This window comes from Bradyrhizobium sp. sBnM-33, from assembly GCF_032917945.1.
Lineage (GTDB): Bacteria > Pseudomonadota > Alphaproteobacteria > Rhizobiales > Xanthobacteraceae > Bradyrhizobium.
This window is the reverse complement of the sequence record NZ_CP136624.1, coordinates 1765654-1880996: the sequence shown is the minus strand read 5'-3', so window position 1 is coordinate 1880996 and position 115343 is coordinate 1765654. Positions and strand designations below refer to the sequence as shown.

39 protein-coding genes and 17 pseudogenes (2 of these 56 only partly in view) are annotated in these 115343 nt (G+C 62.9%); 28 read left to right on the top strand and 28 right to left on the bottom strand.

What is annotated here, in order from left to right:
- The 3 genes and pseudogenes from RX328_RS08625 to RX328_RS08615 form a co-directional block, all read left to right on the top strand.
- Nucleotides 1-891: pseudogene (locus RX328_RS08625) on the top strand (PAS domain S-box protein) (it extends 1769 nt beyond the left edge of the window).
- On the top strand, nucleotides 888-1562 hold the full coding sequence (locus RX328_RS08620) for a response regulator transcription factor (protein WP_108522965.1): 675 nt from the start codon (nucleotides 888-890) through the stop codon (nucleotides 1560-1562). Before RX328_RS08625 ends, RX328_RS08620 begins: the two are co-directional and overlap by 4 nt.
- 116 nt (nucleotides 1563-1678) lie before the next feature.
- Nucleotides 1679-2068, top strand: coding sequence for a response regulator transcription factor (locus RX328_RS08615; RefSeq protein ID WP_057852051.1), 390 nt, complete (start codon nucleotides 1679-1681; stop codon nucleotides 2066-2068).
- A gap of 466 nt (nucleotides 2069-2534) precedes the next feature.
- On the opposite strand, the gene RX328_RS08610 is transcribed toward RX328_RS08615, so the two are convergent.
- The 5 genes and pseudogenes from RX328_RS08610 to RX328_RS43320 form a co-directional block, all read right to left on the bottom strand.
- Nucleotides 2535-3953 (bottom strand): ISNCY family transposase, encoded by a 1419-nt coding sequence (locus RX328_RS08610; RefSeq protein ID WP_317258651.1) that lies wholly within the window; start codon nucleotides 3951-3953, stop codon nucleotides 2535-2537.
- A 3-nt stretch (nucleotides 3954-3956) separates the two neighbouring features.
- The gene (locus tag RX328_RS43325; RefSeq protein WP_375293238.1) at nucleotides 3957-4193 is read right to left on the bottom strand and encodes a hypothetical protein; all 237 of its coding nucleotides are present in this window, start codon (nucleotides 4191-4193) and stop codon (nucleotides 3957-3959) included.
- A gap of 59 nt (nucleotides 4194-4252) precedes the next feature.
- Nucleotides 4253-5099 (bottom strand): annotated as a pseudogene (locus tag RX328_RS08605) (IS110 family transposase); the annotation flags it as partial.
- A 206-nt stretch (nucleotides 5100-5305) separates the two neighbouring features.
- Nucleotides 5306-24655, bottom strand: coding sequence for a non-ribosomal peptide synthase/polyketide synthase (locus RX328_RS08600; RefSeq protein WP_410734053.1), 19350 nt, complete (start codon nucleotides 24653-24655; stop codon nucleotides 5306-5308).
- A gap of 834 nt (nucleotides 24656-25489) precedes the next feature.
- A pseudogene (locus RX328_RS43320) lies at nucleotides 25490-25744 on the bottom strand (formyltransferase family protein); the annotation flags it as partial.
- A 1922-nt stretch (nucleotides 25745-27666) separates the two neighbouring features.
- Between RX328_RS43320 and RX328_RS08590 the strand changes: the two are divergent.
- Nucleotides 27667-28800: a recombinase family protein gene (locus RX328_RS08590; protein ID WP_213291088.1), complete on the top strand. Its 1134-nt coding sequence runs from the start codon at nucleotides 27667-27669 to the stop codon at nucleotides 28798-28800.
- 74 nt (nucleotides 28801-28874) lie between these two features.
- Nucleotides 28875-29069 (top strand): hypothetical protein, encoded by a 195-nt coding sequence (locus RX328_RS08585; RefSeq protein WP_213257471.1) that lies wholly within the window; start codon nucleotides 28875-28877, stop codon nucleotides 29067-29069.
- On the opposite strand, the pseudogene RX328_RS08580 reads toward RX328_RS08585, so the two are convergent.
- A pseudogene (locus RX328_RS08580) lies at nucleotides 29036-29305 on the bottom strand (IS91 family transposase); the annotation flags it as partial. The gene RX328_RS08585 and the pseudogene RX328_RS08580 overlap by 34 nt on opposite strands.
- A 65-nt stretch (nucleotides 29306-29370) precedes the next feature.
- Nucleotides 29371-30310, bottom strand: a protein-coding gene (locus tag RX328_RS08575) for an IS630 family transposase (RefSeq protein WP_410734037.1) whose coding sequence is annotated in 2 segments (ribosomal slippage) — nucleotides 29371-29961 and nucleotides 29963-30310 — 939 coding nt in all. Because the reading frame shifts where the segments join, the coding sequence is not laid out codon by codon here.
- A 261-nt stretch (nucleotides 30311-30571) separates the two neighbouring features.
- Between RX328_RS08575 and RX328_RS08570 the strand changes: the two genes are divergently transcribed.
- From RX328_RS08570 to RX328_RS08560, 3 genes are read left to right on the top strand one after another with little or no spacing between them, the layout of a single operon-like run.
- Nucleotides 30572-31276, top strand: coding sequence for a hypothetical protein (locus RX328_RS08570; protein ID WP_249727382.1), 705 nt, complete (start codon nucleotides 30572-30574; stop codon nucleotides 31274-31276).
- The gene (locus RX328_RS08565) at nucleotides 31237-31806 is read left to right on the top strand and encodes a tyrosine-type recombinase/integrase (RefSeq protein ID WP_249727384.1); all 570 of its coding nucleotides are present in this window, start codon (nucleotides 31237-31239) and stop codon (nucleotides 31804-31806) included. The genes RX328_RS08570 and RX328_RS08565 overlap by 40 nt, the downstream gene beginning before the upstream one ends.
- Complete coding sequence (locus RX328_RS08560; RefSeq protein WP_317258649.1) at nucleotides 31806-32597, top strand: tyrosine-type recombinase/integrase; 792 nt, start codon at nucleotides 31806-31808, stop codon at nucleotides 32595-32597. The genes RX328_RS08565 and RX328_RS08560 overlap by 1 nt, the downstream gene beginning before the upstream one ends.
- Before the next feature lie 12 nt (nucleotides 32598-32609).
- Here RX328_RS08560 and RX328_RS08555 read toward each other — a convergent pair whose 3' ends face one another.
- From RX328_RS08555 to RX328_RS08545, 3 genes are read right to left on the bottom strand one after another with little or no spacing between them, the layout of a single operon-like run.
- The gene (locus RX328_RS08555) at nucleotides 32610-33608 is read right to left on the bottom strand and encodes a tyrosine-type recombinase/integrase (protein ID WP_213257550.1); all 999 of its coding nucleotides are present in this window, start codon (nucleotides 33606-33608) and stop codon (nucleotides 32610-32612) included.
- Nucleotides 33605-34540, bottom strand: a complete 936-nt coding sequence (locus RX328_RS08550) for a tyrosine-type recombinase/integrase (protein ID WP_213291131.1) — start codon at nucleotides 34538-34540, stop codon at nucleotides 33605-33607. The genes RX328_RS08555 and RX328_RS08550 overlap by 4 nt, the downstream gene beginning before the upstream one ends.
- Entirely contained in the window at nucleotides 34537-35769 is a 1233-nt protein-coding gene (locus RX328_RS08545) for a site-specific integrase (protein ID WP_213257554.1), read from the bottom strand. Before RX328_RS08545 ends, RX328_RS08550 begins: the two co-directional genes overlap by 4 nt.
- A 386-nt stretch (nucleotides 35770-36155) precedes the next feature.
- On the opposite strand from RX328_RS08545, the gene RX328_RS08540 reads away from it, so the two are divergent.
- Nucleotides 36156-36290 (top strand): hypothetical protein, encoded by a 135-nt coding sequence (locus RX328_RS08540; protein ID WP_256441746.1) that lies wholly within the window; start codon nucleotides 36156-36158, stop codon nucleotides 36288-36290.
- The gene (locus tag RX328_RS08535) at nucleotides 36287-37276 is read left to right on the top strand and encodes a tyrosine-type recombinase/integrase (protein WP_213257441.1); all 990 of its coding nucleotides are present in this window, start codon (nucleotides 36287-36289) and stop codon (nucleotides 37274-37276) included. Before RX328_RS08540 ends, RX328_RS08535 begins: the two co-directional genes overlap by 4 nt.
- 39 nt (nucleotides 37277-37315) lie before the next feature.
- Here the strand turns inward: RX328_RS08535 and RX328_RS08530 are convergent, their stop codons facing one another.
- From RX328_RS08530 to RX328_RS08520, 3 genes and pseudogenes are all read right to left on the bottom strand, one after another.
- Entirely contained in the window at nucleotides 37316-37576 is a 261-nt protein-coding gene (locus RX328_RS08530; RefSeq protein WP_213257443.1) for a transposase zinc-binding domain-containing protein, read from the bottom strand.
- A gap of 22 nt (nucleotides 37577-37598) precedes the next feature.
- Nucleotides 37599-37715, bottom strand: a pseudogene (locus RX328_RS08525) (integrase); the annotation flags it as partial.
- 31 nt (nucleotides 37716-37746) lie between these two features.
- Nucleotides 37747-39390: a recombinase family protein gene (locus tag RX328_RS08520; RefSeq protein ID WP_213257445.1), complete on the bottom strand. Its 1644-nt coding sequence runs from the start codon at nucleotides 39388-39390 to the stop codon at nucleotides 37747-37749.
- Between the two features lie 315 nt (nucleotides 39391-39705).
- Between RX328_RS08520 and RX328_RS08515 the strand changes: the two genes are divergently transcribed.
- From RX328_RS08515 to RX328_RS08495, 5 genes are all read left to right on the top strand, one after another.
- Nucleotides 39706-39891 (top strand): hypothetical protein, encoded by a 186-nt coding sequence (locus tag RX328_RS08515; RefSeq protein ID WP_213257447.1) that lies wholly within the window; start codon nucleotides 39706-39708, stop codon nucleotides 39889-39891.
- Nucleotides 39884-40258: a recombinase family protein gene (locus RX328_RS08510; RefSeq protein ID WP_309142531.1), complete on the top strand. Its 375-nt coding sequence runs from the start codon at nucleotides 39884-39886 to the stop codon at nucleotides 40256-40258. Before RX328_RS08515 ends, RX328_RS08510 begins: the two co-directional genes overlap by 8 nt.
- Before the next feature lie 444 nt (nucleotides 40259-40702).
- On the top strand, nucleotides 40703-42271 hold the full coding sequence (locus RX328_RS08505) for a recombinase family protein (RefSeq protein WP_317258648.1): 1569 nt from the start codon (nucleotides 40703-40705) through the stop codon (nucleotides 42269-42271).
- A gap of 14 nt (nucleotides 42272-42285) precedes the next feature.
- Nucleotides 42286-42516, top strand: a complete 231-nt coding sequence (locus RX328_RS08500; RefSeq protein WP_317258647.1) for a hypothetical protein — start codon at nucleotides 42286-42288, stop codon at nucleotides 42514-42516.
- Between the two features lie 215 nt (nucleotides 42517-42731).
- Nucleotides 42732-44399 carry a recombinase family protein gene (locus tag RX328_RS08495; RefSeq protein WP_213257369.1) on the top strand — a complete coding sequence of 556 codons (1668 nt, stop codon included), beginning with the start codon at nucleotides 42732-42734 and terminating at the stop codon, nucleotides 44397-44399.
- A 20-nt stretch (nucleotides 44400-44419) separates the two neighbouring features.
- Here RX328_RS08495 and RX328_RS08490 read toward each other — a convergent pair.
- The 4 genes and pseudogenes from RX328_RS08490 to RX328_RS08475 all read right to left on the bottom strand — a co-directional run.
- A pseudogene (locus RX328_RS08490) lies at nucleotides 44420-44833 on the bottom strand (recombinase family protein); the annotation flags it as partial.
- Nucleotides 44814-44987 carry a hypothetical protein gene (locus RX328_RS08485; RefSeq protein ID WP_213257371.1) on the bottom strand — a complete coding sequence of 58 codons (174 nt, stop codon included), beginning with the start codon at nucleotides 44985-44987 and terminating at the stop codon, nucleotides 44814-44816. The gene RX328_RS08485 and the pseudogene RX328_RS08490, both read right to left, overlap by 20 nt.
- Nucleotides 44988-45178: 191 nt before the next feature.
- The gene (locus tag RX328_RS08480; RefSeq protein ID WP_249727346.1) at nucleotides 45179-46042 is read right to left on the bottom strand and encodes a site-specific integrase; all 864 of its coding nucleotides are present in this window, start codon (nucleotides 46040-46042) and stop codon (nucleotides 45179-45181) included.
- Between the two features lie 342 nt (nucleotides 46043-46384).
- Complete coding sequence (locus RX328_RS08475; protein WP_213257377.1) at nucleotides 46385-47044, bottom strand: hypothetical protein; 660 nt, start codon at nucleotides 47042-47044, stop codon at nucleotides 46385-46387.
- Nucleotides 47045-48079: 1035 nt separating this feature from the next.
- Between RX328_RS08475 and RX328_RS08470 the strand changes: the two genes are divergently transcribed.
- On the top strand, nucleotides 48080-48904 hold the full coding sequence (locus RX328_RS08470; protein WP_317258646.1) for a helix-turn-helix domain-containing protein: 825 nt from the start codon (nucleotides 48080-48082) through the stop codon (nucleotides 48902-48904).
- A 105-nt stretch (nucleotides 48905-49009) separates the two neighbouring features.
- On the opposite strand, the pseudogene RX328_RS08465 reads toward RX328_RS08470, so the two are convergent.
- Nucleotides 49010-49450, bottom strand: a pseudogene (locus tag RX328_RS08465) (IS630 family transposase); the annotation flags it as partial.
- Between the two features lie 130 nt (nucleotides 49451-49580).
- On the opposite strand from RX328_RS08465, the pseudogene RX328_RS08460 reads away from it, so the two are divergent.
- Nucleotides 49581-50611: pseudogene (locus tag RX328_RS08460) on the top strand (IS481 family transposase).
- 74 nt (nucleotides 50612-50685) lie between these two features.
- Here the strand turns inward: RX328_RS08460 and RX328_RS08455 are convergent.
- Nucleotides 50686-51200 (bottom strand): annotated as a pseudogene (locus RX328_RS08455) (helix-turn-helix domain-containing protein); the annotation flags it as partial.
- 22 nt (nucleotides 51201-51222) lie between these two features.
- Here RX328_RS08455 and RX328_RS08450 point away from each other — a divergent pair.
- The 4 genes and pseudogenes from RX328_RS08450 to groEL all read left to right on the top strand — a co-directional run.
- Nucleotides 51223-51398: pseudogene (locus RX328_RS08450) on the top strand (ATP-binding cassette domain-containing protein); the annotation flags it as partial.
- A 224-nt stretch (nucleotides 51399-51622) separates the two neighbouring features.
- A complete protein-coding gene (locus RX328_RS08445; RefSeq protein ID WP_213257626.1) occupies nucleotides 51623-52009 on the top strand; it encodes a hypothetical protein in 387 nt (128 codons plus the stop codon).
- A 103-nt stretch (nucleotides 52010-52112) separates the two neighbouring features.
- Nucleotides 52113-52320, top strand: a pseudogene (locus tag RX328_RS08440) (IS5/IS1182 family transposase); the annotation flags it as partial.
- Nucleotides 52319-52635 (top strand): annotated as a pseudogene (groEL, locus tag RX328_RS08435) (chaperonin GroEL); the annotation flags it as partial. The pseudogenes RX328_RS08440 and groEL, both read left to right, overlap by 2 nt.
- Before the next feature lie 214 nt (nucleotides 52636-52849).
- Here groEL and RX328_RS08430 read toward each other — a convergent pair.
- Together RX328_RS08430 and RX328_RS08425 are read right to left on the bottom strand one after the other, a co-directional pair.
- Entirely contained in the window at nucleotides 52850-54277 is a 1428-nt protein-coding gene (locus RX328_RS08430) for an ISNCY family transposase (protein ID WP_317258645.1), read from the bottom strand.
- Nucleotides 54274-54633, bottom strand: a complete 360-nt coding sequence (locus RX328_RS08425) for a DUF6788 family protein (protein WP_317258643.1) — start codon at nucleotides 54631-54633, stop codon at nucleotides 54274-54276. The genes RX328_RS08430 and RX328_RS08425 overlap by 4 nt, the downstream gene beginning before the upstream one ends.
- Before the next feature lie 233 nt (nucleotides 54634-54866).
- Here RX328_RS08425 and RX328_RS08420 point away from each other — a divergent pair, with 233 nt between their 5' ends.
- Nucleotides 54867-55214, top strand: coding sequence for a DUF6788 family protein (locus RX328_RS08420; RefSeq protein WP_213257700.1), 348 nt, complete (start codon nucleotides 54867-54869; stop codon nucleotides 55212-55214).
- A gap of 1 nt (nucleotide 55215) precedes the next feature.
- Nucleotides 55216-56625 (top strand): ISNCY family transposase, encoded by a 1410-nt coding sequence (locus RX328_RS08415; protein ID WP_213291142.1) that lies wholly within the window; start codon nucleotides 55216-55218, stop codon nucleotides 56623-56625.
- Between the two features lie 357 nt (nucleotides 56626-56982).
- Here RX328_RS08415 and RX328_RS08410 read toward each other — a convergent pair.
- The 4 genes and pseudogenes from RX328_RS08410 to RX328_RS43315 form a co-directional block, all read right to left on the bottom strand.
- Nucleotides 56983-57276 (bottom strand): annotated as a pseudogene (locus RX328_RS08410) (transposase); the annotation flags it as partial.
- A 473-nt stretch (nucleotides 57277-57749) separates the two neighbouring features.
- Entirely contained in the window at nucleotides 57750-58946 is a 1197-nt protein-coding gene (locus RX328_RS08405) for a hypothetical protein (protein ID WP_249727375.1), read from the bottom strand.
- Between the two features lie 380 nt (nucleotides 58947-59326).
- Nucleotides 59327-91246, bottom strand: coding sequence for a non-ribosomal peptide synthase/polyketide synthase (locus RX328_RS08400; protein ID WP_317258642.1), 31920 nt, complete (start codon nucleotides 91244-91246; stop codon nucleotides 59327-59329).
- A 1158-nt stretch (nucleotides 91247-92404) separates the two neighbouring features.
- Nucleotides 92405-92908 (bottom strand): annotated as a pseudogene (locus tag RX328_RS43315) (formyltransferase family protein); the annotation flags it as partial.
- 1587 nt (nucleotides 92909-94495) lie between these two features.
- On the opposite strand from RX328_RS43315, the gene RX328_RS08390 reads away from it, so the two are divergent.
- The 5 genes and pseudogenes from RX328_RS08390 to RX328_RS08370 form a co-directional block, all read left to right on the top strand.
- The gene (locus tag RX328_RS08390) at nucleotides 94496-94780 is read left to right on the top strand and encodes a DNA -binding domain-containing protein (protein WP_213257431.1); all 285 of its coding nucleotides are present in this window, start codon (nucleotides 94496-94498) and stop codon (nucleotides 94778-94780) included.
- 206 nt (nucleotides 94781-94986) lie between these two features.
- Nucleotides 94987-95211, top strand: a pseudogene (locus RX328_RS08385) (acyl carrier protein); the annotation flags it as partial.
- A 207-nt stretch (nucleotides 95212-95418) separates the two neighbouring features.
- Nucleotides 95419-95577: a hypothetical protein gene (locus RX328_RS08380; protein ID WP_213257435.1), complete on the top strand. Its 159-nt coding sequence runs from the start codon at nucleotides 95419-95421 to the stop codon at nucleotides 95575-95577.
- A gap of 233 nt (nucleotides 95578-95810) precedes the next feature.
- Entirely contained in the window at nucleotides 95811-96437 is a 627-nt protein-coding gene (locus RX328_RS08375) for a hypothetical protein (RefSeq protein WP_213257437.1), read from the top strand.
- Between the two features lie 179 nt (nucleotides 96438-96616).
- Nucleotides 96617-97022: pseudogene (locus RX328_RS08370) on the top strand (transposase); the annotation flags it as partial.
- Between the two features lie 57 nt (nucleotides 97023-97079).
- Here RX328_RS08370 and RX328_RS08365 read toward each other — a convergent pair.
- The 3 genes and pseudogenes from RX328_RS08365 to RX328_RS08355 all read right to left on the bottom strand — a co-directional run.
- Nucleotides 97080-98507 (bottom strand): annotated as a pseudogene (locus RX328_RS08365) (IS701 family transposase).
- A gap of 102 nt (nucleotides 98508-98609) precedes the next feature.
- Complete coding sequence (locus tag RX328_RS08360) at nucleotides 98610-109190, bottom strand: non-ribosomal peptide synthetase (RefSeq protein ID WP_317258640.1); 10581 nt, start codon at nucleotides 109188-109190, stop codon at nucleotides 98610-98612.
- Nucleotides 109191-109366: 176 nt separating this feature from the next.
- Nucleotides 109367-115343, bottom strand: the 3' portion of a protein-coding gene (locus tag RX328_RS08355) for a non-ribosomal peptide synthetase (protein WP_317258639.1). It continues 2447 nt past the right edge of the window; 5977 of the gene's 8424 nt are visible here — the last part of the coding sequence; its start codon lies off the right edge, out of view; the stop codon is at nucleotides 109367-109369.

The window sequence follows — 115343 nt, the reverse complement described above, 5'->3', positions numbered from 1 at the left end:
CGCGATTTCATCTATCGCACCGTCACCCAGATGGGATCTCCAATTTACGTCCGGACCAGCGGCAAGCCATTTTTTGATGCTGCCGGCAATTTCCTCGGCTATCGCGGCGTCAGCACCGACATCACCGCAACCATCCGCGCAGATCAGGCCGAACGAGAACTGCGGAAGGCACAGGCAGAGCTCGCGCACGTGACGCGCGTGACGACGCTGGGCGAGCTGACAACCTCCATCGCCCACGAGATAAGCCAGCCGCTCGCCGCCATTATCACCAATGGCGAGGCTTGTCTGGGTTGGCTTGGTCGCGAGACTCCTGATCTTTCGGAGGCGCGCTGCTCAGTGGAGTGGATCATCGAGGACGGGATTCGGGCGAGCGAGGTGATCCGCCGCATCCGCGCGCTTGCGAAGAAAGGCGAGATCGAGATGGTGCCGGTCGATATCAATGACATCGTCAAGGAGGTAATCGCGCTGGTGACACGCGAGCTGGTCAGCCATCAGGTGTCGTTCCGGACCGAGTTGACGCCGGCCCTCCCCGTGATCCTGGGTGACCGGGTTCAACTGCAACAGGTGATCACAAATCTGGTGATGAACGGGATTGAGGCCATGCAGACGGTCAGGGACCGGCCGCGCGAACTGGTGATTCGGTCATCCCAGGACGATATGGGACGCGTGCACCTTGCCGTGACTGATTGTGGTGTCGGGATCACCGAGGACGACGCGGATCGCGTATTCAATCCCTTTTTTACCACTAAATCAAGCGGCCTTGGAATGGGGCTTTCGATCTGCCGTTCGATCGTGGAGGCTCACGGAGGGAGCCTGTCGATCGCCCGCAAGCAAGAGCCGGGCGCGACTTTTCAATTCGCCCTTCCGTTGCATAAAGAGGTTGTGTCGTGACCGGGCGCTCCGACTCGCCGCACCAAGGCGTGAAGACCGAGGAGCCGAGCGGAAGGGCGATCGTGTTCGTGATCGACGACGACGTCTCAATGCGTCGTTCGCTCGCGAATCTTTTTCGATCGGTGAACCTGGACGTTGCTGCGTTCGGATCGGCGCAGGAAATGCTGCAAGGCAACCTTCCGGAGGTTGCCAGCTGCCTCGTCCTTGACGTCAGGCTTCCTGGATTGAGCGGCCTCGAGCTGCAGACTGAGCTAGCCAAGTTGAACCTTCACATTCCGATTATTTTCATTACTGGCCATGGCGACATTCCAATGAGCGTCAAGGCCATGAAGGGTGGAGCGGTCGATTTTCTTACCAAGCCGTTTCGCGATCAGGAGCTGCTTGACGCTGTCGTCGCTGCGACCGAACGGGATCGCAAGAGGCGGGAAGTTGAGAAGACGGTTGCGAACTTGCAGTCCTTGTTCGAGACCTTAAGCCCACGGGAACAGGCAGTGATGAAACTGGTCGCTGCCGGCCTGATGAACAAACAAGTAGCCGCAGAGCTCGAGCTCGCCGAAATGACCGTCAGGATCTATCGCGGACGGGTGATGAAGAAAATGGGCGCACGGTCGCTGGCCGATTTAGTCAGAATGGCTGAGACCCTCGGAATTTGTGCCAACCACCCCGAATGAGCCTAAGTATGAGTTTACATTTTCATCCCGCAAGCCCACCTTGGTCCACAAGCCTACCCTTTGTCCAGGCGGCTATGCTTCGGCAAGCGCCTTTCCCGCGTTAGGAGGGGATCGTCTTGTCCACGCCTCCGCTCATTTCCATCGTCGATGACGACGGGTCGGTCCGTGCTGCGATAAATAATCTTTTGAAATCCCGCGGCTATATCGTCCATACATTTGTGTCGGCCGAGGAGTTCTTGCGCTCGCCCCATCTGAACGGAACATCGTGTGTGATTGCGGATGTGCAGATGTCGATTATGAGCGGCTTGGACCTGCTGACACATATGCGGGCCCAGGGTTACAGTGCACCGTTCATTTTCATCACTGCCTTTCCCGATGATCGCGTTCGCGCCCGTGCGCTGAGCGCCGGAGCGATTTGCTTCCTGGCCAAGCCCTTCGCTGGACGGCACTTGATCAGGTGCCTCGATACCGCACTGGATAAGTATCGCGGCGGAGCCAGCGCATGAGACGATGAGCACGCAGTCTGCTCAAAGTTCGGATCTGATTTGTGAGCGCGGCCCGCGGACCGCGCGCTTTGCCATACCACAAGGTCGATGAGGACCTCGGCCTCACGGCTCAACACGTCAGCAATCCTTGGCGATCGGGTTCTTTTATTGACATTCTTCGTTCGCTATTCGTCACCTTGCTTGCGGCCGGCCTCCATCGTGAGTGCTTTGAGGTCTCCGATGAAGCCGTCCGGCCAGTCCTCCGTTGCACTAGCTAGTTTCTGTCGCGAAACACCTGCATTTGTGTTGAGGGCGCCATTTCCTCAATAAAACCGGGGCGAATTAGCAGTAGATGCTAGCATTCGCCATGTGTTTTGACGCGAGTTTCGTCGCGATTTCATGAGGCGTCCGGTAGACGGTGCAGTGGTTGCACTGAAGTGCAGCGGATAAGATTTCCGCCGCAAGCGAGGGACTTGAAGAGATATTGTCAGGCGGCTTTTCGTCTGCGCGATGATCGGTCCGCCAACAGGGCTGCGATCTTCATGAGGTTGTTGGCGAGCACGGCGGCTGCAACCCATAGCTCGAAGCGCTCGCGACCTTCGGCGAGACAACGCTTCATGCCGCGACCGCGGAATAATACTGAGATGCGCCCCTCGATGCCGGCGCGAAAGCGCTGGCCGTCCTTGAACTCCCGGCTCTTCTCATAGGCTTCGCGTTCGGGCGCCTTGGTGCCGCCCTGCTGTGGGATGCACATCACCTTGACGCCTTCCTGCTTGCACGACATCACGTTCTTCTCGCTGAAGAAGCCGCGATCCGATCCGTACAATTTGGGGACGTCGCCGAAGGTCTGCCTGTGGCGTACCAGCGAGATAACCACATGCTGTTCGTCGATGGGATTTCCGTCTAGCACGTCATACTGCGTGATCAAGCCGCGCGCGCTTTCGGCGAAGAGGACCTTGTGGCCAAACTCGATCGGCGACCGCACCTTGCCGCGCTTGATGAGGTCCGTGTGGGGCTCAAAAATCGAATAGAGCTCGGCCGTTGGAACTTGCTCGCCGTTAAGCACACGGCGGCGCGACTGATCTGTCACACGGTCTGCAAGACCACAAAAGTGCTCTATCTCTTTGCGCGTCTCCGCGATGGCCAGATCGGTGATCATATCTTTGCCGCGCGCTTTACGGGTTTGCCGGAGCGCCTTTCGTGCGCTTTCGATGACTTCCTCGGCAATGCCAATGAGTTCGCGATATATCGCGGTCTGCTGATCCTGGCGCTGCCTTGTGGTCATTTGTTGGATCTCTTGCATCCGCCGCCGCGCCGATCGCGTCCGATCTCGGAACCCCTTGATCCGCCGCCGCTCCAGCGCTGTGGCGAGGCGACCGATCAGGCGCGTGACCACGCGAACGACATCCCACAACAGCGTGTTGTCGGTCGGATGATGAATGTCGGTCTGCACCACCGTGGTATCGACACGCAGCTTTTGGCCGTCTTCCAGTCCGAGCTCGACCGCCGCCCGCACCACCAGATCATTGATCGCCTTGAGCGTCTCGGGCGTGAGCCGATTGAAGCCGCGGTGGAACGCATCATGTCGAGGCACTGGCAGACAATAGAAGTCCGTGAACTGGCGCAGCGTGCATCCGTCGGCGATCCGCTCACGTAATTCGCGATAGTTCCAGTTCTTGACGCGCATCAGAACCAGCGAGCGCAGCACCTGTTGCGGCGTCAGGCCGCTGCGACCCGTCTCGGCCTTCTTCAAACCCCGCGTCAGATCGCAGCGGACCTGGTCGATTATGTCCTTCTGGTCGTCAAGAAAATCGGAAATCGCCTGCAGCAACGGCTCAAGGCACAGGCCCTGACGCACCAACTCCCAATCAGCAAAACTGACCTGCCGCTCCGCTATCCGGGACACCGCTCAATCCTCGTCGCGCTTCGCAGCTCTGGCGCGTGCTCGCTTGAGCGCCTTGATATATCGCGGCGCCGCTTGGTGCAGCAGATCCTGCAGAGCCCGCCCGTTGTCCAGACTGCGCTGAACCTCCGGCACAAGCTCTTCCGGCACATAGACGGCAACACGATGCCCATTCGCCCGGCCGTACAGAACATAACTTTGATGCTGTTCGCCGGACTGGCACGCCGCGCAATTCTCGCGGATGCACCGGCTACGCCGCAGGCTCAGCGAACCGAGAAGCGCAGGCCAAAGATTCGCCGATTCACGGTCGCTGCTTCATACAACAGTCCGCGCAGATGATTGTCGCCGCGCCGATATGACCGTCATAATCGACTTCACCCGACTGGTAGCGTCTGGTCGTCAGACCGATCCAGGCGCCCACCGAGCGCGATTTTCTAAAGTTTCCCGGATCCTCGATCGCTGCAACGAAGGAGGAAGTCGTTACCGCGCCGATGCCAGGGATCGACGCAACCAACTGGCATTACTCACTCGCGCGGGCTGAAGCAACAAGTTGCTTGCTCAATTCAGCGGCGCGGGCGCGCATGCCCCTCCAGGCATCGAGCAACGGCTTGATAATCTGCTTGAGGCCGGCATTGTTCGCCAGCAGGCTGCACACATGGCCCTCAAACACGCGTCCTGCCCCCTTGGGAACGACTAGATCGAACGTCTTCATCAGGCCCGGATCTGTTTGGACAGCTGGGTTGTCATCCTGAGCAGTTGGTTGCGCGCTGCGACCAGCGTGCGAACCAGCATGCTGTCAAAGCTCTTCACCCGCACCTCGCGGTAAGAGCCGACCTCGGCAAGATGCGAGAGCCCATCCGCGTCATTTGCGTCGGTCTTGTTTGGCGCCATATCTAGCGCCACCTTGGCGTGCCGCGCATCTATGCAAATCGCTGGCAATCCTTCCTGTGTCAGTGCGTGGTAAAACCAGACTGACAAGGGGCCCGTCTCGAACACGACGCGTTCCGCGTTCGATGCACGCTTGCGGATGACATCGGCTATCAGCTTGGGATCGGATGGGCATTTTCCGCGCCAGATCCGCTTGCCTCCTTTGCGTACCGAGACGATTGTATCTTTCAATGACGCGTCGAGGCCGATAAACTGCTTCATGGTTGTCTCCCGTTTGATGCTGGGCCCGGCGTCGAGTCGAGAGCCCGTATTTCATCCTATCGGGGGGCAACCACCTTAATCCAACGCATCACAACCGCGCCGGTGTCCCCACCCCCGCGATTACCCTATGTAATTGTAAGATCGGCTTAGCGCTTACACCCGATCACCTGCGACACCGCATATTCGGGTGGCCGAGCGCCTGTGATTCAAGCTCCCAAATTGGGGTTTAAGGCCGCTGATATGGATCGAGCCAGAACTCGGCGGTTCTCTGGAGCACTCATCATCGTCATGTGGTTGCCTGGAATTGGCACAGCATGAATGGCCGCTGCACTCAAAACTTGGTCCCAACCGCGTATGGGTGAACTGGCCTCTGTGGCATAAAACTGATGTATTTCAACTGGCAGGGATGGAACTTGGTATAACTGCAGCGCCCTTTGAAATTGGGCAATTCTTGCACACCTCAAAGCGTCAATTTCGAGATCATGATCTAGAGATAGCGCCCCAAGTTGCTGCGCCTTTTCAAGCAACTGGGCAACTGAACATTGTCTAGCAAAGTGCTCCAACACTTCGAACCGCTCATCATCCAAGGGCTTGAGAGACTCTAGCACCATTTCTAGTACTATTTGGGCTGGCGACATGCTCAATGGATTTGCAGGTAACGTAACATCGATGAAAGCCATGAATGACACAGTTTCATCGAGGCTTAGTAAGCGCTGGGCAATTGCGTAGGCCAAGAATGCCCCTGAGGAATATCCGGCGAAGCGATATGGGCCTTGCGGCTGAATCTCTTTGATCGCCGAGATTAGTTGCGAGGCTATCGCCTCAAGAGTTGGCGAACAAAGTTCATCGAAGGACGGCCATGGCAGAGCATAGACAGGACAATCTATGTCCATTTCTTTGACCAAACTGACGACATAGGAACAATCCCCCAAACCTGTGGGAACAAAGAAGAGTGGCGGTTGCGATCCCGTTACACGAACGGATAGCACTCCAGCTGCATTGCGGTGCGGCTGCTGCAACTCAACCTTCGACGTAAGTTTCTTCAAAACAGGGGCTTGGAAGAGGTCGGCGGCGCTGAGCTTCAGCCCAAGATCGAGCGCTCGACTGAGCAACCGCACCGCCAAGAGCGAGTGGCCGCCCAGCGCGAAGAAGTGGTCGTTCCGTCCGACCCGCTCAACACCCAGAAGCTCGGCCCAGATCGTCGCCAGCGCCGTCTCGATCTCGCCTTGCGGCGCCTCATAGGCGGCGCGCGCATACGCCTCATCCTTAGGCGCCGGCAGGCCCTTGCGGTCGAGCTTGCCGTTCACCGTCAAGGGCAGCGCCGCAAGGTGCACAAACGCCGACGGCACCATGTAGTCCGGCAGCCGCGCACTTAAGTGCGTGCGCAACGTGCCGGCAAGTTCGCTTCCATCCAGCGAACCGGCCGCAGGCGCGCACACCACATAGGCGACCAGCCGCTGCTCGCCGCCGCGGTCCTGGCGCGCCACCACCACCGCGTCGCGCACCGCGGCGTGCTCGACGAGCCGCGCCGCGATCTCGCCCGGCTCGATCCGGAAGCCGCGGATCTTCACCTGGTCGTCGTTGCGGCCCAAAAACGCCAGATTGCCGTCCGGCAGATAGCGCGCAAGGTCGCCGGTGCGGTACATCCGCGCCCCAGGCTCAGTGCTGAACGGATCGGCCAAAAACCGCGCCGCGGTCAGCTCGGGACGGTTCAGATAGCCCCGCGCCACCCCCGCGCCGCCAATGTAAAGCTCCCCCACCGCCCCAAACGGAACAGGCGCGCCATCACCATCCAGCAGATAGATCCGCGTGTTCGCGATCGGGCGGCCGATCGGGATGTTCGCAGATACAGCCATTTCTGTCGGAACGTCATAAAAGATACAACCGACAACTGTTTCGGTTGGGCCATATTCATTCACCATTCGGGCCGTGGGCTGGATCTTGCGCCACAACTCAACTGTTGAATGCGACAGCGCTTCACCGCCGATAATAAATGATTCAACTTGGCTGGCAGCGGGGTCCGCCAGCATCTGTTGCCCAAGAGCATCCAGATGGCTCGGGGTGATCTTGATTGTTCCGCATTCCGCGCTGATCTTTGCTTTTAACCCCTCGACCTCTTGTCCCTCCATCATAAGATCTGCATGGCCACCACAGATCAAAGGTGCAAACAGGCTGGTAACTGTTGCATCAAAGGCCAGAGGAGAGGAGACCACGGAGGATGATCTGGAATCGTAGGCATGACAGGCCCAGCACAGATAATTTGTCAATCCCCGATGCTCGACCATGACACCCTTGGGCGTTCCGGTGGATCCCGAGGTGTAGATCACATAGGCGAGATGGCGCGAGGTCAGACCGAGGGCGCGCGGGTCCGGGTTCGCGGCCGGCAGCTGCGCCCACGCCGGGGTCGGCGTCTCCAGGTCGACCACCGTCAGATCGAGTAGCGCATCGCCGCCGAGCGCCGATCGTCCCGCCGCATCGGCCAGCAGCAGAGGCGGCGCCGCATCGTTGAGCACCTGGTGCAGCCGCGCCGACGGATAGGCCGGATCCAGCGGCAGATACGCCCCGCCCGCCTTGAGGATCGCCAGCAGCCCGACCACCATCGCGATGCTGCGCTCAAGGCAGATCGCCACCGGCTGGTCCGGCCTCACTCCGAGCCCGATCAGGTGGTGCGCCAGCCGGTTCGCCCGCGCATTGAGCTCGTCATAGCTTAAGCGCTGGTCCTGATAGACCACCGCCACCGCATCCGGCGCCTTGCGGACCTGCGCCTCGAACAGCTCATGGATGCACTGCTGCTCGGGATACGGCGCCGCCGTCCGGTTCAGCTCCTCCAACAGATACGCGCGCTCAGCGGACGGCAGGATATCCAGCTCGCGCACCGGCGTGTTCGGCGCCTGCTCCAGCGCGTCGGCCAGTTGCTCGAGCGCGCGCTGCATGTAGCCGCAGACCCGATCCGCGGAGACGGGCTCCGCCACCTGCGCCGTCAGACCGAGCGCCTCGCCAAAATCATCCACCGACAGGGTCAGCGGATAGTTGGTGCGTTCCTCCCCGCCCAGCCATTCCACGCCGCCCAGCCCAGCATCCGGTCCGCAAGCGAGCGCCGGCGCGGTGTGGCGGTAGTTCAACAGCGCGCTGAACAACGGCGCCGGCGCCGCAACGCCGCTGCAGCGTTGCGCCAACGCCAGCGAGGCATGCTCGTGCGCCAGCAGCTCGGCCAGCCGGGCGTGGGTGGTCCGCACGCTCGCCTCGACCCCGGTGCCGTCCAGATCAAGCCGCAGCGGCAGCGTGTTGATGAACAGGCCCATGGTGCGGTCGGCACCCGCGCCGCCATGCATGCGGCCAAACAGCACCGTGCCGAACACCACCTGCTCGCGGCCGCTGCTGCGCGCCACCACCTGTCCCCACGCCAGATGGCACAGGCTGGCCAGGCTCACCCCAAGCCGCCGCGCCTGGCTGCGCAATCGCGCGTTGAGCGCCTGCGGCAGCCTCCGATGCGCCTCATGAACCCCGCAGCCGTCGCCGTGGACCTCGCTTAAGCCAAACGGCGTGGTCGGCGCATCGATGTCCCCCAGCAGTCCCCGGAAGAACTCTTCATGCGCTTTGGTACCAACGCCCAGGCGCGCCTGCGCCACCAGGTTGCGGAACGGCTGCGGGGCGGCCAGCTCATGGTCGCGCCCGCCGAGCACGGCCTTAACCTCGGCATGCATCACCTCCAGCGTCGTGTGATCCCCGATCAGATGATGCTGCAGCTGCAAGAGCAGCCAGCGCGCGCTGCCGGGCTCGCGCGCGATCACAAACCGCAACAGCGGGGCCCGGCCAAGATCGATGCGGTGCTGGCGCGGATCAAACCTCAGTCTGAGCTGCGCGTGGCCAGGACCGCCGGAGCCATCCAGCTCGACCTCGGTCACATTGAGTGGCGCGTTCCGCCACACCACCTGGGCCGCGCGCGACAGGCCCTCCCAGACAAACGACGTCCTTAAGATGTCGTGCCGGTCCACCACCCGCTGAACCGCGGCAAGATAGCGGTCCAACACGCCACGGTCGGCAAACGCCATCTGCGACACCAGCAGGTACGGATCGCCTTGGCGGGCCAACAGATGATGGAACAGGATGCCGTCCTGCAGCGGCGACAAGGCATAAATATCCTGGATGTTGCCGACGCCGCCGGGCACCGTGGCGAGGATCCGATCGATCTCTCCCTGCGTCAGCTCGATCAGCGGCAGCATCTGCGGCGTGATCGAGCGGCTCTCTGCCGTGATCAGGTTGGCCGGCACCGCCACCTCGTGATGACTGCGCAGGCTCGCGGCCAGATCCGCCAGCACCGGCCTGGCGAACAAAGTCCGCACCTCCACCCCCAGCGACAGCCGCCGCAGACGCTCGATCAGCTGCACCGCCAAGAGCGAGTGGCCGCCCAGCGCGAAGAAGTGGTCGTTCCGTCCGACCCGCTCAACACCCAGAAGCTCGGCCCAGATCGTCGCCAGCGCCGTCTCGATCTCGCCTTGCGGCGCCTCATAGGCGGCGCGCGCATACGCCTCATCCTTAGGCGCCGGCAGGCCCTTGCGGTCGAGCTTGCCGTTCACCGTCAAGGGCAGCGCCGCAAGGTGCACAAACGCCGACGGCACCATGTAGTCCGGCAGCCGCGCACTTAAGTGCGTGCGCAACGTGCCGGCAAGCTCGCTTCCATCCAGCCCATCCGAGCCCGCCTCGGACGCGCACACCACATAGGCGACCAGCCGCTGCTCGCCGCCGCGGTCCTGGCGCGCCACCACCACCGCGTCGCGCACCGCGGCGTGCTCGACGAGCCGCGCCGCGATCTCGCCCGGCTCGATCCGGAAGCCGCGGATCTTCACCTGGTCGTCGTTGCGGCCCAGAAACGCCAGATTGCCGTCCGGCAGATAGCGCGCAAGGTCGCCGGTGCGGTACATCCGCGCCCCCGGCTCAGTGCTGAACGGATCGGCCAAAAACCGCGCCGCGGTCAGCTCGGGACGGTTCAGATAGCCCCGCGCCACCCCCGCGCCGCCAATGTAAAGCTCCCCCACCGCCCCAAACGGAACAGGCGCGCCATCACCATCCAGCAGATAGATCCGCGTGTTCGCAATCGGACGGCCGATCGGGACAACGGCCCCATCAAAATTATCCGGGCAGCTCCACGCTGTCACGTCGATCGCAGCTTCCGTCGGACCGTAGAGATTATGCAGGCCAGTCCAAGGCAGTACGCGCCGAACCTTGTGCAAGCTGGCGGCAGGAAGCGCCTCGCCACTGCACAACAGGCGCTGCAGCGATGTGCAGCGATCAACCCCCTTCGCATCGATAAAGCTGACCAGCATCGATGGTACGAAGTGTGCCGTGGTGATGCGTTGGCTGATGATCAAGTCCACCAATGCATCGGGGTCTTTGTGCGCATCCGGAGGCGCCAGCACCAGGGTCGCCCCTTCAAGCAGCGTCCAGAAGAACTCCCAGGCCGAGACATCGAAGCCAAATGGCGTCTTCTGCAACACGACATCAGTTGCCTTGAGACCATAGGCTCTTTGCATCCAGATCAGCCGATTGATGATGGCCCGATGCTCATTCTGTGCCCCCTTGGGCGTTCCGGTGGATCCTGAGGTGTAGATCACATAGGCGAGATGGCGCGAGGTCAGGCCGAGGGCACGCGGGTCCGGTTTCGCGGCCGGCAGCTGCGCCCACGCCGGGGTCGCCGTCTCCAGGTCGACCACCGTCAGATCGAGTAGCGCATCGCTGCCCAGCGCCGATCGTCCCGCCGCATCGGCCAGCAGCAGAGGCGGCGCCGCATCGTTGAGCACCTGGTGCAGCCGCGCCGACGGATAGGCCGGATCCAGCGGCAGATACGCCCCGCCCGCCTTGAGGATCGCCAACAGCCCGACCACCATCGCGATGCTGCGCTCAAGGCAGATCGCCACCGGCTGGTCCGGCCTCACTCCGAGCCCGATCAGATGATGCGCCAGCCGGTTCGCCCGCGCATTGAGCTCGTCATAGCTTAAGCGCTGGTCCTGATAGACCACCGCCACCGCATCCGGCGCCCTGCGGACCTGCGCCTCGAACAGCTCATGGATGCACTGCTGCTCGGGATACGGCGCCGCCGTCCGGTTCAGCTCCTCCAACAGATACGCGCGCTCACCGGACAGCAGCTCAATCTGCGCGACCGGCTGCCCTGCATCGGCCACCATCCCCCGCAACAGCGCCAGCAGATAGCTACGCTGCCGCTCGATCGTCCTCTGATCGAACAGCGCCGTGGCATAACCCAGCGTTCCGGCGATGACCGCGCCATGCTCGCGCAGGCTCAGCTCCAGATCGAACTTGACCTGATCGAACCCGTCCGCCGCAGCCTCCACACTCAACCCAGGAAGATCGAACGACGCGACGGCGTTGTTCTCCCAGGCCAACATCACCTGGAACAGCGGCGTGTGATCCAGCGATCGTGGCGGCTGTACAATCTCCACCACCTGCTCAAACGGCAGGTCCTGATGCTCCTGCGCTCCTAAGGCCGTGCGCCGCGTCCGCTGCAACAGCTCTGCCACGCTCGGCGCGCCCGACAGGTCCAGCCGAAGCGCCAGGGTGTTGACGAAGAAGCCGATCAACTCGTCGATCTCGCGCCGGCCTCGATTGGCGCTCGGCGCCCCGATCACAAGGTCGTCCTGCCCCGACAGATGCGACAGCACTGCAGCCCAGGCCGCCAGCACCGTCATGAACAACGTCGTGCCATGCTGCCGGCTCAGCCGCTTCAAGTCCCACGTCAGATCCGCATCGATGACAACAGGCACAGTGGCCCCGGCAAACGACTGCTGGGGTGGCCGCGGCCGGTCCATCGGCAGCGACAGATCGGCCGGCACGCCAGACAGGGAGTTGCGCCAATACTGCGCCTGGCCCTGCAGCCGCGCGCCCGAGAGCCACCGTCGCTGCCAGGCGGCATAATCCGGATACTGGACCGCAAGCGGCGGCAGCGGATCGTCTTCTCCGGCCAAGAACGCCCGGTACAGCTGACTGAGCTCACGCACCAAGATGCCCAGCGACCAGCCGTCCGAGACGATGTGATGCTGGGTCAGCAGGAACACGTGCTCCTCATCCGACATCCGAACCAGCCGCCCGCGGATCAGCGGGCCACGCGCGAGATCGAACGGCGTGCGCGCCTCTTCACGGCACAGCTCCAAAAGCGCGGCGTCCGCATCTCCCCGGGCGCGCAGATCATGCTCCGTGACGGGCAGCCCCGCATCCTTCGGCAGAACCTCGACCCGAGGCTCACCCTCTGAGGCGACAAAGACACTGCGCAGCGCCTCATGCCGTGCCAGCAACCGGTCAAGGCTGCGCTGCCAGACGCTGCGGTCGAGCGCACCTTGCAGCCGCCACGCCAGCGGCATGTGATAGCTCGTGCTGCCCTGATCCAGCTGCGCCAAAAACCACAGCCGCTGCTGCGCAAACGACAACACGAGCGGCGCATCACGCGACACGGCCACAATGGCCGGGAGGTCTTGCGGACCGCGGCGGCTCATCATCTCGACCACGCTTTCCGCCAGATCGGCCAGCACCGGTTTGGCAAACAGCCTCGTCAGCGGCAGTTCGACACCAACAGCCTGCGACAGCCGGCTTGAGAACTGCACCGCCAAGAGCGAGTGGCCGCCCAGTTCGAAGAAGTGGTCGTTCCGTCCGACCCGCTCAACACCCAGAAGCTCGGCCCAGATCGTCGCCAGCGCCGTCTCGATCTCGCCTTGCGGCGCCTCATAGGCGGCGCGCGCACACGCCTCATTCTCCGGCGGGGGCAGCGCCTTGCGGTCCAGCTTGCCGTTCACCGTCAAGGGCAGCGCCGCAAGGTGCACAAATGCCGACGGCACCATATACTCGGGCAACCGCGCACCTAAGTGCGTGCGCAAGGTGGCGGCAAGTTCAGCCCCCTCAGCTTCGCCGGCGTGCTCGGCAGTCGTAACGACATAGGCGACCAGCCGCTGCTCGCCCGCGCGGTCCTGGCGCGCCACCACCACCGCGTCGCGCACCGCGGCGTGCTCGACGAGCCGCGCCGCGATCTCGCCCGGCTCGATCCGGAAGCCGCGGATCTTCACCTGGTCGTCGTTGCGGCCCAGAAACGCCAGATTGCCGTCCGGCAGATAGCGCGCAAGGTCGCCGGTGCGGTACATCCGCGCCCCAGGCTCAGTGCTGAACGGATCGGCCAAAAACCGCACCGCGGTCAGCTCGGGACGGTTCAGATAGCCACGCGCCACCCCCGCGCCGCCAATGTAAAGCTCCCCTACCGCCCCAAACGGAACAGGCGCGCCATGACCGTCCAGCAGATAGATCCGCGTGTTCGCGATCGGGCGGCCGATATGCGGCACAATGTCGACGAAAAGCCGTCCCGAGGTCGCCACGACCGTCACTTCAGTAGGGCCGTAGTTGTTTACTAGCTTGAGAGCCGCTGGTAGAGGCGCAGGCACACGCTGGAGACGATCCCCGCCAACAAGCAAGTACTCCAATGTGGGATTTACCAGCTTATCTTCTAACGCGATCGTGGCGAGCGGCGTGATCAAAAAGGCGGAGTCCAGCGATTGATCACGCCACCATTGCAGCAAAAGGAGAGAATCTCCTGCCGGCGCTCTGGGCGGGAGCAGCAATGTGCTGCGGTTACATAACGCAGACCATAGCTCCCAAGTGCTGGCATCGAATGCTACTCCAGCCGTGAGCGCACAGCAGGTTTCGGGTTGCGGACAAAACGTTTGCACATGCCATGCTATAAGATTGACCAATCCCCGATGCTCGACCATGACGCCCTTGGGCGTTCCGGTGGATCCCGAGGTGTAGATCACATAGGCGAGATGGCGCGAGGTCAGACCGAGGGCGCGCGGGTCCGGGTTCGCGGCCGGCAGCTGCGCCCACGCCGGGGTCGGCGTCTCCAGGTCGACCACCGTCAGATCGAGTAGCGCATCGCCGCCGAGCGCCGATCGTCCCGCCGCATCGGCCAGCAGCAGAGGCGGCGCCGCATCGTTGAGCACCTGGTGCAGCCGCGCCGACGGATAGGCCGGATCCAGCGGCAGATACGCCCCGCCCGCCTTGAGGATCGCCAGCAGCCCGACCACCATCGCGATGCTGCGCTCAAGGCAGATCGCCACCGGCTGGTCCGGCCTCACTCCGAGCCCGATCAGGTGGTGCGCCAGCCGGTTCGCCCGCGCATTGAGCTCGTCATAGCTTAAGCGCTGGTCCTGATAGACCACCGCCACCGCATCCGGCGCCTTGCGGACCTGCGCCTCGAACAGCTCATGGATGCACTGCTGCTCGGGATACGGCGCCGCCGTCCGGTTCAGCTCCTCCAACAGATACGCGCGCTCAGCGGACGGCAGGATATCCAGCTCGCGCACCGGCGTGTTCGGCGCCTGCTCCAGCGCGTCGGCCAGTTGCTCGAGCGCGCGCTGCATGTAGCCGCAGACCCGATCCGCGGAGACGGGCTCCGCCACCTGCGCCGTCAGACCGAGCGCCTCGCCAAAATCATCCACCGACAGGGTCAGCGGATAGTTGGTGCGTTCCTCCCCGCCCAGCCATTCCACGCCGCCCAGCCCAGCATCCGGTCCGCAAGCGAGCGCCGGCGCGGTGTGGCGGTAGTTCAACAGCGCGCTGAACAACGGCGCCGGCGCCGCAACGCCGCTGCAGCGTTGCGCCAACGCCAGCGAGGCATGCTCGTGCGCCAGCAGCTCGGCCAGCCGGGCGTGGGTGGTCCGCACGCTCGCCTCGACCCCGGTGCCGTCCAGATCAAGCCGCAGCGGCAGCGTGTTGATGAACAGGCCCATGGTGCGGTCGGCACCCGCGCCGCCATGCATGCGGCCAAACAGCACCGTGCCGAACACCACCTGCTCGCGGCCGCTGCTGCGCGCCACCACCTGTCCCCACGCCAGATGGCACAGGCTGGCCAGGCTCACCCCAAGCCGCCGCGCCTGGCTGCGCAATCGCGCGTTGAGCGCCTGCGGCAGCCTCCGATGCGCCTCATGAACCCCGCAGCCGTCGCCGTGGACCTCGCTTAAGCCAAACGGCGTGGTCGGCGCATCGATGTCCCCCAGCAGTCCCCGGAAGAACTCTTCATGCGCTTTGGTACCAACGCCCAGGCGCGCCTGCGCCACCAGGTTGCGGAACGGCTGCGGGGCGGCCAGCTCATGGTCGCGCCCGCCGAGCACGGCCTTAACCTCGGCATGCATCACCTCCAGCGTCGTGTGATCCCCGATCAGATGATGCTGCAGCTGCAAGAGCAGCCAGCGCGCGCTGCCGGGCTCGCGCGCGATCACAAACCGCAACAGCGGGGCCCGGCCAAGATCGATGCGGTGCTGGCGCGGATCAAACCTCAGTCTGAGCTGCGCGTGGCCAGGACCGCCGGAGCCATCCAGCTCGACCTCGGTCACATTGAGTGGCGCGTTCCGCCACACCACCTGGGCCGCGCGCGACAGGCCCTCCCAGACAAACGACGTCCTTAAGATGTCGTGCCGGTCCACCACCCGCTGAACCGCGGCAAGATAGCGGTCCAACACGCCACGGTCGGCAAACGCCATCTGCGACACCAGCAGGTACGGATCGCCTTGGCGGGCCAACAGATGATGGAACAGGATGCCGTCCTGCAGCGGCGACAAGGCATAAATATCCTGGATGTTGCCGACGCCGCCGGGCACCGTGGCGAGGATCCGATCGATCTCTCCCTGCGTCAGCTCGATCAGCGGCAGCATCTGCGGCGTGATCGAGCGGCTCTCTGCCGTGATCAGGTTGGCCGGCACCGCCACCTCGTGATGACTGCGCAGGCTCGCGGCCAGATCCGCCAGCACCGGCCTGGCGAACAAAGTCCGCACCTTCACCCCCAGCGACAGCCGCCGCAGACGCTCGATCAGCTGCACCGCCAAGAGCGAGTGGCCGCCCAGTTCGAAGAAGTGGTCGTTCCGTCCGACCCGCTCAACACCCAGAAGCTCGGCCCAGATTGTCGCCAGCGCCGTCTCGATCTCGCCTTGCGGCGCCTCATAGGCGGCGCGCGCATACGCCTCATCCTTAGGCGCCGGCAGGCCCTTGCGGTCGAGCTTGCCGTTCACCGTCAAGGGCAGCGCCGCAAGGTGCACAAACGCCGACGGCACCATGTAGTCCGGCAGCTGCGCACTTAAGTGCGTGCGCAAGGTGCCGGCAAGTTCGCTTCCATCCAGCCCATCCGAGCCCGCCTCGGACGCGCACACCACATAGGCGACCAGCCGCTGCTCGCCGCCGCGGTCCTGGCGCGCCACCACCACCGCGTCGCGCACCGCGGCGTGCTCGACGAGCCGCGCCGCGATCTCGCCCGGCTCGATCCGGAAGCCGCGGATCTTCACCTGGTCGTCGTTGCGGCCCAGAAACGCCAGATTGCCGTCCGGCAGATAGCGCGCAAGGTCGCCGGTGCGGTACATCCGCGCCCCCGGCTCAGTGCTGAACGGATCGGCCAAAAACCGCGCCGCGGTCAGCTCGGGACGGTTCAGATAGCCCCGCGCCACCCCCGCGCCGCCAATGTAAAGCTCCCCCACCGCCCCAAACGGAACAGGCGCGCCATCACCATCCAGCAGATAGATCCGCGTGTTCGCAATCGGACGGCCGATCGGGACAACGGCGCCATCAAAATCAGCCGGGCAGCTCCACGTCGTCGCGCAGACTGTTGCTTCGGTTGGTCCATAGGCGTTGACAATAGATGCTGCAGGCAGGGCTCGGATAAGTTCGGCCTTCGGGAGCTCTCCAGCAAGAACGAGAAGTTGCGACGCCAAATATTCCAGATGCTGGCTTCCCTGAAGCAATGCTGGAGGCAACGTCGCATGCGTGATGGCTTCGTTTCGCAGATAGTCCGATAGCTCTTTGGTCGATTGACGGATCTCACCCGCAGGCAAGTGCAAGGCGGCTCCTGAGCCAAACGCCATGACAAGCTCTGAAACACTTGTATCAAAACCAAAGGAGGCGAACTGCACCACTCTACTGTTGGAACAAGCGCCAAAAAGCACATTCTGAGCCAACTCCAGATTGACCAATCCCCGATGCTCGACCATGACGCCCTTGGGCGTTCCGGTGGATCCCGAGGTGTAGATCACATAGGCGAGATGGCGCGAGGTCAGACCGAGGGCGCGCGGGTCCGGGTTCGCGGCCGGCAGCTGCGCCCACGCCGGGGTCGGCGTCTCCAGGTCGACCACCGTCAGATCGAGTAGCGCATCGCCGCCGAGCGCCGATCGTCCCGCCGCATCGGCCAGCAGCAGAGGCGGCGCCGCATCGTTGAGCACCTGGTGCAGCCGCGCCGACGGATAGGCCGGATCCAGCGGCAGATACGCCCCGCCCGCCTTGAGGATCGCCAGCAGCCCGACCACCATCGCGATGCTGCGCTCAAGGCAGATCGCCACCGGCTGGTCCGGCCTCACTCCGAGCCCGATCAGGTGGTGCGCCAGCCGGTTCGCCCGCGCATTGAGCTCGTCATAGCTTAAGCGCTGGTCCTGATAGACCACCGCCACCGCATCCGGCGCCTTGCGGACCTGCGCCTCGAACAGCTCATGGATGCACTGCTGCTCGGGATACGGCGCCGCCGTCCGGTTCAGCTCCTCCAACAGATACGCGCGCTCAGCGGACGGCAGGATATCCAGCTCGCGCACCGGCGTGTTCGGCGCCTGCTCCAGCGCGTCGGCCAGTTGCTCGAGCGCGCGCTGCATGTAGCCGCAGACCCGATCCGCGGAGACGGGCTCCGCCACCTGCGCCGTCAGACCGAGCGCCTCGCCAAAATCATCCACCGACAGGGTCAGCGGATAGTTGGTGCGTTCCTCCCCGCCCAGCCATTCCACGCCGCCCAGCCCAGCATCCGGTCCGCAAGCGAGCGCCGGCGCGGTGTGGCGGTAGTTCAACAGCGCGCTGAACAACGGCGCCGGCGCCGCAACGCCGCTGCAGCGTTGCGCCAACGCCAGCGAGGCATGCTCGTGCGCCAGCAGCTCGGCCAGCCGGGCGTGGGTGGTCCGCACGCTCGCCTCGACCCCGGTGCCGTCCAGATCAAGCCGCAGCGGCAGCGTGTTGATGAACAGGCCCATGGTGCGGTCGGCACCCGCGCCGCCATGCATGCGGCCAAACAGCACCGTGCCGAACACCACCTGCTCGCGGCCGCTGCTGCGCGCCACCACCTGTCCCCACGCCAGATGGCACAGGCTGGCCAGGCTCACCCCAAGCCGCCGCGCCTGGCTGCGCAATCGCGCGTTGAGCGCCTGCGGCAGCCTCCGATGCGCCTCATGAACCCCGCAGCCGTCGCCGTGGACCTCGCTTAAGCCAAACGGCGTGGTCGGCGCATCGATGTCCCCCAGCAGTCCCCGGAAGAACTCTTCATGCGCTTTGGTACCAACGCCCAGGCGCGCCTGCGCCACCAGGTTGCGGAACGGCTGCGGGGCGGCCAGCTCATGGTCGCGCCCGCCGAGCACGGCCTTAACCTCGGCATGCATCACCTCCAGCGTCGTGTGATCCCCGATCAGATGATGCTGCAGCTGCAAGAGCAGCCAGCGCGCGCTGCCGGGCTCGCGCGCGATCACAAACCGCAACAGCGGGGCCCGGCCAAGATCGATGCGGTGCTGGCGCGGATCAAACCTCAGTCTGAGCTGCGCGTGGCCAGGACCGCCGGAGCCATCCAGCTCGACCTCGGTCACATTGAGTGGCGCGTTCCGCCACACCACCTGGGCCGCGCGCGACAGGCCCTCCCAGACAAACGACGTCCTTAAGATGTCGTGCCGGTCCACCACCCGCTGAACCGCGGCAAGATAGCGGTCCAACACGCCACGGTCGGCAAACGCCATCTGCGACACCAGCAGGTACGGATCGCCTTGGCGGGCCAACAGATGATGGAACAGGATGCCGTCCTGCAGCGGCGACAAGGCATAAATATCCTGGATGTTGCCGACGCCGCCGGGCACCGTGGCGAGGATCCGATCGATCTCTCCCTGCGTCAGCTCGATCAGCGGCAGCATCTGCGGCGTGATCGAGCGGCTCTCTGCCGTGATCAGGTTGGCCGGCACCGCCACCTCGTGATGACTGCGCAGGCTCGCGGCCAGATCCGCCAGCACCGGCCTGGCGAACAAAGTCCGCACCTTCACCCCCAGCGACAGCCGCCGCAGACGCTCGATCAGCTGCACCGCCAAGAGCGAGTGGCCGCCCAGTTCGAAGAAGTGGTCGTTCCGTCCGACCCGCTCAACACCCAGAAGCTCGGCCCAGATTGTCGCCAGCGCCGTCTCGATCTCGCCTTGCGGCGCCTCATAGGCGGCGCGCGCATACGCCTCATCCTTAGGCGCCGGCAGGCCCTTGCGGTCGAGCTTGCCGTTCACCGTCAAGGGCAGCGCCGCAAGGTGCACAAACGCCGACGGCACCATGTAGTCCGGCAGCTGCGCACTTAAGTGCGTGCGCAAGGTGCCGGCAAGTTCGCTTCCATCCAGCCCATCCGAGCCCGCCTCGGACGCGCACACCACATAGGCGACCAGCCGCTGCTCGCCGCCGCGGTCCTGGCGCGCCACCACCACCGCGTCGCGCACCGCGGCGTGCTCGACGAGCCGCGCCGCGATCTCGCCCGGCTCGATCCGGAAGCCGCGGATCTTCACCTGGTCGTCGTTGCGGCCCAGAAACGCCAGATTGCCGTCCGGCAGATAGCGCGCAAGGTCGCCGGTGCGGTACATCCGCGCCCCCGGCTCAGTGCTGAACGGATCGGCCAAAAACCGCGCCGCGGTCAGCTCGGGACGGTTCAGATAGCCCCGCGCCACCCCCGCGCCGCCAATGTAAAGCTCCCCCACCGCCCCAAACGGAACAGGCGCGCCATCACCATCCAGCAGATAGATCCGCGTGTTCGCAATCGGACGGCCAATCGGGACAACGGCCCCATCAAATCCAGCTCGATAAAACCAAGCTGTCGCGTCAATCGTCGCCTCAGTAGGTCCATAGAGGTTGACAAGTGCCGTCGATGCCAATCGCAGCCATTTAGTGGCTAACCCGTTTCTGAAGAGCTCTCCACCACAGAATATGTAGCGTAGATAATCGATTTCCTTTTGCTCAACGTCAGTGATCCCAAGCAATGCTGAAAGAAGCGACGGAACCAATTGCAGAACCGTCACTCGGTACTTACCCAGCAGACTCAAAATTGTTCGAATATCTAGTTGCCGGTCGAGAGGAAGAAGAATTGAACGTGCCCCGATCGACAAAGGTGTCCATAGCTCCCAAACCGCAGCATCAAAAGAGGGGGAGGTTCGCTGCAAGAAAATGTCGTGGGCAGCGAACTGGAATCGATCCGCCTGCCAGATTGTATGATTGACCAATCCCCGATGCTCGACCATGACGCCCTTGGGCGTTCCGGTGGATCCCGAGGTGTAGATCACATAGGCGAGATGGCGCGAGGTCAGACCGAGGGCGCGCGGGTCCGGGTTCGCGGCCGGCAGTTGCGCCCACGCCGGGGTCGCCGTCTCCAGGTCGACCACCGTCAGATCGAGTAGCGCATCGCCGCCCAGCGCCGATCGTCCCGCCGCATCGGCCAGCAGCAGAGGCGGCGCCGCATCGTTGAGCACCTGGTGCAGCCGCGCCGACGGATAGGCAGGATCCAGCGGCAGATACGCCCCGCCCGCCTTGAGGATCGCCAGCAGCCCGACCACCATCGCGATGCTGCGCTCAAGGCAGATCGCCACCGGCTGGTCCGGCCTCACTCCGAGCCCGATCAGGTGGTGCGCCAGCCGGTTCGCCCGCGCATTGAGCTCGTCATAGCTTAAGCGCTGGTCCTGATAGACCACCGCCACCGCATCCGGCGCCTTGCGGACCTGCGCCTCGAACAGCTCATGGATGCACTGCTGCTCGGGATACGGCGCCGCCGTCCGGTTCAGCTCCTCCAACAGATACGCGCGCTCAGCGGACGGCAGGATATCCAGCTCGCGCACCGGCGTGTTCGGCGCCTGCTCCAGCGCGTCGGCCAGTTGCTCGAGCGCGCGCTGCATGTAGCCGCAGACCCGATCCGCGGAGACGGGCTCCGCCACCTGCGCCGTCAGACCGAGCGCCTCGCCAAAATCATCCACCGACAGGGTCAGCGGATAGTTGGTGCGTTCCTCCCCGCCCAGCCATTCCACGCCGCCCAGCCCAGCATCCGGTCCGCAAGCGAGCGCCGGCGCGGTGTGGCGGTAGTTCAACAGCGCGCTGAACAACGGCGCCGGCGCCGCAACGCCGCTGCAGCGTTGCGCCAACGCCAGCGAGGCATGCTCGTGCGCCAGCAGCTCGGCCAGCCGGGCGTGGGTGGTCCGCACGCTCGCCTCGACCCCGGTGCCGTCCAGATCAAGCCGCAGCGGCAGCGTGTTGATGAACAGGCCCATGGTGCGGTCGGCACCCGCGCCGCCATGCATGCGGCCAAACAGCACCGTGCCGAACACCACCTGCTCGCGGCCGCTGCTGCGCGCCACCACCTGTCCCCACGCCAGATGGCACAGGCTGGCCAGGCTCACCCCAAGCCGCCGCGCCTGGCTGCGCAATCGCGCGTTGAGCGCCTGCGGCAGCCTCCGATGCGCCTCATGAACCCCGCAGCCGTCGCCGTGGACCTCGCTTAAGCCAAACGGCGTGGTCGGCGCATCGATGTCCCCCAGCAGTCCCCGGAAGAACTCTTCATGCGCTTTGGTACCAACGCCCAGGCGCGCCTGCGCCACCAGGTTGCGGAACGGCTGCGGGGCGGCCAGCTCATGGTCGCGCCCGCCGAGCACGGCCTTAACCTCGGCATGCATCACCTCCAGCGTCGTGTGATCCCCGATCAGATGATGCTGCAGCTGCAAGAGCAGCCAGCGCGCGCTGCCGGGCTCGCGCGCGATCACAAACCGCAACAGCGGGGCCCGGCCAAGATCGATGCGGTGCTGGCGCGGATCAAACCTCAGTCTGAGCTGCGCGTGGCCAGGACCGCCGGAGCCATCCAGCTCGACCTCGGTCACATTGAGTGGCGCGTTCCGCCACACCACCTGGGCCGCGCGCGACAGGCCCTCCCAGACAAACGACGTCCTTAAGATGTCGTGCCGGTCCACCACCCGCTGAACCGCGGCAAGATAGCGGTCCAACACGCCACGGTCGGCAAACGCCATCTGCGACACCAGCAGGTACGGATCGCCTTGGCGGGCCAACAGATGATGGAACAGGATGCCGTCCTGCAGCGGCGACAAGGCATAAATATCCTGGATGTTGCCGACGCCGCCGGGCACCGTGGCGAGGATCCGATCGATCTCTCCCTGCGTCAGCTCGATCAGCGGCAGCATCTGCGGCGTGATCGAGCGGCTCTCTGCCGTGATCAGGTTGGCCGGCACCGCCACCTCGTGATGACTGCGCAGGCTCGCGGCCAGATCCGCCAGCACCGGCCTGGCGAACAAAGTCCGCACCTCCACCCCCAGCGACAGCCGCCGCAGACGCTCGATCAGCTGCACCGCCAAGAGCGAGTGGCCGCCCAGCGCGAAGAAGTGGTCGTTCCGTCCGACCCGCTCAACACCCAGAAGCTCGGCCCAGATCGTCGCCAGCGCCGTCTCGATCTCGCCTTGCGGCGCCTCATAGGCGGCGCGCGCATACGCCTCATCCTTAGGCGCCGGCAGGCCCTTGCGGTCGAGCTTGCCGTTCACCGTCAAGGGCAGCGCCGCAAGGTGCACAAACGCCGACGGCACCATGTAGTCCGGCAGCCGCGCACTTAAGTGCGTGCGCAACGTGCCGGCAAGCTCGCTTCCATCCAGCCCATCCGAGCCCGCCTCGGACGCGCACACCACATAGGCGACCAGCCGCTGCTCGCCGCCGCGGTCCTGGCGCGCCACCACCACCGCGTCGCGCACCGCGGCGTGCTCGACGAGCCGCGCCGCGATCTCGCCCGGCTCGATCCGGAAGCCGCGGATCTTCACCTGGTCGTCGTTGCGGCCCAGAAACGCCAGATTGCCGTCCGGCAGATAGCGCGCAAGGTCGCCGGTGCGGTACATCCGCGCCCCCGGCTCAGTGCTGAACGGATCGGCCAAAAACCGCGCCGCGGTCAGCTCGGGACGGTTCAGATAGCCCCGCGCCACCCCCGCGCCGCCAATGTAAAGCTCCCCCACCGCCCCAAACGGAACAGGCGCGCCATCACCATCCAGCAGATAGATCCGCGTGTTCGCAATCGGACGGCCGATCGGGACAACGGCGCCATCAAAATCAGCCGGGCAGCTCCACGTCGTCGCGCAGACTGTTGCTTCGGTTGGTCCATAGGCGTTGACAATAGATGCTGCAGGCAGGGCTCGGATAAGTTCGGCCTTCGGGAGCTCTCCAGCAAGAACGAGAAGTTGCGACGCCAAATATTCCAGATGCTGGCTTCCCTGAAGCAATGCTGGAGGCAACGTCGCATGCGTGATGGCTTCGTTTCGCAGATAGTCCGATAGCTCTTTGGTCGATTGACGGATCTCACCCGCAGGCAAGTGCAAGGCGGCTCCTGAGCCAAACGCCATGACAAGCTCTGAAACACTTGTATCAAAACCAAAGGAGGCGAACTGCACCACTCTACTGTTGGAACAAGCGCCAAAAAGCACGATCTGAGCCAACCCCAGATTGACCAATCCCCGATGCTCGACCATGACGCCCTTGGGCGTGCCGGTGGATCCCGAGGTGTAGATCACATAGGCGAGATGGCGCGAGGTCAGACCGAGGGCGCGCGGGTCCGGGTTCGCGGCCGGCAGTTGCGCCCACGCCGGGGTCGCCGTCTCCAGGTCGACCACTGTCAGATCGAGTAGCGCATCGCTGCCCAGCGCCGATCGTCCCGCCGCATCGGCCAGCAGCAGAGGCGGCACCGCATCGTTGAGCACCTGGTGCAGCCGCGCCGACGGATAGGCCGGATCCAGCGGCAGATACGCCCCGCCCGCCTTGAGGATCGCCAACAGCCCGACCACCATCGCGATGCTGCGCTCAAGGCAGATCGCCACCGGCTGGTCCGGCCTCACTCCGAGCCCGATCAGATGATGCGCCAGCCGGTTCGCCCGCGCATTGAGCTCGTCATAGCTTAAGCGCTGGTCCTGATAGACCACCGCCACCGCATCCGGAGCCCTGCGGACCCGCGCCTCGAACAGCTCATGGATGCACTGCTGCTCGGGATACGGCGCCGCCGTCCGGTTCAGCTCCTCCAACAGATACGCGCGCTCAGCGGACGACAAGAGCCGAATTCGTCCTACCGGCTGCTGCGCATCGGCCATCACGGCACACAACAAATTCTGCAAATGCTGCGTCATGCGGTCGATCTGCTTGGGCGCCAAGCGACCTGCATCAAAGTGCCATCGAAAGCTCCCTTCCAGAGCGCAAACCTCAAACGTCAGCAAATCACCGGATAGGGGCGCCTCAAAACTCGGGCTTGCAAGATCACCAGCGGCAGACCCGCTATTTGCAGTAACCGTAACGCCAACCGGCCAGGGACGGCGCGATCGTAGCGCCTCACCGCCCCGCAACGTCGGGTAGCGCGCGATAAGATCCCGCGCAAAGCTATCGTGCTCCCTCAGCTGAGCACACTCGGCCGCCACCGCCCTGCGCACCTCTGCAAAATCATGACCGAGATCTATGATAATTTCCATTGGCACGACAGAAGCGACAAGCACCTCCACCGCCTTCACCCCGGCTCGCGATTCATTCGCTGGGGGAGTCCATCCCAATTGAAGCTCTGATTCTCCCGTGAGGCGGGCGAGATAGATCAGCCAAGCGCTCAGTATGTACTCGGTGCGATCATTGGGGGACAGCTCGGCCAAAGCACTTGGAATGAGCCACAAACTCGACTGCCATCTCGGGGGAGCCACAGCTTGTGGAGACGACAGAAAAGGAAGCTGCAATATTTTAGATTGCTCAAGCCGCTGTCGCCAGAAACTCTCCCGAGGCGCCAACATTTCATGTGTAACAGTTATGCTCCGCGCCTCGTCATCGCTTAGAATCGGGAGGCGATCGCCTACATTCAGATCGGAGTGCCTTGCAAGTGCCCGGGCGTCCAGAGTCTCACCATCTGAGCTGCCAAACCAGACATCAATATCTTCTGTGGCCGTCGCCACACGCCAGTGGCTCGGGTGGATTTCAACCAGGGAACCCGGCGAAAAGCCCGAGCGGGCAGACGACACCTCCAAGCACCTGACTGCGACAACGTCATCGCCCACAAGAGCCTTGGACAGACATAACGGATTGGAATGATACGGCCCAAAGTCTAAGGCGCGCGTTATCGCTGAGAGATCTTGCGCGGATCGATCCCATCGCAGACAGCCCGCCGCATCTGGACGTCGACGTCTCGAAAAGTAGCTTCTGTCCACTAGCGCCTGCGGACAGGTATTGAGCTCTCCATTCGCTAAACCAGTTAAAAGCTCTCGGAAGCCCTCGACTGCAGCCTCATAACATTTGAGGTTCAAGGTTAGCGCCGTATCAGTGGGCGCAATCAAGAGTTGGCGTTGAACAACCAGGTCACCCGTATCAACACCATCATCGATGCGATGCCACGTGACGGCATATTCGGTCTCTTGGGCCAGCAGCGCCCAAGACGTCGCATGAGTTCCTGCATACCGTGGCAACGGACCGTCGTGGTAGTTGAAAGCCCCTCGACGCACTCGCCCAAACACATCTGCTGGCAACATGAACGGATTGGCAACAGAAAATATCCAGTCCACCGGTTCGGTATTGAGCAGCATGGAGAGCTCTTCAACGCTCCCTACGCACAAGATATTGGCGCGAGCAGCCCAATCGCGGAATATGGCGTCGGCACTCAAGATTGCGCCGATGACGTGGCCCATCTCCATCGCTAGCTGAGCGCACCTAATCGCTAGCGTGCCACTACCAACAAAGACGGTAGAACCTATTGGTGAGGCTTCAGGTCGTTGCCCAGCCCAGTCGCCGAGTTCGCAACTCGACGAGGCCAACACACATGTGTCGCAATGTTCGTATTCCACCCCCATAGACGAAAACTCCTCGTGTGCCACGCGAGCCAGCACTTTCAATGGCCCCGCGATTGACTGCTCAACTCCGCAAAATCACGCGCAGTAGGATCTGCAACAACTAGCGACTTAAATGGTCGCATGTGACATGCCCGAGCGCTTCGCCACCAAATCTGAGCACGAGCAGAGATGCGCGCCAGCGCGCAGCGGAGGAAAGCCGGAGCCGTGTTCGCGCTCTGGTTAACTCGTCGTGCAGCCTGGGTAGCCCGAAACGGCGCGCAAAACCGACTAGAGACCTCACTCAGAAAATCCATCACCACCACTTTGCGACCTGATATCCATTAGGGAAGCCCGGTCGATAGTCGCAGCAATACGAGCACGCCCCGTTTCGGAGCGGCAGCAAGCCACTTCGTTCTGCCGGACTGTTGAGCGTCAAAACGCTGCTGGACCTTCGCTCCGAGAATGCCACTCAAACGTGAGTGTGAACAGACCTAGCACTATTATGGCCAAGTCATTGCCGGGAATCGAAGCGACATCAGAATGTGAGAAACCTCGCAACACCGCGCGTGCCACGGACTGCGGCAGCATCAGCATCGCACTGATCTGGATCAATCGAACAGGTTTCATCTGAACTCTTAGCCGAGGCGGCGAGATTGTGCTGTGACGCCCACCATCTTAGCAACTAGCGTGCCAAAGGATGTCCTCAAGATCTTCCTGACGAAAGAATGAGCTTCGCGCCTCGCTCGGGGAATACTGCCATCCAACTGTCGACCTTGGGACATTGACGTCTTGAAGCGGACAGAGCTCAAGATGCCAAGATGGACCGTCAATGGCGACAAGACCTCTCGTATCGAAGTCGATTGTCCTCAAGAATATCGATGGCCTTGTTGCGCTTGTGCGCGATGCCGGCTCAGATCCGTTCTTATGTGTCGGACGAGATGATGTGGCGGAGGCGCCCTAACGCCAGCCAGGTCCCGCCACGCCTGGATTCCTCCGCCACGTAATATTTCGTGCCTCTCGCGCGGACGCGGGATCCCCCTGCGCCGCAACGCCGGAGGGGCACAATGCTCAAGTTCTATTTTTCGTATCGCGGGCTGCTCATGCGCCTTCGTAACGGGGCGCTCGGCGCCGAGATGGATCGCATCGCGGGGTATTTTTTCTCGCTCGGTTACAAGCGAGCATCCGCTAAGCTTTATCTGAGCCGGATTGCGCGGTTCAGCCATTTTGCTGCAGCACATTGCGGTCATCTTGAATCATATTCGCCCCAAATCCGGAATCTGGAGGGTTCTGTGAGGTCGCGCTCACGCGAGGGCGCGGCAGGCGCTTATGACGCGACCTCATTGAAGCCGGATTGAACGAAGGCGCGGGAGGCTATGCGCGATTTTACGCTATGGGGATTGTTTGAGATCGCAAGGCCCGATCTGCTGGCTCGGCGCGTGAGGCAGAGACACGAGATGTGCGCATCGGGGAAGAGTTGAGACCAGACGCGCTTCGCCGGAGATCACGATAGACTTTTTGTTGCATCGGACGGTTGTTGTCGCGCAGTGTGACAGCACGGATTCGACATCGTCCGCGATGACGCTGGGAGCGGAATGACGAATGATGATCGTCGTGCACGGCATGACTTGGCTCTTCGAAGAGCACGGTATTGTACTGTGCTCAAGGTTATACGCCAACGAATGCTGGCAGGGCAGGAAGCCAAAGCGCGCCGCGGCGAACTGTTCAAACGGCTTCCGATTGGGTATGCCCGCGACCCCGTGGGTAAGATCATGTTTCATCCCGACCGACGGATCTGCGAAGCGATACAGCTCGTGTTCGCCAAGTTTCGAGAACTGTGGAGCGTGCGTCAGACATTCCAATGGTTCCGTGATCACGACCTGGAGCTACCGGTCAATCCCATACAGGGAACGCGGCTGATCTGGAAGGTTCCTTCGCAGAGCCTAATCCGCGACATTTTACGCAATCCCTTCTACGCCGGTGCCTATGTTTGGGGACGGCGTCCAGTAACGACCTTGCTGGTAGGAGGCCGGCTCGAGAAACGTCAGAGCGCGATGCGCCCCGCCGAAGAGTGCCGCGTCTTCATCCGCGATCATCATGTAGGTTATATTGACTGGGCAACCTACGAAGAGAATCAGCGAATGATACGGCGCAATTCGGTGAACTGGGAGGGGGACGAATCGATGGCGGCGATTCGCGCTGGCCAGGGTCTTCTGGTCGGACTCCTGCGCTGCGGACATTGTGGGCGCAAGCTGCATGTACGGTATTGGGGCGGCCGTGGCACCCATGCGCGCTACCTTTGCAAGGGCGACTACGATGATGGCGGGCAGTATTGCATCGGCTTCGGCGGCAGCTCGGTAGACCGGTGCGTAGGACAAGAACTATTAAAGGCGATCGCGCCATTGGGGGTGGAAGCCAGTCTGCGAGCTCTCGAAGAACTGAGTGCTGTCGGCACCGCTCAATGTACCGCCCTGTCCCGCAAGCTCGAGCAACTGGTGTATGAGGCGAGGAAGGCCTTCGAACAGTACGACGCGGTGGATGCCCGGAATCGACTTGCAGCCAGCGAGTTGGAACGGCGGTGGAACGGAAAGCTGGAAGAGATCGAGGCAGTCAAGCAGCGGCTTTCCAGTCTCGAAACCGAGCGCTACTCGTTATCGCCTGAAGAGGAAATCAGAATACGTTCGATGGGTGATCATTTTGCTGGAGTCTGGCAGAGCAACCACTGTCCCCCGACACTTAAGAAGATGATCTTCCGCACCGCCATCGAAGAGATCATTGTACGCACTGACCAGGATAAAAAAACCTTGAGTTGCTGATTCACTGGAAAGGAGGTGCGCATACGCAACTCACGATGGAACGACCACGTTCCGTAACGGAAACGGCCACGCCCATGGAGGCGCTGGAGATCATTCGTCGCATGGCTTGGGAAGTCAGCCGCCGTGATTTGGATGCCGAACCCATTCGCAGCGTTATTGAGGGCCTCCACCGCACCGGCAAGCTAATTCTGCAGGGGGGTTGCGCGGAAGATCAACTTGCGTTGTTCACTGAAAATCAAGGAGATGATAATGCCCGGTATCTTGAGTGAGGGTTCTGCGTCAGCGCCTGCCCCCAGGTGTGAAGGACGGCGACGACGCCGATCTCTGCACCGAGCCGGCGTGGATTGGCGGCGAGCGTCGACATCGCCTCAGCGGCGGCCTTAAACAGGATGGCATAGACGACGGCCTTGTTCTGGAAAGCGATCGCTGCGATCGGTGCAGGAAGCGTAAAAACGACGTGGAAATAGGGAACCGGCAGCAGGTCGGCTTCTCGCGCGGCAAGCCACGCGGCTCGGGCTCGCCCCTGACACCTCGGACAATGCCGATTCCGGCAGCTAGAGCGTGATGAGTCTAGGTTTGGTCATATCCGGCGTTGGCGAAATAATTGGCGCATTCGGCGGGTGAGACGGTGTTGAGGATCGGAGCGATAGCATCGTAGACGGCCTCGGTGGTTCGCTGTGCGGCTTTGCGCAGCCAGTGTTTGAACTTGGCGAAGAACTGTTCGATCGGGTTCAGATCGGGCGAGTACTTCGGCAGGTAGAAGAGCCGGGCGCCGACGGCGCGGCGAACGGCCTTAGCCTTGTGCGAGCCCAGATTGTCCATGATGACGATGTCACCGTGCCGCAGCGTCGGAACCAGAACCTTCTCGATGTAGAGAAGGAAGGCTTCGCCGTTGATCGGTCCCTCGATGAACCACGGAGCGGTGATGCGATCGTGGCGCAAAGCGGCCATGAAGGTCATGGTGTGCCAGCGGCCGTGCGGCACCTTGGCTTTGAGGCGTTGACCGCGCGGCGCCCAGCCCCGCAGCGGCGCCATATTGGTTTTGGTCCAGGTCTCATCGATGAACACCAGGCAGGTGGGATCGATCCGATCCCGGCACTTGGTCCACTGCGCCCGCCGACGCGCGACATCGGGACGGTCCTGCTCGGCGGTGTAATCAGCGTCTTTTTTTATAACTGAGCTTCTCAGCGTGGACGAACTCCCACATCGTGCGGTAATCGACCTTGAGACCACGCTCGGCAAGCTGGGCCACCAGCCCGCGCACGGTAAAATCCGCCTCCCGGCACCGTTGCATCAGCCATTCGCGGTGCGGCCCCGCAATCTTCTTTGGCCGATAGCCGCCGATCTGGTCCGGTTTGACGCTGCCGGTCTCCTGGAAGCGCTGCACCCAGTTGATCGCCGTGCTGATGCCAACCCCAAATTGGGCGGCCGCCTGATGCCGCGACAGGCCGCCTTTGATAACAGCCCTCACCACCCGCTCACGAAGGTCGTTCGAATAGGCTCGTCCCATCCCTGCTAGCCTCCTTCCCAGCCAGCATGTTGAATCAGAAGCCTGCTGATTTGGGAATCCTCAATCGACTCAGACTAGACCCATCCCGCTCTAATGGGCGTCGCCCATTACCTGCCTTATGGGCAAAGCCGGTAATGGGGAGCTGGCAATCGCGATCACCGTATTTTCCTGTGTATTGCCGCTCTCGAGCTCTCCATTACAAGTCGCCCGTGCGGCCCCGTTGGGTCGGCCACTGATGGCCGGTCACATACGGAGACGGACATGTTGGAGACGTACTTCTCGGCAGCGAAGATGCTGGGGCATCTGCGCAGTGGGCCGAGCGGGCCTTACCTTGACGGGTTTGCAGCGGCGCTGGAGCAGCAGGGCTATGGCCCCGAGACAGCGGTACGCTATTTGCGAGCGGCGGCTCACATCGGCCATGTCATGGCCGAGCAAGGCGCGGGCCTGACGGACGTTGATCTCGCCGCGTTCGGCGAGCACCTGCGCACTTGCCGGTGTCCACGCGCCAAAGGCGGCCGGCGCAACCACCACACCATCTACGGTGCCAGGCTCTTTCGTCGGCACCTCGTCGAGCTCGGCCTTTGCCGGTCCGCGGCCGTGGGGGCAGCACCCGCCGAGCCGCAGCTGCTGGTCGCGGACTTCAAGACGTGGCTGCGCAAGCATCGCGGCGCATCCGATGCCACCGTCAGGCTCTACGCCCGCGACGCCGCGGGCCTGATGATGGAGCTTCGATCTGACCCGGCCGGCTGGAGGCCGAACGATGTCCGCAGTTACTTCCTGGAGCGGGCGAGCAATAGCGGGAGTGGCACGATCGAGAAGATGACGACGAGCCTGCGGGCTTTCCTGCGGTATCTCGCAGTCGCAGGCCGTTGTCAGGCAGGTCTCGACGGCGCCGTCCGGCCTACGCTCATTGGCAGCTTGCCGACATGCCCCGGTATCTATCGACCGAGCAGGTCGACCGGCTGATCGCTGCCTGTGACGGCGATGCCGGTGCGCGCCGGCGTGATCGTGCGATCGTACTTTTGTTGGTGCGCCTCGGCCTGCGGGCCGGTGACGTGGCGCAACTGCGTCTCACCGATGTCGAGTGGCAAACGGGATCGCTGCGGGTCTACGGCAAGTCGCGCTACGAGGTCCGGCTGCCGCTACCGCAAGACGTCGGGGATGCGATCGCCGCCTACCTCGAATGCCGGCCGTCTACTCGCCGGAACGATGTCTTGTTCCTGCGCACGATCGCGCCGTGCCGGCCATTCCGACGAGGCGACGGCATCTCGTCGGTGGTGAAGCGTATCATGAAGCGGGGCGACATCGTGCCGCCGGTCAAAGGGGCCCACGCTCTGCGGCACACCGCGGAGACCGAGATGCTGCGCCACGGCGTGCCGCTCGACAAGATCGGCCTCGTCCTTCGGCATCGCGGCATCGACACGACGGCCTATTACGCAAAGGCCGACGTCGCGCTGCTGAAGCAGGTTGCTCAGCCCTGGCCGGAGGTGCTCTGATGCTCGACGCCATCGAGACCTATCTCGCGCTCCGCCGCACCACGGGCTTCGCGATGTCGACCGCGGAGTACCAGCTGAAGAGCTTTGCCGCCTTCGCGGCCGAGCGTGGACAAACGTACGTCGAGACAAAAACAGCGATCGACTGGGCCGCGCTCGGACCATCCGTCGCGCAACGCGATGCACGGCTCAGGGCCGTCTGTCGCTTCGTACGCCATGTCCGGGTGGAGGACGTCGGGCACGAGCTGCCGCCGGCAAATCACTTCGGCGCCCGTAAGAAGCGTCGCACGCCGCACATCTACACGACAGACGAGATCAGTCGGCTGGTCGAAGCTGCGCTCCGGCTTCGGCCAATGCGCGGCTTGCGCCCGCACACGCAAGCGACCTTGATCGCGCTGCTCTCATCCACCGGGCTCAGGATCTCCGAAGCCCTGAAGCTGACGATCGCGGACGTGACCCGCGACGGTCTGCTGATCCGCGAGACCAAGTTCCGCAAGACGCGACTGGTGCCGCTGCACGACACGGCGGCCGCCGGCTTGCAGCGATACCTGGCACGTCGCGGGCCCGGCTCAGACGATGATCCGGTGTTCATCGACAAGCGCAATCGGCCGCTACGCTACATTGCCGTCAAGGAGACCTTCGACAGGCTGGTCGACAAGGCTGGCATCAGATCGACGTCGGCTCGCCGTCCTCGCCTGCACGATCTGCGGCATAATTCCGGCAACTGGATTATTCCGGCAACTGACGGACAACGTCGGCATTTTCCGGAGAATCGCGGGGGTGTGGGTACATGATTGGCGGAATAATCAGAGCGTCTTCAGGAAGGCCAAAATACGATCGGTGGGCTGGTAGCGAGAGGCGCGAGCCCCCGTGACCGTGGTCTTAGCCAACGCCTGCTCTTTGATCTGCATGTCGGCCTGTAAGTAAACAGACGTCGTTTGGACGTCTTCGTGACCCAGCCAGAGAGCGATAACAGAACGATCAGCACCGTGGTGAAGAAGGTTCATCGCGAGCGAGTGTCTCAAGGAATGGGGCGTGATACGTTTTTTGTTCAGGGAGGGACAATGACGGCGAGCCACGACCATGTGCTTGTTGAGCAGGTATTCCAAGCCGTCATGACCTAAGGCATGCCCTCGTGTGGTCGGAAAGACTGGATCGGAAGCTTGCCCCTGACGTTCTCGCAGCCAACCGCGCAGCACTGCGATGGTCTCTTTGCGAAGCGGAGTGGACCGGCTTTTGCGTCCCTTTCCCAAGCACTGCACGTGTGCACCGGTACCCAAGGCGATGTTCTCACAGCGCAAGCCGGTGAGTTCTGCTGCGCGCAATCCGGTCTGCACGGCCAGCAGCAACAGGGCTCGATCGCGTCGTCCGCTCCAGGTGTTGAGGTCCGGCGCGGCGAGCAGAGCTTCAATTTCGACCGGCGTGAGGAAACAGATCGGTCGACGCACGTAGCGTTTACTTTGCATGGCGAGCACGCGCTGCGCCAACGCGTTGTATTCCGGCGCATGCAACGAAACGTAGCGAAAGAACGAATGGATGGCAGCGAGACGCACGTTGCGGCTGCGGGCGCTATTGTCCCGTTTTTGCTCAAGATGATCGAGAAAGGCGCCGAGGAACGGAGTATCCAAATCCGGCATGATCAACTGTGACGGTGTCTTGTGTAGCCGCTGCTGTGCATATTGCATCAGCAGGCGAAAGGTGTCGCGGTAGCTTGCGATGGTGTGGGGACTCGCCTGTCGCTGCCGCATCAGTCGATCCATGAAGAATGACTCCAGCAGAGTAGGAAATTGGCTGATTCCTTTCATGGACGACCCCTGCGCTCGGATCGCTCCACACGCCGCAGCACGTAGCGCAGCAACTGCGGGGTCGCGGTGAGGTACCACTGGGTGTCAGTGATATGTGCGTGGCCTAAATACGCACTGAGCGCTGGCAGATTACGTTCGACATCGACTCCACGGCGATGCCACTTGACAAGCGTATTAATGGCAAGCCGGTGGCGTAACCCATGCAGACGGGGGCCGTGCGAATCACGTGGACCGCGCAGGCCGATCTGGCGAGACACTTTGACAAACGTCCATCGCAGCATATCGTAAGTCACGCGGGTTCCACGATCGGAAAGGAAGAATCTGGGACTGCTCGGGGTGCGACACAAGCGATCTCGAAGATTTGCGTAGCGTTGCAAAGCGTGTCGCGTGGAAGGATGCACGGGAACGTATCTGGTCTTACCGAACTTGGTATCCCGAATTGTCAGCACGCCGTTGATCAGGTCCACATCGTCGCGATCGAGACGCAATGCTTCGTTGGCCCGCAAGCCACTGGCCGCGTACAATCCAAAGAGCGTGGCAAAGGTGTGGCGCCGCAAACCGATTGTGGACGGCAACTGCCGCGCCGCCTCGAGTAGACGGATGATCTCCTGGTCACTGTAGATGTAGGGTGCCACCCGACGGTACTGATGCGGAAGCAAATCAGGCGGCGGTACAACGGTGCGCGGATCGTTGGGGCAGCAGTACCGCGCGAAGCGGCGCACCATTCCTAAGCGGTTGGCCCACTGGGACGGCTGTGCATGGGCCGGCTGGGTTGCCCACTTCAAGGCCAGTTCGGTGGTGATGTAATCGGCCCGCGCGTGCTTGGCAAATTCGATGAATCGACGCAACAGCCGCCCTTCCAGAACCAACTTGTATCCCAGAGCACGACGCACGGAGAGATACTCATCGAGTGCGATTTGCAACGAACTCATGACGCACCTCCCATCCACGGAAGGGCTATGCCGCGTAGCGCTTTGATATCGACCTTGGCGTAGATCTGGGTCGTCGTGGGTTGCCGGTGACGAAGCAGTTGACCTATCTCGCCGAGGGACGCACCTCGGCACAGCATCTTGGTGGCTAGAGAATGCCTCAATAAATGCGCCCCTTTGAAATCGGGGTTCAATCCGGCGCGCTGGAGGGCACGACGAACTACACAGCAAATGGAGGTCTGGCGAAGGCCGCGGTGCGGGGCTTTCAGGCGGATAAAAACCTTGCGCGTCGAACACGTTGGACGAACCTGGCGCAGATATTGAACCAGAGCCGTGCCGATATCTTTAGGCAACGGCAATCGTTCCAATCGCTGGCCTTTGCCGCGCACGAGGATCTCGCCGCGCTCCCAGTCCAAGTCGTCCAAGGTCATGGCCAGTACTTCTCCGCCGCGCAAACCGAGGCGAGCTAAAAGCAGCAAGATTGCGTAATCACGCTGGCCGGACGCAGTGCTGCGATCGCAGCAGCGCAGGAGTCGCTCGACCTGGTCGGGCGGGAGCGATTTTGGCAAATGAGACAATCGCCAGTGGGCCACCCCGAATAGGGCGGAGGCCAAGTCAGTCTTGATGCTTCCGCGCTGACACAGGAAGCGAAGGAACGAGCGCAGTGCCGTGACCATGAGCTTGGAATAGGTGCGACTGCCCCGCGGAACTTGACGAAGAATGAACCGATGTAGGTCCTGCGGCTGCAGATCCTGAAGACGCAGCGCCTTGTTCCCGAAATGCGCGGTCAAGAACCTTCGCACGATGGGCAGATAGCTGATCAATGTCGCGGGCGCCAAGCCGCGTTCCGAACTTAAGAAGCTCTCGTAGTCGCGTGTGAGCTGCCCGAGGGCGGTCCAGTCCACTTTTTGCGGCAATGCAGAAACGACTCCGAGGCACCGCAAATGATCCAACAGCTGATGACCGGTAGATACATCGCCGCGTCGCCTTGAGCCACGACGGTGGGTGTGAAACTGTTTGAGCCTCACCTCATCGAGTTGTGCCAGTGGCACTCCACGCTGCTTGAGCCAGTGGCTGAGATCCGCCACCAGTGCACATTTGGCTTTTACGGTCTGCGAAACGTAACCCTCGCCCGCGAGGGACTCCGCAAATTTATCTATATGAGCGGCGATTGAGCCGATGCAGACGCGTTGGGTTGATACCGTAACAGCGCTCTTGAGAGTTATCGTCATGATCTGTCTCCGCAAAGCTGGGGGAACATCCCCAGCGCGGGACAAGAGACGAACATGACAGCAACGTCGAGATCGGAATCGACAATACATGCTCGCGACGAATTCGATTCATCACCTCTTCACCCATCAGCCATTTTGTGACGGTCCTCTCGCTACCAGCCCCACCGATCGTATTCTGGCCTTCCTGACGACGCTCTGATTATTCCGCCAATCATGTACCCACACCCCCGCGATTCTCCGGAAAATGCCGACGTTGTCCGTCAGTTGCCGGAATAATCCAGTTGCCGGAATTATGGCGATAATTCCGCCGACGGAATTACCGTCACACGTTTGCGGTGCGCGCGCTGCAAGGCAGCCCTACCGGCCGAGGCCGGTGCGGGGCACACATGGCGGCACTCGCGACCTACATGGGTCACGTCAACATCTACGCGACCTACTGGTACCTCGAGGCCACGCCCGACCTCTTGCGCGATGTCGCCACGGCCGGCGAAGCGTTTATGTCCGAAGGGAGGTCATCATGACGCCGATCGCTCCCCTCATCGAGACGTTCCTGCGCGACACACTCGCTTGCCAGCGGGGCGCGAGCCGGCACACGAGGGACTCCTATGCCTCGAGCTTCCAGCTGCTGTTCGTGTTCGCCGCCGACCGGCTCAAGGTCAAACCATCGGCGCTGACGCTCGAGCAGATCGATGCCGGGCTCGTCAGCGCCTTCCTCGAGCATCTTGAGGACGAGCGCAAAAACGCGGCCGTGACGCGCAACGTTCGCCTGGCGGCGATCAAGTCGTTCTTTCGCTTCCTCGAGCACCGGCAGCCGGCAGCGCTCGAGCAGATCCGCTGTGTACTGGCGATCCCGTTCAAGAAAACTGACACGCGCCTGGTGCCCTACCTTCTGCGCGAAGAGCTCCAAGCCGTGCTCGACGCTCCCGATCCGGCGACACGCGATGGCATCCGCGATCGCGCAATGCTGCACGTGGCCGTCTGCGCAGGGCTGCGCGTCTCCGAGCTGACGGGCCTCAAGGTCGATGACATCGACCTGCCTTCGATGAGCATCCGCGTGCTCGGCAAGGGACGCCGGGAGCGGACGCTGCCGTTGTGGAAGCCGGCGGCCGCTGCACTGCGTGCCTGGCTGGCCATCCGCGGGCAGGTCGCGACACCCGAGGTGTTCGTCAACGCCCGCGGTGAGCCGCTGAGCCGATGGGGCTTTGCCTATCTGCTCAGGCAGCACGCCGCGACTGTGGCTCGCAAGCAGCCCGGTCTCGCCAGGAAACGCGTCTCGCCCCACGTGCTCAGGCACACCTGCGCGATGGTCGTTCTGCAAGCGACCGGGGACATCCGGAAGGTGTCGCTGTGGCTGGGCCACGCTACGCTGACGACCACCGAGGTCTACACGCGCGGCGATCCGACCGAGAAGCTCGATGCGATGGAGGCGATCGTGCCGCCCCACCTGCGGCGCGGCGTCTTCCAGCCCACCGACCGGCTGATCGAACTCCTCAGGCGTACCTCGTAATGGAGAGCGGGGTTGGCGGTGATTGGTGCAGGAGCGCGATCAAATTGCCGCCAGCTCCCCATTACCGGCTTTGCCCATAAGGGAGGAATTATAAGCGATGCGTGTCATGCCGCAGTCGTCGCAAGCCTCCATGTGACCGCCGAGCGCCTCGGTTCGGCACGCAACGATCGCACTCATCACGCGCCGCTCGATCCGACCGAGATGACCGGCATGCAAACGGCGATAGGCGTCGCCATGCCGGCGCAAGATATCGGCAATCTCGATGGCGGGTCTGTGCGGACGGACGTCGGGGCGGGCCATAACCCGCATCCCGGACGCGTCGTCATCCCGGTGGCGTCACCTCCAGCGACAGACGGTCGAGCGGGCTCTGCTTCGCCCGGATCGTATCGGTGGCGACCTGCGTGTAGCGCGCCGTCGACGACAAATTATTGTGCCCGAGCGGCCACGCGTCATAATGCGCTCCTTCTATGTCATTGAAAGTCAAAGGTCTGCTGAGCAGGATTGGCTGTTAGCGGGCACCGCGAGGCATCCTGCGTGCGATACGCGGCAACATCCTCAGCTTTGATCACCCAGGGCGCACCCCGGCAGACCTGCCGCCCCTTGATGATGCCGAGCCGGACCATCCGTAGCGCGGTCATGACGCTCACATCCATGATTTGCGCCACCGCTTCGAGCTTGATCTCACCCCGCTCGGCCCATTCGCTTTGGCGATGGACGGCAATGCCATGGTGGCTGCGGAACGAGCATACCCGCGCCTGGGTCCAGCCATTGCCGCGCCCCGTCGGCTTGCCGGCACGATTGAGGAGCCGTGCGATTTGCCGGTCCGGCATCAGCCGCGCCAGCTCACGGACCAGCGACAGTGTATCCTCGGGTATCGTCCAGCGGTGCTTGCCGGCTCCGTTCTTCTTCAGCTTCAGCGCGGTATGGTCGCCGCCCTGCCAATGCAGGATCATCTCGATGTGCTCGGCTTCGACGCGCACGACGATCTCGCTCAAAGCCGCACGCACGATCCTTTTGCGTGTCGCTGACGTTGCCGCCGGATGCGACCAGGCGAGTGCGAGGTCGGTGCCTAACTGCATCAGTTGCTGGCGCTCCACCTCGCCCAAGGGCAGCGGCTTCCTCGCCTCGATGGCCGCAATGTCGCTCTCGATCCGGTGCACGACCTGCAGCGCCTCGTTCCAGCGCCGCTCGAGCTCGCTGGCGACCAGACGATTGGCGGGATCGACGGCATCGTATTGTCGGCGCGCATGCGCGGCCTCGAAGCGTGCCTGCTGTAGCGCCAGCTCCAGTTGCCGCTTGGCGTCCGAGGTCTCGCCCGCCTGGGCATCGAGCGCCTTGACCGCCGCATCGATGCCGAGCGGCTTCAAAACCCGCAACACCTCCGTGCTGACGGCATGATCGGCACGCAATCCGCCGAACGAGATGCAGCGCTGCGTGCCGTGGTTCACGCGTGCACCCTCGCAATGATAACGCCCCGCCTTGCCGCCATAGGCCACATACATTTTGCGCCCGCAGTGGCCACAGCGCAGAAGGCCGGCGAGCAGCAGCTCCCCCTGCCGCGCCGCGCCTCTGGCGATGGCGCTTCCCTTGCCAGTCGCATTGTTGGCGATCACCCGCTGGTTCCTCTCGAACTCGGTCCAGGAGATATAGCCCTCATGCTGGTCTTTGAGCAGCACGTCCCACTCGGCCAATGGGCGGCGCACTCCGCGCCTCACGCGCTTTCGGCCCTCCTCGACGCTGACTTTGCTCATTGTTCGCCCGAAGGCATAGGCTCCAGCGTAGACGGGGTTGGTTAGGATATTGTGCACGGTATTGTAGAGTGGCAACCGCCAAGCGATGCGGCCCTCCGCCGTGCTGAGGCATGCGGTGGGCATCGCGATGCCTTCCTCGCGCAGCCACACATGCACCTGTCGGACACTCTGTAGCTCGGCGAACTTTGCAAAGACCAGCTTGAGGACGTCCTGCACCCGCTGGTCGGGGTCCTTCTCGATCCGGTCGCGTCCGGTCTTCACATAGCCAGCGGCAACACCGAGGAACAGCGCGCCGCGGCGTGCTTTCTGCTTCAGCGCCTCCTGCGAGCGCTGGCGAAACAGCGATAGCTCCAGCTCGCTCATCGTGCCCTTCGAACACACGACATACTACCCAGCAACGGCCGCTTGAAGTTGTTGTTCACTATCCGCATCACCCACATACTGGCGAACGCCTGTTGGTTGTTCGTCATCTCTCTTACGCCGGCGCGGCGCACTTTGTCGTTGAGCTGCCGGGTGGCCGCCGATTACTGCTGCCAGCATGGATGACCGAGACCGACGCGGCGTCGCTGCCTATGACGGCCACTCCGCGGCTTTCCCTTACTTGCTTGAGGGAGTTGCGCGAGCTCATCGGCCTGCGGGGCGTATCCTTGTCGCCAACAAATGCGGCGATTCGCAACAATGGAGGCGATGGTGAGGAAACGTGCTCAAGAACGGCAGCCCGATCTTCTCATGCTGATGGTCGACGACGTCGCGCCGCGCCAGCTCGACCTGGCGAGCCGCGCGCAGATTGTCACTCTGCTCAAAGTTCTTCTGAGCGATCGACTCGACTTGGTCAGGATGCCGACGGAGACGGACAATGACTAAGATCACCGGGGATCACTTGAGGCGCAACGCCTATGTCTATGTGCGGCAATCCACCATGGATCAGCTCTTGCACAATCCGGAGAGCCGACGACGCCAGTACGCTCTGACGACGCGCGCTCGCGCGCTCGGCTGGGATGACGCGATTGTCATCGATGACGATCTCGGCCGCTCCGGGGGCGGGGCTGTGCGCCCGGGTTTCGAACGTCTGCTGGCGGCGATCTGCAGCGGCGATGCGGGCGCGGTGTTCGCCCTTGAGGCCTCGCGCTTGGCCCGTAACGGCCGCGATTGGCACACTCTTTTGGAGTTCTGCGCATTGGTCGGTAGCTTGATAATCGATGAAGACGGGGTCTACGACCACACAGCATGATGCCCCCATTCGGGAGCCATCTGATCAGTTGGAGCAGATTACCGTAACCGACCCAACCCATCCACTATACGGACGGTGCTTTGATTTGGTATCGGCCGGAAGCTCGCTCCGACCCGGCGGCTGCGTTCTCGTTCATTATCGCGACGGCATTTTGCTGAGAATTCGAGCTTCAGCAACCAACCTCTATGGCGAGCGGCTGCCTGTCCCGTCAAGCAAGCTTTCGCTGGCAAGCATTCGAGACTTGCTCCGGCTTTCAAGAGACGTGGTGCTGAGGAGCTTGGCGAATCAGCCGACAAATGATTCTTTAGGGCACGGCTCCGAGTCAAAATTGGCAAGCTCGCGTGGTTCGCTGGAAGGAGAGCCATGAGGTCGGATCTCGTGACGGGGAGCCACCTGTGTCGCAGAGCCGTAATTTACATTCGGCAGTCCACGCCTCATCAGGTGATGACCAACCAGGAAAGCCTGCGGCTGCAGTATGCACTGCGACAGCGAGCCAACGATCTCGGTTGGGATGATACCAATATTGATGTCGTTGATGCCGACCTTGGGTTGAGTGGATCGACAGCCGCGCATCGCGAGGGCTTCAAGGACGTTATCGCCCGCGTCACATTAGGTGAAATCGGAATCATTCTCTCCTACGAGGTGACACGTCTCGCGCGCAACTGCTCTGATTGGTACCCGCTACTCGATCTGTGCGGCTACCGGCAATGCCTCATTGCGGATCGCGACGGCGTCTACGATCCTGGCTCAACCAATGGGCGCCTGTTACTCGGCTTAAAGGGCACAATCTCCGAAGTGGAGTTGCACACACGGCGCGGCCGTCTGACGGCGGGGCTGCGCGCCAAGGCCGAGCGCGGCGAGTTGACGTTACTGTTACCGGCGGGTTTGGAGCGTGACGCCAATGGCGTGGCATCGAAGGATCCGAGCAGGGAGGTGCAGCAGCGGATATCACTGGTTTTCACGACATTTCTGGAGGGAGGCTCCGTGGGCAAGGTAATCCGGTCATTCCGAGATCGTGCGCTCTCCATACCGCGGCGGGACCGGTTCGGCGATATTGCGTGGCGGACACCATCAGCCAGCATGATTTCCGGAATTTTGAGGAATCCGGCCTATGCTGGCGCTTTCGTCTATGGCCGTACCAAGTCCTGCCGCACGACCTATGCAAGTGGTAAACTGAAGACGGCCCGCTGCCCAATGGCAGAGTGGAAGGTAGTAGTAAAGGACCGCTATCCTGCATACATCGATTGGGATGGCTTTGAGCGGATCCAGGCCATGTTGCGCGATAACCATGCCGAATACCAACGCAATCAAACGCGTGGCGTGCCCCGAGAAGGGGCCGCTATCTTGCAGGGCATCACCTGGTGCGGCCGGTGCGGCCACAAGATGTCGATACAATACAAGGGCGGGTCTCGCTACGTCTGCAATTCCCTGTTGAACCACCAAGGCAAGACGCTATGCCAGCATCTTCCCGCCGATCCAATCGACGCACAGGTGGTGGCTGCTTTCTTTGCAGCGATCGCTCCCGCTGAGGTAGAGGCCTGGAGGCGTGCGCTCAATGCGCGGCAGCAGACTGACGAAGCGCTTGATCGCGCCGAAGAGCAGCAGGTTGAGCGACTGCGCTATCAGGCACTCCTGGCCGAACGACAGTATAATCGGGTCGATCCTGACAATCGCCTCATCGCCGCTGAGCTGGAGCGGCGATGGGAAAGAGCGCTACGCGAACTCCGGCAGGCTGAAGAGGCGCTGACCACCCGCCGAGCCACGAAGAGCAAATCAGCCATGTTGACCCCAGAGGAGCAGAATGAGTTTCTTGCGCTTGGTCCACACTTGCCTGAGCTCTGGCAGCGGCCTGATGTGAGCCGGGCAGATAAGAAGCAGTTATTACGAACGCTGCTTGACAAGGTTGTTCTCCACCGCATCACGCGCGATCGAATCGTGGTCCGGATCGTCGGTGTGGTGGCGAGATATCTGAACTGGAAGTCGAGCCGAGGGTCCATGCACTGCATGCTCTAACTCGAGGGACTGAGATGCAAGCACGGATCCTTGAGCTGGCCCGTCAGGGTTTCGATGATGCCGAAATCGCCAATACCTTGACCCAGGAGGGGCACCGCTCACCGCGCCGAAATTATGTTCCAGTACGAACCGTTCAGATCGTGCGGCAGCGCCATCGCGTACTGCAGGACGGCGTCGCAACGCGTGCTCGTCACATTGCTGGCTGGCTGCCGGTGACCGCAACGGCAAAGCGTTTAGGAGTTTGAGTTCTTGGATCAAGCGACGTATCCGCAGCGGCACCATTGATATCCAGCGCGATCCCTGGGACAAGCGATTCCTCTTTCCTGATACGGAAGCCAGCATTGTTGCGTTGCGAGAGCTTAAGACAGGAGCTCGAGATCACCTCGTTTTCGACCCGAGAGCAAACAAATGAAGGTATCAACATGATCGATCGTACGATCCGCGGCTCGTAAATGATCGCTTGCTGCTCGGTATGAAAGGTACTTTCAGCGAACTCGAACTGTCGACGCTGCGGCAACGATCGCAAGAGGCCTTACGCCTGAAGGCGGCGCGCGGCGAGCTGCACACGACAGTCGCTGTAGGATATCGGCGCAGCGCAGATGACCGTCTGGAACAAGACCCCGACCAGCGTATCCGCGAAGTGCTGTCTCTGGTGTTCCGAAGGTTTCGGGAGATCGGTAGCGTGCGTCAGGTGGCCCTGTGGCTCTGCCAGGAAGGAATCGAGCTGCCAATCGCCGTGCATGGTCCGCTGGGACGGACGGTGCGCTGGGGCCCGCCGCGCTATCACACCGTCCATCGATTGTTGACCAATCCAGTCTATGCTTATGTCTACGGACGAACGATTTCACGCACGCGAGTCGAAGACGGCCGTAAAGTCACCATCCACGGCGTGGAGCGCCGGCGCGAGGACTGGATGGTTCTAATCCGCAACCATCATGATGGCTATATCTCCTGGGAAGAGTATGATCGCAACCGAGCGATCATTGCTGGTAATGCAAGCATGAAGGGGGCGATGGTGACGGGTGCGGCACGCAATGGCAGTGGACTTCTCGTCGGCTTGCTGCGCTGCGGGCGTTGCGGACGCAAGTTCAAGGTCCTGCATCATTCGAAGCGGGACGCGCGTTACATCTGCGTCACCCACGTGGATTCGTCGAGCGAGAAAGCGTGTAGCGCGTTCAGCAATATGCGGATCGATGCAGCGGTGTCGGCGGAAGTGCTGCGGGCGATCTCGCCGCTGGCGCTCGAGGCGGCGCTGGAGGTGATTTCCGGTCGAAAGCAAGCCGGCAGCGAGCGGCTGCGGCAAACTGGGCTCGCCCTGGATCAGGCCCGTTATGAGGCGGCGCACGCACGTCGCCAATATGACGCCGTTGATCCCGATAACCGGCTGGTCGCTGGCGAGCTCGAACGGCGGTGGAATGACTGTCTCGCAACGGTCGCGCGACTAGAAGATCAGATCCGGACCTTGCGCGGCGAGCAGCCGAGCGCCATCGTCGATGACGAGCGCATGGCGCTTATGGCGCTCGCCAGTGACCTTCCAGCGCTCTGGAACGATCCAGCGGCCTCCGTCGAGACGCGCAAGCGGATTTTGCGCGCCGCGATCAAGGAGATCATCGTTACCGTCGAGATCCGTCGGCTGCAACTCGTGCTGCACTGGCAGGGTGGAGATCACACGCGGCTTGAAGTGCTGAAGAACCGGTCGGGCCAAAATCGCTACAAGACCGATGTGGCAACCGAGCAGTTGGTGCGCGAACTGGCCCGTCTGTTGCCAGACCACAGCATCGCCCCCGTTCTCAATCGGCTGGGTATCCGCTCGGCCAGAGGCCAGACCTGGACCCAGCTGCGCGTGCGCAATTTCCGCGGTGCGCATCACATACCAGTCTACCGAGAAGGCGAACGGGCCGAACGCCGTGAGCTTGTTCTACACGAGGCTGCAATCCGTCTTGATGTCAGCAAGATGACTGTTGTTCGCCTGATCCGAGACGGGTTGCTGCCGGCAAAGCAGGTTTGCCCCGGCGCACCCTATGTCATTCGCGAGGATGATTTGGCCCGGCCAACCATCCGACAGGCAATCGCGAGAGGCCACCCAATATCAGCTGACCCCCGACAAAAAACTCTCTCTCTTCAATGAGATCATGAGGTACTGCATTATGTCACCGTCCTGTTCATCCCGAGCAATAGGCGATCATTGGGATGCCGAGGATCATAGATTCCGTCCTCATCGACGATGACGGTCCCGACCAATCCACAGAACTCGATCAGCGTATGCCAGTCTCGGCCGTTACGGGCGAGCCGGGAGGCTTCGATCGAGAATACGGCTCCGACGCGTCCCTCGCAGATCGCTGCGAGCAAGCGCTCGAAACCAGGCCGGTTAACACCGCCGCCCGAGCGACCGAGATCGTCATCGACGACCTCGACGCTGGTCCAGCCGAGCTGTTTGGCGCGATCGGCGAGGCCATACTGGCGTCGCCGGCTCTCCTGGTTGTGCACGAGCTGATCGGCGGTCGACTGGCGGATGTAGACGAAGGCGGCGCGCGCGAGATGGTCAGCGGTGATCTTGGTCATCGTCGACCTCTTCGGCCGCGAGCGCGGCGATGATCTCGCGCAGCAGCGCTTCCACCAACGCTGCCAACTGCTCCCGCTGTGCGGGAATTGGCGCCGTCGGTTGATCGTCCATGTCGAACAGGTCTGGTTGTCGACGCGCTGCCTTCTGGTTCATGCTCGGCTCCCTCCATCCCTGAGTCGGATCGGAGAAAGTCTAGAAGCGCGTCGATCTCGGTGCGTAGAGCGCGCAGCACATCGAGAGGAAATCGTGGTTCGATCCGGATCTCATGCTGTGCAGCCAATTCGTGCGTCATCCAAACAGGAATGCAGGCGACCGATCCGTCGGGCTGCCGAATAGCGACCAGCTCAACTCCACGGTAGGAATATTGCCTGACAATGAGCACGATCTCGCCACACCGCGGATGGAACGGATAGTAAATCCGCCCCTCGATCGGCTGTTGACGGGCAGTATGTAGCTGCTTCGAGCAGAACCTGGATGATCCGGATGTCGGTTCCGTTCTCCAGAAGATGTGTCGCGAAGCTGTGGCGCAGCGTGTGCAGCGTGACGCGCTTGGTCAGGCCCGCAGCCTTCACCGCCGACCGGCAGGCGGCGTGCAACACGGTCTGATCGATTGGATGGTCTTCGTCGCGTCCCGGGAAGAGATAAAGCCGCGGCCGGGCGAGCCGCCAGTAGGTGCGCAGGATGCCGAGTAGTTGGGGCGACAGCATCACGTTGCGATCCTTCGCCCCCTTGCCGTGGCGCACCTGGATGACACCGCGAGCGCTGTCGATGTCTTCGATCCGCAGTCCCGCGACCTCGGAGGCCCTCAGTCCGGCCGCATAGGCGGTAGTGAGCGCGGCGCGGCTCTTCAGGCTCGATACCGCTTCAAGAAACTGGACCACTTCGTCGGCGCTGAGCACGACCGGCAGCTTGCGCGGTTCTCGCGCATAGGGAATGCGTTCCGGGATCCGCGCCTCGCCGAGAGTAACGCCGTAGAAAAACCGCAGCGCACCGACGATTTGGTTCAGCGCCGGCCATGAGATGTCGGTCGAGACCAGATGCACTTGAAAGGCGCGAACGTGTTCCAGTTCCAACCGATCCGGCGATTTGCCGAAATAACGGCTGAACTTCGAAACCGCGCTGATGTAGGATCGCTGCGTCGCCGGCGACAGATTGCGGACGGTCATGTCCTCGATCATGCGGCGGCGAAGAGGGCTCAAATCGGCCATCTCAATACTCCTGTCTGAGGGGGTGGGCTGCAACACCCACATCCTCTCAGCCAGGAGGCGCTCTACGCCACCTCGCCGTTCACGCCGCGGTAGCGGCTTCGTTCAATCCCGAAAACAAAATTGCAAGCTTTCGCGGCCTGACACCCTAAAAGCTTGCAATCTCAAATGCCGTCCCGTCCGGAAAACCGGCTCCCGCTCAGGGACTTGGAAGATTTTTCACGGCCGACTCGCTAACTCTGCTGCGAGCTCACCATTGCTCCGGCTTCTAAAGGGACGTTGTAGATGTAGAACGAGGTAGCTGCCGATCCCGCTTCCTTCGTTGTTCAGAGAGGGATGCGGATATCATAATGAGTGTTGGACCCACACATTCGGTTCCACGTAAATTCCATAATTCTGTTCAACCGACACAATCACTGGTACCAATGCGCCCTCGACCTCTGTCGTGCCTGACTGTTCGAACGCTTCCCCTGTCCATTGTGACCACTCCGCAATAGTTCCAACGATGGTCATAGAATAAGGGGCGATCTTCACTATTCTGCCTCCAACACTAACGTGTGTTCGCAACCATGCGTCCATAGGCAAACCGTCGGCACGCTTCAACTTGATATACTCGCGCATCGGCGTCCGCGAGCCGAGTTGCTTTTGGGTGGGCCGGACAGGGGCAAACACTTCTGCAAAGCCCAGCTTCTTCGCGCATGCCTTCAACGCATCCAGCATCGCCAGCGCATTGCCGATGCCTCTCGCTTTGGGAACAAGCGCTATTTCTAGTACGCTCATTGTGGTTGGCGTACGCCCAATAAGCCTGTCTTCATGAGCCCAGCGTATAACCTGGTCCCAGCCACCGTCTGGCAGTTCGGTGCGGCCCTCGATGTTGAAAGCAAATGGAACACCGAATGCGCGTCCGACGACGTCGCCATCGACAAGTCCTCCAAAGGCGTAGTCCAGGTAGTCGAAGAATACAGATCCGCCAAAATAGAGCTTTGCCGTCGCGTCATGACGCATGAACTCGGGCCACACACCATCCAAAGCCTTCGAAAAGACCAAGGGGATCAGATCCGGCCGGTCCCGCAAGGAGAATATCTCTAGCTTCATCTTCGCAACAACCTATTACAGCAACGGGAAGCTCTTCTTAAGCACTCCCGAAGCAGATTTCTAGCGGCTGGAATAGTTCACGGCGCGGCATCTGACTCCAAATTGACAGTTCGAGTGATGTCTGGTTCGAGTTCAAGACCAACAAACCTCAGATTGAGAAAAATGGTTCTAATTGGGCCACGAGAGCAGACATTCGTACTCGCGGCCGGCTGCAGGGAAGCCGTCTGTCGGTATTTCATTGATTGGATGCCTAGGCGACCGACCACGTCGGCGCGCGGCGGGACCTTGAGTTGCCCGCGATCTCAGGCTAGCTACCGCAAAGCCAGTTCAAGTTTGCAGCTTCACATTGACCATAACAAGGACTCGCTCCAGCTATGAAAACGCTTGCGACGTTAGGGGCTGTCATCTGCGCAGCTTTGGCGTATGACACAACGTTTTCCGGCGGACCGATAGGTGCCGCAGTTCCCGTCCCATTTCCCGCTGAGGCTGAGCGGTTGCCGGATGCTCCAGCAACGTGCTCGCTCTGGGATTGGACATCGAAACTGCTAGGAACCGACCTTCTGCCGATCATATGCACCACCCCTGCGGAAATAGAGCGCAGGGAGTGGTCCAGTAGTCGCTTCGGTCCAAAATTGATCTTCGCAATAAAGGAAGCTGTATACAAATCATATGCGCCAGCAACTGGTGAATTCTTGGATTTTCAAGATGTCGGAGTCAGGACAATTGACCAGAGCGGGTTTTCCAGGCCGAGATTGTCAATTTGGAGAAACCTATGGCATTCGGCAGTCGAACCATAAATGGAATTTATCTCCTCTTTGTCGGAGGAATTCTTGCACTAGACGACCGATTCCATGAAACCCGCGTGCTGCAGCAGGCTGAATTGATGGAACGGACGGGTTGTTGGCGGATTCCTCGTTTGCGGTCGGCGAAACGAGGAGCTGTATCATGGCAGGATGGCGGCGAGCGGTCGAATTGGCCATGAGTGATGAAGAGATTGCGACCTTGACGACGCTTTCGCGGTCGAGGATCGAACTGGCGAGCCGGGTGTCGCGGGCGCAGATGCTGCTGGCGTATCGGGAAAATCCTTCGTTCTGCGCGGTGGGCCAGAGACTTGGGGTCCATCATCAGACGGTGCAGCGCTGTGTCGAGCGGGCGCTGGCCGATGGCCCGCTGGCAGCCCTCGACGATCGCCCGCGACCGGGCAAGGAACCAACCATCACGCCTGAAGCCAAAGCCTGGTTGGTGTCGCTGGCGTGCGACAAGGCCAAGGACCACGGCTATCCACATGAGTTGTGGACGACGCGGCTCTTGGCGCGCCATGCGCGTGAACACGGGCCGGCGGCAGGGCATGCGTGCTTGGCCAATTTGGTCCAGGGAACGGTGTGCAAGATCCTCGGCCGAGAGGAAATCAAGCCGCACAAGGTGCGCTATTATCTTGAAAATCGCGACGCCGAGTTCGAACAGAAGATGGCGGAGGTGCTGTGCGTCTACCGCGAAGTCGAAATCCTGAAGAAAGCCTCTACCAAGGGAAAACGGCGGGGAAAGCCGGTGACGATCGTCTCCCGCGCAATGCAACTTCAAGCCGGACATCCGCAACAGAAAGGCAACCGGCGTGGATCAGCCTATGCCTACAACATCAAGGCGCTGCGCGACCGCGAGATGTTGATTGCCGCCCAGGCCGAGCAAAGCTACGAGCGATTCGTGTCGCAATGGAAGCCGCTTCGGCCAAAAACCGGCGCGCGGGTGCCTCAGCTCAGCAAGACAAAATAGGAAGTCCGGTGACGCTTGCAGCCGACGCATCACGCTTCGCCACGACGTCGCCCGCGCCCAACAACCATAATCGCGGCTGACGGCAAGTTCTAGAGCGTGATGAGTCTAGGTTTGGTCATATCCGGCGTTGGCGAAATAATTGGCGCATTCGGCGGGTGAGACGGTGTTGAGGATCGGAGCGATAGCATCGTAGACGGCCTCGGTGGTTCGCTGTGCGGCTTTGCGCAGCCAGTGTTTGAACTTGGCGAAGAACTGTTCGATCGGGTTCAGATCGGGCGAGTACTTCGGCAGGTAGAAGAGCCGGGCGCCGACGGCGCGGATGGCATGGCGAACGGCCTTAGCCTTGTGCGAGCCCAGATTGTCCATGATGACGATGTCACCGTGCCGCAGCGTCGGAACCAGAACCTTCTCGATGTAGAGAAGGAAGGCTTCGCCGTTGATCGGTCCCTCGATGAACCACGGAGCGGTGATGCGATCGTGGCGCAAAGCGGCCATGAAGGTCATGGTGTGCCAGCGGCCGTGCGGCACCTTGGCTTTGAGGCGTTGTAAAAGTCTCGACTTAATCTGACAGAATGGTTTGGACTGGTGGGGAATGGAGCTGCGGGGCGAGCGGGAGCGCTCACCCGAACTGGCGCTCCCGCGCTGCCCCGCAGCGTCTCACACAGGAGATGCAACCATGACACAAGAGCAGAAAGTCATTCGCGCGAAGGTCGGGGTGTTGGAACTGGCCAAGCAGTTGGGCAATGTCAGCCAGGCCTGCAAGTGATGGGATATAGTCGCGACAGCTTCTACCGGTTCAAGGAACTGTACGACAAAGGCGGCGAGCTGGCGCTTGCCGAGATCAGCCGGAAGAAGCCGATCCTCAAGAACCGTGTCGCGCCTGAGATCGAAGCGGCAGTGGTGGCGCTGGCGATCGAACAGCCGACCTGGGGCCAGGTGCGTGTTTCTAACGAGCTGAAGAAACTGGGCTTGTCGATCTCGCCGTTCGGTGTGCGGGGCGTCTGGTTGCGCCACGATCTGGCGAACACCAAGACGCGGCTCAAGGCGCTCGAAGCCAGGATGGCACAGCAGGGCTTTGTCCTCACCGAAGCTCAGGTCGTGGCGCTGGAGAAAGCCAAGACCGAGAAGGAGGTCGACGGCGAGTTCGAGAGCGAATGTCCCGGCTATTGCGGCGCCCAGGACACCTTCTATGTCGGCAACATGAAGGGCGTGGGCCGCATCTATCAGCAGACCTTCATCGATACCTACACCAAGGTGGTCTTCGCCAAGCTCTACGACCGCAAGACGCCAATCAGGGCGGAGATGCTGAACGATCGGGTGCTGCCGTTCTTCGAAGAGCACGGTATTGTACTGTGCCGGGTGCTGACGGATCGTGGCACCGAGTATTGCGGCAACCCCGAGCATCATGACTACGAGCTCTATCTCGCCGTCGAGGACATCGATCATACGCGGACCAAGACCAAGAGCCCGCAGACCAACGGAATCTGCGAGCGCTTCCATCGAACCGCGCTCGATGAGTTCTATCGTGTGGCGTTCCGCAAGAAGATCTATCGAACCATCGACGAGCTGCAGAATGATCTCGATGTTTGGGTGACGGCGTACAACGAAACGCGCCCGCATCAGGGACGATGGTGCTATGGAAAAACACCGATGCAAACCTTCCTTGACGCGCTGCCCATTGCGGAGAAATTGCTGCCGGCCGCGTAGCGCCGGACACAAATCTTCGTCGGACACCCACCACGACGAAGAGCCAGTTGTCAGGTCAAGTGCATACTTTTACAGCGTTGACCGCGCGGCGCCCAGCCCCGCAGCGGCGCCATATTGGTTTTGGTCCAGGTCTCATCGATGAACACCAGGCGGGTGGGATCGATCCGATCCCGGTACTTGGTCCACTGCGCCCGCCGACGCGCGACATCGGGACGGTCCTGCTCGGCGGTGCAATCAGCGTCTTTTTTTTATAACTGAGCTTCTCAGCGTGGACGAACTCCCACATCGTGCGGTAATCGACCTTGAGACCACGCTCGGCAAGCTCGGCCACCAGCCCGCGCACGGTAAAATCCGCCTCCCGGCACCGTTGCATCAGCCATTCGCGGTGCGGCCCCGCAATCTTCTTTGGCCGATAGCCGCCGATCTGGTCCGGTTTGACGCTGCCGGTCTCCTGGAAGCGCTGCACCCAGTTGATCGCCGTGCTGATGCCAACCCCAAATTGGGCGGCCGCCTGATGCCGCGACAGGCCGCCTTTGATAACAGCCCTCACCACCCGCTCACGAAGGTCGTTCGAATAGGCTCGTCCCATCCATGTTAGCCGAGGTCCTACGCGCTATCCTGAACAATTGTCGACCGGGCAGCACAGCGGATGGTAATAGGCCGGACCTTGGCCGTCCGGCCGCCGCTGGTTTTGGCTGATGACCCCCGGGCAATCTGGACGAGGTAACAGGGGGACGCTGTGCTCGATCTGATGCTATCGCTGGTGGCTGAAACGGGTGCTGCGCTGTCACAGGGAGGTTAGAAGCTGTTGCACACCTGTCCCTTTGTCGGGTCCGCGACACGGACTTGCTTGGCCATCTCTTAAATCTTTTCGGTCCAATCGCCTGGAAAGAAATTTAAATTGTCCTAGGCGGCCAAAGTTGGCACGGGTTTTGATTATACGAAGCTGCGATGGTTGCCTAATGGCCCTGTCGCACGAACCTCTAAGGATGAAATGAAGGAGTAAACAACATGACGTATGATCTGCGTGGCAGCGCCTTTTGCGACGTATTCTCTTCGACTGCGCGCTGGCCCAAGCAGCCGGCCCGGGTAAGGTCCATTGTGAAAATGTTTCTCGCCTCGACGTTGGCTGTCGGGCTGATTGACGGTTCTACGTATGCCGCCAGTGCCGCCAATGCTGTCACATGGGACAAGGCGAAGGCTGGCATGCAAACCCAAATCGGCTACGAGAGCATAACAAAGCAAATGTCGGGATTGAACCAAATCCGACCTTTGGCCAATCACAGAATTGCCGTGCCGCTCAATGGCTTCATCGCGAGCGAACCAGCATGGAAGACGATCGGCACTCCTGTTGCCTTGCCTTGTAAAAGACGGAAGCCGCCGAACTGCCTAATCTGAAAAATTCTTGGACCCCTTACGTTGCAGGGATTCCCATCGGGTTTGAAGTATTGGAGAATGCCGGAAACCGCCTTTGATCCCATCGTTTTCCGGTGTTTTTGCAATGCTTCTAGCCCGTCCGTCTTCTGCCATCATCACTCCGGGCCATCCGCTGGCCCGGTTGTCGGCATTGATGCCGTGGTCGCGTTTTGACGAGGCGTTTGGCGGGTTTATCGCCCGGTCGGCAGGCCGGCCAAGCCGACGCGGCTGATGGCGGTCTGCATTACCTCAAGCACGTCCACGACCTGTCCGACGAAGAGACGGTCGAGCGTGCAGACCTCGAAGCCGCGGCTCATCATCTCGGAAGACGTCGAAGGCGAGGCCCTGGCTACGCTGGTCGTCAACAAGCTCGTGGCGGCCTGAAGATCGCCGCCGTCAAGGCGCCGGGCTTCGGTGATCACCGCAAGGCCATGCTGGAAGACATCGCCATCCTCACCGGTGGCCAGGTCATCTCGAAAGACCTCGGCATCAAGCTCGAGAACGTCGGCCTCAACATGCTCGGCCGCGCCAAGAAGGTGTCGATCTCCAAGGAGAACACCACCATCGTCGACGGCGCCGGCAAGAAGGCCGAGATCCAGGGCCGCGTTGCCCTAGCTAGTTTCTGTCGCGAAACGCCCGGATTTGGGGGCGCCGATCCAAGTTATGCCGATGGATTGGGCACAAAATGAAGGAGAGCAACGGGACCGGCAAGCTCGGGACAGATGATTTTTGAGTTGGTTTCAGGTATTGCGCGCCGGCTGTCAGCTTGAGATGCGCTGAGCCGTGGCCACTTTGAGTGACCGGGGCAGGCCTACGGGTCTATCAAGCAGCTTTTCGCCTGCGCGACGATCCTGCCATCAGCATTGCCGCAATCCTCATGAGATTGTTGGCGAGCACCGCGGCGCCGACCCACAGTTCGAAGCGGTCACGTCCCTCGGCGAGACAGCGCTTCATGCCGCGGCCTCGGAACAGCACGGAGATGCGTCCCTCGATGCCGGCGCGAAAGCGTTGACCATTCTTGAAGACCACGCTCTTTTCGTACGCCTCACGTCGTCCCGTCCTCTTGCCACCACGCTGAGGAATGCACACCACCTTCACGCCGGCGTGCTTGCACGAGGCAAGGTTCTGCTCGCTGAAGAAGCCACGATCCGAGCCATACAGCTGCGGGGCACGGCCAAAGGCCTGCCTGTGGCGCTGGAGGGAAGATGCCACATGAACTTCGTCGGGCGGATTGCCTTTCAGCACCTCGTATTGCGTGATCAGGCCCTCCGCGCTTTCGGCGAGGAAGACTTTGTGGCCGAACTCGATCGGCGTGCGCACCTTGCCGCGTTTGATCAGGTCGGTATGGGGCTCGAAGATGGAATAAATCTTCTCGTCGGTAGCCACCTGCTCACCAAAGAGCACACGATGACGTGCCTGATCGATGACACGATCTCCCAGCCCGCAGAAGTGCTCGATCTGACTGCGCAGTTCCTCGATGGCCATGTCGGCGAACATGTCCTTGCCGCGCATCGTGCGGGTCCTCTCGAGCCCCGCGCGTGCGTTTCCTACGACCTCCTCGGCAATGTCGATGAGCGCCCGGTATATCCGGGTCTGCTGCTCGTGACGCTGCCTCGTCGTCATGCGCTGGATCTCGTACATCCGGCGCCGCGCCGCGCGCGTGCGGTCGCAAAAGCCCTTGATTCTTCGCAATTCCAGCGCTTTGGCCAGACGGCGGACCAAGCGTGTGACGACGCGGACCACATCCCATAGCAACGTGTTGTCGGTCGGATGATGAATGTCGGTCTGCACCACCGTAGTGTCGACCCGCAGCTTCGTGCCATCCTCCAATTCGAGCTCGACCGCTGCCCGAACCACCAAATCGTTGACCGCTTTCAGCGTTTGTGGGGTCAGACGGATGAAGCCACGCTGGAAGGCGTCGTGCTTCGGCACCGGCGCGCAGTAGAAGTCGGTGAACTGACGAAGCGTCAATCCATCTGCGATGCGTTCACGCAACTCGCGATAGTCCCAGTTCTTGAGCCGCATCAGAACCAGCGAGCGCAGAACCTGTGTCGCCGTCAATCCGTGACGACCGCTATCTGGCTGCTTCAGGCCACGCACCAGATCCCGCCGGACACGCTCGATGACGTCCCGCTGGTCGTCGAGAAAGCCGGATATCGCCTCCAGCAGCGGCTCCAGGCGAATGCCCTGATCACGTTGCCGCATCAGCTCCCAATCGGCAAAGCTGATCTGTCGCGCTGTCGCTCTCACACCGCTCGGCTCTTCTTGCTTTTGGATGCTTCGGCGCGCTGTCGCTTCAGCGCTTTGATGTATCGCGGTGCCGCCTGGTGCAGCAGATCCTGCAGAGCGCGCCCGTTGTCCAGGTTGCGCTGAACCTCCGGCACAAGCTCTTCCGGCACGTAGACGGCAACGCGACGCCCGTTCGCGCGACCGTAGAGCACATAACTTTGATGCTGTTCGCCAGACTGGCACGCAGGGCAATTCTTGCGGATGCACCGGCTACGACGCAGGCTCAGCGAACCCAGAAGCGCAGGCCAGAGATTCGTCGATTCGCTTCGCAGCCAGCACGCGACATCCGAAGGCGATTCCGAATCAACATGCTTCATATGAAGAATGTGATACCATGCACATGTACGCCGCAAGAAAAAACGTGCTCGAAAATCGCGAAATAACCCTCATTTTAAAGGGCGAAATGTTTTTCGCGACAGAAACTAGCTACTTTCCGGCGCAAAATTAACCGACCTTGATCGCTGTGCGGAGTCGGTCGGTAGGGCGAAAAGTGCAAGGTCGGACGAGGTCGACGTTGACTTGCGTGGGCGGCGCTGATTCATTTGTATGAATGATTCGCAATCGAGCCCTTCAAACGCGCGAGAAGCTTGTCGGGAAGCTGCCGGTCACTGGTGAGCTGCTGCGCGGTTCGTTGCTGGAGCGCACCGTTCGTCACAAGAGCGGCTGCCCGAAGTGCGCGCGCGGCGAAGGGCACCAGGTGCATGTCCTGACGGTGAGCTATGCGGGTGGACGCGTGCGCCAGTTCAGCGTGCGCCGTGAGCGCGTTGCCGAAGTGCGCCGTTGGCTGGAGAATTATCAGAAACTGAAAGAAACGATCGAGGCGATCTGCGAACTCAATCACCAGCTGTTGCGCCCTGATGCGGCGGTGCCGCGGGGCGAGAGGAAGAAACGTGATTGAGATGCGCAGAGCGCAACTGAGCTTCGGCGACGGCTTGATCGCCGGGGAAGTGAGCGATCTTCGCGAAGGTTGGATGGCACATGCTGACCGGGTTCTGGCGGATGAACAGATCGTAGGTGCGGTGTACGAAGCGCTGGCGAGACGACACCCCAAGAGTCGTGGTCGTGGTCGGCTGGGCGCACCGGCCGAGGTGGTTTTGCGATTGTTGATTCTCAAGCACGTTCGCAACTGGAGCTATCACGTGCTGGAACGCGAAGTGCGCGCCAATCTGGTGTATCGCGACTTCACCCGGGTGGGCGGCGGCAAGACGCCGGACGCCAAGACAATGGGGCGCTGGGGCTTGGCTGTGGATCCGGAGACAATCAAGCAGATCCACGACCGGATCGTGCAAATCGCGCAGCAACAAGGGGTGACGCAGGGACGCAGAATGCGCGTGGATACGACAGTGGTGGAGACCAACATCCACCACCCGACCGACAGCACGTTGTTGGGCGACGGGGTTAGGGTGTTGATCCGCACCATGAAGAAGATCACCAGGATCGTCGGCACGGCCGGAACCAAACTGCGCGACCGAACGCGAAGCGTAAAACTGCGCCTGCTCGATATCTCGCGAACCGCACGTGCCAAAGGACCGCTCAATCACGAGAAGCTCAAGCAAGGCTACCGGCGGCTGTTGAACTCGACGAGCCGTGTAGTGGGGCAAGCGAAGCGCTTCTCCCATGAGATCTCCGCAGGCGTGAAGCGGGCCAAGGGCATCTTGAAACGGCTGGCGCTGCAAGGCTTGCGGCAGGAGCTGGAAACGATGATGCCGCTCGTGCGACAGGTGATGCGGCAGACCCGGGAACGCATCTTCCGCGGCAACACACGGGCAGAGGACAAGCTCTTCAGCGTGTTCGAGCCCTCGACGGAGATCATTCGCAAGGGTAAGGCCGGCAAGCCCAACGAGTTCGGCAAGATGGTCAAGCTGCAGGAGGCCGAAAACCAAATCGTGATCGACTACGAAGTCTACGATCGGCGGCCGAGCGATTCGGACCTGTTGGTTCCGGCCATCGAAATCCACCAAGCCAAGCTCGGTCGCACGCCGCGCCTGGTCGCAGCAGACGCCGGGTTCTATTCCGCCAGGAATGAAGCCGCGGCGAAGGCGAGCGGCGTCAAACGCGTCTGCATCCCCAATCGCTCCACCAACAGCGTCGCGCGCAAGCGCGAGCAGAAGAAGCGGTGGTTCCGCAACGGCCAGAAATGGCGGACCGGATGCGAGGGGCGTATCAGCGTGGCCAAACGGCGGCACGGGCTCGATCGCTGTCGCTACAAAGGCAGCAGCGGAATGAAGCGCTGGGTCGGGCTCGGCGTTGTCGCCGACAACCTCATCAGCATCGGTCGCGTGATGGACGAACAGTCACTCCAAAGGTAGTCCACTTCCAGCGCAACCTTGGCCTCACATCGCCCCGCCGCGCCCCCCGGCGGGGCTTCTCGTTGTCTGCGGGGTTGACCGCGCCCTTCAGAACCGGGATTTTGCGCCGGAAAGTAGCTAGCCTCCTTCCCAGCCAGCATGTTGAATCAGAAGCCTGCTGATTTGGGAATCCTCTATCGACTCAGACTAGACCCATCCCGCTCTAGCCAGGAATGCAGTCCCATTCCACGCCAGTGTGCCGCCGTGCTCGGGCCGGTCAAGGCCAAGCCCTGCGGTGGCCGCAAATGCGGCCAGCCTTGACCACCCCTACGCGCGGCGGCTGCGAGATCGGTGGCCGGGACGGAAGAATGGCCTGCGGAGCGCCTTCTCGGCCATGCGGCGCGGCTCCAGGAAACCCGGGAAGTAGGAGCCCTTGCGCAGCTTGGGGATACGCAGCTCAACCGCGCCGGCCCGGGTCTCCCAGATCCGGTCGCGGTAACCGTTGCGCTGCGCCAGACGCTCGCCGCTCGTCTCGCCGTAGGCCGCCCCGGTCTGGCTTTCGACCTCCAGCTCCATCAGCCTTTGGGCGGCAAAGCCGATCATCTCGCGCAGCAGATCGGCATCGGGGGTCTTCTCTACCAGCGTGCGCAGGTTCATCATGTCGTCGGTCATCGGTGGTTCCTCGGTTGCGTTGGCGTGTCGCAACCCGATCCTACCGGAGAACTGCCGGTGACCACCGCAAAGCCGCCCGCCCGCTACGGCGCTATTGGGGGGCGCGCGTCCGGGCGGCTTTGCTCTACCGAGCTACACCTGCCCGGGGTGCCGGCCGGATGGTACTTAGTTAGGTCCGAGCGCTCGTAAGCGGTTATTTTCCTGGCAGAGAACCGCTTACGCTCCACCGGCGGCGACGTCCCGCACCGACCTGGATATCACGGCCCCGAACCCCGAAGCGTCAACGATATGGTCAACCATGTATGCGAACCCTACTGTATGTGACGGCTCGCATCTTGCCGGTCAGCTCGCCCCCGACAAGGTGGAGGCAGAGAGCCGCTTACAAGCGCTCGTGCAGGAACGCGTGCGGGAAGAATTCAAGGAAGACACGGATGCCCGAAGGCAAGGCATGAGCATCTATACAGATTTGCTTGTCACAAGGCGGTTGGCGAATTTTTGGCGAGGAAAGCCACTTTTTCCAACACAGTGAGCCCTCGTTCGATCAGGAGATTGACACCTCGATCTCCCGCATCGATGGCCTGCACGATTAACCTCGCGCTAAGACACAGGCGCAAGGCAGCTAGCCGGGCTCCCTCTCGTTCGCCGCAGAGAACAGGTTGTCCTAGTTCACAACGTACTGAAGATATTTCCTCGCAGGCCTCCGGTAAGCCCGTTCTCGCGACCAGGTTCTTCCTCATCTGATGGAAAATTGTTTTTGTATCTTCCGCAGCCAGCGGCCTTCGTCTCCCGTCCCGACCGATCCGAAACAGAAGGAAAGGAAAGATTGTCGGAATCTGATCCCAGGGCTCACCCGTTACAGACGGACGGCGATGCAAGGCCGGCTGTTCCAGTAACTCAAAGTGCCGAGCATCGTTGATCCAGGAGGTAATCGCATTGTAAAAAGCCTGCACGACCCTTCGGACATCCTCCTCTGGAATTTTGCGAAAAGCGCGCAACTCCACGAGTGCAGCGCACCACCGTAGAAGCAATCCAAAGTTACTGACATTGTGAAGTGAGTGGACGCCATTCCAATGTTGCGGCCACTCTGCGCGCGCGCTAGTCACACTGATCGCAGGACTCAACTCTTGCTTCATCAGGCGACATGCCGCAGCCTTCGGTACCAGTAGCATTGCAGAAAATGCAGGACCGCCCACAAATTTTGATCCGGTGACGACCACCAGGCAATCCGCGACGAGATAACTGCGTAGCGTGCTCGGTGCCAGCCGGAACTGAGCTGCATCGACAAGAACTTCGATGATATGGGGCCAGCGATGCTTCAGATCCAGCACACGACTCGGACTGGGAGCTAACATTCCGGTTTTTGAAACGTCGGTCAATACTACCAGAATGCGATCGTACCGCGTTGCAGCCGTGGATACGATCGCCTCGAGTTCGTCGTCAATCGCCGCAATCAATCGGAGGCCGCAGTCCTCTGTGCGAATCTTTATGGCTCTAACATCGATGGAATCGTCAAGATTACCTGCAGCTCCCGGGGTACCCAGCGCTGCATACCGAGAGTACATGGCTCCAGCTAGAGCATCCGCGACATCACTCCCGGTCTCCTCCGACTGAACCATAATTGCCAACGTCTTTGCTGCAGTGCTTCCAGCCACTAGTTTGGCGGCGAGCATGTGAGCGTCTGTTCCAGACGGAGACACAATGGTCTCAAGTCCGGAAAGTTGTCTCAGGCCGCAGAGACCAACGAATTCGCTTCGTAGTCTGCAGATTTCCGCCAAGTAGAGTTCTGCCGAATTTCCGTCCTGCAACGTCTGCAAGAGCTTGTGACGAACCTCCTCAGCGGAGGAAAATCCAGCTTCAGAGATAGTGGATGCCGTCGCAGATCCAAATGCAAGTAGTCCACTATCGGGTTTCGGTCGGCAACCGTACTTGTTGGCCATTACTATCGGATTGAGTTCGATGCGCTCGTCGCCTCCTTCAGTCAGCAGTTCGCAAGTTGACGGAAGTTGAGGGCCAGGACGGAGTAAGCGCGTCATCATCACACGTTCAGCCTTTACTGGTACAATGGAGGTGTTGTCGGTGAACTGTTTAAGGCCTTTGATAACGATCGCGCCAGAACTCGGCGGTTTTCTGGAATAGTCATCATCGTAACGTGGTTACCTTGAACGGGTACGGTATGAATGGCCGCTGGACTTAAAACCTGATCCCACCCCCTCATGGGCGAACTTTCCTCTGGACCTCTCGAAATCTTGGCGGCTCGTTCCCGACGACCTAACAAAGACTCTGCGGCATAGAACTGATGTATTTCTACCGGCAGGGAAGGGACTTGATACAACTGCAGTGCGCTTTGAAATTTGGCTATTCTTTCATATATCAAAGCCTCCTTGTGGAGATCATCTGCAGTTATCGCGCCAATTTGCTGCGCTTTTTCAAGCAGCTGAACGACTGAACTTTCTCTAGCAAACTGCTTCAACACTTCGAACTCCTCGTCGTCCAAGGATTCGAGAGTTTCTAAGACCATTTCTAGTACTATTTGGGCTTTCGATCGGCTCGATGGAGTTGCAGACAATATAACGTCGATGAAAGCCATGAACGACACGGTTTCGTCGACGCTTTTTAAGCGCTGGGCAATTGCGTAAGCCAAAATTCCACCTGAAGAGTACCCAGCGAAGCGATATGGACCCCGAGGCTGAATCCCTTTAATCGCCGTGATGAGTTGCTCGCCTATCCCTTCAAGAGTTAGTGGACAAGCGTCATTGAAAGACGGCCATGGCAGAGCATAGACAGGACAGTCTATGTGCATTTCTTTCACCAAGGAGAGGACATAGGAGCAATCTCCAAAACCTGTCGGAACAAAGAAGAGCGGCAGTTGCGATCCCGTGGAACGAACGGGAAGCACTCGAGCCGTATTATGGTGCTGCTCCAGATCAATCTTCGCGGCAAGTTCGCTCAAGGCAGGAGCTTGGAAGAGATCGGCTGCGCTGAACGCAAGTCCAAAATCTAGCGCTCGACTGAGAAGCCGCACCGCCAACAGCGAGTGGCCGCCCAGCGCGAAGAAGTTGTCGTGGCGACCGACCCGCTCTAAACCCAGAAGCTCTGCCCAGATCGTCGCCAGCGCCGTCTCGATCTCGCCCTGCGGCGCCTCATAGATGCCTCGCGCATACGCCTGATCCGCAGGCCGCGGCAGCGCCTTGCGATCCAGCTTGCCGTTCACCGTCAGCGGCAGCGCCGCGAGCCGCACGAACGCACTCGGCACCATGTAGTCCGGCAATCGCGCACTTACATGTGCGCGCAAGGTGGCGGCAAGCTCAGATCCCTCCGCCTCGCCGGCATGCTCGGCCACCGCGACCACATAGGCCACCAGACGCGGCTCGCCACTGCGATCCTCTTGCGCCACCACTACTGCATCGCGCACCCAGGCGTGCTCGGACAGCCGCGCTGCGATCTCGCCCGGCTCGATCCGGAAGCCGCGGATCTTCACCTGATCGTCGTTGCGGCCCAAAAACTCCAGATTGCCGTCCGGCAGGTACCGCGCAAGGTCCCCGGTCCGGTACATCCGCGCCCCGGTCTCAGGACTGAACGGATCGGCCAAAAACCGCTCCGCTGTCAGCTCGGGCCGGTTCAGATAACCACGCGCAACCCCCGCGCCACCGATATAGAGCTCGCCGACCATCCCGATCGGCGCGACGTTGAGGGCGTGGTCCAAGATATAGAGCGTGGTGTTACCGATCGGGCCTCCCAGCAACGGACGATCGTCCTCGCCATCGAGGCGGTGGCGCGCCGACCACACCGCGGTCTCGGTCGGACCATACAGGTTCCAAACCGCGCTGGCCTGCATCAGCAGTCGCCGCGCGAGATCCGGCGCAAGCGCCTCGCCGCCGCACAATACCCGGCAGCCTATTGGCAGCGGTGGACCTGGCGGATCGTCGTGATCGAGCAGCATCCGCCAGGTCGAGGGTGTCGCCTGGATCACCGTCACGCCTTGTGCAACGATGAGAGCCTTGAGCTGACCCGGATCATGAGCCGCCGCGCGATCGGCCAGCACCACTCGTGCCCCCAATGTCAGAGGCAGCCCCAGTTCCAAAACCGCGATGTCGAACGACAATGATGTCAAGCCAAGCACTCGATCGCGTTCGTTGAGCCCCGGCCGCTCCGCCATCGTCGTTAGAAAGTTCGTCACCGCCCCGTGATGCACCATGACGCCCTTTGGGGTTCCGGTTGAGCCTGAGGTGTAGATCACATAGGCGAGATGGCGTGAGGTCAGGCCCAGCGCGCGCGGGTCCGGATCCGAGGCCGGCAGCTCGGCCCAGGCTGGCGTGGCCGTCTCAAGGTCAACCACCGTCACGTCCACCAGGGCATCGGCGCCCAGCGCGGTACGGCCCGCCGCATCGGCAAGCACCAGACCCGGTGCCGCATCCTCGAGAACCTGCCGCAGCCGCGCGGACGGATAGGCCGGGTCCAGCGGCAGATACGCGCCACCCGCCTTGAGGATCGCCAAAACCCCCACCACCATCGCCAGACTGCGCTCAAGACAGATCGCAACCGGCTGATCCGGCCTCACCCCGAGCGAGATCAGATGATGCGCCAGCCGGTTCGCCCGCGCATTGAGCTCGCCATAGCTCAGGTGTTCCTCCGCACAGACCACCGCCACCGCATCCGGCGCCTTGCGCACCTCCGCCTCGAACAGCTCATGGATGCACCGCTCCGCTGGATACGAGACCGACGTCCGGTTCAGCTCCTCCAACAGGTAGATGCGCTCATCACGTGGTAGGATGTCCAGGTCGCACACCGGCGTGTTCGGCGCGTGCTCCAGCGCATCAGCCAGTTGCTCGAGCGCGCGCTGCATGTAGCCGCAGACCCGATCCGCAGAGACCGGCTCCGCCGCTTCCGCGGTCAGCCCGAGCGCCTTGCCAAAATCCTCCACCGACAAGGTCAACGGATAGTTGGTGCGCTCCTCCCCGCCCAGCCATTCCACGCCAGACAGCACATCATCCGATCCGAAGGACATCGCCGGGGTGTTGTGGCGGTAGTTCAACAACGAACTGAACAGCGGCGCCGGCGATGCAACGCCGCCGCAGCGTTGCGCCAGCGCCAGCGAGGCATGTTCATGCGCCAGCAACTCGGCCAGCCGGGCGTGGGTGGTCCGCACGCTCGCCTCGACCCCGGTGCCGTCCAGATCAAGCCGCAGCGGCAGGGTGTTGATGAACAGGCCCATGGTGTGGTCGGCGCCGGCACCGCCATGCATGCGGCCGAACAGCACCGTGCCGAACACCACCTGCTCTCGTCCGCTGCTCCGCGCCACCACCTGTCCCCACGCCAGATGGCACAGGCTCGCCAGGCTCACCCCAAGCCGCCGCGCCTGGCTGCGCAGCCGTTCGTGCAGTTGCTGCGGCAGCATTCGCCGCGCCTCATGGGACCTGCTGCCGTCGCCGCGGACCTCACTCAGCCCAAACGGCGTGGTCGGCTCATCGATGTCCCCCAGCATCGTCCGGAAGAACTCTTCGTGCGCTTTGGCTCCAACGCCCAGCTGCGCCTGCGCCACCAGATTGCGGAACGGCTGCGGCGCTGCGAGCTCATGCTCGTGCCCGCCGAGCAGCGCACGAATCTCGGCATGCATCACTTCCGAGGTGGCGTGATCCCCGATCAAATGGTGCTGCAGCTTCAGCAATAGCCAGCGCCCGCTGCCGGGCTCGCGCGCGATCACAAACCTCAACAACGGCGCCCGGCCAAGGTCGATGCGGTGCTCGCGCGGATCAAACCGATGCCGGAGCTGCGCGTGGCCAGGACCGCCAGATCCATCCAGCTCAACCTCGGTCACATCCAGTGGCGCTTTCCGCCACACCACCTGCGCCGGGCGCGACAGCCCCTCCCAGACAAACGACGTGCGCAGAATGTCGTGCCGGTCCACCACCCGCTGAACCGCGGCAAGATAGCGGTCCAACACGCCACGCTCGGCAAACGCCATCTGCGACACCAGCAGGTACGGATCGCCTTGGCGGGCCAGCAGATGATGGAACAGGATGCCGTCCTGCAGCGGCGACAAGCCATAAATATCCTGGATGTTGCCGACCCCACCGGGCACCGTGGCGACGATCCGATCGATCTCCGGCTGAGCCAGCTCAATCAGCGGCAGCATCTGCGGCGTAATCGCCCTGCTTCTCTCCGTGATCAGGTTGGCGGGGACCGCCACTTCGTGATGGTTGCCAAGGCTCGCGGCCAGATCGGCCAGCACCGGCTTGGCGAACAAGGTCCGCACCTCGACCCCCAGTGACAGCCGTCGCAGACGCTCCATCAGTTGCACCGCCAACAGCGAGTGGCCGCCCAGCGCGAAGAAGTTGTCGTGGCGACCGACCCGCTCTAAACCCAGAAGCTCTGCCCAGATCGTCGCCAGCGCCGTCTCGATCTCGCCCTGCGGCGCCTCATAGATGCCTCGCGCATACGCCTGATCCGCAGGCCGCGGCAGCGCCTTGCGATCCAGCTTGCCGTTCACCGTCAGCGGCAGCGCCGCGAGCCGCACGAACGCACTCGGCACCATGTAATCCGGCAATCGCGCACTTACATGTGCGCGCAAGGTGGCGGCAAGCTCAGATCCCTCCGCCTCGCCGGCATGCTCGGCCACCGCGACCACATAGGCCACCAGACGCGGCTCGCCACTGCGATCCTCTTGCGCCACCACTACCGCATCGCGCACCCAGGCGTGCTCGGACAGCCGCGCTGCGATCTCGCCCGGCTCGATCCGGAAGCCGCGGATCTTCACCTGATCGTCGTTGCGGCCCAAAAACTCCAGATTGCCGTCCGGCAGGTACCGCGCAAGGTCCCCGGTCCGGTACAGCCGATCGCCGTCCACAAAGGGACTGGCGATGAACCGCTCCGCCGTCAGATCGGGACGGTTCAGATAGCCCCGCGCAACCCCCGCCCCGCCGATGTAAAGCTCCCCCACCGCACCAAACGGAACGGGCGCACCATCACCGTCCAGAAGATACACCCGCGTGTTCGCAATCGGACGGCCGATCGGGACGTTCGCAGATACAGCTGGCCCTGTCGGAACCTCATAAAAGAGACAGCCGACGATCGTTTCGGTGGGGCCGTATTCATTCACCAGTCTGGCCGTGGGCTGGATCCTGCGCCACAGCTCGATTGTCGAATGCGACAGCGCTTCACCGCCGATGATAAACAGTCCAACCTGGCTGGCGGCCGAGTCCGCCAGCATCTGTTGCCCAAGCACATCCAGATGGCTGGGGGTGATATCAATGATCCCGCAGCCCGAGCTGATCTTTTCCTTTACCCCCTCGACCTCGTCTCCCTCCCTGACAAGCTGTGCGTGGCCACCACAGAGCAAAGGCGCAAGCAGGCTCGTGATTATGGCATCGAAGGCCAGGGAAGAGGAGACCAGGGAGGATGACCTGGGCGCATAAGCTTCGCAGGCCCAGGACAGATAATTGGCCACTCCCCGATGCTCGACCATGACGCCCTTTGGGGTTCCGGTTGAGCCTGAGGTGTAGATCACATAGGCGAGATGGCGTGAGGTCAGGCCCAGCGCGCGCGGGTCCGGATCCGAGGCCGGCAGCTCGGCCCAGGCTGGCGTGGCCGTCTCAAGGTCAACCACCGTCACGTCCACCAGGGCATCGGCGCCCAGCGCGGTACGGCCCGCCGCATCGGCAAGCACCAGACCCGGTGCCGCATCCTCGAGAACCTGCCGCAGCCGCGCGGACGGATAGGCCGGGTCCAGCGGCAGATACGCGCCACCCGCCTTGAGGATCGCCAAAACCCCCACCACCATCGCCAGACTGCGCTCAAGACAGATCGCAACCGGCTGATCCGGCCTCACCCCGAGCGAGATCAGATGATGCGCCAGCCGGTTCGCCCGCGCATTGAGCTCGCCATAGCTCAGGTGTTCCTCCGCACAGACCACCGCCACCGCATCCGGCGCCTTGCGCACCTCCGCCTCGAACAGCTCATGGATGCACCGCTCCGCTGGATACGAGACCGACGTCCGGTTCAGCTCCTCCAACAGGTAGATGCGCTCATCACGTGGTAGGATGTCCAGGTCGCACACCGGCGTGTTCGGCGCGTGCTCCAGCGCATCAGCCAGTTGCTCGAGCGCGCGCTGCATGTAGCCGCAGACCCGATCCGCAGAGACCGGCTCCGCCGCTTCCGCGGTCAGCCCGAGCGCCTTGCCAAAATCCTCCACCGACAAGGTCAACGGATAGTTGGTGCGCTCCTCCCCGCCCAGCCATTCCACGCCAGACAGCACATCATCCGATCCGAAGGACATCGCCGGGGTGTTGTGGCGGTAGTTCAACAACGAACTGAACAGCGGCGCCGGCGATGCAACGCCGCCGCAGCGTTGCGCCAGCGCCAGCGAGGCATGTTCATGCGCCAGCAACTCGGCCAGCCGGGCGTGGGTGGTCCGCACGCTCGCCTCGACCCCGGTGCCGTCCAGATCAAGCCGCAGCGGCAGGGTGTTCATGAACAGGCCCATGGTGTGGTCGGCGCCGGCACCGCCATGCATGCGGCCGAACAGCACCGTGCCGAACACCACCTGCTCTCGTCCGCTGCTCCGCGCCACCACCTGTCCCCACGCCAGATGGCACAGGCTCGCCAGGCTCACCCCAAGCCGCCGCGCCTGGCTGCGCAGCCGTTCGTGCAGTTGCTGCGGCAGCATTCGCCGCGCCTCATGGGACCTGCTGCCGTCGCCGCGGACCTCACTCAGCCCAAACGGCGTGGTCGGCTCATCGATGTCCCCCAGCATCGTCCGGAAGAACTCTTCGTGCGCTTTGGCTCCAACGCCCAGCTGCGCCTGCGCCACCAGATTGCGGAACGGCTGCGGCGCTGCGAGCTCATGCTCGTGCCCGCCGAGCAGCGCACGAATCTCGGCATGCATCACTTCCGAGGTGGCGTGATCCCCGATCAAATGGTGCTGCAGCTTCAGCAATAGCCAGCGCCCGCTGCCGGGCTCGCGCGCGATCACAAACCTCAACAACGGCGCCCGGCCAAGATCGATGCGGTGCTCGCGCGGATCAAACCGATGCCGGAGCTGCGCGTGGCCAGGACCGCCAGATCCATCCAGCTCAACCTCGGTCACATCCAGTGGCGCTTTCCGCCACACCACCTGCGCCGGGCGCGACAGCCCCTCCCAGACAAACGACGTGCGCAGAATGTCGTGCCGGTCCACCACCCGCTGAACCGCGGCAAGATAGCGGTCCAACACGCCACGCTCGGCAAACGCCATCTGCGACACCAGCAGGTACGGATCGCCTTGGCGGGCCAGCAGATGATGGAACAGGATGCCGTCCTGCAGCGGCGACAAGCCATAAATATCCTGGATGTTGCCGACCCCACCGGGCACCGTGGCGACGATCCGATCGATCTCCGGCTGAGCCAGCTCAATCAGCGGCAGCATCTGCGGCGTAATCGCCCTGCTTCTCTCCGTGATCAGGTTGGCGGGGACCGCCACTTCGTGATGGTTGCCAAGGCTCGCGGCCAGATCGGCCAGCACCGGCTTGGCGAACAAGGTCCGCACCTCGACCCCCAGTGACAGCCGTCGCAGACGCTCCATCAGTTGCACCGCCAACAGCGAGTGGCCGCCCAGCGCGAAGAAGTTGTCGTGGCGACCGACCCGCTCTAAACCCAGAAGCTCTGCCCAGATCGTCGCCAGCGCCGTCTCGATCTCGCCCTGCGGCGCCTCATAGATGCCTCGCGCATACGCCTGATCCGCAGGCCGCGGCAGCGCCTTGCGATCCAGCTTGCCGTTCACCGTCAGCGGCAGCGCCGCGAGCCGCACGAACGCACTCGGCACCATGTAATCCGGCAATCGCGCACTTACATGTGCGCGCAAGGTGGCGGCAAGCTCAGATCCCTCCGCCTCGCCGGCATGCTCGGCCACCGCGACCACATAGGCCACCAGACGCGGCTCGCCACTGCGATCCTCTTGCGCCACCACTACCGCATCGCGCACCCAGGCGTGCTCGGACAGCCGCGCTGCGATCTCGCCCGGCTCGATCCGGAAGCCGCGGATCTTCACCTGATCGTCGTTGCGGCCCAAAAACTCCAGATTGCCGTCCGGCAGGTACCGCGCAAGGTCCCCGGTCCGGTACAGCCGATCGCCGTCCACAAAGGGACTGGCGATGAACCGCTCCGCCGTCAGATCGGGACGGTTCAGATAGCCCCGCGCAACCCCCGCCCCACCGATGTAAAGCTCCCCCACCGCACCAAACGGAACCAGCGCACCATCACCATCCAGAAGATACACCCGCGTGTTCGCAATCGGACGGCCGATCGGGACGTTCGCAGATACAGCTGGCCCTGTCGGAACCTCATAAAAGAGACAGCCGACGATCGTTTCGGTGGGGCCGTATTCATTCACCAGTCTGGCCGTGGGCTGGATCCTGCGCCACAGCTCGATTGTCGAATGCGACAGCGCTTCACCGCCAATGATAAACGAGCCAACTTGGCTGGCGGCCGAGTCCGCCAGCATCTGTTGCCCAAGCACATCCAGATGGCTCGGGGTGATGTTGACGAGCCCACATTGCGAGCTGATCTTTGCTTTTAGCCCCTCGACCTCGTCCCCCTCCCTGACAAGCAGTGCGTGGCCACCACAGATCAGAGGCGCAAACAGGCTATTAACTGTCGCATCGAAGGTCAGAGGCGAGGAGACCAGGGAGGATGATCTGGGCGCGTAAGTATCGCCGGCCCACCACAGATAATTGGTCATCCCCCGATGCTCGACCATGACGCCCTTGGGCGTACCTGTTGAGCCGGAGGTGTAGATCACATAGGCGAGATGGCGTGAGGTCAGGCCCAGCGCGCGCGGGTCCGGATCCGAGGCCGGCAGCTCGGCCCAGGCTGGCGTGGCCGTCTCAAGGTCAACCACCGTCACGTCCACCAGGGCATCGGCGCCCAGCGCGGCGCGGCCGGCCGCATCGGCAAGCACCAGACCCGGTGCCGCATCCTCGAGAACCTGCCGCAGCCGCGCGGACGGATAGGCCGGGTCCAGCGGCAGATACGCGCCACCCGCCTTGAGGATCGCCAAAACCCCCACCACCATCGCCAGACTGCGCTCAAGACAGATCGCAACCGGCTGATCCGGCCTCACCCCGAGCGAGATCAGATGATGCGCCAGCCGGTTCGCCCGCGCATTGAGCTCGCCATAGCTCAGGTGTTCCTCCGCACAGACCACCGCCACCGCATCCGGCGCCTTGCGCACCTCCGCCTCGAACAGCTCATGGATGCACCGCTCCGCTGGATACGAGACCGACGTCCGGTTCAGCTCCTCCAACAGGTAGATGCGCTCATCCGACGACAACAGCTCAATCCGCCCGACCGCTCGATGCGCATCGGCAACCATCGCCCGCAGCAGCACCAGCAGATAGCCCCGCTGCCGCTCGATCGTTGCTTGATCGAACAGCGCCGTGGCATAGCCCAGCGTTCCGGCGATGACCGCGCCGCGCTCCCCAAGGTTCAGCTCCAGATCAAACTTGGCCTGATCGAACCCATCTCCGGCAGTCTCCACACTCAGCTCGGGAAGGTCGAAGGATTGACCGGCGTTGTTCTGCCAGGCCAACCCCACCTGGAACAGCGGGGTGTGATCAAGCGACCGTGGCGGCTGCACGATCTCCACCACCTGCTCAAACGGCAGGTCCTGATGGTCCTGCGCCGCCAACGTCGCGCCCCGCGTCCGCTCCAACAGCTCTGCCACGCTCGGCGCGCCCGACAGGTCGAGGCGAAGCGCCAGGCTGTTGACGAAGAAGCCGATCAACTCTTCGATCTCGCGGCGGCCCCGATTGGCGCTCGGCACCCCGATCACAAGGTCGTCCTGCCCTGACAGACGCGACAGCACCGCGCCCCACGCCGCCAGCACCGTCATGAACAACGTCGTGCCATGCTGCTGGCTCAGCCGCTTCAACTCCCGCGTCAGATCCGCATCGATGACAACAGGCACAGTGGCCCCGGCAAACGACTGCCGGGCCGGCCGCGGCCGGTCCGTCGGCAAGGCCAGACGGGCCGGCGCGCCAGCCAGGGTGTTGCGCCAATACTCCGCCTGCTTCTGCAATCGCTCGCCAGCCAGCCACTGCCGTTGCCAGGCAGCATAGTCCGGATACTGGATCGCAAGCGGCGGCAGCGGATCGTCTTGTCCCGCCAGGAACGCCCGGTACAGCTGACTGAGTTCACGCACCAGCACGCCCAGCGACCAGCCGTCCGAGACAATGTGATGCTGGGTCAGCAGGAAGACGTGCTCGTCATCGGACATCCGGATCAGCCGGCCGCGGATCAGCGGCCCGCGCACCAGATCAAACAGCGTGCGCGCCTCTTCCTGGCACAGCTCCGACAGCGCCGCCTCCGCGTCTGCCCGGCCCCGCAGATCGTGCTCCACAACCGGCAACCCCGCATCCGCCGGCAGAACCTCAACCCAAGGCTCACCCTCCGACGCGACAAAAATGCTCCGCAGCGCCTCATGCCGCGCCACCAACTGGTCAAGGCTGCGCTGCCAGGCGCTGCGCTCGAGCACACCTTTGAGCCGCCACGCCAGCGGAATGTGATAGTTCGTACTGCTCTCGTCGAGCTGCGCCAAAAACCACAGCCTCTGCTGCGCAAACGACAGCACAAATGGCGCATCGCGCGACACAGCCACAATGCCCGGCAGATCTTGTGGACCGGAGCGGCTCAATGTCTCGACAACGCTCCCCGCCAGGTCGGCCAGCACCGGCTTGGCGAACAGCGCCGTAAGCGGCAGCGCTACACCCAGAGCCTGCGACAGCCGGCTCAAGAGCCGTACCGCCAACAGCGAGTGGCCGCCCAGCGCGAAGAAGTTGTCGTGGCGACCGACCCGCTCTAAACCCAGAAGCTCTGCCCAGATCGTCGCCAGCGCCGTCTCGATCTCGCCCTGCGGCGCCTCATAGATGCCTCGCGCATACGCCTGATCCGCAGGCCGCGGCAGCGCCTTGCGATCCAGCTTGCCGTTCACCGTCAGCGGCAGCGCCGCGAGCCGCACGAACGCACTCGGCACCATGTAATCCGGCAATCGCGCACTTACATGTGCGCGCAAGGTGGCGGCAAGCTCAGATCCCTCCGCCTCGCCGGCATGCTCGGCCACCGCGACCACATAGGCCACCAGACGCGGCTCGCCACTGCGATCCTCTTGCGCCACCACTACCGCATCGCGCACCCAGGCGTGCTCGGACAGCCGCGCTGCGATCTCGCCCGGCTCGATCCGGAAGCCGCGGATCTTCACCTGATCGTCGTTGCGGCCCAAAAACTCCAGATTGCCGTCCGGCAGGTACCGCGCAAGGTCCCCGGTCCGGTACAGCCGATCGCCGTCCACAAAGGGACTGGCGATGAACCGCTCCGCCGTCAGATCGGGCCGCTTCAGATAGCCCCGCGCAACCCCCGCCCCACCGATGTAAAGCTCCCCCACCGCACCAAACGGAACCAGCGCACCATCACCATCCAGAAGATACACCCGCGTGTTCGCGATCGGGCGGCCGATCGTCTCGACGATAGTCTCTCCCCTTCGCATGCAGATGCAGGTTGAATACGTCGTGGTTTCGGAAGGAGCGTAGAGATTACAGATCTTCTCGACTCGACTGCTCTCGAAGACCCTCTCTATGAGGCTCGCCGTCAGCCGCTCGCCCGCCAAATTGATGACGCTCGTCGAAGTGGCGACTGCTTTCTTGTCGACCAGAGCGGCGATCGCCGAGGGCACTGTGTTGATCAAGGAGACATCCAAGGACACCTGCGCCAGCGCCAGCGCATTCTCGACAAGATAAAGTGTGCCTCCTTGCGAAAGCGGAACGAAGCACTCATAGACGGACAGATCAAAACTGATCGAGGTAGAAAACAGCGTGCGGCTGATTTCGGTTTCCGCAAACACGTCGCTGCTCCAATGCAGCAGGTTCACGGTGCTCGCATGCTCGACCATGACGCCCTTGGGCGTACCTGTTGAGCCGGAGGTGTAGATCACATAGGCGAGATGGCGTGAGGTCAGGCCCAGCGCGCGCGGGTCCGGATCCAAGGCCGGCAGCTCGGCCCAGGCTGGCGTGGCCGTCTCAAGGTCAACCACCGTCACGTCCACCAGGGCATCGGCGCCCAGCGCGGTACGGCCCGCCGCATCGGCAAGCACCAGACCCGGTGCCGCATCCTCGAGAACCTGCCGCAGCCGCGCGGACGGATAGGCCGGGTCCAGCGGCAGATACGCGCCACCCGCCTTGAGGATCGCCAAAACCCCCACCACCATCGCCAGACTGCGCTCAAGACAGATCGCAACCGGCTGATCCGGCCTCACCCCGAGCGAGATCAGATGATGCGCCAGCCGGTTCGCCCGCGCATTGAGCTCGCCATAGCTCAGGTGTTCCTCCGCACAGACCACCGCCACCGCATCCGGCGCCTTGCGCACCTCCGCCTCGAACAGCTCATGGATGCACCGCTCCGCTGGATACGAGACCGACGTCCGGTTCAGCTCCTCCAACAGGTAGATGCGCTCATCCGACGACAACAGCTCAATCCGCCCGACCGCTCGATGCGCATCGGCAACCATCGCCCGCAGCAGCACCAGCAGATAGCCCCGCTGCCGCTCGATCGTTGCTTGATCGAACAGCGCCGTGGCATAGCCCAGCGTTCCGGCGATGACCGCGCCGCGCTCCCCAAGGTTCAGCTCCAGATCAAACTTGGCCTGATCGAACCCATCTCCGGCAGTCTCCACACTCAGCTCGGGAAGGTCGAAGGATTGACCGGCGTTGTTCTGCCAGGCCAACCCCACCTGGAACAGCGGGGTGTGATCAAGCGACCGTGGCGGCTGCACGATCTCCACCACCTGCTCAAACGGCAGGTCCTGATGGTCCTGCGCCGCCAACGTCGCGCCCCGCGTCCGCTCCAACAGCTCTGCCACGCTCGGCGCGCCCGACAGGTCGAGGCGAAGCGCCAGGCTGTTGACGAAGAAGCCGATCAACTCTTCGATCTCGCGGCGGCCCCGATTGGCGCTCGGCACCCCGATCACAAGGTCGTCCTGCCCTGACAGACGCGACAGCACCGCGCCCCACGCCGCCAGCACCGTCATGAACAACGTCGTGCCATGCTGCTGGCTCAGCCGCTTCAACTCCCGCGTCAGATCCGCATCGATGACAACAGGCACAGTGGCCCCGGCAAACGACTGCCGGGCCGGCCGCGGCCGGTCCGTCGGCAAGGCCAGACGGGCCGGCGCGCCAGCCAGGGTGTTGCGCCAATACTCCGCCTGCTTCTGCAATCGCTCGCCAGCCAGCCACTGCCGTTGCCAGGCAGCATAGTCCGGATACTGGATCGCAAGCGGCGGCAGCGGATCGTCTTGTCCCGCCAGGAACGCCCGGTACAGCTGACTGAGTTCACGCACCAGCACGCCCAGCGACCAGCCGTCCGAGACAATGTGATGCTGGGTCAGCAGGAAGACGTGCTCGTCATCGGACATCCGGATCAGCCGGCCGCGGATCAGCGGCCCGCGCACCAGATCAAACAGCGTGCGCGCCTCTTCCTGGCACAGCTCCGACAGCGCCGCCTCCGCGTCTGCCCGGCCCCGCAGATCGTGCTCCACAACCGGCAACCCCGCATCCGCCGGCAGAACCTCAACCCAAGGCTCACCCTCCGACGCGACAAAAATGCTCCGCAGCGCCTCATGCCGCGCCACCAACTGGTCAAGGCTGCGCTGCCAGGCGCTGCGCTCGAGCACACCTTTGAGCCGCCACGCCAGCGGAATGTGATAGTTCGTACTGCTCTCGTCGAGCTGCGCCAAAAACCACAGCCTCTGCTGCGCAAACGACAGCACAAATGGCGCATCGCGCGACACAGCCACAATGCCCGGCAGATCTTGTGGACCGGAGCGGCTCAATGTCTCGACAACGCTCCCCGCCAGGTCGGCCAGCACCGGCTTGGCGAACAGCGCCGTAAGCGGCAGCGCTACACCCAGAGCCTGCGACAGCCGGCTCAAGAGCCGTACCGCCAACAGCGAGTGGCCGCCCAGCGCGAAGAAGTTGTCGTGGCGACCGACCCGCTCTAAACCCAGAAGCTCTGCCCAGATCGTCGCCAGCGCCGTCTCGATCTCGCCCTGCGGCGCCTCATAGATGCCTCGCGCATACGCCTGATCCGCAGGCCGCGGCAGCGCCTTGCGATCCAGCTTGCCGTTCACCGTCAGCGGCAGCGCCGCGAGCCGCACGAACGCACTCGGCACCATGTAATCCGGCAATCGCGCACTTACATGTGCGCGCAAGGTGGCGGCAAGCTCAGATCCCTCCGCCTCGCCGGCATGCTCGGCCACCGCGACCACATAGGCCACCAGACGCGGCTCGCCACTGCGATCCTCTTGCGCCACCACTACCGCATCGCGCACCCAGGCGTGCTCGGACAGCCGCGCTGCGATCTCGCCCGGCTCGATCCGGAAGCCGCGGATCTTCACCTGATCGTCGTTGCGGCCCAAAAACTCCAGATTGCCGTCCGGCAGGTACCGCGCAAGGTCCCCGGTCCGGTACAGCCGATCGCCGTCCACAAAGGGACTGGCGATGAACCGCTCCGCCGTCAGATCGGGCCGCTTCAGATAGCCCCGCGCAACCCCCGCCCCACCGATGTAAAGCTCCCCCACCGCACCAAACGGAACCAGCGCACCATCACCATCCAGAAGATACACCCGCGTGTTCGCGATCGGGCGGCCGATCGTCTCGACGATAGTCTCTCCCCTTCGCATGCAGATGCAGGTTGAATACGTCGTGGTTTCGGAAGGAGCGTAGAGATTACAGATCTTCTCGACTCGACTGCTCTCGAAGACCCTCTCTATGAGGCTCGCCGTCAGCCGCTCGCCCGCCAAATTGATGACGCTCGTCGAAGTGGCGACTGCTTTCTTGTCGACCAGAGCGGCGATCGCCGAGGGCACTGTGTTGATCAAGGAGACATCCAAGGACACCTGCGCCAGCGCCAGCGCATTCTCGACAAGATAAAGTGTGCCTCCTTGCGAAAGCGGAACGAAGCACTCATAGACGGACAGATCAAAACTGATCGAGGTAGAAAACAGCGTGCGGCTGATTTCGGTTTCCGCAAACACGTCGCTGCTCCAATGCAGCAGGTTCACGGTGCTCGCATGCTCGACCATGACGCCCTTGGGCGTACCTGTTGAGCCGGAGGTGTAGATCACATAGGCGAGATGGCGTGAGGTCAGGCCCAGCGCGCGCGGGTCCGGATCCAAGGCCGGCAGCTCGGCCCAGGCTGGCGTGGCCGTCTCAAGGTCAACCACCGTCACGTCCACCAGGGCATCGGCGCCCAGCGCGGTACGGCCCGCCGCATCGGCAAGCACCAGACCCGGTGCCGCATCCTCGAGAACCTGCCGCAGCCGCGCGGACGGATAGGCCGGGTCCAGCGGCAGATACGCGCCACCCGCCTTGAGGATCGCCAAAACCCCCACCACCATCGCCAGACTGCGCTCAAGACAGATCGCAACCGGCTGATCCGGCCTCACCCCGAGCGAGATCAGATGATGCGCCAGCCGGTTCGCCCGCGCATTGAGCTCGCCATAGCTCAGGTGTTCCTCCGCACAGACCACCGCCACCGCATCCGGCGCCTTGCGCACCTCCGCCTCGAACAGCTCATGGATGCACCGCTCCGCTGGATACGAGACCGACGTCCGGTTCAGCTCCTCCAACAGGTAGATGCGCTCATCCGACGACAACAGCTCAATCCGCCCGACCGCTCGATGCGCATCGGCAACCATCGCCCGCAGCAGCACCAGCAGATAGCCCCGCTGCCGCTCGATCGTTGCTTGATCGAACAGCGCCGTGGCATAGCCCAGCGTTCCGGCGATGACCGCGCCGCGCTCCCCAAGGTTCAGCTCCAGATCAAACTTGGCCTGATCGAACCCATCTCCGGCAGTCTCCACACTCAGCTCGGGAAGGTCGAAGGATTGACCGGCGTTGTTCTGCCAGGCCAACCCCACCTGGAACAGCGGGGTGTGATCAAGCGACCGTGGCGGCTGCACGATCTCCACCACCTGCTCAAACGGCAGGTCCTGATGGTCCTGCGCCGCCAACGTCGCGCCCCGCGTCCGCTCCAACAGCTCTGCCACGCTCGGCGCGCCCGACAGGTCGAGGCGAAGCGCCAGGCTGTTGACGAAGAAGCCGATCAACTCTTCGATCTCGCGGCGGCCCCGATTGGCGCTCGGCACCCCGATCACAAGGTCGTCCTGCCCTGACAGACGCGACAGCACCGCGCCCCACGCCGCCAGCACCGTCATGAACAACGTCGTGCCATGCTGCTGGCTCAGCCGCTTCAACTCCCGCGTCAGATCCGCATCGATGACAACAGGCACAGTGGCCCCGGCAAACGACTGCCGGGCCGGCCGCGGCCGGTCCGTCGGCAAGGCCAGACGGGCCGGCGCGCCAGCCAGGGTGTTGCGCCAATACTCCGCCTGCTTCTGCAATCGCTCGCCAGCCAGCCACTGCCGTTGCCAGGCAGCATAGTCCGGATACTGGATCGCAAGCGGCGGCAGCGGATCGTCTTGTCCCGCCAGGAACGCCCGGTACAGCTGACTGAGTTCACGCACCAGCACGCCCAGCGACCAGCCGTCCGAGACAATGTGATGCTGGGTCAGCAGGAAGACGTGCTCGTCATCGGACATCCGGATCAGCCGGCCGCGGATCAGCGGCCCGCGCACCAGATCAAACAGCGTGCGCGCCTCTTCCTGGCACAGCTCCGACAGCGCCGCCTCCGCGTCTGCCCGGCCCCGCAGATCGTGCTCCACAACCGGCAACCCCGCATCCGCCGGCAGAACCTCAACCCAAGGCTCACCCTCCGACGCGACAAAAATGCTCCGCAGCGCCTCATGCCGCGCCACCAACTGGTCAAGGCTGCGCTGCCAGGCGCTGCGCTCGAGCACACCTTTGAGCCGCCACGCCAGCGGAATGTGATAGTTCGTACTGCTCTCGTCGAGCTGCGCCAAAAACCACAGCCTCTGCTGCGCAAACGACAGCACAAATGGCGCATCGCGCGACACAGCCACAATGCCCGGCAGATCTTGTGGACCGGAGCGGCTCAATGTCTCGACAACGCTCCCCGCCAGGTCGGCCAGCACCGGCTTGGCGAACAGCGCCGTAAGCGGCAGCGCTACACCCAGAGCCTGCGACAGCCGGCTCAAGAGCCGTACCGCCAACAGCGAGTGGCCGCCCAGCGCGAAGAAGTTGTCGTGGCGACCGACCCGCTCTAAACCCAGAAGCTCTGCCCAGATCGTCGCCAGCGCCGTCTCGATCTCGCCCTGCGGCGCCTCATAGATGCCTCGCGCATACGCCTGATCCGCAGGCCGCGGCAGCGCCTTGCGATCCAGCTTGCCGTTCACCGTCAGCGGCAGCGCCGCGAGCCGCACGAACGCACTCGGCACCATGTAATCCGGCAATCGCGCACTTACATGTGCGCGCAAGGTGGCGGCAAGCTCAGATCCCTCCGCCTCGCCGGCATGCTCGGCCACCGCGACCACATAGGCCACCAGACGCGGCTCGCCACTGCGATCCTCTTGCGCCACCACTACCGCATCGCGCACCCAGGCGTGCTCGGACAGCCGCGCTGCGATCTCGCCCGGCTCGATCCGGAAGCCGCGGATCTTCACCTGATCGTCGTTGCGGCCCAAAAACTCCAGATTGCCGTCCGGCAGGTACCGCGCAAGGTCCCCGGTCCGGTACAGCCGATCGCCGTCCACAAAGGGACTGGCGATGAACCGCTCCGCCGTCAGATCGGGCCGCTTCAGATAGCCCCGCGCAACCCCCACCCCGCCGATGTAAAGCTCCCCCACCGCACCAAACGGAACGGGCGCACCAAACCGATCCAACACGTACAACCGAAGATCGGGGATGCGCCTTCCAATCGGACTGCCCGAGTTGGAAGTGTCAGACTGATCAAGCGGCCGATAGGTGACATGCACGGTCGTTTCCGTGATGCCGTACATGTTAACCAGTTGGGGCGCGCAATCGGAATGCCTTGCATACCACGGCTTCAGAATCGCTGGCTCCAGAGCCTCTCCACCAAAAATCACATATCGAAGGCGGCTTCGAAGCCTGGACTGACACTCCACATCAATGAGAGCTTTAAAAGCCGAGGGGGTCTGGTTCAGAACTGTGACGCCGGACTTGCAGATGAGATCATGAAAGTCAGAAGCAGAGCGAGCCGTATGGCTCGGCACGAGAACCAAACACCCGCCATAGCGCAGTGCGCCCCACAACTCCCAAACTGAGAAGTCGAACGAGAAGGAATGGAACAGACACCATACGTCGCGTTCGGTGAAGCCATACAAGCTCTCGGTCGTCTCGAACAAACGCGCAATCTGGGCATGCTCGACCATGACGCCCTTGGGCGTACCTGTTGAGCCGGAGGTGTAGATCACATAGGCGAGATGGCGTGAGGTCAGGCCCAGCGCGCGCGGGTCCGGATCCGAGGCCGGCAGCTCGGCCCAGGCTGGCGTGGCCGTCTCAAGGTCAACCACCGTCACGTCCACCAGGGCATCGGCGCCCAGCGCGGTACGGCCCGCCGCATCGGCAAGCACCAGACCCGGTGCCGCATCCTCGAGAACCTGCCGCAGCCGCGCGGACGGATAGGCCGGGTCCAGCGGCAGATACGCGCCACCCGCCTTGAGGATCGCCAAAACCCCCACCACCATCGCCAGACTGCGCTCAAGACAGATCGCAACCGGCTGATCCGGCCTCACCCCGAGCGAGATCAGATGATGCGCCAGCCGGTTCGCCCGCGCATTGAGCTCGCCATAGCTCAGGTGTTCCTCCGCACAGACCACCGCCACCGCATCCGGCGCCTTGCGCACCTCCGCCTCGAACAGCTCATGGATGCACCGCTCCGCTGGATACGAGACCGACGTCCGGTTCAGCTCCTCCAACAGGTAGATGCGCTCATCCGACGACAACAGCTCAATCCGCCCGACCGCTCGATGCGCATCGGCAACCATCGCCCGCAGCAGCACCAGCAGATAGCCCCGCTGCCGCTCGATCGTTGCTTGATCGAACAGCGCCGTGGCATAGCCCAGCGTTCCGGCGATGACCGCGCCGCGCTCCCCAAGGTTCAGCTCCAGATCAAACTTGGCCTGATCGAACCCATCTCCGGCAGTCTCCACACTCAGCTCGGGAAGGTCGAAGGATTGACCGGCGTTGTTCTGCCAGGCCAACCCCACCTGGAACAGCGGGGTGTGATCAAGCGACCGTGGCGGCTGCACGATCTCCACCACCTGCTCAAACGGCAGGTCCTGATGGTCCTGCGCCGCCAACGTCGCGCCCCGCGTCCGCTCCAACAGCTCTGCCACGCTCGGCGCGCCCGACAGGTCGAGGCGAAGCGCCAGGCTGTTGACGAAGAAGCCGATCAACTCTTCGATCTCGCGGCGGCCCCGATTGGCGCTCGGCACCCCGATCACAAGGTCGTCCTGCCCTGACAGACGCGACAGCACCGCGCCCCACGCCGCCAGCACCGTCATGAACAACGTCGTGCCATGCTGCTGGCTCAGCCGCTTCAACTCCCGCGTCAGATCCGCATCGATGACAACAGGCACAGTGGCCCCGGCAAACGACTGCCGGGCCGGCCGCGGCCGGTCCGTCGGCAAGGCCAGACGGGCCGGCGCGCCAGCCAGGGTGTTGCGCCAATACTCCGCCTGCTTCTGCAATCGCTCGCCAGCCAGCCACTGCCGTTGCCAGGCAGCATAGTCCGGATACTGGATCGCAAGCGGCGGCAGCGGATCGTCTTGTCCCGCCAGGAACGCCCGGTACAGCTGACTGAGTTCACGCACCAGCACGCCCAGCGACCAGCCGTCCGAGACAATGTGATGCTGGGTCAGCAGGAAGACGTGCTCGTCATCGGACATCCGGATCAGCCGGCCGCGGATCAGCGGCCCGCGCACCAGATCAAACAGCGTGCGCGCCTCTTCCTGGCACAGCTCCGACAGCGCCGCCTCCGCGTCTGCCCGGCCCCGCAGATCGTGCTCCACAACCGGCAACCCCGCATCCGCCGGCAGAACCTCAACCCAAGGCTCACCCTCCGACGCGACAAAAATGCTCCGCAGCGCCTCATGCCGCGCCACCAACTGGTCAAGGCTGCGCTGCCAGGCGCTGCGCTCGAGCACACCTTTGAGCCGCCACGCCAGCGGAATGTGATAGTTCGTACTGCTCTCGTCGAGCTGCGCCAAAAACCACAGCCTCTGCTGCGCAAACGACAGCACAAATGGCGCATCGCGCGACACAGCCACAATGCCCGGCAGATCTTGTGGACCGGAGCGGCTCAATGTCTCGACAACGCTCCCCGCCAGGTCGGCCAGCACCGGCTTGGCGAACAGCGCCGTAAGCGGCAGCGCTACACCCAGAGCCTGCGACAGCCGGCTCAAGAGCCGTACCGCCAACAGCGAGTGGCCGCCCAGCGCGAAGAAGTTGTCGTGGCGACCGACCCGCTCTAAACCCAGAAGCTCTGCCCAGATCGTCGCCAGCGCCGTCTCGATCTCGCCCTGCGGCGCCTCATAGATGCCTCGCGCATACGCCTGATCCGCAGGCCGCGGCAGCGCCTTGCGATCCAGCTTGCCGTTCACCGTCAGCGGCAGCGCCGCGAGCCGCACGAACGCACTCGGCACCATGTAATCCGGCAATCGCGCACTTACATGTGCGCGCAAGGTGGCGGCAAGCTCAGATCCCTCCGCCTCGCCGGCATGCTCGGCCACCGCGACCACATAGGCCACCAGACGCGGCTCGCCACTGCGATCCTCTTGCGCCACCACTACCGCATCGCGCACCCAGGCGTGCTCGGACAGCCGCGCTGCGATCTCGCCCGGCTCGATCCGGAAGCCGCGGATCTTCACCTGATCGTCGTTGCGGCCCAAAAACTCCAGATTGCCGTCCGGCAGGTACCGCGCAAGGTCCCCGGTCCGGTACAGCCGATCGCCGTCCACAAAGGGACTGGCGATGAACCGCTCCGCCGTCAGATCGGGCCGCTTCAGATAGCCCCGCGCAACCCCCGCCCCACCGATGTAAAGCTCCCCCACCGCACCAAACGGAACCAGCGCACCATCACCATCCAGAAGATACACCCGCGTGTTCGCGATCGGGCGGCCGATCGTCTCGACGATAGTCTCTCCCCTTCGCATGCAGATGCAGGTTGAATACGTCGTGGTTTCGGAAGGAGCGTAGAGATTACAGATCTTCTCGACTCGACTGCTCTCGAAGACCCTCTCTATGAGGCTCGCCGTCAGCCGCTCGCCCGCCAAATTGATGACGCTCGTCGAAGTGGCGACTGCTTTCTTGTCGACCAGAGCGGCGATCGCCGAGGGCACTGTGTTGATCAAGGAGACATCCAAGGACACCTGCGCCAGCGCCAGCGCATTCTCGACAAGATAAAGTGTGCCTCCTTGCGAAAGCGGAACGAAGCACTCATAGACGGACAGATCAAAACTGATCGAGGTAGAAAACAGCGTGCGGCTGATTTCGGTTTCCGCAAACACGTCGCTGCTCCAATGCAGCAGGTTCACGGTGCTCGCATGCTCGACCATGACGCCCTTGGGCGTACCTGTTGAGCCGGAGGTGTAGATCACATAGGCGAGATGGCGTGAGGTCAGGCCCAGCGCGCGCGGGTCCGGATCCAAGGCCGGCAGCTCGGCCCAGGCTGGCGTGGCCGTCTCAAGGTCAACCACCGTCACGTCCACCAGGGCATCGGCGCCCAGCGCGGTACGGCCCGCCGCATCGGCAAGCACCAGACCCGGTGCCGCATCCTCGAGAACCTGCCGCAGCCGCGCGGACGGATAGGCCGGGTCCAGCGGCAGATACGCGCCACCCGCCTTGAGGATCGCCAAAACCCCCACCACCATCGCCAGACTGCGCTCAAGACAGATCGCAACCGGCTGATCCGGCCTCACCCCGAGCGAGATCAGATGATGCGCCAGCCGGTTCGCCCGCGCATTGAGCTCGCCATAGCTCAGGTGTTCCTCCGCACAGACCACCGCCACCGCATCCGGCGCCTTGCGCACCTCCGCCTCGAACAGCTCATGGATGCACCGCTCCGCTGGATACGAGACCGACGTCCGGTTCAGCTCCTCCAACAGGTAGATGCGCTCATCACGTGGTAGGATGTCCAGGTCGCACACCGGCGTGTTCGGCGCGTGCTCCAGCGCATCAGCCAGTTGCTCGAGCGCGCGCTGCATGTAGCCGCAGACCCGATCCGCAGAGACCGGCTCCGCCGCTTCCGCGGTCAGCCCGAGCGCCTTGCCAAAATCCTCCACCGACAAGGTCAACGGATAGTTGGTGCGCTCCTCCCCGCCCAGCCGTTCCACGCCAGACAGCACATCATCCGATCCGAAGGACATCGCCGGGGTGTTGTGGCGGTAGTTCAACAACGAACTGAACAGCGGCGCCGGCGATGCAACGCCGCCGCAGCGTTGCGCCAGCGCCAGCGAGGCATGTTCATGCGCCAGCAACTCGGCCAGCCGGGCGTGGGTGGTCCGCACGCTCGCCTCGACCCCGGTGCCGTCCAGATCAAGCCGCAGCGGCAGGGTGTTGATGAACAGGCCCATGGTGTGGTCGGCGCCGGCACCGCCATGCATGCGGCCGAACAGCACCGTGCCGAACACCACCTGCTCTCGTCCGCTGCTCCGCGCCACCACCTGTCCCCACGCCAGATGGCACAGGCTCGCCAGGCTCACCCCAAGCCGCCGCGCCTGGCTGCGCAGCCGTTCGTGCAGTTGCTGCGGCAGCATTCGCCGCGCCTCATGGGACCTGCTGCCGTCGCCGCGGACCTCACTCAGCCCAAACGGCGTGGTCGGCTCATCGATGTCCCCCAGCATCGTCCGGAAGAACTCTTCGTGCGCTTTGGCTCCAACGCCCAGCTGCGCCTGCGCCACCAGATTGCGGAACGGCTGCGGCGCTGCGAGCTCATGCTCGTGCCCGCCGAGCAGCGCACGAATCTCGGCATGCATCACTTCCGAGGTGGCGTGATCCCCGATCAAATGGTGCTGCAGCTTCAGCAATAGCCAGCGCCCGCTGCCGGGCTCGCGCGCGATCACAAACCTCAACAACGGCGCCCGGCCAAGATCGATGCGGTGCTCGCGCGGATCAAACCGATGCCGGAGCTGCGCGTGGCCAGGACCGCCAGATCCATCCAGCTCAACCTCGGTCACATCCAGTGGCGCTTTCCGCCACACCACCTGCGCCGGGCGCGACAGCCCCTCCCAGACAAACGACGTGCGCAGAATGTCGTGCCGGTCCACCACCCGCTGAACCGCGGCAAGATAGCGGTCCAACACGCCACGCTCGGCAAACGCCATCTGCGACACCAGCAGGTACGGATCGCCTTGGCGGGCCAGCAGATGATGGAACAGGATGCCGTCCTGCAGCGGCGACAAGCCATAAATATCCTGGATGTTGCCGACCCCACCGGGCACCGTGGCGACGATCCGATCGATCTCCGGCTGAGCCAGCTCAATCAGCGGCAGCATCTGCGGCGTAATCGCCCTGCTTCTCTCCGTGATCAGGTTGGCGGGGACCGCCACTTCGTGATGGTTGCCAAGGCTCGCGGCCAGATCGGCCAGCACCGGCTTGGCGAACAAGGTCCGCACCTCGACCCCCAGTGACAGCCGTCGCAGACGCTCCATCAGTTGCACCGCCAACAGCGAGTGGCCGCCCAGCGCGAAGAAGTTGTCGTGGCGACCGACCCGCTCTAAACCCAGAAGCTCTGCCCAGATCGTCGCCAGCGCCGTCTCGATCTCGCCCTGCGGCGCCTCATAGATGCCTCGCGCATACGCCTGATCCGCAGGCCGCGGCAGCGCCTTGCGATCCAGCTTGCCGTTCACCGTCAGCGGCAGCGCCGCGAGCCGCACGAACGCACTCGGCACCATGTAATCCGGCAATCGCGCACTTACATGTGCGCGCAAGGTGGCGGCAAGCTCAGATCCCTCCGCCTCGCCGGCATGCTCGGCCACCGCGACCACATAGGCCACCAGACGCGGCTCGCCACTGCGATCCTCTTGCGCCACCACTACCGCATCGCGCACCCAGGCGTGCTCGGACAGCCGCGCTGCGATCTCGCCCGGCTCGATCCGGAAGCCGCGGATCTTCACCTGATCGTCGTTGCGGCCCAAAAACTCCAGATTGCCGTCCGGCAGGTACCGCGCAAGGTCCCCGGTCCGGTACAGCCGATCGCCGTCCACAAAGGGACTGGCGATGAACCGCTCCGCCGTCAGATCGGGACGGTTCAGATAGCCCCGCGCAACCCCCGCCCCGCCGATGTAAAGCTCCCCCACCGCACCAAACGGAACCAGCGCACCATGACCATCCAGAAGATACACCCGCGCGTTCGCAATCGGACGCCCGATCGGGACGTTCGCAGATACAGCTGGCCCTGTCGGAACCTCATAAAAGAGACAGCCGACGATCGTTTCGGTGGGGCCGTATTCATTCACCAGTCTGGCCGTGGGCTGGATCCTGCGCCACAGCTCGATTGTCGAATGCGACAGCGCTTCACCGCCGATGATAAACAGTCCAACCTGGCTGGCGGCCGAGTCCGCCAGCATCTGTTGCCCAAGCACATCCAGATGGCTGGGGGTGATATCAATGATCCCGCAGCCCGAGCTGATCTTTTCCTTTACCCCCTCGACCTCGTCTCCCTCCCTGACAAGCTGTGCGTGGCCACCACAGAGCAAAGGCGCAAGCAGGCTCGTGATTATGGCATCGAAGGCCAGGGAAGAGGAGACCAGGGAGGATGACCTGGGCGCATAAGCTTCGCAGGCCCAGGACAGATAATTGGCCACTCCCCGATGCTCGACCATGACGCCCTTTGGGGTTCCGGTTGAGCCTGAGGTGTAGATCACATAGGCGAGATGGCGTGAGGTCAGGCCCAGCGCGCGCGGGTCCGGATCCGAGGCCGGCAGCTCGGCCCAGGCCGGGGTGGCTGTCGTAAGATCGACCACGCTCACATCGGCCAGCGCCTCGGTGCCGAGCGCGGCGCGGCCGGCCGCATCGGCAAGCACCAGACCCGGTGCCGCATCCTCGAGAACCTGCCGCAGCCGCGCGGACGGATAGGCCGGGTCCAGCGGCAGATAGGCGCCACCCGCCTTGAGGATCGCCAAAACCCCCACCACCATCGCCAGACTGCGCTCCAGACAGATCGCCACCGGCTGATCCGGCCTCACCCCGAGCGAGATCAGATGATGCGCCAGCCGGTTCGCCCGCGCATTGAGCTCGCCATAGCTCAGGTGTTCCTCCGCACAGACCACCGCCACCGCATCCGGCGCCTTGCGCACCTCCGCCTCGAACAGCTCATGGATGCACCGCTCCGCTGGATACGAGACCGACGTCCGGTTCAGCTCCTCCAACAGGTAGATGCGCTCATCACGTGGTAGGATGTCCAGGTCGCACACCGGCGTGTTCGGCGCGTGCTCCAGCGCATCAGCCAGTTGCTCGAGCGCGCGCTGCATGTAGCCGCAGACCCGATCCGCAGAGACCGGCTCCGCCGCTTCCGCGGTCAGCCCGAGCGCCTTGCCAAAATCCTCCACCGACAAGGTCAACGGATAGTTGGTGCGCTCCTCCCCGCCCAGCCGTTCCACGCCAGACAGCACATCATCCGATCCGAAGGACATCGCCGGGGTGTTGTGGCGGTAGTTCAACAACGAACTGAACAGCGGCGCCGGCGATGCAACGCCGCCGCAGCGTTGCGCCAGCGCCAGCGAGGCATGTTCATGCGCCAGCAACTCGGCCAGCCGGGCGTGGGTGGTCCGCACGCTCGCCTCGACCCCGGTGCCGTCCAGATCAAGCCGCAGCGGCAGGGTGTTGATGAACAGGCCCATGGTGTGGTCGGCGCCGGCACCGCCATGCATGCGGCCGAACAGCACCGTGCCGAACACCACCTGCTCTCGTCCGCTGCTCCGCGCCACCACCTGTCCCCACGCCAGATGGCACAGGCTCGCCAGGCTCACCCCAAGCCGCCGCGCCTGGCTGCGCAGCCGTTCGTGCAGTTGCTGCGGCAGCATTCGCCGCGCCTCATGGGACCTGCTGCCGTCGCCGCGGACCTCACTCAGCCCAAACGGCGTGGTCGGCTCATCGATGTCCCCCAGCATCGTCCGGAAGAACTCTTCGTGCGCTTTGGCTCCAACGCCCAGCTGCGCCTGCGCCACCAGATTGCGGAACGGCTGCGGCGCTGCGAGCTCATGCTCGTGCCCGCCGAGCAGCGCACGAATCTCGGCATGCATCACTTCCGAGGTGGCGTGATCCCCGATCAAATGGTGCTGCAGCTTCAGCAATAGCCAGCGCCCGCTGCCGGGCTCGCGCGCGATCACAAACCTCAACAACGGCGCCCGGCCAAGGTCGATGCGGTGCTCGCGCGGATCAAACCGATGCCGGAGCTGCGCGTGGCCAGGACCGCCAGATCCATCCAGCTCAACCTCGGTCACATCCAGTGGCGCTTTCCGCCACACCACCTGCGCCGGGCGCGACAGCCCCTCCCAGACAAACGACGTGCGCAGAATGTCGTGCCGGTCCACCACCCGCTGAACCGCGGCAAGATAGCGGTCCAACACGCCACGCTCGGCAAACGCCATCTGCGACACCAGCAGGTACGGATCGCCTTGGCGGGCCAGCAGATGATGGAACAGGATGCCGTCCTGCAGCGGCGACAAGCCATAAATATCCTGGATGTTGCCGACCCCACCGGGCACCGTGGCGACGATCCGATCGATCTCCGGCTGAGCCAGCTCAATCAGCGGCAGCATCTGCGGCGTAATCGCCCTGCTTCTCTCCGTGATCAGGTTGGCGGGGACCGCCACTTCGTGATGGTTGCCAAGGCTCGCGGCCAGATCGGCCAGCACCGGCTTGGCGAACAAGGTCCGCACCTCGACCCCCAGTGACAGCCGTCGCAGACGCTCCATCAGTTGCACCGCCAACAGCGAGTGGCCGCCCAGCGCGAAGAAGTTGTCGTGGCGACCGACCCGCTCTAAACCCAGAAGCTCTGCCCAGATCGTCGCCAGCGCCGTCTCGATCTCGCCCTGCGGCGCCTCATAGATGCCTCGCGCATACGCCTGATCCGCAGGCCGCGGCAGCGCCTTGCGATCCAGCTTGCCGTTCACCGTCAGCGGCAGCGCCGCGAGCCGCACGAACGCACTCGGCACCATGTAATCCGGCAATCGCGCACTTACATGTGCGCGCAAGGTGGCGGCAAGCTCAGATCCCTCCGCCTCGCCGGCATGCTCGGCCACCGCGACCACATAGGCCACCAGACGCGGCTCGCCACTGCGATCCTCTTGCGCCACCACTACCGCATCGCGCACCCAGGCGTGCTCGGACAGCCGCGCTGCGATCTCGCCCGGCTCGATCCGGAAGCCGCGGATCTTCACCTGATCGTCGTTGCGGCCCAAAAACTCCAGATTGCCGTCCGGCAGGTACCGCGCAAGGTCCCCGGTCCGGTACAGCCGATCGCCGTCCACAAAGGGACTGGCGATGAACCGCTCCGCCGTCAGATCGGGACGGTTCAGATAGCCCCGCGCAACCCCCGCCCCGCCGATGTAAAGCTCCCCCACCGCACCAAACGGAACGGGCGCACCATGACCATCCAGAAGATACACCCGCGCGTTCGCAATCGGACGCCCGATCGGGACGTTCGCAGATACAGCTGGCCCTGTCGGAACCTCATAAAAGAGACAGCCGACGATCGTTTCGGTGGGGCCGTATTCATTCACCAGTCTGGCCGTGGGCTGGATCCTGCGCCACAGCTCGATTGTCGAATGCGACAGCGCTTCACCGCCGATGATAAACAGTCCAACTTGGCTGGCGGCCGAGTCCGCCAGCATCTGTTGCCCAAGCACATCCAGATGGCTGGGGGTGATATCAATGATCCCGCAGCCCGAGCTGATCTTTTCCTTTACCCCCTCGACCTCGTCTCCCTCCCTGACAAGCTGTGCGTGGCCACCACAGAGCAAAGGCGCAAGCAGGCTCGTGATTATGGCATCGAAGGCCAGGGAAGAGGAGACCAGGGAGGATGACCTGGGCGCATAAGCTTCGCAAGCCCAGGACAGATAATTGGCCACTCCCCGATGCTCGACCATGACGCCCTTTGGGGTTCCGGTTGAGCCTGAGGTGTAGATCACATAGGCGAGATGGCGTGAGGTCAGGCCCAGCGCGCGCGGGTCCGGATCCGAGGCCGGCAGCTCGGCCCAGGCTGGCGTGGCCGTCTCAAGGTCAACCACCGTCACGTCCACCAGGGCATCGGCGCCCAGCGCGGTACGGCCCGCCGCATCGGCAAGCACCAGACCCGGTGCCGCATCCTCGAGAACCTGCCGCAGCCGCGCGGACGGATAGGCCGGGTCCAGCGGCAGATACGCGCCACCCGCCTTGAGGATCGCCAAAACCCCCACCACCATCACCAGACTGCGCTCAAGACAGATCGCAACCGGCTGATCCGGCCTCACCCCGAGCGAGATCAGATGATGCGCCAGCCGGTTCGCCCGCGCATTGAGCTCGCCATAGCTCAGGTGTTCCTCCGCACAGACCACCGCCACCGCATCCGGCGCCTTGCGCACCTCCGCCTCGAACAGCTCATGGATGCACCGCTCCGCTGGATACGAGACCGACGTCCGGTTCAGCTCCTCCAACAGGTAGATGCGCTCATCACGTGGTAGGATGTCCAGGTCGCACACCGGCGTGTTCGGCGCGTGCTCCAGCGCATCAGCCAGTTGCTCGAGCGCGCGCTGCATGTAGCCGCAGACCCGATCCGCAGAGACCGGCTCCGCCGCTTCCGCGGTCAGCCCGAGCGCCTTGCCAAAATCCTCCACCGACAAGGTCAACGGATAGTTGGTGCGCTCCTCCCCGCCCAGCCGTTCCACGCCAGACAGCACATCATCCGATCCGAAGGACATCGCCGGGGTGTTGTGGCGGTAGTTCAACAACGAACTGAACAGCGGCGCCGGCGATGCAACGCCGCCGCAGCGTTGCGCCAGCGCCAGCGAGGCATGTTCATGCGCCAGCAACTCGGCCAGCCGGGCGTGGGTGGTCCGCACGCTCGCCTCGACCCCGGTGCCGTCCAGATCAAGCCGCAGCGGCAGGGTGTTCATGAACAGGCCCATGGTGTGGTCGGCGCCGGCACCGCCATGCATGCGGCCGAACAGCACCGTGCCGAACACCACCTGCTCTCGTCCGCTGCTCCGCGCCACCACCTGTCCCCACGCCAGATGGCACAGGCTCGCCAGGCTCACCCCAAGCCGCCGCGCCTGGCTGCGCAGCCGTTCGTGCAGTTGCTGCGGCAGCATTCGCCGCGCCTCATGGGACCTGCTGCCGTCGCCGCGGACCTCACTCAGCCCAAACGGCGTGGTCGGCTCATCGATGTCCCCCAGCATCGTCCGGAAGAACTCTTCGTGCGCTTTGGCTCCAACGCCCAGCTGCGCCTGCGCCACCAGATTGCGGAACGGCTGCGGCGCTGCGAGCTCATGCTCGTGCCCGCCGAGCAGCGCACGAATCTCGGCATGCATCACTTCCGAGGTGGCGTGATCCCCGATCAAATGGTGCTGCAGCTTCAGCAATAGCCAGCGCCCGCTGCCGGGCTCGCGCGCGATCACAAACCTCAACAACGGCGCCCGGCCAAGATCGATGCGGTGCTCGCGCGGATCAAACCGATGCCGGAGCTGCGCGTGGCCAGGACCGCCAGATCCATCCAGCTCAACCTCGGTCACATCCAGTGGCGCTTTCCGCCACACCACCTGCGCCGGGCGCGACAGCCCCTCCCAGACAAACGACGTGCGCAGAATGTCGTGCCGGTCCACCACCCGCTGAACCGCGGCAAGATAGCGGTCCAACACGCCACGCTCGGCAAACGCCATCTGCGACACCAGCAGGTACGGATCGCCTTGGCGGGCCAGCAGATGATGGAACAGGATGCCGTCCTGCAGCGGCGACAAGCCATAAATATCCTGGATGTTGCCGACCCCACCGGGCACCGTGGCGACGATCCGATCGATCTCCGGCTGAGCCAGCTCAATCAGCGGCAGCATCTGCGGCGTAATCGCCCTGCTTCTCTCCGTGATCAGGTTGGCGGGGACCGCCACTTCGTGATGGTTGCCAAGGCTCGCGGCCAGATCGGCCAGCACCGGCTTGGCGAACAAGGTCCGCACCTCGACCCCCAGTGACAGCCGTCGCAGACGCTCCATCAGTTGCACCGCCAACAGCGAGTGGCCGCCCAGCGCGAAGAAGTTGTCGTGGCGACCGACCCGCTCTAAACCCAGAAGCTCTGCCCAGATCGTCGCCAGCGCCGTCTCGATCTCGCCCTGCGGCGCCTCATAGATGCCTCGCGCATACGCCTGATCCGCAGGCCGCGGCAGCGCCTTGCGATCCAGCTTGCCGTTCACCGTCAGCGGCAGCGCCGCGAGCCGCACGAACGCACTCGGCACCATGTAATCCGGCAATCGCGCACTTACATGTGCGCGCAAGGTGGCGGCAAGCTCAGATCCCTCCGCCTCGCCGGCATGCTCGGCCACCGCGACCACATAGGCCACCAGACGCGGCTCGCCACTGCGATCCTCTTGCGCCACCACTACCGCATCGCGCACCCAGGCGTGCTCGGACAGCCGCGCTGCGATCTCGCCCGGCTCGATCCGGAAGCCGCGGATCTTCACCTGATCGTCGTTGCGGCCCAAAAACTCCAGATTGCCGTCCGGCAGGTACCGCGCAAGGTCCCCGGTCCGGTACAGCCGATCGCCGTCCACAAAGGGACTGGCGATGAACCGCTCCGCCGTCAGATCGGGACGGTTCAGATAGCCCCGCGCAACCCCCGCCCCACCGATGTAAAGCTCCCCCACCGCACCAAACGGAACCAGCGCACCATCACCGTCAAGCAGATAGATCCGCGTGTTCGCGATCGGACGGCCAATCGGGATCGAGCTTAGCCCCTCGACAGCGTGAGATATTTCGAATGTGGCACTCCCAATCGTTGCTTCTGTCGGACCATAATGATTGATCAGACGCACGTTCGGAAAACGCTCTTGCCAGAACTGTATATCTGCCGGGATTAACGCCTCGCCGCCGACCATCAGAGCTCTTGTCGGAGCTGGTCCCTTATAGGCATCAAGCCGCTTGTTCAGCATGCTCAGATGCGAAGGAGTCAGCTTAATCAGATCATAGGTCTGCCCCTGCTCTACAGCAGCAACCGAACCGATTTGGGCAATCGGCTTTAGAAGACGGAGTTTGGCACCGGCCAACAGAGGTCCGAACAAGGTTGTAACGATGCCGTCGAAGCTCAACGGATGCAGTATGGGCGAGCCGTTCAAAGCTCGTTTGTAATAGCTGCGACCTGACCATTGCAAATAGTTCACCAAATTACCATGCTCGACCATGACGCCCTTGGGCGTACCTGTTGAGCCGGAGGTGTAGATCACATAGGCGAGATGGCGTGAGGTCAGGCCCAGCGCCCGCGGGTCCGGATCCGAGGCCGGCAGGTTTGCCCACGCCGGCGTCGCCGTCTCCAGGTCGACCACCGTCAGATCGAGCAGCCCATCGGCAAGCGCGGCGCGGCCCGCCGCATCGGCAAGCACCAGACCCGGTGCCGCATCCTCGAGAACCTGCCGCAGCCGCGCGGACGGATAGGCCGGGTCCAGCGGCAGATACGCGCCACCCGCCTTGAGGATCGCCAAAACCCCCACCACCATCGCCAGACTGCGCTCAAGACAGATCGCAACCGGCTGATCCGGCCTCACCCCGAGCGAGATCAGATGATGCGCCAGCCGGTTCGCCCGCGCATTGAGCTCGCCATAGCTCAGGTGTTCCTCCGCACAGACCACCGCCACCGCATCCGGCGCCTTGCGCACCTCCGCCTCGAACAGCTCATGGATGCACCGCTCCGCTGAGTACGAGACCGACGTCCGGTTCAGCTCCTCCAACAGGTAGGTGCGCTCATCCGACGACAACAGCTCAATCCGCCCAACCGCTCGATGCGCATCAGTCATCACAGCACACAACAAATTCTGCAAATGCTGCGTCATGCGGTCGATCTGCGGGGGCGCCAAACGACTGGCATCAAAGTGCCATCGAAAGCTCCCTTCCAGAGCGCAAACCTCAAACGTCAGCAGATCACCGGATAGGGGCGTATCACTTGGGTTTGACGCAGGAGACGCGCTATTTGCAGTAACCGTAACGCCAACGGGCCAGGGACGGCGCGATCGTAGCGCCTCCGCCCCCCGCAACGTCGGGTAGCGCGCGATAAGATCCCGCGCAAAGCTATCGTACTGCCTCAGCCGAGCGCACTCGGCCGCCACCGCCCTGCGCACCTCTGCAAAATCGTGACCGATATCTATGATAATTTCCATTGGCACGACAGAAGCGATAAGCACCTCCACCGCCTTCATCCCGGCTCGCGAACCATTCGCTGCGGGGGTCCATCCCAATCGAAGCTCTGATTCTCCAGTGACGCGAGCGAGATAGATCAGCCAAGCGCTCAATAGATATTCCGTGCGATCATTGGGGGACAGCTCGGCCAAAGCACTTGGAATGAGCCATGAACTCGACTGCCATTGGGGCGGAGCCGCAGCTACTGAAGACGACTGATACGGAAGCTGCAATATTTTAAACTGCTCAAGCCGTTGTCGCCAAAAACTCTCCCGAAGCGCCAGCATTTCATGCGTAACAGTTATACTCCGCGCCTGACCATCGTTTAAGATCGGCAGGCGATCGCCTTCATCCAGATCGGAGCACCTTGCGAGTGCCCGCGCATCCAGAGCCTGATCATCCAGGCCGCCAAACCAAACATCAACATCCTCTGTCCCGGTCGCCACACGCCAGTGGCGGGGATGGATTTCAACCAGGGAGCCCGCCGGAAAGCCCGAGCGCCTCACCGTCACCTCCAAGCACCTGACTGCGACAACGTCATCGCCCACGAGAACCTTGGACAGACACAAGGGATTGGCATGATACGGCCCAAAATCCAAGGCGCGTGTCATTGCTGACAGATCTTGCGCGGATCGATCCCATCGCAGACACCCCGCAGCATCTGGGCGTCGACGCCTCGGGAAAACACTTCTGTCAACTAGCGCCTGCGGACGGGCACTGAGCTCTCCATTTGTTAAGCCGGTCAAAAGCTCACGGAAGCCCTCGATCGCGGCTTCATAACATTTGAGGTTCAGCGTTAACGCCGTATCGCTGGGCGCAATTAAGACGTGGCGCTGAACCACCAGAGCACCAGCATCAACCCGATGATCGATACGATGCCACGCGATGCCATGTTCGGCCTCTTGGGCCAGCAGCGCCCAAGACGTCGCGTGAGTACCCGCATATCGTGGCAACGGACCGTCATGGTAGTTGAAAGCGCCTTGACGGGCTCGCTCAAACACCACTGGCGGCAAAATGAACGGGTTGGCAACCGAAAAAATCCACTCAACCGGTTCGGTCTTCAGCAACGTGGAGAGCTCTTCAATGCTCCCAACACACTGGATATTGGCGTGAGCGGCCCAATCGGCGAATGTGGCGTCGGCACACAGCGCCGCGCGGATGTCGTGACCCTTCTCCCTCGCTAGCTCAGCACACCTGATGGCCAGCGTACCACTACCAACAAAGACGGTAGAACCGATTGGGGAGGTTGCAAGTCGTTGCCCACCACAATCGCCTGACTCGCAAGCGTTTGGCTGCGCCAGAGGAGACCAATGCGCCATCTTCACCCCTCAGCCAATGCATGCGGTTCCCGGCCAAGGCGCGCGCCACATGGCGACCTAAGCCTGTCACACTCGTCAGGATTTGCTCGGGAATTGCCGCACTGAATGCTAATCGACTCCGGCCAGCCATGAGAGTTATCCAGCGCTACGAATGACAGCGACATCCCCGACGGACGCCACAACGCTTCATTTGGCGGGATCGCACTCAACCGTGCAGCGTCTATCGAAGTGAGAATCAATCGAGCAAGATTCCTCTGAATGTGTGGGCGCGGGGCCGACCGCGGGACCGATATCGTCCTTTGGATCCTCACTGTCTCAGAGCAATCCGCGTGCCACCAAACAGGTTGTGGAGGGCTTACTTGAAGAGGGAAAAACCACTCTTTGCGCCGCGGCGGCGAAATACTTGATCCTCTGTGTTCGGTTCCGGACACTACATCGTCAATTGGACACGGCTGTTCGCGACAATACAGAGCGGCATATTAAGAACGGTTGTTTATGCATAACTCATCGCACCAGCATGCGCTTTTCGGCGCTTGCCATTGATGCCGCCGTACCTTTGCCCTGCTCAGAGACCCCGGCCGAACTGGTGAGCCAGGCCATGTGCTGCCCCTGAACCCAACATAGCCAACGCGTCGGCACGACCATCATTTCGTGGCGTGCCACAGGGCTTTGGTACCCCCGCCCGCAATTTAACGGCATTGGAAGCATGGCTGCGCGCACGATTGTCTGAAATGGGCCCCGATTTTGGGGCCATTTGCTTAGTTGGAAACGGCTGCTCCGTTTGATAGACGGAGCGGATAATGACGACGAAGACGAGACACAGGATCGACGCGACACTGAAGGCAAGGATTGCGCTGGAAACCGTGCGGGAGCAGCGACAGTAGGATCTGTCCCAGCGTTATGAGGTCAGCCCAGACCGGTGGCGCAATCTGACAGCCGGTATCGCCAACACGGTGCTCTCCTGGTGCCGCCGCACCTGGTTGACGGACAACTGCCGCGTAGACATAGGCAACTTAGCCCGATGCGCCGCCGCGAGCCGTTCGTCAGCGACTTTCGAGCTGATCAGCAGGACCCACCCACTTGCGGACGTATGGGGTACGTGATCGGGGATATGGTGACTCGCCGTTCGTCGATACTCGTTTAGCGCGTCACGGACCTCGTAGCGATGCGATCTTCTTGGGACAACTTATGGACGATGTGAATCGTGTCGTCACAGCTTCTGGCACCCGCGAGTTTGGACATATGCACGCGACGAGCTCTCGAAGGGCTTGAATCGCACGTAGCGTCAAGTTGAGCCGCCATTATCAAGATAAAACTGCCTTCCCAAAGCTAACTGGACAGGCTCCTAGACTAGGCCGTCGCCATCTAGGGACTGGTGATCCGCTTTACGTTGACGCCTCCTTCGCTAGCTTGATCAATAGCTTCGGGCTCTCCGATCGGCGTCCGGACCCCAGGCCAACTAACACATCGGCAAGCCTGATACATCCCGAACATCGCGTGATGCGCAAGACGGCCCTGATATGACATCAGGCGGTCAAAAAGGCGGCGCTAAGTGACGCATCAGACAGAACATTGCGAGCTCGTCCCATGCAAAAACCGCCGCTCGATCCCGACGTCGCCGACACGGCGCCGGTAGATTCGATGCTCACGCCCTATGATTACGAGCACCTCGTCACCTACTGGCGTCTGCTGGACGCGGATGCCGAGGGGGCCGACTGGCGCGAAGTAGCAAAGATTGTGCTGCATATCGACGCGGACAACGAGCCGCAGCGGGCCCGCCGCACCTTCGACAGCCATCTTGCACGCGCAAAATGGATGAGCGAGCACGGATATCGACACCTGATGCGCGGCGGTTTTCCCGCCCTGAATTGACACGCTGCTCGGCTCCAAGCCCCTCAATGCGGATGAGTCGGTTGCGTGCGGAGAACAGCCTTCTCCTTGTAACCGCAAAAACGAGATGAACGAACTCCAGCGAAGCAATATTCTTACAGGTGCCTTTCATGACGGTGGACGGCCCTGCTACGGCGGACTGAATGACGAGCCATTCTTGCCATGATGCAACGATGCGGGCTTGAAACATGATCGACATTGCCGAACGCGCCAGGATTATCGTGGTCGAACAGCTTGTTGTTGATCCCGATGAAGTGGTGGATAATGCCAGCCTCATCGAAGACCTTGGCGCCGATAGCCTAGACATGGTCGAATTGGTGCTCAAATTTGAGCGGGAGTTTGGTTTCGAGATTTCCGATGATGCTGTTGAGTGTATTTTGGCCGTCGGCGATGCGGTAGAACTCACTAGACGACCGCTGAGGCGCTCGCGCTGTTTGCCGGGATCGAGCGCATGCCGCAGCGAGGTCAGAAGTTCGAGGGTCGCTCGCGAGCGTTGGCTCGTCTGCTTGGCCCCGTCAGCGAATGGTGGACTGGAAACCATGTAAACGACCGCAGCGCCAAGCCGTGTCACCCGCTGGGATACGTCGCGCGCGAGGACTGGCTTCGCTGTCGCGAGGTGCGTGTCGCGCTGTTTGCGGCAGCCTCCGCGCGACGAGCGCTGGGCCGCCGAGCTGCTCAAGCGTCTGCTTGATGCCAGGTTGTCGCCGTTCGAACCCGATCCGGTTGCCGTATGCGAAGCCGCCGAGGCCGAGGCGAAGCGCCCGACGCCTCCGAAGTGACGCGGAGGATCCCGACATGCCGATAAGCTTACGGGCGCAGCCGCGCGGCGTTAATGGGTGCATGCCTCACAAGAGCCCCCGTCGCGACGCTCACCACGGATATGTCAGGAGGGCATACTGACCTAATAGCGTGTAAGTCATGGTCGGCCGCTGGCCTCTTCAGGCTCTAAAAACCCATTTGACGCCACGGGTGCGGCTGATAGGGTTGGAATTGGAACCGGTGGGAGAAAGCTATGCGGGTTATTCTAGCGGCTGGTACACAGCGTTCTGGAAGCACATGGGTCTTCAATGTAGCTCGATTAAGCTTGAGAACTCAGGACCCGAACTTAAAGACAGCATGGATCGACGATTATGTGCCGGGAACAGAAACGTCGGCGCTATTGAAAATTCACATCCCTGACGATCAATGGAGCGAGAGAGCGGAAACTGTACTAACTTGCCATCGCGATCTGCGTGATATTATCGTGTCCCTTCATGATCGTGGTTGGGTGAACAAGGACGATAAAGGCGCTGCTCTCGCCGCTGCAAAAACTACGCGCGAATGTCATGAGTATTGGTCAGCACGATCCGACATCGATCTATCCTACGTCGAAATCATAAATCATCCGCAAACCTCGGCGCAGAGGATAGCGAGGGCTTGTGGGATATCTATTGACCCGAATACGGCTGCTCAAATTGTCCGCGAAGTAGATGGCCTCATTGATGGAGTTGCTTCTTACAACACGGAGAACCTGCTACACCCAAACCATCGGCGCGACGGTCGGATAGGTCGGTGGATTGGCAATCTGAATGCAGATACGGCCGAGGCAATCGTTTCCGATAATCGGGACTGGTTTGTTCGTTTTGGGTATCTTACTTGAACCTCAACTTCGCTGCGGCGACCGTTGCGAACTCGCTGTCAAGCGGGATGCCGCAGCGCTCACCGCTTCGCCAGCTTGAAAACGTTGCTCGCGGCTGTCTCCAGCGCCGGTCCGAGCGACGGCAGGGTCTTGCGCGTGATCTCGTCGGTGAAGTCGAGGATCGACGCCGCCAGGCGCAACTGGCGCCGTTGCTCAACGGGATCAGGGCTATTCTGGGGACCAATCCCGACGAAGTGTCGGCCGACGCCGGCTACTGCTCCGCCGCCAATCTTCGCGCGATCAAACGGCGGCGCATTGAGGGCTACATCGCCAACCGGAAGGCAGAAGCACGGCACCAAGTCCGCCACCGCGGAAAAGCCTTCAAGAGCCGGCTCGCTGATCGCCAAGATGAGCACCAAGCTCAAGCGCGCCGGCTACCGAAGTCGCTACCGCTTGCGTAAGCAGATCGTCGAACCCGTGTTCGGACAGATCAAACAGGCAAGAGGGTTCAGGCAATTCCTGCTGCGCGGCATCGACAAAGTGAAGCCCGAATGGGCCCTGATTTGCACCGCTCACAACCTCGTCAAGCTGGCGAGGGCCGCATGAGCCGCTATCATTCGGATAAAACTGGCTTCCCGATGCTAACTGGACAGGCTCCTAGTCTTACTGTGTCACAAAAGAAGGCGCTTCGTCTGCCGGGTGCAATAAGGACAGCGTGAGATGTTCCGGGCGATGGCAACGATCAGTCTTCGCCGCATCGTCCTGATCGAGTTCGGGATGTGACGTTCGGGTCGCAGCGGCGGAGCCTCTGGGTCGGTAACCGTTGGGAACCGCAAGTTTCTTGAACGGCCTGGTGGAACGAGATCCCGAGGGGGGAATCGTCTCCCTCTCGGAGACCAGGAACCCGTAGGCCGCGATGCACAGCGTGGCGTGGTGGTGGAAGCCACGCCAACCTCACCCTTCGAAATGCCCGAGCCCAACCTCTTGTTTGAGATCCTGATAGTCGCGCTCGATGCGCCAGCGCAGCTTGGTTAGCTCGACTAGCCTGCCGAAAGTGATCGTTTCCGGCAACGCTGAAAGCCAGTATTTGGTCGGCTCGTCCTCACCTTCTGGCCATTCGATCAAAAGCCATTCTTCCGGTCGGCTTTCGGTGAGCTGGTAATCTCGATGCGCGACGCAAACGCGCGCGCGAGCGAAGCGCGACGATAGCCGCTCGGCCGCACCCTCTCGCCACTTGATCGTGCGCCAGACCCGCTTAGGAAGGCAAAGAGCAAGCTCCTTGACCGAAATCGGTTGATGCTTGTGGTCGCGGCGCAGCAGCTTTGGTGGTCGCCCTTTGCCCGACCATTTTTTTGGCGGCAGCGGCGCCGTGTCGGACGTCCACACCGTGGTGTTTGGCAAGATACCGGCCACATAGGTCAACGCCAACGCGCTGATGCTGGTCCGCAGGTCCGTGTTGCAGCCATATCCGGCATCCATCAGCACCACGCCGCGAGGAAGCCCGGCTCGGCAGGCCGCGTCGATCTGCTCAAGCGCGATCTCTGGCTTGGTCTTAAAGCTGATCTCCTTGGGCACGCCCGCTTTGCGCCGACGCTTCTTATCTGCCGCCCATTCCTGCGGCAGATAGAGACGATACATCGCCGGCAGACTGGCGTGGTGATTGGCAAGCGACAGGGACACCGCGACTTGGCAGTTATCCTGCTTGCCGAGCTGCCCGCAGTATTGACGCGCCACACCGACTGAGTGCGCTCCCTTCTTGGGAAAACTGGTGTCATCGATGATCCACGCTTCGATCGGTCCATGGCGCTCTATCGCCGGCAGTACCATCTCACCCACTTTGGCCAAAACACCCTCGTCAGACCAAGGCGATTGACCGACGAAGTGCAGCAGCGACTGATGCTGTGCCGCCGTCCGATCAGGTGCCGTCACCGCTGCCATCGGCTCAACGCTCTTACGCTCCCCCGGCATGATTAAGCCGATGCAATAATCAAACAACGGCCGGGCCCGGTCCGCATGTCCGATCACGCTCACAAGTCCCTCGACAAAAGCCGAAAATCGCGATTCACTGCCGTCTGATGTCCGGAGATCCATATCAGCCCCCGTTGCCGATGCCTGAATCTCAACCGGTAACTGATTCTGACAGCACCTCGCCCGCGACCTTTTGAATCAGACGCTTTTTCTGACTCAGTAAGACTAGCTCCTCCGGCTAACGCGGGTATCCGGTGAAAACGGGGTGCAGTTCAGCGTGTTTATTGGCGAACCATTCAAGGCTCTCGATAACATGCGTGCCAGAACTTCGCGGTTTTCTGGGTTGCTCATCATCGTTACGTGATTGCCTGGAACTGAAACTGCATGAATGGCCGCCCCACTCAAAACGCGGTCCCAGCCGCGCATGACCGATCTTGCCTCCGGGGCGATTGAGTTTTTGCCCCGCACACGACGACTAGGGAAAGGATCAGCTGCATAAAACTGATGTATCTCAATTGGCAGGGTCGCAGCTCGATACGATCGTAGTGCCCTGTGAAAATAGACATACCTCAAGGCGTTGTCATAGAGATCGCGATCTGAAGCTATGGCCCCAATTTGCTGCGCCTTTTCAAACAACTGAGCAACTGAACTTTGTTCAGAAAGTTTCTCCAGCAATTCGAACCGCTCATCATCTAAAGACTCGAGAGGCTCGAATATCATATCTAATGCTACTTGGGCATCCGACCTGCTCGATGGATTTGCAGGTAATGTGACATCGATGAACGCCATAAATGAGACAGCTTCCCCGCGACTTAGCAAGTGTTTGGCAAGCGCATAAGCCAAGATTGCCCCTGAGGAGTAACCAGCGAAGCGATACGGACCCTGCGGCTGGATCTTTCCGATTGCGAGGATTACCTCCGCGGCGATCGCATCGAGAGCTGGTTGACAAAGTTCATTGAAAGACGGCCATGGCAAAGCATAGATCGGGCAGTCTACATCCATTTCTTTTGCTAAAGTGAGGACATACGAATAATCTCCGTAACCTGTCGGAACAAAGAAGAGTGGCGGTTGAGATCCCGTCGCCTGAACGGGTAGCACTCCAGCTGGATGACGTTGCGGGTCCAACTCAACCCTCGATGCAAGTTCCTTCAGGACAGGAGCCTGGAAGAGATCGGCGGCATTAAACTTCATTCCAAGATTTAGCGCTCGGCTGAGCAACCGCACCGCCAGGAGCGAGTGGCCGCCGAGCTCGAAGAAGTTGTCGTGGCGTCCGACCCGCTCGACCCCGAGAAGCTCCGCCCAGATCTCTGCCAGCGCCGTCTCGATCGCGCCGCGCGGCGCCGCATAGGCTGCCCGCGCATAGGCATCGTCGGCCGGCGCCGGCAGTGCCTTGCGGTCGAGCTTGCCGTTCACCGTCAGCGGCAGCCCCGATAGCCGCACGAACGCCGACGGCACCATGTAGTCCGGCAGCCGCGCACTTAAGTGCGCCCGCAAGGCGCCGGCCAGCCCGCCTCCACCGTCCTCGTCCGAGCCAGCCTCGTCCGAGCCCACCACATAGGCGACAAGGTGCTTGTCGCCGGACCGGTCCTGGCGCGCCACCACAACCGCATCGCGCACCCAGGCGTGCTCGCAAAGCCGTGCGGCGATCTCGCCCGGCTCGATGCGGAAGCCGCGGATCTTCACCTGGTCGTCGTTGCGGCCCAGGAACTCCAGATTGCCGTCGGGCAGATAGCACGCCAGGTCGCCGGTCCGGTACAGCCGATCGCCGTCCACAAAGGGACTGGCGATGAACCGCTCCGCCGTCAGATCGGCACGGTTCAGATAGCCACGCGCAACCCCCGCCCCGCCTATGTAAAGCTCACCCACCGCCCCCAACGGCACAGGCGCGCCATGACCGTCCAGCAGATACACCCGCGTGTTGGCAATCGGGCGGCCGATCGGGACGTTTTGATGAGACACAACGAGCCTCGCGTCAATAACAAAACTGGACGACCAGATCGTTGTTTCGGTCGGACCGTAAAGATTTCTTAGAGACCTCACCCCTCTACTGAGCCGCGACGACTGACTCGCAGGTAACGCCTCACCTCCACACAATACATTTAAGCCCGGTGTTCCTTGCCAGCCGGCATCCAACAGCAAACGCCACGTTGCTGGAGTGGCCTGCATCATAGAAATCTTGCGCTGATCTATAAGGTAATGCAACGCCGTAGCATCCGTAACATCCTTACGGCTGGCTAGGACGATTGTGGCTCCCGTGCACGATGGAAGAAATAGCTCCAGTCCTGCGATATCAAATGAGATGGACGTGATGGCTAGGAATACATCCTGCTCAGTGATCCTCAATATATCCGAAAGAGCATATATGAAATTCAACAGGTTCGCATGCTCGACCATGACGCCCTTTGGGGTTCCGGTTGAGCCTGAGGTGTAGATGATGTAGGCGAGATGGCGCGAGGTGAGGCCGAGGGCGCGCGGCTCGGGATCAGAGACAGGCAGCGCGGCCCAGGGCGGGGTGGCCGTATCCAGATCGAGCGCCGTCACATCGGCGAGCGCCTCGGTGCCGAGCGCGGCGCGGCCTGCCGCATCGCAAAGCAGCAGCTGGGGCGCGGCATCGCCCAGCACCTGGCGCAGCCGCTGAGACGGATAGGCCGGATCCAGCGGCAGATAGGCGCCGCCCGCCTTCAGGATCGCCAAGAGCCCCACCACCATCGCCGGGCTGCGCTGAAGGCAGATCGCCACCGGCTGATCCGGCCTGACCCCGAGCGCGATCAGATGATGCGCCAGCCGGTTGGCCCGCGCATTGAGCTCGCCATAGCTCAGGCGCTCGTCCTCATGGACGAGGGCGACCGCTTCGGGTGCGCGCCGGACCTGTTGCTCGAACAGTTCATGGATGCACCGCTCCGACGGATAGGCCGCCGCCGTCCGGTTCAACTCCTCCAGCAGATACGCGCGCTCAGCGGACGGCAGGATGTCGAGCTCGCGCACCGGCGTGTTGGGGGCATGCTCCAGCGCCTCCGCCAGTTGCTCGAGCGCCCGCTGCATGTAGCCGCAGACCCGATCCGCAGAGACAGGCTCCGCCACCTGCGCCGTCAGCCCGAGCGCTTCGCCATAATCCTCCACCGATAGGGTCACGGGATAGTTGGTGCGCTCCTCGCCGCCCAGCCATTCCATCCCCGACAGGACATCATCCGTTCCGGAGCCGGGCGTGGCCGCCGGCCTGTTATGGCGGTAGTTCAACAGCGCGCTGAACAGCGGCGCCGGCGCCGCAACGCCGCTGCAGCGTTGCGCCAGCGCCAGCGAGGCATGCTCGTGCGCCAGCAGCTCGGAAAGCTGCGCATGGGTGCTGCGCACGCTCGCCGCAACCCCGGTGCCGTCGAGATCAAGCCGCAGCGGCAGGGTGTTGATGAACAGGCCCATGGTGCGGTCGGCACCGGCGCCGCCATGCATCCGGCCAAACAGCACCGTGCCGAACACCACCTGCTCGCGGCCGCTGCTGCGCGCCACCACCTGCCCCCAGGCCAGATGGCACAGGCTGGCCAGGCTCACCCCGAGCCGCCGCGCCTGTTCGCGCAGCCGCTCGTTGAGCGCCTGCGGCAGCACCCGATGCGCCTCGCCGACGCCGCTGCCGTCGCCGTAGACCTCGCTTAGCCCGAACGGCATGGTCGGCTCGTCGATGTCGGCCAGCAGTCCCCGGAAGAACTCTTCATGCGCCTTGGCATCAACAGCAAGACGCGCCTGCGCCACCAGATTGCGGAATGGCAGCGGCGCGGCCAGTTCATAGGCCCGCCCCGCAAGCATGGCCCGCACCTCGGCATGCATCACGTCCAGCGTCGTGTGATCCCCGATCAAATGATGCTGCAGCTCCAAAAGCAGCCAGCGCCCGCTGCCGGGCTCGCGCGCGGTCACAAACCGCAACAAGGGCGCCCGGCCAAGATCGATGCGGTGCTGGCGCGGATCAAACCGGCGCCGGAGCTCATCGGCGCCGGGACAATCATAGCCATCCAGCTCGACCTCGCTCACCTCCAGCGGCGCACGACGCCACACCACCTGGGCCGGGCTCGACAGCCCCTCCCAGACAAAGGCCGTGCGCAGAATGTCGTGCCGATCCACCACCCGCTGAACCGCACCAAGATAGCGATCCAACAGGCCACGGTCGGCAAACGCCATCTGCGACACCAGCAGGTAGGGATCGCCCCGGCTGGTCAGCAGATGATGGAACAGGATGCCGTCCTGCAGCGGCGACAGGCCATAAATGTCCTGGATGTTGCCGACGCCACCAGGCACCGTGGCGACGATCCGGTCGATCTCGCCCTGCGTCAGCTCGATCAGCGGCAGCATCTGCGGCGTGATCGCCGTACTCTGCTCGGTGATCAGGTTGGCAGGCACCGCCACCTCGTGATGGCTGCCCAGGCTTGCGGCAAGATCGGCCAGCACCGGCCTGGCGAACAGGGTGCGCACCTCCACCCCGAGCGACAACCGCCGCAGCCGGCTCAAGAGCTGCACCGCCAGGAGCGAGTGGCCGCCGAGTTCGAAGAAGTGGTCGTGGCGTCCGACCCGCTCGACCCCGAGAAGCTCCGCCCAGATCTCTGCCAGCGCCGTCTCGATCGCGCCGCGCGGCGCCGCATAGGCCGCCCGCGCATAGGCATCGTCGGCCGGCGCCGGCAGTGCCTTGCGGTCGAGCTTGCCGTTCACCGTCAGCGGCAGCCCCGATAGCCGCACGAACGCCGCCGGCACCATGTAGTCCGGCAGCCGCGCACTTAAGTGCGCCCGCAAGGCGCCGGCCAGCCCGCCTCCATCGTCCTCGTCCGAGCCAGCCTCGTCCGAGCCCACCACATAGGCGACAAGGTGCTTGTCGCCGGACCGGTCCTGGCGCGCCACCACAACCGCATCGCGCACCCAGGCGTGCTCGCAAAGCCGCGCGGCGATCTCGCCCGGCTCGATGCGGAAGCCGCGGATCTTCACCTGGTCGTCGTTGCGGCCCAGGAACTCCAGATTGCCGTCGGGCAGATAGCACGCCAGGTCGCCGGTCCGGTACAGCCGATCGCCGTCCACAAAGGGACTGGCGATGAACCGCTCCGCCGTCAGATCGGCACGGTTCAGATAGCCACGCGCAACCCCCGCCCCGCCTATGTAAAGCTCACCCACCGTCCCCAACGGCACAGGCTGGCCGAACCGATCCAACAAGTACAACCGAAGATCGGGGATGGGCTCTCCGATCAGGTTGGCCGAGTTGGAGGTGTCAGATTGATTAAGAGGTCGATAGGTTACATGCACGGTAGCTTCCGTGATGCCGTACATGTTGATCAATTGCGGAACGCTGTCTGAATGCCTTGCATACCACGGCTTTAGAATGGACGGTTCCAGAGCCTCCCCACCAAAAATCACATAGCGAAGGCGGTTTCGAACATTGCTCTGGCATTCTACATCCATGAAAGCTTTAAAAGCCGAGGGGGTCTGATTGAGAACCGTGACGCCAGACTTGCAGACTAGCTCATGGAAGTCGGAAGCAGAACGGGCGGTATTACTCGGCACGAGTATCAAACGCCCGCCATAGCGCAGTGCGCCCCACAATTCCCACACCGAGAAGTCAAACGAGATGGAATGGAACAGGCACCATACGTCGTGTTCGGTGAAGCCATACCAGTCCTGGGTCGCCTCGAACAGACGAGCCATCTGAGCATGCTCGACCATGACGCCCTTTGGGGTTCCGGTTGAGCCTGAGGTGTAGATGATGTAGGCGAGATGGCGCGAGGTGAGGCCGAGGGCGCGCGGCTCGGGATCAGAGACAGGCAGCGCGGCCCAGGGCGGGGTGGCCGTATCCAGATCGAGCGCCGTCACATCGGCGAGCGCCTCGGTGCCGAGCGCGGCGCGGCATGCCGCATCGCAAAGCAGCAGCTGGGGCGCGGCATCGCCCAGCACCTGGCGCAGCCGCTGAGACGGATAGGCCGGATCCAGCGGCAGATAGGCGCCGCCCGCCTTCAGGATCGCCAAGAGCCCCACCACCATCGCCGGGCTGCGCTGAAGGCAGATCGCCACCGGCTGATCCGGCCTGACCCCGAGCGCGATCAGATGATGCGCCAGCCGGTTGGCCCGCGCATTGAGCTCGCCATAGCTCAGGCGCTCGTCCTCATGGACGAGGGCGACCGCTTCGGGTGCGCGCCGGACCTGTTGCTCGAACAGTTCATGGATGCACCGCTCCGACGGATAGGCCGCCGCCGTCCGGTTCAACTCCTCCAGCAGATACGCGCGCTCAGCGGACGGCAGGATGTCGAGCTCGCGCACCGGCGTGTTGGGGGCATGCTCCAGCGCCTCCGCCAGTTGCTCGAGCGCCCGCTGCATGTAGCCGCAGACCCGATCCGCAGAGACAGGCTCCGCCACCTGCGCCGTCAGCCCGAGCGCTTCGCCATAATCCTCCACCGACAGGGTCACGGGATAGTTGGTGCGCTCCTCGCCGCCCAGCCATTCCATCCCCGACAGGACATCATCCGTTCCGGAGCCGGGCGTGGCCGCCGGCCTGTTATGGCGGTAGTTCAACAGCGCGCTGAACAGCGGCGCCGGCGCCGCAACGCCGCTGCAGCGTTGCGCCAGCGCCAGCGAGGCATGCTCGTGCGCCAGCAGCTCGGAAAGCTGCGCATGGGTGCTGCGCACGCTCGCCGCAACCCCGGTGCCGTCGAGATCAAGCCGCAGCGGCAGGGTGTTGATGAACAGGCCCATGGTGCGGTCGGCACCGGCGCCGCCATGCATCCGGCCAAACAGCACCGTGCCGAACACCACCTGCTCGCGGCCGCTGCTGCGCGCCACCACCTGCCCCCAGGCCAGATGGCACAGGCTGGCCAGGCTCACCCCGAGCCGCCGCGCCTGTTCGCGCAGCCGCTCGTTGAGCGCCTGCGGCAGCACCCGATGCGCCTCGCCGACGCCGCTGCCGTCGCCGTAGACCTCGCTTAGCCCGAACGGCATGGTCGGCTCGTCGATGTCGGCCAGCAGTCCCCGGAAGAACTCTTCATGCGCCTTGGCATCAACAGCAAGACGCGCCTGCGCCACCAGATTGCGGAATGGCAGCGGCGCGGCCAGTTCATAGGCCCGCCCCGCAAGCATGGCCCGCACCTCGGCATGCATCACGTCCAGCGTCGTGTGATCCCCGATCAAATGATGCTGCAGCTCCAAAAGCAGCCAGCGCCCGCTGCCGGGCTCGCGCGCGGTCACAAACCGCAACAAGGGCGCCCGGCCAAGATCGATGCGGTGCTGGCGCGGATCAAACCGGCGCCGGAGCTCATCGGCGCCGGGACAATCATAGCCATCCAGCTCGACCTCGCTCACCTCCAGCGGCGCACGACGCCACACCACCTGGGCCGGGCTCGACAGCCCCTCCCAGACAAAGGCCGTGCGCAGAATGTCGTGCCGATCCACCACCCGCTGAACCGCACCAAGATAGCGATCCAACAGGCCACGGTCGGCAAACGCCATCTGCGACACCAGCAGGTAGGGATCGCCCCGGCTGGTCAGCAGATGATGGAACAGGATGCCGTCCTGCAGCGGCGACAGGCCATAAATGTCCTGGATGTTGCCGACGCCACCAGGCACCGTGGCGACGATCCGGTCGATCTCGCCCTGCGTCAGCTCGATCAGCGGCAGCATCTGCGGCGTGATCGCCGTACTCTGCTCGGTGATCAGGTTGGCAGGCACCGCCACCTCGTGATGGCTGCCCAGGCTTGCGGCAAGATCGGCCAGCACCGGCCTGGCGAACAGGGTGCGCACCTCCACCCCGAGCGACAACCGCCGCAGCCGGCTCAAGAGCTGCACCGCCAGGAGCGAGTGGCCGCCGAGTTCGAAGAAGTGGTCGTGGCGTCCGACCCGCTCGACCCCGAGAAGCTCCGCCCAGATCTCTGCCAGCGCCGTCTCGATCGCGCCGCGCGGCGCCGCATAGGCCGCCCGCGCATAGGCATCGTCGGCCGGCGCCGGCAGTGCCTTGCGGTCGAGCTTGCCGTTCACCGTCAGCGGCAGCCCCGATAGCCGCACGAACGCCGCCGGCACCATGTAGTCCGGCAGCCGCGCACTTAAGTGCGCCCGCAAGGCGCCGGCCAGCCCGCCTCCATCGTCCTCGTCCGAGCCAGCCTCGTCCGAGCCCACCACATAGGCGACAAGGTGCTTGTCGCCGGACCGGTCCTGGCGCGCCACCACAACCGCATCGCGCACCCAGGCGTGCTCGCAAAGCCGCGCGGCGATCTCGCCCGGCTCGATGCGGAAGCCGCGGATCTTCACCTGGTCGTCGTTGCGGCCCAGGAACTCCAGATTGCCGTCGGGCAGATAGCACGCCAGGTCGCCGGTCCGGTACAGCCGATCGCCGTCCACAAAGGGACTGGCGATGAACCGCTCCGCCGTCAGATCGGCACGGTTCAGATAGCCACGCGCAACCCCCGCCCCGCCTATGTAAAGCTCCCCCACCGCACCAAACGGAACCAGCGCACCATGACCATCCAGAAGATACACCCGCGCGTTCGCAATCGGACGCCCGATCGGGACGTTCGCAGATACAGCTGGCCCTGTCGGAACCTCATAAAAGAGACAGCCGACGATCGTTTCGGTGGGGCCGTATTCATTCACCAGTCTGGCCGTGGGCTGGATCCTGCGCCACAGCTCGATTGTCGAATGCGACAGCGCTTCACCGCCGATGATAAACAGTCCAACCTGGCTGGCGGCCGAGTCCGCCAGCATCTGTTGCCCAAGCACATCCAGATGGCTGGGGGTGATATCAATGATCCCGCAGCCCGAGCTGATCTTTTCCTTTACCCCCTCGACCTCGTCTCCCTCCCTGACAAGCTGTGCGTGGCCACCACAGAGCAAAGGCGCAAGCAGGCTCGTGATTATGGCATCGAAGGCCAGGGAAGAGGAGACCAGGGAGGATGACCTGGGCGCATAAGCTTCGCAAGCCCAGGACAGATAATTGGCCACTCCCCGATGCTCGACCATGACGCCCTTTGGGGTTCCGGTTGAGCCTGAGGTGTAGATCACATAGGCGAGATGGCGTGAGGTCAGGCCCAGCGCGCGCGGGTCCGGATCCGAGGCCGGCAGCTCGGCCCAGGCTGGCGTGGCCGTCTCAAGATCAACCACCGTCACGTCCACCAGGGCATCGGCGCCCAGCGCGGTACGGCCCGCCGCATCGGCAAGCACCAGACCCGGTGCCGCATCCTCGAGAACCTGCCGCAGCCGCGCGGACGGATAGGCCGGGTCCAGCGGCAGATACGCGCCACCCGCCTTGAGGATCGCCAAAACCCCCACCACCATCGCCAGACTGCGCTCAAGACAGATCGCAACCGGCTGATCCGGCCTCACCCCGAGCGAGATCAGATGATGCGCCAGCCGGTTGGCCCGCGCATTGAGCTCGCCATAGCTCAGGCGCTCGTCCTCATGGACGAGGGCGACCGCTTCGGGTGCGCGCCGGACCTGTTGCTCGAACAGTTCATGGATGCACCGCTCCGACGGATAGGCCGCCGCCGTCCGGTTCAACTCCTCCAGCAGATAGCTGCGTTCGTCGGCCGGCAGGATGTTGATGCGGCCGACCGGCTGCCCGGCATCGGCAACCATCGCCCGCAGCAGCGCCAGCAGATAACCACGCTGCCGCTCGATCGTCGCCTGATCGAACAGCGCCGTGGCATAACCGAACGCCCCGGCGATCTCCTCGCCCTGCTCATGAAGGCTCAGCTCCAGATCGAACTTGACCTGATCGAGCCCTTCCCCGGCAGCCTCCACGCTCAGCCCGGCAAGGTCGAACGACCCGACGGCGTTGTTCTGCCAGGCCAACATCACCTGGAACAACGGCGTGTGATCGAGATGCCGGGGCGGCTTGACGATCTCGACTACCTGCTCGAACGGCAGGTCCTGATGCTCCTGCGCAGCCAGCGCCGTGCGCCGCGTCCGTTCCAGAAGCTGCGACACGCTCGGCTCGCCCGACAGCTCCAGCCGAAGCGGCAGGCTGTTGACGAAGAAGCCGATCAACCCTTCGATCTCGCGGCGGCCGCGATTGGCGCTCGGCACGCCGATCACAAGGTCGTCCTGCCCCGATAGACGCGCCAGCACCGCCGCCCAGGCCGCCAGCACCGTCATGAACAACGTCGTGCCATGCTGCCGGCTCAGCCGCTTCAGCCCCCGCGTCAGATCCGCATCGATGACGATCGGAACACTGGCCCCGGCAAACGACGGCTGGGCCGGCCGCGGCCGGTCCGTCGGCAGCGCCAGACGGGCCGGAGCACCGGACAGGGTGTCGCGCCAATACTGCGCCTGCTTCTGCAGCCGTTCCCCCGACAGCCACTGCCGTTGCCAGGCGGCATAATCCGGATATTGGATTGCCAGCGGCGGCAAAGGATCGTCCTGTCCAGCCTCAAACGCCCGGTAAAGCTGACTGAGTTCACGCACCAGCACGCCCAGCGACCAGCCGTCCGAGACGATGTGATGCTGGGTCAGCAGGAAGACGTGTTCCTCATCCGACATCCGGATCAGACGCCCGCGGATCAGCGGCCCGCGCGCAAGATCGAACGGCGTGCCTGCCTCTTCATGGCACAGCTCCAGAAGCGCCGCCTCAGCATCCGGCCGGCCCCGCAGATCGTGCTCGAGCACCGGCAGCCCCGCATCCGCCGGCAGAACCTCAACCCGGGGCTTGCCCTCCGGTGCGACAAAGACACTGCGCAGCGCCTCGTGACGGGCAAACAAACGGTCAAGGCTGCGCTGCCAGGCGCTGCGGTCGAGCGCCCCGCGCAGCCGCCACGCCAGCGGAATGTGGTAGGTCGTGCTGCTCTCGTCCAGCTGCGCCAAAAACCACAGCCGCTGCTGCGCAAACGATGGTACTAGGACGCTTTTGCGTCCGACCTTTGGTAGCAACGTAGTTTCTCGGCTGCCAGTCCGGCTTCTCTCTTTGGCAAGTGAAAAAAGCTCAGTTAGGCTTTCTGCGTCCAGTTCTTCCAATCCGGATCTAATCAAATCTGTCATTTCTAGACTCCAGAAAGAGCAGCTTCTCTAGAGTCCAGAGAGAGCAACTTCAGAAGCTCTTGGCGATCAAACTCTTGTTCGATCAAAGTGATCGAAGTTGCGCGAGCCAGATCCGCCAGCACCGGTTTGGCAAACAGCGTCGACAGCGGCAGTTCCACGCCAACAGCCCGCGACAGCCGGCTCAAGAGCTGCACCGCCAGGAGCGAGTGGCCGCCCAGTTCGAAGAAGTGGTCGTGGCGGCCGACCCGCTCGACCCCGAGAAGCTCCGCCCAGATCTCTGCCAGCGCCGTCTCGATCGCGCCGCGCGGCGCCGCATAGGCCGCCCGCGCATAGGCATCGTCGGCCGGCGCCGGCAGTGCCTTGCGGTCGAGCTTGCCGTTCACCGTCAGCGGCAGCCCCGATAGCCGCACGAACGCCGCCGGCACCATGTAGTCCGGCAGGTACGCACCTAAGTGCGTGCGCAAGGCGCTGGCAAGGTCAGCGCCATCCAGCTCATCCGATTGAGCTTCGGGCGCACACACCACATAGCCGACGATGTGCTTGTCGCCGGACCGGTCCTGGCGCGCCACCACAACCGCATCGCGCACCCAGGCGTGCTCGCAAAGCCGCGCGGCGATCTCGCCCGGCTCGATGCGGAAGCCGCGGATCTTCACCTGGTCGTCATTGCGGCCCAGAAACTCCAGATTGCCGTCCGGCAGATAGCGCGCCAGGTCGCCGGTCCGGTACAGCCGATCGCCGTCCACAAAGGGACTGGCGATGAACCGCTCCGCCGTCAGATCGGCACGGTTCAGATAGCCACGCGCAACCCCCGCCCCGCCGATGTAAAGCTCACCCACCGCCCCCAACGGCACAGGCGCGCCATGGCCGTCCAGCAGATACACACGCGTGTTGGCAATCGGACGCCCGATCGTCTCAACGACAGCCTCTCTCCTGGGCATGCAAATCCAGGTCGAATACGTCGTCGTTTCCGAAGGAGCGTACAGGTTACAGATCTTCTCTACGCCACTGCCCTCGAAGACCCTCTCGATCAGACCTGCCGTCAGCGGCTCACCGGCCAAATTGATGACGCTTGTCGAAGCCGGCACGGCTTGTTGGTCGACCAGAGCGGCGATCGCCGAGGGGACGGTGTTGATCAAGGAAACATCCAAGGACGTCTGCGCCAGCGCCAGTGCATCCTCGACAAGATACAGAGTGCCTCCTTGCGACAGCGGTACGAAGCACTCATAGACGGACAGATCAAAACTGATCGAGGTAGAAAACAGTGTGCGGCTAATCTCTGACTCCGCAAATACGCCGCTGCTCCAATGCAGCAGGTTCACGGCGCTTTGATGCTCGACCATGACGCCCTTGGGGGTTCCGGTTGAGCCTGAGGTGTAGATGATGTAGGCGAGATGGCGCGAGGTGAGGCCGAGGGCGCGCGGCTCGGGATCAGAGACAGGCAGCGCGGCCCAGGGCGGGGTGGCCGTATCCAGATCGAGCGCCGTCACATCGGCGAGCGCCTCGGTGCCGAGCGCGGCGCGGCCGGCCGCATCGCAAAGCAGCAGCTGCGGCGCGGCATCGCCCAGCACCTGGCGCAGCCGCTGAGACGGATAGGCCGGGTCCAGCGGCAGATAGGCGCCGCCCGCCTTCAGGATCGCCAAGAGCCCCACCACCATCGCCGGGCTGCGCTGAAGGCAGATCGCCACCGGCTGATCCGGCCTGACCCCGAGCGCGATCAGATGATGCGCCAGCCGGTTGGCCCGCGCATTGAGCTCGCCATAGCTCAGGCGCTCGTCCTCATGGACGAGGGCGACCGCTTCGGGTGCGCGCCGGACCTGTTGCTCGAACAGTTCATGGATGCACCGCTCCGACGGATAGGCCGCCGCCGTCCGGTTCAACTCCTCCAGCAGATAGCTGCGTTCGTCGGCCGGCAGGATGTTGATGCGGCCGACCGGCTGCCCCGCATCGGCAGCCATCGCCCGCAGCAGCGCCAGCAGATAACCACGCTGCCGCTCGATCGTCGCCTGATCGAACAGCGCCGTGGCATAATCAAACGTTCCGGCTATGACCTCATCACACTCGCCTAGGCTCAGCTCCAGATCGAACTTGACCTGATCGAGCCCTTCCCCGGCAGCCTCCACGCTCAGCCCGGCAAGGTCGAACGACCCGACGGCGTTGTTCTGCCAGGCCAACATCACCTGGAACAACGGCGTGTGATCGAGATGCCGGGGCGGCTTGACGATCTCGACTACCTGCTCGAACGGCAGGTCCTGATGCTCCTGCGCAGCCAGCGCCGTGCGCCGCGTCCGTTCCAACAGCTCTGCCACGCTCGGCGCGCCCGACAGGTCGAGGCGAAGCGCCAGGCTGTTGACGAAGAAGCCGATCAACTCTTCGATCTCGCGGCGGCCCCGATTGGCGCTCGGCACCCCGATCACAAGGTCGTCCTGCCCTGACAGACGCGACAGCACCGCGCCCCACGCCGCCAGCACCGTCATGAATAACGTCGTGCCATGCTGCTGGCTCAGCCGCTTCAACTCCCGCGTCAGATCCGCATCGATGACAACAGGCACAGTGGCCCCGGCAAACGACTGCCGGGCCGGCCGCGGCCGGTCCGTCGGCAAGGCCAGACGGGCCGGCGCGCCAGCCAGGGTGTTGCGCCAATACTCCGCCTGCTTCTGCAATCGCTCGCCAGCCAGCCACTGCCGTTGCCAGGCAGCATAGTCCGGATACTGGATCGCAAGCGGCGGCAGCGGATCGTCTTGTCCCGCCAGGAACGCCCGGTACAGCTGACTGAGTTCACGCACCAGCACGCCCAGCGACCAGCCGTCCGAGACGATGTGATGCTGGGTCAGCAGGAAGACGTGTTCCTCATCCGACATCCGGATCAGACGCCCGCGGATCAGCGGCCCGCGCACCAGATCAAACAGCGTGCGCGCCTCTTCCTGGCACAGCTCCGACAGCGCCGCCTCCGCGTCTGCCCGGCCCCGCAGATCGTGCTCCACAACCGGCAACCCCGCATCCGCCGGCAGAACCTCAACCCAAGGCTCACCCTCCGACGCGACAAAAATGCTCCGCAGCGCCTCATGCCGCGCCACCAACTGGTCAAGGCTGCGCTGCCAGGCGCTGCGCTCGAGCACACCTTTGAGCCGCCACGCCAGCGGAATGTGATAGTTCGTACTGCTCTCGTCGAGCTGCGCCAAAAACCACAGCCTCTGCTGCGCAAACGACAGCACAAATGGCGCATCGCGCGACACAGCCACAATGCCCGGCAGATCTTGTGGACCGGAGCGGCTCAATGTCTCGACAACGCTCCCCGCCAGGTCGGCCAGCACCGGCTTGGCGAACAGCGCCGTAAGCGGCAGCGCTACACCCAGAGCCTGCGACAGCCGGCTCAAGAGCCGTACCGCCAACAGCGAGTGGCCGCCGAGCTCGAAGAAGTGGTCGTGGCGTCCGACCCGCTCGACCCCGAGAAGCTCCGCCCAGATCTCTGCCAGCGCCGTCTCGATCGCGCCGCGCGGCGCCGCATAGGCCGCCCGCGCATAGGCATCGTCGGCCGGCGCCGGCAGTGCCTTGCGGTCGAGCTTGCCGTTCACCGTCAGCGGCAGCCCCGATAGCCGCACGAACGCCGACGGCACCATGTAGTCCGGCAGTCGCCCACTTAAGTGCGCCCGCAAGGCGCCGGCCAGCCCGCCTCCACCGTCCTCGTCCGAGCCAGCCTCGTCCGAGCCCACCACATAGGCGACAAGGTGCTTGTCGCCGGACCGGTCCTGGCGCGCCACCACAACCGCATCGCGCACCCAGGCGTGCTCGCAAAGCCGTGCGGCGATCTCGCCCGGCTCGATCCGGAAGCCGCGGATCTTCACCTGGTCGTCGTTGCGGCCGAGGAACTCCAGATTGCCGTCGGGCAGATAGCGCGCCAGGTCGCCGGTCCGGTACAGCCGATCGCCGTCCACAAAGGGACTGGCGATGAACCGCTCCGCCGTCAGATCGGCACGGTTCAGATAGCCACGCGCAACCCCCGCCCCGCCTATGTAAAGCTCACCCACCGCCCCCAACGGCACAGGCGCGCCATGGCCGTCCAGCAGATACACACGCGTGTTGGCAATCGGACGGCCGATCGGGATCGAGGCCAGCCCCTCGACGGATTCGGATATCTCGAATGTGGCACATCCAACCGTTGCTTCCGTCGGACCAAAATGATTGATCAGACGCACGCTCGGAAAACGCTCTTGCCAAAACTGCATGTCTGCCGGAATTAAGGCCTCGCCCCCAACCATGAGCACTCTTGTCGGAGCCGATCCTTTGTTGGCTTCGAGCCGTTTGTTCAGCATGCTTAGATGCGAAGGCGTCAGCTTGATCAGATCATAGGTCTGGCCATCCTCGACAGCAGCAAGCCAATCTATTGGGACAGTCTGGTTTAGAATGCGGAGCTTGGTACCGGCCAGCAAAGGCCCAAACAAGGTCGTAATGCTGCCGTCAAAGCTAAACGACAGCAGCATCAGCGAGCCGTTCCCAGCTCGTTCGCAATGGCGGCGATCCGACCAATGCAAATAGTTCACCAGTCCGCGATGCTCGACCATGACGCCCTTGGGGGTTCCGGTTGAGCCTGAGGTGTAGATGATGTAGGCGAGATGGCGCGAGGTGAGGCCGAGGGCGCGCGGCTCGGGATCAGAAACAGGCAGCGCGGCCCAGGGCGGGGTGGCCGTATCCAGATCGAGCGCCGTCACATCGGCGAGCGCCTCGGTGCCGAGCGCGGCGCGGCCGGCCGCATCGCAAAGCAGCAGCTGCGGCGCGGCATCGCCCAGCACCTGGCGCAGCCGCTGAGACGGATAGGCCGGGTCCAGCGGCAGATAGGCGCCGCCCGCCTTCAGGATCGCCAAGAGCCCCACCACCATCGCCGGGCTGCGCTGAAGGCAGATCGCCACCGGCTGATCCGGCCTGACCCCGAGTGCGATCAGATGATGCGCCAGCCGGTTGGCCCGCGCATTGAGCTCGCCATAGCTCAGGCGCTCGTCCTCATGGACGAGGGCGACCGCTTCGGGTGCGCGTCGGACCTGTTGCTCGAACAGTTCATGGATGCACCGCTCCGACGGATAGGCCGCCGCCGTCCGGTTCAACTCCTCCAGCAGATAGCTGCGTTCGTCGGCCGGCAGGATGTTGATGCGGCCGACCGGCTGCCCCGCATCGGCAGCCATCGCCCGCAGCAGCGCCAGCAGATAACCACGCTGCCGCTCGATCGTCGCCTGATCGAACAGCGCCGTGGCATAACCGAACGCCCCGGCGATCTCCTCGCCCTGCTCATGAAGGCTCAGCTCCAGATCGAACTTGACCTGATCGAGCCCTTCCCCGGCAGCCTCCACGCTCAGCCCGGCAAGGTCGAACGACCCGACGGCGTTGTTCTGCCAGGCCAACATCACCTGGAACAACGGCGTCTGATCGAGATGCCGGGGCGGCTGCACGATCTCGACTACCTGCTCGAACGGCAGGTCCTGATGCTCCTGCGCAGCCAGCGCCGTGCGCCGCGTCCGTTCCAGAAGCTGCGACACGCTCGGCTCGCCCGACAGCTCCAGCCGAAGCGGCAGGCTGTTGACGAAGAAGCCGATCAACCCTTCGATCTCGCGGCGGCCGCGATTGGCGCTCGGCACGCCGATCACAAGGTCGTCCTGCCCCGATAGACGCGCCAGCACCGCCGCCCAGGCCGCCAGCACCGTCATGAACAACGTCGTGCCATGCTGCCGGCTCAGCCGCTTCAGCCCCCGCGTCAGATCCGCATCGATGACGATCGGAACACTGGCCCCGGCAAACGACGGCTGGGCCGGCCGCGGCCGGTCCGTCGGCAGCGCCAGACGGGCCGGAGCACCGGACAGGGTGTCGCGCCAATACTGCGCCTGCTTCTGCAGCCGTTCCCCCGACAGCCACTGCCGTTGCCAGGCGGCATAATCCGGATATTGGATTGCCAGCGGCGGCAAAGGATCGTCCTGTCCAGCCTCAAACGCCCGG

Coding starts and splice junctions, on each gene's coding strand:
- RX328_RS08420 (WP_213257700.1), top strand. CDS start 54,867: ATGATTCGCAATCGAGCCCTTCAAACGCGCGAGAAGCTTGTCGGGAAG.
- RX328_RS08570 (WP_249727382.1), top strand. CDS start 30,572: ATGTTGGAGACGTACTTCTCGGCAGCGAAGATGCTGGGGCATCTGCGC.
- RX328_RS08590 (WP_213291088.1), top strand. CDS start 27,667: ATGCTGGCAGGGCAGGAAGCCAAAGCGCGCCGCGGCGAACTGTTCAAA.
- RX328_RS08550 (WP_213291131.1), bottom strand. CDS start 34,540: ATGAGTTCGTTGCAAATCGCACTCGATGAGTATCTCTCCGTGCGTCGT.
- RX328_RS08560 (WP_317258649.1), top strand. CDS start 31,806: ATGCTCGACGCCATCGAGACCTATCTCGCGCTCCGCCGCACCACGGGC.
- RX328_RS08515 (WP_213257447.1), top strand. CDS start 39,706: ATGGAGGCGATGGTGAGGAAACGTGCTCAAGAACGGCAGCCCGATCTT.
- RX328_RS08520 (WP_213257445.1), bottom strand. CDS start 39,390: ATGAGCGAGCTGGAGCTATCGCTGTTTCGCCAGCGCTCGCAGGAGGCG.
- RX328_RS08545 (WP_213257554.1), bottom strand. CDS start 35,769: ATGACGATAACTCTCAAGAGCGCTGTTACGGTATCAACCCAACGCGTC.
- RX328_RS08400 (WP_317258642.1), bottom strand. CDS start 91,246: ATGACGCAGCATTTGCAGAATTTGTTGTGTGCTGTGATGACTGATGCG.
- RX328_RS08445 (WP_213257626.1), top strand. CDS start 51,623: ATGACGTATGATCTGCGTGGCAGCGCCTTTTGCGACGTATTCTCTTCG.
- RX328_RS08555 (WP_213257550.1), bottom strand. CDS start 33,608: ATGAAAGGAATCAGCCAATTTCCTACTCTGCTGGAGTCATTCTTCATG.
- RX328_RS08510 (WP_309142531.1), top strand. CDS start 39,884: ATGACTAAGATCACCGGGGATCACTTGAGGCGCAACGCCTATGTCTAT.
- RX328_RS08405 (WP_249727375.1), bottom strand. CDS start 58,946: ATGCTCGCCGCCAAACTAGTGGCTGGAAGCACTGCAGCAAAGACGTTG.
- RX328_RS08585 (WP_213257471.1), top strand. CDS start 28,875: ATGGAGGCGCTGGAGATCATTCGTCGCATGGCTTGGGAAGTCAGCCGC.
- RX328_RS08475 (WP_213257377.1), bottom strand. CDS start 47,044: ATGCGTCATGACGCGACGGCAAAGCTCTATTTTGGCGGATCTGTATTC.
- RX328_RS08425 (WP_317258643.1), bottom strand. CDS start 54,633: ATGAAGCATGTTGATTCGGAATCGCCTTCGGATGTCGCGTGCTGGCTG.
- RX328_RS08540 (WP_256441746.1), top strand. CDS start 36,156: ATGGCGGCACTCGCGACCTACATGGGTCACGTCAACATCTACGCGACC.
- RX328_RS08530 (WP_213257443.1), bottom strand. CDS start 37,576: ATGGCCCGCCCCGACGTCCGTCCGCACAGACCCGCCATCGAGATTGCC.
- RX328_RS08565 (WP_249727384.1), top strand. CDS start 31,237: ATGCCCCGGTATCTATCGACCGAGCAGGTCGACCGGCTGATCGCTGCC.
- RX328_RS08535 (WP_213257441.1), top strand. CDS start 36,287: ATGACGCCGATCGCTCCCCTCATCGAGACGTTCCTGCGCGACACACTC.
- RX328_RS08500 (WP_317258647.1), top strand. CDS start 42,286: ATGCAAGCACGGATCCTTGAGCTGGCCCGTCAGGGTTTCGATGATGCC.
- RX328_RS08480 (WP_249727346.1), bottom strand. CDS start 46,042: ATGGCCGATTTGAGCCCTCTTCGCCGCCGCATGATCGAGGACATGACC.
- RX328_RS08505 (WP_317258648.1), top strand. CDS start 40,703: ATGACCAACCAGGAAAGCCTGCGGCTGCAGTATGCACTGCGACAGCGA.
- RX328_RS08470 (WP_317258646.1), top strand. CDS start 48,080: ATGGCAGGATGGCGGCGAGCGGTCGAATTGGCCATGAGTGATGAAGAG.
- RX328_RS08390 (WP_213257431.1), top strand. CDS start 94,496: ATGCAAAAACCGCCGCTCGATCCCGACGTCGCCGACACGGCGCCGGTA.
- RX328_RS08485 (WP_213257371.1), bottom strand. CDS start 44,987: ATGAACCAGAAGGCAGCGCGTCGACAACCAGACCTGTTCGACATGGAC.
- RX328_RS08415 (WP_213291142.1), top strand. CDS start 55,216: ATGCGCAGAGCGCAACTGAGCTTCGGCGACGGCTTGATCGCCGGGGAA.
- RX328_RS08600 (WP_410734053.1), bottom strand. CDS start 24,655: ATGGAAATTATCATAGATCTCGGTCATGATTTTGCAGAGGTGCGCAGG.
- RX328_RS08375 (WP_213257437.1), top strand. CDS start 95,811: ATGCGGGTTATTCTAGCGGCTGGTACACAGCGTTCTGGAAGCACATGG.